Origin of the sequence: Roseibium alexandrii DFL-11, assembly GCF_000158095.2 — a bacterium.
Taxonomy (GTDB): Bacteria; Pseudomonadota; Alphaproteobacteria; order Rhizobiales; family Stappiaceae; genus Roseibium; species Roseibium alexandrii.
This window is the reverse complement of sequence record NZ_CM011002.1, coordinates 1,522,845-1,638,187: the sequence shown is the minus strand read 5'-3', so window position 1 is coordinate 1,638,187 and position 115,343 is coordinate 1,522,845. Positions and strand designations below refer to the sequence as shown.

At 56.7% G+C, this 115,343-nt stretch carries 90 protein-coding genes and 4 tRNA genes (2 of these 94 cut by a window edge); 58 read left to right on the top strand and 36 right to left on the bottom strand.

The window, feature by feature from the left end:
• Positions 1-421, top strand: partial view of a fatty acid desaturase gene (locus SADFL11_RS07560; RefSeq protein WP_008193844.1) — the 3' portion only. It extends 569 nt beyond the left edge of the window; the window shows 421 of its 990 coding nt (coding positions 570-990); the start codon falls outside the window, past its left edge; it ends in the stop codon at positions 419-421.
• A gap of 248 nt (positions 422-669) precedes the next feature.
• Here SADFL11_RS07560 and SADFL11_RS07555 read toward each other — a convergent pair whose 3' ends face one another.
• From SADFL11_RS07555 to SADFL11_RS07545, 3 genes are all read right to left on the bottom strand, one after another.
• Positions 670-2,355 (bottom strand): alkaline phosphatase family protein, encoded by a 1,686-nt coding sequence (locus tag SADFL11_RS07555; RefSeq protein WP_040453323.1) that lies wholly within the window; start codon positions 2,353-2,355, stop codon positions 670-672.
• Positions 2,356-2,363: 8 nt separating this feature from the next.
• Positions 2,364-2,600 (bottom strand): hypothetical protein, encoded by a 237-nt coding sequence (locus SADFL11_RS07550; RefSeq protein WP_008192752.1) that lies wholly within the window; start codon positions 2,598-2,600, stop codon positions 2,364-2,366.
• Positions 2,601-2,663: 63 nt separating this feature from the next.
• Positions 2,664-4,217: an arylsulfatase gene (locus SADFL11_RS07545; RefSeq protein WP_008193139.1), complete on the bottom strand. Its 1,554-nt coding sequence runs from the start codon at positions 4,215-4,217 to the stop codon at positions 2,664-2,666.
• A gap of 392 nt (positions 4,218-4,609) precedes the next feature.
• On the opposite strand from SADFL11_RS07545, the gene SADFL11_RS07540 reads away from it, so the two are divergent.
• Together SADFL11_RS07540 and SADFL11_RS07535 are read left to right on the top strand one after the other, a co-directional pair.
• Entirely contained in the window at positions 4,610-5,986 is a 1,377-nt protein-coding gene (locus SADFL11_RS07540) for a cytochrome ubiquinol oxidase subunit I (protein WP_008197304.1), read from the top strand.
• A 6-nt stretch (positions 5,987-5,992) separates the two neighbouring features.
• The gene (locus SADFL11_RS07535; RefSeq protein ID WP_008195635.1) at positions 5,993-7,003 is read left to right on the top strand and encodes a cytochrome d ubiquinol oxidase subunit II; all 1,011 of its coding nucleotides are present in this window, start codon (positions 5,993-5,995) and stop codon (positions 7,001-7,003) included.
• A 230-nt stretch (positions 7,004-7,233) separates the two neighbouring features.
• On the opposite strand, the gene SADFL11_RS07530 is transcribed toward SADFL11_RS07535, so the two are convergent.
• From SADFL11_RS07530 to SADFL11_RS07510, 5 genes are all read right to left on the bottom strand, one after another.
• On the bottom strand, positions 7,234-8,823 hold the full coding sequence (locus tag SADFL11_RS07530) for a cation:proton antiporter domain-containing protein (protein WP_008196356.1): 1,590 nt from the start codon (positions 8,821-8,823) through the stop codon (positions 7,234-7,236).
• Between the two features lie 229 nt (positions 8,824-9,052).
• Entirely contained in the window at positions 9,053-9,868 is an 816-nt protein-coding gene (locus SADFL11_RS07525; RefSeq protein ID WP_008192249.1) for a substrate-binding periplasmic protein, read from the bottom strand.
• 251 nt (positions 9,869-10,119) lie between these two features.
• Positions 10,120-10,812 (bottom strand): RES family NAD+ phosphorylase, encoded by a 693-nt coding sequence (locus SADFL11_RS07520; protein WP_040451900.1) that lies wholly within the window; start codon positions 10,810-10,812, stop codon positions 10,120-10,122.
• Positions 10,813-10,815: 3 nt separating this feature from the next.
• Entirely contained in the window at positions 10,816-11,229 is a 414-nt protein-coding gene (locus SADFL11_RS07515) for an antitoxin Xre-like helix-turn-helix domain-containing protein (RefSeq protein ID WP_040453324.1), read from the bottom strand.
• Positions 11,230-11,447: 218 nt separating this feature from the next.
• Positions 11,448-15,116 (bottom strand): vitamin B12-dependent ribonucleotide reductase, encoded by a 3,669-nt coding sequence (locus tag SADFL11_RS07510; protein ID WP_008188697.1) that lies wholly within the window; start codon positions 15,114-15,116, stop codon positions 11,448-11,450.
• Between the two features lie 642 nt (positions 15,117-15,758).
• On the opposite strand from SADFL11_RS07510, the gene SADFL11_RS07505 reads away from it, so the two are divergent.
• The 3 genes from SADFL11_RS07505 to SADFL11_RS07495 all read left to right on the top strand — a co-directional run bounded on the left by SADFL11_RS07505 (position 15,759) and on the right by SADFL11_RS07495 (position 18,930).
• A complete protein-coding gene (locus SADFL11_RS07505) occupies positions 15,759-16,448 on the top strand; it encodes a response regulator (protein WP_008192990.1) in 690 nt (229 codons plus the stop codon).
• Positions 16,449-16,668: 220 nt separating this feature from the next.
• Positions 16,669-17,055, top strand: coding sequence for an NADH:ubiquinone oxidoreductase subunit NDUFA12 (locus tag SADFL11_RS07500; RefSeq protein ID WP_008192770.1), 387 nt, complete (start codon positions 16,669-16,671; stop codon positions 17,053-17,055).
• 183 nt (positions 17,056-17,238) lie between these two features.
• Complete coding sequence (locus SADFL11_RS07495) at positions 17,239-18,930, top strand: hypothetical protein (protein ID WP_008195883.1); 1,692 nt, start codon at positions 17,239-17,241, stop codon at positions 18,928-18,930.
• Here the strand turns inward: SADFL11_RS07495 and aat are convergent.
• From aat to SADFL11_RS07470, 5 genes are all read right to left on the bottom strand, one after another.
• On the bottom strand, positions 18,927-19,613 hold the full coding sequence (aat, locus tag SADFL11_RS07490) for a leucyl/phenylalanyl-tRNA--protein transferase (RefSeq protein ID WP_008189264.1): 687 nt from the start codon (positions 19,611-19,613) through the stop codon (positions 18,927-18,929). The two genes, SADFL11_RS07495 and aat, sit on opposite strands and share 4 nt — an antisense overlap.
• Positions 19,614-20,068: 455 nt before the next feature.
• Positions 20,069-21,412: an acetyl-CoA carboxylase biotin carboxylase subunit gene (gene accC, locus SADFL11_RS07485; protein ID WP_008195221.1), complete on the bottom strand. Its 1,344-nt coding sequence runs from the start codon at positions 21,410-21,412 to the stop codon at positions 20,069-20,071.
• A 15-nt stretch (positions 21,413-21,427) separates the two neighbouring features.
• Positions 21,428-21,892 carry an acetyl-CoA carboxylase biotin carboxyl carrier protein gene (accB, locus tag SADFL11_RS07480; RefSeq protein ID WP_008194390.1) on the bottom strand — a complete coding sequence of 155 codons (465 nt, stop codon included), beginning with the start codon at positions 21,890-21,892 and terminating at the stop codon, positions 21,428-21,430.
• A gap of 289 nt (positions 21,893-22,181) precedes the next feature.
• Positions 22,182-22,958: a DsbA family protein gene (locus SADFL11_RS07475; protein WP_228198252.1), complete on the bottom strand. Its 777-nt coding sequence runs from the start codon at positions 22,956-22,958 to the stop codon at positions 22,182-22,184.
• A gap of 53 nt (positions 22,959-23,011) precedes the next feature.
• A complete protein-coding gene (locus SADFL11_RS07470) occupies positions 23,012-24,478 on the bottom strand; it encodes a M48 family metalloprotease (RefSeq protein ID WP_167579036.1) in 1,467 nt (488 codons plus the stop codon).
• Between the two features lie 209 nt (positions 24,479-24,687).
• Between SADFL11_RS07470 and SADFL11_RS07465 the strand changes: the two genes are divergently transcribed.
• Positions 24,688-25,848, top strand: coding sequence for a pyridoxal phosphate-dependent aminotransferase (locus SADFL11_RS07465; RefSeq protein ID WP_040451902.1), 1,161 nt, complete (start codon positions 24,688-24,690; stop codon positions 25,846-25,848).
• A gap of 85 nt (positions 25,849-25,933) precedes the next feature.
• Here SADFL11_RS07465 and SADFL11_RS07460 read toward each other — a convergent pair whose 3' ends face one another.
• A complete protein-coding gene (locus SADFL11_RS07460; RefSeq protein WP_008195240.1) occupies positions 25,934-28,705 on the bottom strand; it encodes an Rne/Rng family ribonuclease in 2,772 nt (923 codons plus the stop codon).
• A gap of 653 nt (positions 28,706-29,358) precedes the next feature.
• Here SADFL11_RS07460 and SADFL11_RS07455 point away from each other — a divergent pair.
• From SADFL11_RS07455 to prfB, 3 genes are all read left to right on the top strand, one after another.
• Complete coding sequence (locus tag SADFL11_RS07455; protein WP_008189200.1) at positions 29,359-30,666, top strand: N-acetylmuramoyl-L-alanine amidase; 1,308 nt, start codon at positions 29,359-29,361, stop codon at positions 30,664-30,666.
• Positions 30,667-30,848: 182 nt separating this feature from the next.
• Positions 30,849-33,302, top strand: coding sequence for a penicillin-binding protein 1A (locus tag SADFL11_RS07450; protein WP_008196001.1), 2,454 nt, complete (start codon positions 30,849-30,851; stop codon positions 33,300-33,302).
• 125 nt (positions 33,303-33,427) lie between these two features.
• A protein-coding gene (gene prfB, locus SADFL11_RS07445; protein WP_134852948.1) for a peptide chain release factor 2 occupies positions 33,428-34,559 on the top strand; the annotation gives its coding sequence in 2 pieces (ribosomal slippage) (positions 33,428-33,496 and positions 33,498-34,559; 1,131 coding nt in all).
• A 55-nt stretch (positions 34,560-34,614) separates the two neighbouring features.
• On the opposite strand, the gene SADFL11_RS07440 is transcribed toward prfB, so the two are convergent.
• The 3 genes from SADFL11_RS07440 to bcp form a co-directional block, all read right to left on the bottom strand.
• Entirely contained in the window at positions 34,615-35,964 is a 1,350-nt protein-coding gene (locus tag SADFL11_RS07440) for a M23 family metallopeptidase (RefSeq protein ID WP_008195937.1), read from the bottom strand.
• An 84-nt stretch (positions 35,965-36,048) separates the two neighbouring features.
• The gene (locus SADFL11_RS07435) at positions 36,049-36,885 is read right to left on the bottom strand and encodes a ferritin-like domain-containing protein (protein WP_040453331.1); all 837 of its coding nucleotides are present in this window, start codon (positions 36,883-36,885) and stop codon (positions 36,049-36,051) included.
• A gap of 43 nt (positions 36,886-36,928) precedes the next feature.
• Entirely contained in the window at positions 36,929-37,396 is a 468-nt protein-coding gene (gene bcp / locus SADFL11_RS07430) for a thioredoxin-dependent thiol peroxidase (protein WP_008195776.1), read from the bottom strand.
• Between the two features lie 223 nt (positions 37,397-37,619).
• Between bcp and SADFL11_RS07425 the strand changes: the two genes are divergently transcribed.
• The gene (locus SADFL11_RS07425) at positions 37,620-40,910 is read left to right on the top strand and encodes an AsmA-like C-terminal domain-containing protein (protein WP_008196572.1); all 3,291 of its coding nucleotides are present in this window, start codon (positions 37,620-37,622) and stop codon (positions 40,908-40,910) included.
• Positions 40,911-40,978: 68 nt separating this feature from the next.
• Here SADFL11_RS07425 and tyrS read toward each other — a convergent pair whose 3' ends face one another.
• Positions 40,979-42,232 (bottom strand): tyrosine--tRNA ligase, encoded by a 1,254-nt coding sequence (tyrS, locus tag SADFL11_RS07420; RefSeq protein WP_008193241.1) that lies wholly within the window; start codon positions 42,230-42,232, stop codon positions 40,979-40,981.
• A 311-nt stretch (positions 42,233-42,543) separates the two neighbouring features.
• Here tyrS and SADFL11_RS07415 point away from each other — a divergent pair, with 311 nt between their 5' ends.
• Positions 42,544-42,813 carry a hypothetical protein gene (locus tag SADFL11_RS07415; RefSeq protein ID WP_008192154.1) on the top strand — a complete coding sequence of 90 codons (270 nt, stop codon included), beginning with the start codon at positions 42,544-42,546 and terminating at the stop codon, positions 42,811-42,813.
• Positions 42,814-42,993: 180 nt separating this feature from the next.
• Here the strand turns inward: SADFL11_RS07415 and SADFL11_RS07410 are convergent, their stop codons facing one another.
• Positions 42,994-43,203 carry a hypothetical protein gene (locus SADFL11_RS07410; protein ID WP_134852947.1) on the bottom strand — a complete coding sequence of 70 codons (210 nt, stop codon included), beginning with the start codon at positions 43,201-43,203 and terminating at the stop codon, positions 42,994-42,996.
• 71 nt (positions 43,204-43,274) lie between these two features.
• On the opposite strand from SADFL11_RS07410, the gene phnC reads away from it, so the two are divergent.
• From phnC to SADFL11_RS07380, 6 genes are all read left to right on the top strand, one after another.
• Entirely contained in the window at positions 43,275-44,099 is an 825-nt protein-coding gene (gene phnC, locus SADFL11_RS07405) for a phosphonate ABC transporter ATP-binding protein (protein ID WP_008195443.1), read from the top strand.
• A 23-nt stretch (positions 44,100-44,122) separates the two neighbouring features.
• Positions 44,123-45,130 carry a phosphonate ABC transporter substrate-binding protein gene (gene phnD / locus SADFL11_RS07400; RefSeq protein WP_040451908.1) on the top strand — a complete coding sequence of 336 codons (1,008 nt, stop codon included), beginning with the start codon at positions 44,123-44,125 and terminating at the stop codon, positions 45,128-45,130.
• A 70-nt stretch (positions 45,131-45,200) separates the two neighbouring features.
• Entirely contained in the window at positions 45,201-46,106 is a 906-nt protein-coding gene (gene phnE / locus SADFL11_RS07395; protein ID WP_008190790.1) for a phosphonate ABC transporter, permease protein PhnE, read from the top strand.
• A 106-nt stretch (positions 46,107-46,212) separates the two neighbouring features.
• Positions 46,213-46,692: a P-loop nucleotide/nucleoside kinase family protein gene (locus SADFL11_RS07390; protein WP_008196015.1), complete on the top strand. Its 480-nt coding sequence runs from the start codon at positions 46,213-46,215 to the stop codon at positions 46,690-46,692.
• A gap of 54 nt (positions 46,693-46,746) precedes the next feature.
• Positions 46,747-47,787: a DmpA family aminopeptidase gene (locus SADFL11_RS07385; protein ID WP_134852945.1), complete on the top strand. Its 1,041-nt coding sequence runs from the start codon at positions 46,747-46,749 to the stop codon at positions 47,785-47,787.
• 95 nt (positions 47,788-47,882) lie between these two features.
• On the top strand, positions 47,883-48,659 hold the full coding sequence (locus SADFL11_RS07380) for a substrate-binding periplasmic protein (RefSeq protein WP_050776102.1): 777 nt from the start codon (positions 47,883-47,885) through the stop codon (positions 48,657-48,659).
• Positions 48,660-48,784: 125 nt separating this feature from the next.
• Here the strand turns inward: SADFL11_RS07380 and glnA are convergent, their stop codons facing one another.
• On the bottom strand, positions 48,785-50,194 hold the full coding sequence (gene glnA / locus SADFL11_RS07375; RefSeq protein ID WP_040453337.1) for a type I glutamate--ammonia ligase: 1,410 nt from the start codon (positions 50,192-50,194) through the stop codon (positions 48,785-48,787).
• 132 nt (positions 50,195-50,326) lie between these two features.
• On the bottom strand, positions 50,327-50,665 hold the full coding sequence (locus SADFL11_RS07370; RefSeq protein WP_008195509.1) for a P-II family nitrogen regulator: 339 nt from the start codon (positions 50,663-50,665) through the stop codon (positions 50,327-50,329).
• Between the two features lie 422 nt (positions 50,666-51,087).
• Here SADFL11_RS07370 and SADFL11_RS07365 point away from each other — a divergent pair, with 422 nt between their 5' ends.
• On the top strand, positions 51,088-52,599 hold the full coding sequence (locus tag SADFL11_RS07365) for a bifunctional ADP-dependent NAD(P)H-hydrate dehydratase/NAD(P)H-hydrate epimerase (protein ID WP_040451910.1): 1,512 nt from the start codon (positions 51,088-51,090) through the stop codon (positions 52,597-52,599).
• A gap of 93 nt (positions 52,600-52,692) precedes the next feature.
• A tRNA-Leu gene (locus SADFL11_RS07360) sits at positions 52,693-52,777 on the top strand.
• A 95-nt stretch (positions 52,778-52,872) separates the two neighbouring features.
• On the opposite strand, the gene SADFL11_RS07355 is transcribed toward SADFL11_RS07360, so the two are convergent.
• The gene (locus SADFL11_RS07355) at positions 52,873-53,736 is read right to left on the bottom strand and encodes a hypothetical protein (RefSeq protein ID WP_134852944.1); all 864 of its coding nucleotides are present in this window, start codon (positions 53,734-53,736) and stop codon (positions 52,873-52,875) included.
• A gap of 303 nt (positions 53,737-54,039) precedes the next feature.
• Between SADFL11_RS07355 and SADFL11_RS07350 the strand changes: the two genes are divergently transcribed.
• Both SADFL11_RS07350 and SADFL11_RS07345 read left to right on the top strand, forming a co-directional pair.
• Positions 54,040-54,837 carry an ABC transporter ATP-binding protein gene (locus tag SADFL11_RS07350; RefSeq protein WP_008188755.1) on the top strand — a complete coding sequence of 266 codons (798 nt, stop codon included), beginning with the start codon at positions 54,040-54,042 and terminating at the stop codon, positions 54,835-54,837.
• Between the two features lie 104 nt (positions 54,838-54,941).
• Positions 54,942-56,381, top strand: coding sequence for a permease (locus tag SADFL11_RS07345; protein ID WP_134852943.1), 1,440 nt, complete (start codon positions 54,942-54,944; stop codon positions 56,379-56,381).
• A 102-nt stretch (positions 56,382-56,483) separates the two neighbouring features.
• On the opposite strand, the gene SADFL11_RS07340 is transcribed toward SADFL11_RS07345, so the two are convergent.
• From SADFL11_RS07340 to SADFL11_RS07315, 6 genes are all read right to left on the bottom strand, one after another.
• A complete protein-coding gene (locus SADFL11_RS07340; protein WP_040451914.1) occupies positions 56,484-56,918 on the bottom strand; it encodes a hypothetical protein in 435 nt (144 codons plus the stop codon).
• A gap of 219 nt (positions 56,919-57,137) precedes the next feature.
• The gene (locus tag SADFL11_RS07335; protein WP_008192025.1) at positions 57,138-57,962 is read right to left on the bottom strand and encodes a phosphodiesterase; all 825 of its coding nucleotides are present in this window, start codon (positions 57,960-57,962) and stop codon (positions 57,138-57,140) included.
• A gap of 74 nt (positions 57,963-58,036) precedes the next feature.
• The gene (locus SADFL11_RS07330) at positions 58,037-59,296 is read right to left on the bottom strand and encodes an extracellular solute-binding protein (RefSeq protein ID WP_008194427.1); all 1,260 of its coding nucleotides are present in this window, start codon (positions 59,294-59,296) and stop codon (positions 58,037-58,039) included.
• A gap of 128 nt (positions 59,297-59,424) precedes the next feature.
• Entirely contained in the window at positions 59,425-60,360 is a 936-nt protein-coding gene (locus SADFL11_RS07325; protein WP_008193638.1) for a carbohydrate ABC transporter permease, read from the bottom strand.
• Positions 60,357-61,277, bottom strand: a complete 921-nt coding sequence (locus SADFL11_RS07320; RefSeq protein WP_008190360.1) for a carbohydrate ABC transporter permease — start codon at positions 61,275-61,277, stop codon at positions 60,357-60,359. Before SADFL11_RS07320 ends, SADFL11_RS07325 begins: the two co-directional genes overlap by 4 nt.
• Positions 61,277-62,431 carry an ABC transporter ATP-binding protein gene (locus tag SADFL11_RS07315; protein WP_008196123.1) on the bottom strand — a complete coding sequence of 385 codons (1,155 nt, stop codon included), beginning with the start codon at positions 62,429-62,431 and terminating at the stop codon, positions 61,277-61,279. The genes SADFL11_RS07320 and SADFL11_RS07315 overlap by 1 nt, the downstream gene beginning before the upstream one ends.
• Before the next feature lie 115 nt (positions 62,432-62,546).
• Here SADFL11_RS07315 and SADFL11_RS07310 point away from each other — a divergent pair, with 115 nt between their 5' ends.
• A complete protein-coding gene (locus SADFL11_RS07310; RefSeq protein ID WP_050776104.1) occupies positions 62,547-63,452 on the top strand; it encodes a LysR family transcriptional regulator in 906 nt (301 codons plus the stop codon).
• 160 nt (positions 63,453-63,612) lie between these two features.
• Here SADFL11_RS07310 and SADFL11_RS07305 read toward each other — a convergent pair whose 3' ends face one another.
• From SADFL11_RS07305 to SADFL11_RS07295, 3 genes are all read right to left on the bottom strand, one after another.
• Positions 63,613-63,810: a hypothetical protein gene (locus SADFL11_RS07305; RefSeq protein ID WP_134852942.1), complete on the bottom strand. Its 198-nt coding sequence runs from the start codon at positions 63,808-63,810 to the stop codon at positions 63,613-63,615.
• A gap of 189 nt (positions 63,811-63,999) precedes the next feature.
• On the bottom strand, positions 64,000-64,557 hold the full coding sequence (locus SADFL11_RS07300) for a hypothetical protein (protein ID WP_040451919.1): 558 nt from the start codon (positions 64,555-64,557) through the stop codon (positions 64,000-64,002).
• 496 nt (positions 64,558-65,053) lie between these two features.
• Positions 65,054-67,483, bottom strand: coding sequence for a putative bifunctional diguanylate cyclase/phosphodiesterase (locus tag SADFL11_RS07295; protein WP_008193159.1), 2,430 nt, complete (start codon positions 67,481-67,483; stop codon positions 65,054-65,056).
• A gap of 279 nt (positions 67,484-67,762) precedes the next feature.
• On the opposite strand from SADFL11_RS07295, the gene SADFL11_RS07290 reads away from it, so the two are divergent.
• The 7 genes from SADFL11_RS07290 (at position 67,763) to SADFL11_RS07260 (ending at position 76,062) form a co-directional block, all read left to right on the top strand.
• Complete coding sequence (locus SADFL11_RS07290) at positions 67,763-68,548, top strand: alpha/beta hydrolase (RefSeq protein WP_008197386.1); 786 nt, start codon at positions 67,763-67,765, stop codon at positions 68,546-68,548.
• Positions 68,549-68,797: 249 nt separating this feature from the next.
• Complete coding sequence (gene tig, locus SADFL11_RS07285) at positions 68,798-70,147, top strand: trigger factor (protein ID WP_040453347.1); 1,350 nt, start codon at positions 68,798-68,800, stop codon at positions 70,145-70,147.
• A 204-nt stretch (positions 70,148-70,351) separates the two neighbouring features.
• The gene (locus SADFL11_RS07280) at positions 70,352-70,993 is read left to right on the top strand and encodes an ATP-dependent Clp protease proteolytic subunit (RefSeq protein ID WP_008195788.1); all 642 of its coding nucleotides are present in this window, start codon (positions 70,352-70,354) and stop codon (positions 70,991-70,993) included.
• A gap of 238 nt (positions 70,994-71,231) precedes the next feature.
• Positions 71,232-72,497 (top strand): ATP-dependent Clp protease ATP-binding subunit ClpX, encoded by a 1,266-nt coding sequence (gene clpX / locus SADFL11_RS07275; protein ID WP_008193658.1) that lies wholly within the window; start codon positions 71,232-71,234, stop codon positions 72,495-72,497.
• A 338-nt stretch (positions 72,498-72,835) separates the two neighbouring features.
• Positions 72,836-75,265, top strand: a complete 2,430-nt coding sequence (gene lon, locus SADFL11_RS07270) for an endopeptidase La (protein ID WP_050776215.1) — start codon at positions 72,836-72,838, stop codon at positions 75,263-75,265.
• A 187-nt stretch (positions 75,266-75,452) separates the two neighbouring features.
• Positions 75,453-75,728, top strand: coding sequence for an HU family DNA-binding protein (locus tag SADFL11_RS07265; protein ID WP_008192569.1), 276 nt, complete (start codon positions 75,453-75,455; stop codon positions 75,726-75,728).
• A gap of 258 nt (positions 75,729-75,986) precedes the next feature.
• Positions 75,987-76,062 (top strand) — tRNA-Val (locus SADFL11_RS07260).
• 129 nt (positions 76,063-76,191) lie between these two features.
• Here the strand turns inward: SADFL11_RS07260 and SADFL11_RS07255 are convergent.
• Positions 76,192-76,521, bottom strand: a complete 330-nt coding sequence (locus SADFL11_RS07255) for a potassium channel family protein (protein ID WP_228198250.1) — start codon at positions 76,519-76,521, stop codon at positions 76,192-76,194.
• A 255-nt stretch (positions 76,522-76,776) separates the two neighbouring features.
• Between SADFL11_RS07255 and SADFL11_RS07250 the strand changes: the two genes are divergently transcribed.
• Positions 76,777-77,310, top strand: a complete 534-nt coding sequence (locus tag SADFL11_RS07250; protein ID WP_134852940.1) for a GNAT family N-acetyltransferase — start codon at positions 76,777-76,779, stop codon at positions 77,308-77,310.
• 78 nt (positions 77,311-77,388) lie between these two features.
• On the opposite strand, the gene SADFL11_RS07245 is transcribed toward SADFL11_RS07250, so the two are convergent.
• Together SADFL11_RS07245 and SADFL11_RS07240 are read right to left on the bottom strand one after the other, a co-directional pair.
• The gene (locus tag SADFL11_RS07245) at positions 77,389-78,006 is read right to left on the bottom strand and encodes a phage tail protein (RefSeq protein WP_008196547.1); all 618 of its coding nucleotides are present in this window, start codon (positions 78,004-78,006) and stop codon (positions 77,389-77,391) included.
• Positions 78,007-78,104: 98 nt separating this feature from the next.
• The gene (locus tag SADFL11_RS07240; RefSeq protein WP_008191936.1) at positions 78,105-78,470 is read right to left on the bottom strand and encodes a DUF6916 family protein; all 366 of its coding nucleotides are present in this window, start codon (positions 78,468-78,470) and stop codon (positions 78,105-78,107) included.
• Between the two features lie 329 nt (positions 78,471-78,799).
• On the opposite strand from SADFL11_RS07240, the gene SADFL11_RS07235 reads away from it, so the two are divergent.
• The 22 genes from SADFL11_RS07235 to SADFL11_RS07130 all read left to right on the top strand — a co-directional run bounded on the left by SADFL11_RS07235 (position 78,800) and on the right by SADFL11_RS07130 (position 104,888).
• A complete protein-coding gene (locus SADFL11_RS07235; RefSeq protein ID WP_167578963.1) occupies positions 78,800-84,994 on the top strand; it encodes a DUF4347 domain-containing protein in 6,195 nt (2,064 codons plus the stop codon).
• 453 nt (positions 84,995-85,447) lie between these two features.
• Positions 85,448-85,524: transfer RNA gene (locus SADFL11_RS07230), tRNA-Asp, on the top strand.
• 42 nt (positions 85,525-85,566) lie between these two features.
• Positions 85,567-85,643 (top strand) — tRNA-Asp (locus tag SADFL11_RS07225).
• Between the two features lie 464 nt (positions 85,644-86,107).
• The gene (locus SADFL11_RS07220) at positions 86,108-86,473 is read left to right on the top strand and encodes an NADH-quinone oxidoreductase subunit A (protein WP_040453353.1); all 366 of its coding nucleotides are present in this window, start codon (positions 86,108-86,110) and stop codon (positions 86,471-86,473) included.
• On the top strand, positions 86,464-87,042 hold the full coding sequence (locus tag SADFL11_RS07215) for a NuoB/complex I 20 kDa subunit family protein (RefSeq protein WP_040451925.1): 579 nt from the start codon (positions 86,464-86,466) through the stop codon (positions 87,040-87,042). The genes SADFL11_RS07220 and SADFL11_RS07215 overlap by 10 nt, the downstream gene beginning before the upstream one ends.
• A gap of 87 nt (positions 87,043-87,129) precedes the next feature.
• Positions 87,130-87,735 (top strand): NADH-quinone oxidoreductase subunit C, encoded by a 606-nt coding sequence (locus SADFL11_RS07210; protein WP_008196555.1) that lies wholly within the window; start codon positions 87,130-87,132, stop codon positions 87,733-87,735.
• An 11-nt stretch (positions 87,736-87,746) separates the two neighbouring features.
• The gene (locus tag SADFL11_RS07205) at positions 87,747-88,931 is read left to right on the top strand and encodes an NADH-quinone oxidoreductase subunit D (protein WP_008189640.1); all 1,185 of its coding nucleotides are present in this window, start codon (positions 87,747-87,749) and stop codon (positions 88,929-88,931) included.
• Positions 88,932-89,012: 81 nt separating this feature from the next.
• Positions 89,013-90,269, top strand: coding sequence for an NADH-quinone oxidoreductase subunit E (locus SADFL11_RS07200; protein ID WP_008189102.1), 1,257 nt, complete (start codon positions 89,013-89,015; stop codon positions 90,267-90,269).
• A gap of 8 nt (positions 90,270-90,277) precedes the next feature.
• Entirely contained in the window at positions 90,278-91,579 is a 1,302-nt protein-coding gene (nuoF, locus tag SADFL11_RS07195) for an NADH-quinone oxidoreductase subunit NuoF (RefSeq protein WP_008191898.1), read from the top strand.
• Positions 91,580-91,605: 26 nt separating this feature from the next.
• Positions 91,606-93,669: an NADH-quinone oxidoreductase subunit NuoG gene (gene nuoG, locus SADFL11_RS07190; RefSeq protein ID WP_008190225.1), complete on the top strand. Its 2,064-nt coding sequence runs from the start codon at positions 91,606-91,608 to the stop codon at positions 93,667-93,669.
• A 16-nt stretch (positions 93,670-93,685) separates the two neighbouring features.
• On the top strand, positions 93,686-94,744 hold the full coding sequence (gene nuoH, locus SADFL11_RS07185) for an NADH-quinone oxidoreductase subunit NuoH (RefSeq protein WP_008196096.1): 1,059 nt from the start codon (positions 93,686-93,688) through the stop codon (positions 94,742-94,744).
• Between the two features lie 11 nt (positions 94,745-94,755).
• A complete protein-coding gene (locus tag SADFL11_RS07180) occupies positions 94,756-94,992 on the top strand; it encodes a hypothetical protein (RefSeq protein WP_040451929.1) in 237 nt (78 codons plus the stop codon).
• Positions 94,993-95,012: 20 nt separating this feature from the next.
• Complete coding sequence (gene nuoI / locus SADFL11_RS07175; RefSeq protein WP_008193406.1) at positions 95,013-95,498, top strand: NADH-quinone oxidoreductase subunit NuoI; 486 nt, start codon at positions 95,013-95,015, stop codon at positions 95,496-95,498.
• A gap of 91 nt (positions 95,499-95,589) precedes the next feature.
• Positions 95,590-96,204 (top strand): NADH-quinone oxidoreductase subunit J, encoded by a 615-nt coding sequence (locus tag SADFL11_RS07170; RefSeq protein WP_008191591.1) that lies wholly within the window; start codon positions 95,590-95,592, stop codon positions 96,202-96,204.
• Between the two features lie 97 nt (positions 96,205-96,301).
• Entirely contained in the window at positions 96,302-96,610 is a 309-nt protein-coding gene (nuoK, locus tag SADFL11_RS07165) for an NADH-quinone oxidoreductase subunit NuoK (RefSeq protein ID WP_008192836.1), read from the top strand.
• A 6-nt stretch (positions 96,611-96,616) separates the two neighbouring features.
• Entirely contained in the window at positions 96,617-98,626 is a 2,010-nt protein-coding gene (gene nuoL / locus SADFL11_RS07160) for an NADH-quinone oxidoreductase subunit L (protein ID WP_008195960.1), read from the top strand.
• Positions 98,626-100,143: an NADH-quinone oxidoreductase subunit M gene (locus SADFL11_RS07155; RefSeq protein WP_008189945.1), complete on the top strand. Its 1,518-nt coding sequence runs from the start codon at positions 98,626-98,628 to the stop codon at positions 100,141-100,143. Before nuoL ends, SADFL11_RS07155 begins: the two co-directional genes overlap by 1 nt.
• 24 nt (positions 100,144-100,167) lie before the next feature.
• Entirely contained in the window at positions 100,168-101,607 is a 1,440-nt protein-coding gene (gene nuoN / locus SADFL11_RS07150; protein WP_040451932.1) for an NADH-quinone oxidoreductase subunit NuoN, read from the top strand.
• A 15-nt stretch (positions 101,608-101,622) separates the two neighbouring features.
• A complete protein-coding gene (locus SADFL11_RS07145) occupies positions 101,623-102,408 on the top strand; it encodes a biotin--[acetyl-CoA-carboxylase] ligase (RefSeq protein ID WP_008195965.1) in 786 nt (261 codons plus the stop codon).
• Positions 102,409-102,453: 45 nt separating this feature from the next.
• Positions 102,454-104,133 (top strand): ribonuclease J, encoded by a 1,680-nt coding sequence (locus SADFL11_RS07140; RefSeq protein ID WP_008189042.1) that lies wholly within the window; start codon positions 102,454-102,456, stop codon positions 104,131-104,133.
• A gap of 55 nt (positions 104,134-104,188) precedes the next feature.
• The gene (gene mce / locus SADFL11_RS07135) at positions 104,189-104,593 is read left to right on the top strand and encodes a methylmalonyl-CoA epimerase (protein ID WP_040451935.1); all 405 of its coding nucleotides are present in this window, start codon (positions 104,189-104,191) and stop codon (positions 104,591-104,593) included.
• A gap of 4 nt (positions 104,594-104,597) precedes the next feature.
• Entirely contained in the window at positions 104,598-104,888 is a 291-nt protein-coding gene (locus tag SADFL11_RS07130) for a DUF1467 family protein (RefSeq protein ID WP_040451936.1), read from the top strand.
• 76 nt (positions 104,889-104,964) lie between these two features.
• Here SADFL11_RS07130 and SADFL11_RS07125 read toward each other — a convergent pair whose 3' ends face one another.
• Positions 104,965-105,996 carry a hypothetical protein gene (locus SADFL11_RS07125; protein WP_134852938.1) on the bottom strand — a complete coding sequence of 344 codons (1,032 nt, stop codon included), beginning with the start codon at positions 105,994-105,996 and terminating at the stop codon, positions 104,965-104,967.
• Between the two features lie 945 nt (positions 105,997-106,941).
• On the opposite strand from SADFL11_RS07125, the gene proS reads away from it, so the two are divergent.
• From proS to dnaE, 4 genes are all read left to right on the top strand, one after another.
• Positions 106,942-108,270, top strand: coding sequence for a proline--tRNA ligase (gene proS, locus SADFL11_RS07120; protein WP_008193807.1), 1,329 nt, complete (start codon positions 106,942-106,944; stop codon positions 108,268-108,270).
• 80 nt (positions 108,271-108,350) lie between these two features.
• Entirely contained in the window at positions 108,351-109,655 is a 1,305-nt protein-coding gene (locus SADFL11_RS07115) for a lipoprotein-releasing ABC transporter permease subunit (RefSeq protein WP_008189718.1), read from the top strand.
• Between the two features lie 10 nt (positions 109,656-109,665).
• Positions 109,666-110,382, top strand: coding sequence for an ABC transporter ATP-binding protein (locus SADFL11_RS07110; protein WP_008189590.1), 717 nt, complete (start codon positions 109,666-109,668; stop codon positions 110,380-110,382).
• Positions 110,383-110,964: 582 nt separating this feature from the next.
• On the top strand, positions 110,965-114,408 hold the full coding sequence (gene dnaE / locus SADFL11_RS07105) for a DNA polymerase III subunit alpha (RefSeq protein ID WP_040451943.1): 3,444 nt from the start codon (positions 110,965-110,967) through the stop codon (positions 114,406-114,408).
• A gap of 15 nt (positions 114,409-114,423) precedes the next feature.
• Here the strand turns inward: dnaE and SADFL11_RS25420 are convergent, their stop codons facing one another.
• Positions 114,424-114,822, bottom strand: a complete 399-nt coding sequence (locus SADFL11_RS25420; protein WP_008190012.1) for a VOC family protein — start codon at positions 114,820-114,822, stop codon at positions 114,424-114,426.
• A gap of 315 nt (positions 114,823-115,137) precedes the next feature.
• Here SADFL11_RS25420 and rpsB point away from each other — a divergent pair, with 315 nt between their 5' ends.
• On the top strand, positions 115,138-115,343 hold the start of the coding sequence (gene rpsB, locus SADFL11_RS07095; protein WP_040451945.1) for a 30S ribosomal protein S2. Its footprint extends 604 nt past the window's final position; only the first 206 of its 810 coding nucleotides appear in the window; it begins with the start codon at positions 115,138-115,140; the stop codon falls past the right edge of the window.

Here is a 115,343-nt window from a genome sequence, read left to right as displayed (position 1 = left end):
CATTGTTGCCGTTTATGGCACTCTCGCGTTCTTTATGGGGTGGGTACATTTCGCGCTCGTTTTTGCACCGATCGTGGTACTGTCGGCCGCAGCCGGCGTCTGGCTCTTCTACATCCAGCATCAGTTTGAAGAGACGCATTGGTCGCGTGATGGCGTTTGGGATCGGAAAACCGCGGCAATCCTCGGCTCGTCTTATTATGAGTTGCCAGCCATACTCAATTGGTTCACAGGCAACATTGGCCTGCATCACATCCACCACCTTTGCAGTCACATTCCGAATTACCGTTTGCAGGAATGCATGGCGGGGAAACCGGAGCTGGCCTCGATTAATAAGCTCACCATTTGGGAAAGCCTGGAAAGCGCGCATCTGGCGCTGTGGGATGAAGACACCAAAAGGCTGGTACCGTTCTCGGCGGCCTAAGGCCCTACCTGGCAGTTGCGCGTTAGAAACGCGCCGTTGACTGACGGCTCGAGTGAAGAATTGGGCTTATGGCCGCAGCACCGTGTATGACATGCAGGAGCATGTTTGAAGGAAACCTCCCGTAACGGACACTTTCTGTCAATCCATAACCATTTTCTTGGCCTATTATAGGCTGCTGCATGCAGATCCTTACGTCTCGGATACGTTGCAGTGATGCTGTCATCGAGCGGGCCGCGCCTGATCAAAAATTACTGAGAATGAACGACCTCATCCAAGATCTTGCCACGACTGCCGCTGGGTGCCTTGATCCGCAAGTAGGCGGCGACGGTCGGTGCGAGGTCGACTGTTTCAACCCGCGCCGGGATGCGGCTTGCCTTCATCCCCGACCGGGAAAAGATGATCGGGACGTGCGTATCATAGGTCCACGGAGATCCATGGTGAGAGGCGACGTGAAGCCCGTCAAAATCACCCACAAACCAGTGCGGTTCAAACACCACATAAACGTCGCCGGACCGTGAGGCATGAAAATTCGCCAGCACTGCATCGCTGACCGTCGTCTTGGCAATTGCAGCACTTGCAAGATCCTCGCTGGATATCGCGTAGGCAATGGCCGGCATCTTTTGCAGTTCTTTGGCGAGAGCTCTGGCAACGTCCGCTTTTTCTAGTCCTTTGTCTGAAATAAGCTGTTCGTTGAGATAGACATAGGGTTGGGAAAAAGAGGAAATAAGCTCCTGAGCGACCCCAAACTCAGCAATCAGAGCTTTCGCGGCGGGTTCCTTGTCTATGTCGTCGAAAGTGAAGTAACCGGCCGGAATACCGAGATATTCCAAATAGCCCGGGACTTCCGCGCCGCCGTGGTCTGCGGATAAAACGACCAATGTGTGTTCCAACCCGATTTTTTGATCCACATGGTCGAGCAGTTGGCCGATGGTTTCATCAAGACGGCGCAGATTGTCCTCGGACTCCAAGCTGGAAGGGCCGAAAATGTGGCCGACATAATCAGTCGATGAAAAACTGACGGAGAGATAATCGGTAACGTCGTCTGTACCGATACCCTCCTTGTCGATCAGTGTTTTTGCAAACGATGCCGTCAACTCATCGCCCGCCGGGCTGAGCGTCAAAAATGTCGTATAGTACTTGCTGTCCCAAGCTCCGAACGGATGGGGAAATGTGCGGCCAAATCCCGGAAAATCGGTTTCCCATTCCGCATCATCGAACGCAGCAAAGCGATAGGTTTGTTCAGGGTCAGTCAACTCCCAGTCTGTGTAGGCGTAGGCCAGAACGTGCCCGGCATCATTCCAAGCATTGACCCAGTCTGGATAGGTGTCCATGTAGTAGCTGGACGTGACAAACCGACCATCGCTCTTTGAGAACCAGTAGGCAGTTCCGGCGTGGCCGGCCATAGAGATGGCACCGCGATCCTTGACGGACACCCCGAATATCTTTGAAACGCCTGCATTTGCGATCGCGATTTCATCAGACAGCGTAGATGACAAGATCGACGCGGGGGAACGTCCATCAGATGTCGCAGCCCGCTGTGTAGGATCGATTTCGGTAGATTGATCTACCCCGGACATCGCGAGCAGGGGATAATCAGGATCCTGAACGTTGTAAAACGGCTTGCCGGTTGCTCGGTCGAACCAGAGGTTGGCAACCATTCCGTGAACGGCGGGATCAGTGCCTGTCGCCAGTGTTGTATGACCGACAATCGTCTCTGTGTTTGCGTGCCGATGATGGGCGTTGGTGTAATAGATGCCGTTTCGAAGAAGGCGTTTGAAACCTGTTTCGCCAAAGTGCGCAATGTTCCGGTCGATCAAGTCACCGCGCAGCTGATCAACTGTGATCTGCAAGACGAGCTTCGGATGCTCCTCGGCTTCGGATTGGGACGATGTGGCAGCACTTGCCGCCAACATGCCAAGAACCAACCAACGCATTTGCATGATCAAAGTGCAGACCTGATTTTCTTGAAGGCTTTGGACAGCTCGTCGCCAAGCAAGGAGGTAGCTTCACTGATGTTCTGAGCGGATTCGCCGAGTTTGGCTTCCGCTTCGAAACTGTCCCATTTCTTCTCCAGCTCGTCCCATTCCTCCTGGAGCTCTTTGCTGCCCAGATGGATTTTCAGTTTAACCTCGTCGCGGGTCTGTTTCAGCTCATTCACGATGTCTTTGATGTCCGGCATTTCTCGGCCTCCAAATACTAAGAACGGGGCATCCTAAGACGCCCCATTCCGTTTAACCAAGGACTATTGCGCCCCGCCAGGCTGACTCAGCTTTTCCATCACTTTATCGAGACTGAAGGACGCAGCTTCTTGGCGCGGCGGATATTCCTGGAAGGTTGCCAGGAACTTGCCAACATATTGCTGCGCCGGAACAAGCAAATAAGCCCGGTCAATCATCCAGTCATAATAGGTGTTGGATGTCCGGTAGGCGCGCTCATAAGGATCGCGGCGCAAGTTGGTGATCAAGGGGACGCGGAGCGGGGTTAAGGGCTCCATCCAGGCGCGGAAGGTTGCCCAGGCTTTCTGTTCCAGGAACGTGATTTTCCAATTGGCGTAACGAAGCGCGGCCAGATCGCCATCGTCAGTGAAGTAGAAAATCTCGTCGCGCGGGCTTTCCTCCACTTCACCCTGTAAGAGCGGCAGGATGTTGTATCCGTCGAGATGTACCCGGTAATCCCGGCCCATTGTGTCCGAGGACACGCCTTCAAGCAGGTCTTCTTTCACGGTCTCGTTGCCCGCCGCAGCCAGGAAGGTCGGCAGCCAGTCCATGTGATGGACAATCTCGTTCGACACCGTGCCCGGCTGTATCTGCCCCGGCCAGCGTACCATCGCCGGTACTCGCCATGCGCCTTCCCACTGAGTGTTTTTCTCGCCCCAGAACGGGGTCATTCCCGCATCAGGCCAGGTGTTCATGTGCGGGCCATTGTCGGTGGAATAAAATACAATGGTGTTGTCTGCGATACCAAGATCATCGAGCTTGTCGAGGAACTGACCTATGTGCATATCGTGCTCGATCATGCCGGCGGTGTATTCATCCGCAACGCCATCGGTCAGACCGTTCGCGGTTTCACGCATCTCATCTTTGACGTGGGTTCGGAAGTGCATTCGAGTGCCGTTCCACCAGACAAACCACGGCGTGCCTTCGGCTGTCTTTTCCTCAATGAAGGCAAGCGCAGCTTCTGACGTTTCATCGTCGACGACCTTTTGGCGTTCGATGTTGAGCGGGCCGGTATCTTCAATGTCCTGAGTTACCGTGCCGCCATCGTAAGAAGCAGAAGAGCGGATCACGCCGCGCGGACCAAAGGCCTCCAGGAACGTGCGGCCATCCGGCAGAACTGCATCGCGCGGGTAGTCCTCGTTTTCGGGCTCCTCTTCGGCGTTCAGGTGATAGAGATTACCGAAAAACTGGTCGAAACCGTGGTTGGTCGGCAGGTGTTCGTCCCTGTCACCCAAGTGATTTTTGCCGAACTGTCCGGTCGCGTAGCCTTCATCTTTCAGAAGCGCTGCAATGGTCGGATCTTCAATCTGCATGCCTTCGTCTGCACCCGGCAGCCCAACTTTGGAGAGCCCGGTGCGGAACACGGATTGCCCCATGATGAAGGACGACCGGCCGGCAGTACACGACTGTTCGGCATAGTAGTCGGTGAACATTACGCCTTCCTTGGCAACTCGGTCGATGTTGGGCGTTTGATAGCCCATAAGGCCGAAGGTGTAGGCGGAGATGTTCGATTGCCCGATATCGTCACCCCAGATGACCAGGATATTGGGCTTTGTGTCCTGTGCTGCTGCCGGGGTCATCCCGGTGACAGCCAGGGGAACGAGAGAAAGAGTCAAAACCTTCAATCGCTTGGAGATATTCAGAGAATGCATGGAACCTCGCAATCCGTGAGGTGATGGGAACGTGCCAATGTGTCACCAAAGCAATTTTCAGCGCACGTGCACAGTTTATGCGCAACTTCCGTTCGTTGGGAAGGGTGAAAATAACGCAACGTTATTTCAAGGGAGGTGGTGCGTGCCGACACCGGTGGCCCCGTACCAAAACATTGCTAGCGTTGAAAAATCGCATGTGACCGGCTGCCGCATGGCGTGTCGCCGCACTTCACCGGATTCACATTGAGTAGGTGAAATCCCTGATCCATATGATGAGTCAGCGATCAACCACAACCAGGCCTTCGGGCCGGGAAAGAGCCATGGAAGAACTTCTTCTCAGCCGTATCCAGTTTGCGGCCAACATCTCGTTCCACATCCTGTTCCCGACGATCACCATCGCGCTGGGGTGGGTTCTGCTGTTCTTCAAACTGAGGTTCAACGCGACCGGGGATGACCGCTGGATGGCGGCATACATGTTCTGGGTAAAGATCTTTGCCCTCTCTTTTGGCCTCGGTGTTGTAAGCGGCATCACGATGAGCTTCCAGTTCGGCACCAACTGGCCGGGCTTCATGGAAACGGTCGGCAACGTCGCCGGTCCGCTGCTCGCATACGAAGTTCTGACAGCCTTCTTCCTTGAGGCGGCCTTCCTTGGGATCATGCTGTTTGGGGCTTCGCGCGTCCCGAATTGGCTGCACACGCTTGCAACCTTTCTTGTCGCGTTCGGAACCACCGTCAGCGCGTTTTGGATCCTTGTCCTGAATTCCTGGATGCATACACCGACCGGTTTTGAGCTGCGCGATGGGATCGTGCATGCCACAGATTGGTGGGCGATCATTTTCAACCCGTCCATGCCCTACCGGTTGGCGCACATGCTGCTCGCAAGCGGCTTGACCGTTGCCTTCCTCATTCTTGGCATCTCGGCGTTCCGCCGTTTGATCGGCGATCAGTCCAAAGGTGTTCGCGTGACCTTCAAAACCGGCGCGTGGATGGCTGCTATCCTTATCCCGGTACAGATCTATGCAGGTGATCTGCATGGCCTCAATACACTGGAGAACCAGCCGCAGAAGGTCGCGGCCATGGAAGGCAACTGGGATACCTCGTCTCACGTTCCGCTTTTGCTCTTCGCCCTCCCGGACGAGGAGAAGCGACAGAACGATTTTGAGATCGGCATTCCGAGCGGCGCGTCGCTCATCCTCAAACACGATCCGGCTGGTGTGGTTCCGGGCCTGAACGATTTTTATGCCGAGGATGGAACCGCGCTTCACCCGCCAGTGGCCCCGGTCTTCTGGTCCTTCCGCGTGATGGTTGGGACAGGTGTACTGATGCTCGTCATGAGCTGGGCGACTGTCATCATGATGCGCCGGAACAGCGGTGTGGACGGCTTGAACCCGTGGTTGCTGCGTGGCCTCGTTGGCATGACCTTTTCCGGCTGGCTGGCAACACTCGCAGGCTGGTACACCACGGAAATCGGCCGTCAGCCCTGGCTGGTTCAAGGTGTCCTGACAACCGAGGCGGCTGTTGCGGATGTCCCGGCGCCCATGGTTGCGACAACCCTTGCCGCTTACCTGATCGTCTATGCGGTTCTGCTGGTGGCCTACATCACAGTCATCTTCCGGCTGGCCCGCAAAGCGAGCAACCCTGAAGATACAAGGCCGCACTCTGGTGCTGCCCAAGTGGCCCTCGTCCCGGCGGAGTAAGACAAAATGACCTTTTTTGGTGATCCAACCGTCTGGTTGCCGCTGGCCTTCGCCGCTCTCATGGGCATCTCGATCCTCGTCTATGTCGTGCTCGACGGCTTTGACCTTGGGGTGGGCATTCTTCTGCCCTTGGGGGATGAGCAAGAAAAAGATCGCATGATCGCGGCGATTGGCCCCTTTTGGGATGCCAATGAAACCTGGCTGGTGCTCGCGGTGGGGCTGTTGCTTGTGGCCTTTCCGGTCGCCCACGGCGTGATCCTGACCGCGCTTTACCTCCCCGTGGCAGTCATGCTGATCGGGCTCATTTTGCGCGGCGTTGCGTTCGAGTTTCGCGCAAAGACCACCGGCAAGCAGAAGCATCGCTGGAACCAGGCGTTCTTCTTTGGCTCTATGTCAGCCTCGCTCGCGCAGGGGTATATGCTCGGCCTCTACATCATGGGCCTGGAACACACTCCAGCAACAGTCGCTTTCGGCGTATTGACCGCGCTCTGTCTGACGGCTGGTTACGGCTTTATCGGTGCGACCTGGCTGATCATCAAATCCGAAGGCACCTTGCAGATGAAGGCGATCCGTTGGGCGCGGACGCGGCTTTGGGGTGTGGTCTTGGGCTTTGGGGCGATCTCGCTGGCAAGCCCGTTGGTGAGCGAACGGATCTTTGAAAAATGGTTCTCATTCCCCTCGATGATCCTGCTGGCGCCCCTGCCGTTGATGTCGGCCCTTTTGGTGTTCATCCTGTACACAGCGCTGCAGCACCTGCCGGCGAAAGACGACAAGTGGGCGTGGGTGCCATTCACGGCAACGGCTAGCCTGTTCCTCCTGGCATTCGCAGGTCTCGCTTATTCCTTCTACCCCTACGTGGTGCCGGAACAGCTGACCCTTTATGAAAGCGCAAGCGCCCCCGAAAGCCTGTTTATCATTCTGGTGGGAGCCTTGTTCGTGCTGCCGGTGATCATCGGCTACACAATCCTCGCCTACACCGTCTTCCGCGGCAAGGCGACGGAATTGCGCTACGATTAATTGTCACTAAGAGGGGCAGGACTAGATCATCGGGTGTTTTGTTTGAAACGCCCAAAGATGCTCGACCACTTAAAAGCGATCAGCCTTGGGCGTGAAATCGATCCTGATTTAACGCCCGCTGATCTGGGACGAGGTCGGCGGATGTTCAACCGGGTTCTGTTGAACATCCAATAGCTGATCGATTTTAAGTGGTCGGGCATCTGTGTGCGTTTTCCTGAACGCACGATGCTCTAGGCCGGTGCTGCCCTTTCTCCATCCGCGGCGTTTTCAGAACCGGTTGTTTCAAGGGCATGAATGGCAAGGCTTTGCCCGGCTTCCTGCATGGTCAGATAGGTTTGGTCCGCCCCGGCTTCGGTGATTTGTGCCACATGATCGGCATGCAGGGCATGGCTGACGATCGTGCCGGAAAAGCCACTGGCCCGCAGCATGCGTGCTGCGATCAGTTTGGCCTCGAGATCGTCCATCGCCAAGACGGCGGCGGTGATCTTGGTGAGGTCGACGCTGTTCCAGAAATTGCTGTCTTCTGCGTCTGCAAAGATTGCATTTCGGCCAGCCTCGGCATGTCCCTCGACCTTGTAGATATCCGCATCCAGACCGATTGGGCGATGTCCTTTTTCAATGAGAGCATTGTATGCGGCGGTCCCGGTGCGCCCCATCCCGAATACCAGGATGTCCGCGTCTCCAAGGTCTTTGGGTTGTTCGTCCGGGTGACGCGTCGACAGTTCAAACCGTTGCAATTGAGGTTCGAACCTTTCGAAGATCTGGTGCGCGAAGCGATTGAGGGGCGCTGCAATCAGGAAGGACACCGACACGGCAATCGCAAGAGGGACGAGATAGTCCTGAGCGGCGGGGATCCCGGCTGCGACGATCAAGCCGAATTCACTATAGGCGGTTAGCGACAAGGCGGTGACGAAGGAGGTTCTTGCCCGGAGTTTGAAAGCGATCAGGACGGCAAAAAACAGGATGCCTTTGACGGGCAACAGTGCTGCCAGAACCAACGCAAAGATGATCGCATTCCAGTCCGGCAGCCCGGACATTCCGATCGACAGGAAGAAGCCGATCAGGAATACTTCCTTGAGCGCCCAAAGTGAGCTGGACAACTCACCCGCCCGGGGATGACCGGAGAGCAGAAGCCCCATAACGAGGGCACCGATCTCGCCTTTCAATCCGATGATCTCGAAACCGACACCGCCGATCACAAGGCTGAGCATCATGCCGGCCAACAACAAGACTTCGTCGTGCCCGGCAAGATCTAGCAACTTGAACAGGACTGGCCTCAGCAACGGCGTCGCGAAAATTAAAAGAGCCCATGGGCCTGGCAGCTTGCCTGCGAAGATAGCCAAAACCACCAGCGCGATAATGTCTTGCACGATCAGGATGCCGATGGCGGTCCGCCCATGGAATGTTCCAAGTTCGCGCTTGGCCTCAAGGATTTTTGCCGACAGCACGGTGGAGGAAAAGGCGAGGGCGATGCCAACAAGCAGCGCACCCATCCATTCGGATGTGAAGAGCAGCCAAATGATCGGTGTGAATACACCAATGGACACGATAAAGTGGATCAGCGCGCCGCCAACCACTTGCGGTTCGGTGATCTGCCGCAACTTCATTTTCAGACCGATGGTGAACAGCAGCATCAGAACGCCGAGTTCTGCGATGTATTCAAGAATTGGACCCGTTTCACCGGGCATGCCAAAGCGCGGTCCGATCAAGTTGATGAAAAAGCCTGCAGCAAGAAAACCGACTAGGGGCGGGAGGCCCACCTGCCTGACAGCAAGGCCGAACACGAACGCTGTTCCGATCGCAAAGACTTCAAAGTGCATGCCGGTCTCACCTGTTGGTTCGTGCCCTAACGGTAGGCGTTAAGTCTCGGGCGATTCCCTGAGCACTTCAATCGTCTTGGGCAGTTTCAATCACAGGGCCCGGGTGCGCGACTTCGAACCGATAACCAGGTCTTTCAATTGGAAAGACATCGGACCCCTGGATTGGCCCACCGTGAGGAGAAGGCAAAGGGCCGAAAGACCCTTAGCATCTTGAGGGATGGCCAACCCGTCAGTTCACTTCGCGCGTGGGTGTCTCACCCTTGGCCTGTTCTTGAAGACCAAGAACGTCTTCGAGTGCTGTCTGAAAGCGGTCAACGACGCCATCGGCCGTCTCCAGATTGAAGGCGAAGTTCAGGCTTACAGTATCGGCAAGAAACACCGGTTCGAACTCGGTGGGGTCTATCCCTGCCTTGGTCGCGAGCCTTGCAAAGTTTTTCCATTGGATCGGGATGAAATCGATCCGGTCGGCGGCCAGCATTTTGACATTGAAAATGCCTTGACTGTTGAACGTCGTGTTTTCTTCCGGAATACCGTGCCGCTTTGCAAAAACCGCACTGGCTCCATCAATTACAACGCCGACCTTGTATTGATGGAGGTCTTCTGACCTTTCGATTTCAAAGTTCCGCTCCTTCTTGCCGATGAAATAGGAGTCGAACTTGAGTATCGGGCCTGCCCATTTGAACAGGCGTTCCCGTTCGGGCGTCCGGCCCGTGGAAAACAGAACCGTGTTCGCATCAACCTGAGCTTCGCGAAATGCGCGTGCCCAAGGAAGGAATACAATGTCCTCTCGTGTTTGGGTTGACCCAACTTTTTCAAGGATCTTCTCCAAGAGATCGGCTGTTTGACCCTTGACCACGTCATCTTCGACATAGTGGTAGGGCTTCCAGTCTTCTGAAAAAAGCTTGAGTTCTGGAAAAGCGGTCGCGGCTTGAACCGGCGACCCATTGGACACTGCTGCAGTGAGAAGCAAACCGGCAGCAACGACCGCTTGCCATCGACGTGACAAGCCACTCACAATTCGCTTCGCTGCTTTTGGATCTGACATCTACTGCTTCATCCAACCATGCTATGGAAGCATTAACCGGTAACACCTATAGAAGTTAAAAGTCTGAGCTTTAAAAAGTAAATAATATCGGCGTCACAAAGTCGTTTAGTTTGAAGAAATCATAGGGGAGGGTTTTGAGAATCTACGTGTATTTTAAAATTACATTACTCTGGGTGTTAGAAGCATCATTTTTAGGCAAATTGACTTGCCAATAACGCGAGCAAATAGTGGCAGGTTTCGTGCGGCAGACTTCACGGGTCTGTCACTTCCAGGACTTCGCCGGTGTTCAGGCGTTTGATGAAATCAACCCGGTTTCCACTCCAGTGATAGCTGAAATGCGAGGATTGGAGAGGGACCGAAACGACATCCGGCCAGAATGCGCCCAGACATTCACCGCCCGGACACCGGACGCTGTTCCAGACAAGGCCATCGCTGCCTGAGGCTCGGATCTCGGCGCCGGCCTTCTGGGAGAGACTGTAATCGGAAACATGAAGGACACCCGGCAGATCATTGACGTCTGTCAGGTCCGCGTCGACAGATCCAACCAGAAGCCGGAACTGAGAGGTCCATCCGGCGTCCTCGCGTGTTGAGGCCATGAATCGTGCGTGATGATAAATCGTCTCCGCGAGAGCCACGTCCTCTGAATTGCCCGCGTAGTAAATCCCGTAGCTGCCATCGGAAAACCGGCCGGGTCTCAGCGGAGAGCAATGGACAAACGGTGCCATGACATAGCTGACCCCGGGGCCTGAAATCCGGCGATGCACCGGAACTTTGCCAAGGTCGCCGATTTCGCCGCGCACGCGCGGATTGGTTTTTGCTTCGACCGAAGCCAGAGCTTCCCAGTCTTTTGGGTCGGCGATGTCTTCAAACAAATCAATGGGAGGGTAGAGGGAGCGGATAATACGAAAGGTTCGCGCCCACGTTACGCGCCGGATATGTGGCATGGCCTACCATACCCCACGCTCGGCGTTCAGCCAGCGGCGCAGGCTTTCAAGGTCGGACATTTCACCGCGCAGCATGACATCGAGGGCAGATTTGCCCTCAAAAGCGTCATTTTCCTTCTTCACCCAGGCGTACCCACGCTTTGGCTCGTTGAAGAGGTGGCGGATGCCTTTGTGTATTCCCATCAGGTGCCCCATGCGCATTTTGCGGTCCCGGTCTACGCGGCCAATGTCCCCCCGCTTCCAGCGGTCCCATGTGCTTTGCGACATGTCGCCCAGCAGCGTGCGGGATTGCGCATCACTCAAGCCCCAGGACTTGAAGAGGTTGATCGTCGCGCGCGCCAACGCGCCGGCTTCATCGTCCGTGATGACCGGGTTCTGTGCATGTGCTGGCGTCGATGTTATCGGTTGCAAGTTCAACTCAAACTCCATCATTTGACGGTATATTATACTATATGTGTCAAATGACAATTGTGGTGATAAATTTCAAGCGAGTCCGTGGGACTGCTTTCCTTATTCACATGGGAGATCGATCCCCATCACGGGTCTGGCGTTTCAACCTCAAAAAACGAAAACCCACCCGATCGTCTCCGAAGGGCGGGTTCTTTGGTTTTTGGGCGCGGCTCCCGGCTAAGGTCTTAGCTGCAGCCGGAAGTACTGCCGCAGGTGTCGCATTTCAGGCAGGTGCCGTTGCGCACCATGGTGAAGTTGCCGCATTCCGCGCAGCTTTCGCCTTCATAGCCTTTCATCCGCGCCTGGGCGATCTGCTGGGCGGCTGTGCCGACCTGCGGGGCAGGGGACACTTCAACGGCAACCGCCGCTTCCGCACCGCGGGCAAAGGCGGTTGCCACAGCCGACGTCTGTGCTGCCGGGGTGCCGGCGAGCTCTGCCGTGATAGCCTGGGTGACCTCACCTGCCGGCTCATCGGAGACCAGGCGGAACCGCTCGGTCTGTCCGCGGACGAGGCCATGGGACACCATACCGTTGTCCTTCTTGTCCTTCATGGTTCCAGCCGAAACCTTGTCACCGCTGAAGACCTCCGGCGGGACATGGGCCAGTTCGTGGCGGCCGAGATAGGACACGGCCAGCTCGCGGAAGATATAGTCAAGGATCGACGTTGCGTTCTTGATCGCATCGTTGCCCTGGACCATGCCGGCCGGCTCGAACTTGGTGAAGGTGAAAGCGTCGACATACTCTTCGAGCGGCACGCCATATTGAAGGCCGAGCGAGACGGAGATAGCGAAGTTGTTGATGAACGCGCGGAGAGCAGAGCCTTCCTTGTTCATGTCGATGAAGATTTCACCGAGACGGCCGTCTTCATATTCGCCGGTCCGCAGGAACACGGTGTGTCCGCCGATCTTGGCCTTCTGGGTGTAGCCCTTGCGGCGGGTCGGCAGTTTTTCCTGCTCGCGCACCACACGTTCCACGATCCGCTCCACAATGCGTTCGGCAACAACCTCGGCCTTTGCTGCCATCGGCAGGGCTGCGATTTCTTCCGCCGCATCTTCGGCTTCATCGTCGTCGTCGCTGAGAAGTTGGGAGTTGAGCGGCTGGCTGAGCTTGGAGCCATCGCGGTAAAGCGCGTTGGCTTTCAGCGCAAGCTTCCAGGAGAGCATGTAAGCTTCCTTGCAGTCCTCAACGGTCGCATCGTTCGGCATGTTGATCGTCTTGGAGATCGCCCCGGAGATGAACGGCTGGGCTGCAGCCATCATGCGGATGTGGCTTTCAACGCTCAAGAACCGCTTGCCGATGCGCCCGCACGGGTTGGCGCAGTCGAACACGGGGTAGTGTTCTTCCTTCAGGAATGGCGCGCCTTCCAAGGTCATGGCGCCGCACACATGGGTGTTGGCGGCTTCGATGTCGGCCTTGGAGAAGCCAAGGAATGACAGCAGTTCGAATTCCGGATCTTCCAGCTGCTCGTCGGTAACGCCGAGCGCCTTCAACTGATCGTCGCCAAGCGTCCAGCGGTTGAAGACGAACTTGATGTCGAAGGCGGACTTCATGCCGTCCTTCAGCTTGGCAAGGCTTTCATCGGTAAAGCCCTTGGTCTTCAGCGAGGCCGGGTTGATGCCCGGTGCCTGATCAATGGAGCCATGGCCCACGGCGTAAGCTTCAATCTCGCCAATTTCGCTTTCCGAATAGCCAAGCTTGCGCAGGGCTTCTGGAACTGCGCGGTTGATGATCTTGAAGTAACCGCCGCCTGCGAGCTTCTTGAACTTCACCAGAGCAAAGTCCGGCTCAATGCCCGTCGTGTCACAGTCCATGACCAGACCGATGGTGCCGGTCGGGGCGATTACAGTTGATTGCGCGTTGCGGAAGCCGTTCTTCTCGCCGAGCTCCAGAGCACGGTCCCAGGCTTTCTTGGCGCGTTCCACCAGGATCGGTTCCGGGCAGGACGCATGGTCCAACGGCACCGGATTGGTTTTGAGGCCTTCATAGCCCTCGGCCTTACCGTGCGCAGCAAGGCGGTGATTGCGAATGACGCGCAGCATATGCTTTGCGTTTTTCTTGTAACCGGGGAACGAGCCCAGCTCACCGGCCATCTCGGCAGAGGTTGCGTAGGACACACCGGTCATGACCGCGGTGAGGGCACCACAAATGGCGCGGCCTTCGTCAGAGTCGTAGGGAATGCCAGCGGTCATCAGCAGCCCGCCGATGTTGGCATAGCCGAGACCCAGGGTGCGGAACTTGTAGGACAGCTCGGCAATTTCCTTGGACGGGAACTGCGCCATCAGGACCGAGATTTCCAGAACAATGGTCCACAGTCGGACGCCATGCTCGTAGTTGTCGATCGCAAACGAGCCGTCTTCATTGCGGAACTGCATCAGGTTCAAGGACGCCAGATTACAGGCCGTATCGTCCAGGAACATGTATTCCGAGCATGGGTTCGACGCGCGGATTTCGCCATCGGCTAGGCAGGTGTGCCAGTCGTTGATGGTGGTGTGGTACTGGAGGCCCGGATCAGCGGACGCCCAGGCTGCGTAACCGATCTGCTCCCAAAGCTCTTTCGCCTTGACCGTCTTCAGGACGGTGTCGGTCTTGCGCGCGGTCAGGTCCCACTCTTTGTCTTCGACCACAGCATTCAGGAAGCCGTCGGTGACGCGCACGGAGTTGTTGGAGTTCTGGCCGGCAACGGTGAGGTAAGCTTCGGAATCCCAATCCGTGTTGTAGGTTGGGAATTCGATCTTGGTAAAGCCCTGCTTGGCGAACTGGATGACGCGCTGGATGTAGTTCTCCGGCACCATCATCTTCTTGGCTGCGCGGATTTCGCGCTTCAGCGCCGGATTTTTCGCCGGATCAAAGCAGTCACCGTTGTCCGCTTCGCAGTTTACGCAAGCGCGCATGATGGCGGTCAGGTGCTTCTGGCAGATCTTGGAGCCGGTGACGAGAGCGGCCACCTTCTGCTCTTCCTTGACCTTCCAGTTGATGTATTCCTCGATGTCCGGATGGTCTGCGTCGACCACGACCATCTTCGCCGCGCGGCGGGTGGTGCCGCCGGACTTGATAGCGCCCGCGGCCCGGTCACCGATTTTCAGGAAACTCATCAGACCGGACGACTTGCCGCCGCCGGAGAGCTTTTCGCCTTCAGCGCGGACGTGGGAGAAGTTGGAGCCGGTGCCGGAGCCATATTTGAAGAGGCGAGCTTCACGCACCCACAGGTCCATGATGCCGCCGTCATTGACGAGGTCATCGCCAACAGACTGGATAAAGCACGCATGCGGCTGCGGGTGCTCATAAGCGGTCTTGGATTTGGTCAGCTTGCCGGTCTGGAAATCGACATAGTAGTGGCCCTGGCTCGGACCATCGATGCCATACGCCCAGTGAAGGCCGGTGTTGAACCATTGCGGGGAGTTCGGAGCGACTTTCTGAGTCGCGAGCATGTAGCGCAGTTCGTCGAAGAAGGCTTGGGCATCGGCTTCGGTGTCGAAGTAGCCACCTTTCCAGCCCCAGTAGGTCCAGGTGCCGGCGAGCCGGTCAAAAACCTGGCGGCCGTCCATTTCAGAGCCGTAGCGTTCGTCTTCCGGAAGTTTCGCAAGGGCTTTCTCGTCCGCTTCCTGCCGCCACAGCCAGGAAGGAACCGTGTTCTCTTCCACCGGCTTCAGCTTGGCCGGAACGCCGGCCTTGCGGAAATATTTTTGAGCGAGGATGTCAGATGCGACCTGAGAGAATTGTGCCGGAACCTGAATGTCCTTCAGCTGGAAGACAATCGATCCATCCGGGTTTCGGATTTCACTGGTTGCTGTCCGAAAGTCTATGCTGGCGTAAGGCGATTGGCCTTCCTTGGTGTAGCGCCGCTCGATCCGCATTTTCTCAAGTCCCCTTCAAAATCCCCGACGGTTCGCCCCGAACCGATTGATCATTTCCATATCCACCCGGCGTGGTGTCGTAATTGGCCTCTGCCGCCGGGTCTCGATCCTGTATGTCACAGACTGGATATCTGTATCTAGCGCCTCTTCGTTAATGATCCACTACATATAGTGTTCATCAACAGGTTTGTCACGACATGTAGCCAGAAGCAGGACGCACGAAACCGCGCTCAGGATCCATAGTTCGAATCCTGTACGGGTACGCTTAAAACTGGTGTTTCTGGATGACCGGAGCGCCCGGGAGAGCCTCCGCCTACGCACATCGCAATGATTAGGAAACTAAAGTAAATGAATCCTTAAGGTCAACCCGCTGACGACAACAGGTAGTGCTCATGTTGTGGGCAAGCGCAAAATCTTGTGTGTCTATGTGGATAGCGGGGACCTTGGCACTCCGGCAGTTCGGTGACTGCCGGGAACTGCCGAAACAGGCTCTAAGCCCGTGATTTCGGGCCGCGCATAGTCTGTGGATGAAGATAGCTCAAATTTTATGAAACTTTTAAGAAAATGGCATCAGTGCACTTCAACGCGGTTTAAGGCCGGTCTGGTTTAGTGATCCTGCACAAGGGATCAAGGACCGCCTTTATGAAACATCATGCTGCCTTTGGCTTGGCGATGGATGACATTGACGTTGTTGTTGTTGAAGACAGCAAGCCGATGCAAACCATCCTGCGGTCGACCCTTCTCAGCTTCAAGGTTGCGCGGGTGCGGACATTTGATTCGGTCGATGATGCTCTGGAAGCAAGCCTTGCCGAACCGCCCAATCTGATCATTACAGATTGGCGCATGGCCCCGACCACCGGGTATCAGCTGTTGCGCCTCATCCGGCACAAGCACATGGAACCGCTGTGCTTCGTGCCGATTCTATTTATTACTGCCCACGGCACGCGGCCGCTCGTCGACAAGGCTCTGCGGGCAGGGGCGCATCATGTGCTTGTAAAACCATTGTCGCCGTCGACACTCCACAAGAGAATCGAATGGGTGCTTCACGACGACCGGCCGATGGTTTTGGAAAGCTCCGGTTTCTACAACATCTATGGCATCCAGAAGCTGATGGACCAGCAGGCGGAAAAGATGAAATCGCTTGCTGCAGCCAGGGTCAACCACAGGACAGCTGTCCAGAAACGCGCCGAGGTTGACGACGTGGTCCAGGAAGCCTTCGACAAGAAACATCAGCAGCCCGAAGAACCAAAAATCATTGGACGCGGGTTTGCGCAGCGCGCAAAGAAACAGTCCGCTGCTTCGCGCCATATCAGGAATGGCCGATCAGCCTAGAGGTTGCCGTTGCCTTGCAGACCGCCAGACTTTTCCAGCTGTAAGAGTTGTAGAGGTTTGTTCGTTTGATGCCCACTGTCACGATTCGTCGAAATTCCGGGGCTTGCGGCAATGCAACACTGGACACAAGCGGCACTTGACGCCATAGTCCGGCAAAATTCCGAAGGCAGTCGTAAGCCTTTGTTGATGCGACTTGAGATCAAGGGACCTTTCAAGGGCCATGAAAAAACTTCTGCTTGAAATCTTCACCTGGTGGAACGGCCATACAATGGGCACGCGGTTCTTCACTTGGCGGAAGGGCGAGTTCGTCGGCGAAGACGAGTTCGGAAACAAGTATTACAAGGAGCGCGACGGCAAGAAGCGCTGGGTTCTCTATAATGGTCTTGCGGAAGCGTCCAGCATTCCGCCAGGCTGGCACGGCTGGATGCATCACCGGGTCGACACGGCGCCGGTCGATGAGAACTACCACGCCAAGAGCTGGCAAAAGCCGCATGAAGCCAATCATACCGGAACACCGGAAGCCTATCGCCCCCACGGTTCGATCCTGACCCCGGAAAAACGCCCCGAAGTTACCGGCGATTATCAGGCCTGGACGCCAGGCCAGTAATCCAGGTACCTATTTGTTTTTTGAGGGCTCGCTGACGCGGGCCCTTTTTCGTTTGGCTGTTTTGCAGCGCGCCGCCATTCGGCAGAAGCTGGTTGGTTCCGGACCCAGTTTGACGATCTGATCTCACAAATTGCTCCCCCATGCGTCTTTCGGACATCTCTTCTGATTTCGAGGGCAATCCGCATGATCATCACCTACTCCCGTTTGACGGATCCGCAGGCAAACCAGCAGGTTGAGCAGGTCAACGCGGACTTTGTCGGAATAAGACAGATGCTACAGACCGGTCTGCAAGACACGGCCGCTTTGTCGGACAACCAAGCCCATGCGCAAAACCTGACAGCCCTGCGCCGGCGGGCCTGTCCGCGCACGATGGTTGCACCTGAGCTGGCTGCTCAGCTGAAAACCATCGCCTTTGGTTTCAAGAAGAACAAGGATCCGGCCGGTGTCTATCCGCTTCGGGCCATGGAGGCGACCGGTGCGAACAACAGCAAGTTCATGATTGGTCTGGAGACGGAAAACAGCGATGTCGTTTTCGGTGCACAATCGCTCGATCTGATGGGGTTCATCGAAATTACGGAGTTTCGGACGTATTACTGCACGACTCGCAAATCAGAGGGCAAAGTTCAGGACCGTTATGGCACACGCTTGGTGGCGTTTTTGGTCATTGGCCGGAACCAGCAAAACGAAGACAGCTACGTTTATCTGGCATCAGGATCAGGTGCGTTTTCATCAACGGCCCTCGCGGTTCCAGCCGTTGGGCAAGATCCAACGCAAATGATTACAGCCGTTGAGAGGGCTATCTCCACGTTCAACGCCCCCAGAAACAATGACTACTACATGTTCTGGGAGATCAATGACGCCGGACTTCAGTTGTCGGCAGCCGATGGAAAAGGCAATCGGGTCGTCAACATTCGATACTCCAGCTTCGTCGGCAAGACCCGAAGCTACCTGGACAATTTCAGTCTGATTTCGGTGGTTGATACCAAAACCATGATTTCCGGGATGTTTGAGAATCTGGAGGGCCTGAGTTTTCAAATTCCGTTCAAGAAAAATCCATCCGGGTTACCAATGACCTGCACATTCGGTCATGGAGAATCCCGGAAAAACGGCACGATCGATATTTTCCAGAAAACCAAGTCCAAACAATACAGCATCCCTCAGGTGGGGATTGGAGATCTGTTCACGATTGGCTCGCCGTTTTCCTACACCAAGCAAACCATGGAGAGCTATCAGAACGAATTGGCTGTGACAACGGAGAAGACCGACAGCGTCCAGTTGACCGTTCCGGCGGAATGTTATGTGGCAAACAGCTTTCCGGCCACGCCGCTTGCCGACACGACCACCGTCATACAGTTCTCGTATTTCACGGGAGATTATGGCCTCAGGCTGACCTCTGAGAAAGCGAACAGCGATCCTGTAAGTGAGATCAACGTGCTCCGTAAAATCAGCTACATCGAACTTGCTGTTGAGGACAACACCGGGAACGCTGTGATTACAGTCGCCGGTCTTGGGAACATAGGCAATGACGGGGTTTATCCGGGTGGTGCGGATTTGGGGCAATTTCAAGAAATTCAACTGCCGTTTAGGATCGCGAAGCAGACCGGTACCTTGTTCGCGTTGAAGCAGGTGGCTGGCGGCAGCAGTTGCCAATACACATTTTCCTACAGCGAACAAAATGAGGCGATTACATACAATCAGGACAACACCAACGAGATGAACTGTACGTGTGATTATGTCAGCAGCAACGACTTCCGAACCTCTTCCAATTTCTCCATCAGCATTCCCATCAGCACGCCGGCTTTTCTATCCAGCATGGAGGGCGAGCAAGCTCAAATCGACAAGGCCCTGACGGAAACGATTATCGGATTTGTCTAGGAGGAGGCGTCGGTTTGGCCGTCCAGGATGCTGAGGATTTCAGCGCCTGTTGCCTTTGTGGAGAGCGCGTAGAAGTCGGTTTCCCGTTGCAGGGCCGAACTCAAAAGGACGTTGTATTCATCCTTCGGAACTTCGAGCGTGCCGAATTTGGCAAGGTGGCCGGTGACGAATTGTGTGTCGAGAAGCGTGTATCCGCCCTTTTTGAGCCGGGCGACCAAGTGTATCAGGCAAACCTTTGATGCATCCGTCTTGAAGGAGAACATGCTTTCTCCGAAGAAAGCACCGTTGAGGCTCACACCGTAAAGCCCGCCCACAAGATCCCCGTCCTGCCAGGCCTCGACTGTGTGGCAATGGCCCATCTCAAACAACTCACCGTAGAGCCGGCGGATCTCCCGGTTGATCCAGGTCTTTTGCCGGCCCGGCATGGGCGCAGAACATCCATCAATGACGCCCTGAAAATCAGTGCTGGTGCGGATTTCAAAGAAGTCGCCGCGGATTGTGCGCTTTAACCGGCGCGGAACATGGACAGTATCGAGCGGCAGGATACCGCGTTGTTCCGGCTCCAGCCAGAACAGGCCCGGATCGTCGGCAGATTCGGCCATCGGAAACAGCCCGCAAGCATAGGCTTTCAGCAGCACCTGGGGCGTGATCTCGAAGATGACGTCGTTCTGGTATCCGGCCATGGATCCTCTTGGTTCCTCGCGCTTGTACCGGCTTGCAGAATTCCGGTCCAAACAGCGTTATGGGAAAACCGCTTCTATAAACAAATTTGGGCATGATCCCCGAACTTTCAAATCTAGTGTTTTCGAGTTCAAGGGTTTTGGAAACACCGAAATTCGAGTCTTCAACCGGCAATTCCGTTTTTAGGTCCACGCACACGGTGTTCTGCATGTCGGCAAGTGGACAAAGGTCAGCATCAAACTTCGGGACTGGAGCTGACACCTGCAAAGAAAAAGGGGCGATGCCGCCCCTCAACTTGATGACAAAGTCCAGTTCCTATTCCAACATCATGTTCGGACTTGTTCCGAACATCCATAAATTATTGAAAAATATGGATCCTCGGCACTAGGCCGAGGATGACTATTGAGAGGATTGAGGTTTGGCATTAATCTCAGGGGCATTGCCGCCCCATTTGGTCTTATTTCTTGTTCGCCAGGTACTGCTCCAGCCAGTGAATGTCGTACTGGCCGTTTGCGATATCCTGATTTTCAACCAGGTTCCGGAACAGCGGGATCGTCGACTTGATCTCATCCACGACAAACTCATCCAGGCACCGGCGCAAACGCATCATGCATTCCACGCGGTTGCGACCATGAACGATCAGTTTGCCGATCAGGCTGTCATAATAAGGCGGGATCTTGTAGCCCTGATAAACACCTGAGTCGACGCGCACACCCAGACCGCCAGGCGGATGGTAGTAGGTGATCGTGCCCGGAGACGGCGCGAAGGTTTGCGGATCTTCCGCGTTGATCCGGCACTCGATCGCGTGACCGTCGAACGTGATGTCGTCCTGGGTCATATCCAGCGAGCCGCCAGCGGCAATCCGGATCTGTTCGTTCACCAGATCGATGCCGGTGATCATCTCGGTCACCGGGTGTTCCACCTGAAGACGGGTGTTCATTTCAATGAAATAGAACTCGCCGTTTTCATAAAGGAACTCGACCGTGCCAACGCCGCGGTATTTCAGCTTGCGCATCGCACTGGCGACGACCTCGCCAATTTCCGCGCGCTGTTCAGGGTTGAGGGACGGGGACGGAGCTTCTTCCAGAACCTTCTGGTGGCGGCGCTGCAAGGAGCAGTCGCGCTCACCCAGATGGACCGCATTGCCTTGACCATCGCCCAGAACCTGGATTTCGATATGCCGCGGCTTGCCGAGGTATTTTTCCATGTAAAGGGCGTCGTCACCGAAGGCAGCCTTTGCCTCAGAGCGGGCCGTTGACAGAGCGGTATCGAGCTCGGCTTCGGTTTGCGCCACCTTCATGCCGCGTCCGCCGCCACCGGCTGCTGCTTTCACGAGAACCGGATACCCGATTTCGCGGGCGATCGCATGCGCATCGTCTTGCGGTGTGACTGCGCCATCTGAGCCGGGGACTACCGGAATGCCGAGATCCTTAGCGGTTTGCTTGGCCTGGATCTTGTCACCCATGATCTTGATGTGATCAGAGGTCGGGCCGATAAAGACGATGTTGTGTGCTTCCAGGATTTCAGCGAACCGGGCGTTTTCGGACAGGAAGCCGTAACCCGGGTGAACCGCGTCCGCGCCTGTGATTTCGCAAGCGGCCAAAAGCTGCGGGATGTTGAGATAACTGTCCCGCGCCGCCGGTGGTCCGATGCACACGCTTTCATCCGCGAGGCGGACATGCATGGCATCGGCATCTGCCGTGGAGTGGACCGCGACTGTAGAAATGCCGAGCTCTTTACAAGCGCGCAGGATGCGCAGGGCAATTTCACCGCGGTTCGCAATGAGGATTTTGGAGAACATGGCCGGACCGGCTCCTTATTCGACGATAATGAGTGGTTCGCCGAATTCCACCGGCTGCGCGTCTTCCACGAGGATCTGCTTGACGGTGCCCGCCTTTGTGGACGGAATGTGGTTCATGGTTTTCATGGCTTCGATGATCAGGATCGTCTGGCCTTCGGCAACCTTATCGCCGACTTGAACGAACGGCGCTGCGCCCGGTTCTGCTGCCGTGTAGGCCGTGCCGACCATAGGGGAAGCCACGGTACCCTGTGCCGGTGCGGCGTCAACCGGCGAGGCTGCCGGAGCCGCCGCAGCGGCTGGTGCTGCAGCCGGGGCAGCAGGCGCTGCAACGCTGACCGGTGCGCTGATGGAGATCTGGCGCGCGACGCGGATCCGCGTGTCGCCTTTTTCCAGTTCAATTTCGGACAGATTGGTTTCATCAAGCAGCACCGCAAGATCGCGGATCAATGCCGTATCGAAACTCTTGTTATCTTTGTTCATGTCTTCTGGCTCTCGTACTCGGGCCGCAACTAGCGCAACGCTGAAGGAAATGTCCCGGCGGAACCGGTCAACAAAGTTATTGCCATGCCACTCTGAGTATAGACCGACACGGCTGACTATTACCTGATCAACAACACGCTCTTTGCTCCGCCGGACTGTATAGCGGATCTAGATACTTTGTCTGATTTCCTTACGAAACCGACACAGCTCCTTATAGGCATTCAAATGAGGCAGGAAAACCCCTGAAAACGGATCTCACATAAAGAAATCCGCTTTCGGAAGGCGTTCATTAACAGGTTGTTTCGCCGCAATTCTTCAGGTCAGAAAGCTTGGAGTTCAGCTGATCGTAGCCGACAGCTCCCATCACCACTTCATCCCCGATGACATAAGACGGTGTCCCCGTGAGTCCAAGACGGTTGGCCAGCGAGTAAACCTCTTCGATTGTCTGGCCGGCCTCGTCAGTTGTCATCGCCGCTTGGAGATCCTCGGTAGAAATCCCCGCGCCGGTTGCGGCCTCCATGGCGCTGGCGAGATTGGCCTGGCCGCGACGGGTCATCAGCGCCTCATGAAATGCATGATACTTCTCCGGTGCAACGGAGTTGACCGCGATCGCGACCTGGGCAGCCTCAACGGACGGCTGCCCGAGCACCGGGAACTCTTTCAGCACCACCCGCAGGTCGGGATTCTCGTCCATCAACCGGACCATGTCGCCGTAGGCCCGTTTGCAGTAACCGCAATTGTAATCGAAAAACTCGACCAGCGTGACAGACCCATCCGGGTTCCCGAGCACCACCTGGCGGGTCGAGTTATAAAGAATGTCCGCGCTGCTGGTGAGCACTTCACGGCGGGCTTCTTCTTCAGCTGCCTGTTCCCGGCGTTCGAGTTCCGTCAGAGCCTCGGTGATGATTTCCGGGTTTTTCAAAATGTACTCACGGACAATCTTTTCAATTTCGCCCCGGTCGATGTCTTGTGCGATCGCAGGCGTGCTCAAGACCGAGATGGTCAATCCGAGTGCAGCTGCAAATCGGGCCATCGGCAAACGCAGCAAATTGGAGAAAGGGGTCATGTCATGCTCCTGAGACTGATGGCATGGGCGCATCAGCCGTGAGGTCAAAATAATCAGCGCCGTTGTCCTGGCACGCTGGGTGGTTTGTAGGCGACAATATCATCTGCTTGCAGCCATGCAGCTGAACCGCGGTTCAAACTTTTTTGAGCGCGGGCTGCGTACCGTTTGGCAGCCTCGAATTCCCCTCGCACCATCAGGCCCTTGGCAGTCGCGAGATCCGCTTCCGCCCGTTCCCCTTGGCGCCCATGCGCAATGGCAAGCTGTGCGTAGGCGGTGCCGGAGTTGGAATCGCGCTGAATCGCGCGCTTCAAGACGCTTTCGGCTTCCGCAAGATTGGCAGGGTTATCGGAGGCGACCAGGGCATAGCCGAGCCAGACCATGAATTGAGTTTCGTTTGGCCGAATCGAGAGCGCTCTACGGAACGGTGCGATCGCGTTTTTCGGATCACCACCTTCAAGGAGGGCCTGACCCTTCAGCTCATGAAAATAGGGGTTTGTCGGATGTTGCCGGATCAGTTTGTCGATCTCGCCGACAGCACCTTTGCCGCGGCTCTGCATTGCTGCAATCGCCCGTGCATATTGCGCCGGCAGGCTTTTGTCCTTGCGTGGATAGGCGCGCAAGGTTGCCGAAGGATGGCTGGTGAACGCAAACAGTTTTGCCTTAGCCATATCGTGCCGGTGCTGCAGAACGTAGTCCTCAGGCTTGTCAAAGTAATTTGACTCCTGGGCTTCCCGCAAAAGCCCATTGAAGCGGTCCTGGGCCATCGGATGGCTGATCGCGTAAGGGTCTGCAAACTGCTTTGAGAATATTTGTTGTTCGGCCATGCGCTGGAAGTTGCGCAGAAGACCCCGTGCGCTTTGACCTGTTTGATCGAGATAGCGCAGCGCCGCGCGGTCCGCAGCTGCCTCTTCGCTGCGCCGGTAGGCGAGGAACGACCGCTGGCCGAGAGATCCGGCGCCGACAATAGCAGCCGCGCCGCCGGTGGCGGCTGATCCCGATCCGCTCGCAGCACCGGCCGCCGCAGCACCAGCGCCCAAGATCATTGCGATAACCGACATGATTTGAGCGTTTGAAGCCGCGGCCCGCATGCGAACGAGGTGGCGGCCTGCAATGTGGCCGGTTTCATGCGCCAGAACGCCAATGACTTCGCCAGGCGTTTCGGCTTCCAAGATCACGCCGATGTTGATGAACATCCGGCGAGAATCGGGAACGAAGGCGTTGAATGTCTTGTCATTGACGAGAATGATCGTGGGTTCGGAACTGCCGATCCCGGCCACGCGGAATATCGGTTTCGCATAATCCCGCAAGAGGCCTTCCACTTCCGCATCGCGAACCAGTGGCAGTTTTCTTTGGGCGTGCGCAGGAGAAAACAGCACCGGCAAGACCAGAGCGGCAGCGCAGGTCAAGGTCACTGCTTTTCGCGCAGTTGCAGCAGGCGTTTTGATCAAGGAAGCGAGACCGCGAACGGGGGCGGCAAGGACTTCGTTAAGGCCTTTTTGGCGAGCGGATGACAAGGGCATTCCAAAGCGTTGAAACATGTTTGTGGCGAAGGTATGGGCCGGACCCCTTTGGGTCAAGAAATGCCGGATGCAAATGCAAAGATTTAACTGCATTTCAGTAACCAATTGGACGAGTTTCGCAGTGTCGGTGCTTACTGTAAATGTCATTCAGAAGTTATGGGCATTGAACCACCACGCCCAACGTGCACTGAATAACTATAGGATCCGGAATGGTACAAGACCGCTTTCGACCGTCAAAACGCAGTGACGTGGCTCCCTTCATCGCAATGGATGTATTAGCCGAAGCCGCCGGACTAGAGGCTGCCGGACGGTCCATCATCCACATGGAGGTGGGGCAGCCATCTGCTCCGGCGCCCAAAACGGCTCTGGCGGCAGCTGAGGCAGCGCTTAAACACGGCAAGCTGGGGTATACGGAAGCTCTCGGGATCAAGCCATTGCGGGAGGCCTTAGCCACGCATTACCGAAAGACCTACGGAGTGGATGTGCCGTCCGGCAGGATCATGGCAACGACCGGATCTTCCGCCGGGTTTAATCTAGCATTCCTCGCAGCGTTTGATCCAGGCGACCGGATTGTCCTGACCGCGCCAGGGTATCCGGCCTATCGGAATATAATCAAAGCTCTTGGACTTGTTCCGGTTGAAGTCGAAGTGGGGGCTGAGACCCGTTGGAGCCTTACGCCAGACCATTTGGATGCTGCGCGAAAAGACGGGCCGGTGCGGGGTGTTCTTGTTGCAAGCCCGGCAAATCCGACCGGTACCATGATGACAGCTGAAGCCTTGTCCGATCTGATCGCATATTGTGATGAGGCCGGGATTTGGTTCATCTCGGACGAGATTTACCATGGTCTGGATTATGCCGGAGAGCAGAAAACAGCTCTCGAAACATCGCAAAATGCCATTATCATCAACAGCTTCTCGAAATACTATTGCATGACCGGCTGGCGGATTGGCTGGATGGTGCTGCCCGAACAACTTGTCAGGCCAACCGAACGCATTGCTCAAAGTCTCTACATCTCACCACCGGAGCTGTCCCAGATCGCAGCTGCATCTGCGCTCGATGCCGTTCAGGAACTGGAGGCGGTAAAGGCAGGCTATGCGGCAAACCGCGAATTGCTTGTGAAGGGGTTGCCGGAGATTGGTTTCGACAAACTGCTTCCGGTGGATGGGGCATTCTACATCTACGCGGATATCAGCCGTTTCAGCAGTGACAGCCTCGATTTTGCAAAGCGGATGCTTCATGAGGCCGGGGTTGCAGCGACACCGGGTGTTGATTTCGATCCGGTACATGGCAAGGAGTTCATGCGCTTTTCCTTCGCCGGCGCACATGACGACATGAAATCCGCATTGCAGCGTTTGAAGGACTGGATCTGAAAACCGGAAGCGAAGCTCGGTTCTGAAACAAAAAGGCGGCCACAACGGCCGCCTTTGATTTTTTTAAAGCGATGCGCGGGGATCTTTAGAAGAACGACCGGCCGCGTTGCCACCAACCGCCGCGTTTCGGCTTGTCGGCTTCTTCTTCGCCGGACGTTTCACTCGTCACAACCGGTTCGGCTGGAGCAGAAGGCTTAACCGGCTCTTCCGCAACAGTTTCAGCTTCCACCGGCGCCTCAGATACCGGCGTTTCGATGACGATTTCTTCCGCTTTATCAATTTGAGCGACTGGTTCCTCAGTGCTCACCGCAGCTTCAGGCTCCGCAGCCTGTGAGGGTTCTACAGCTTCAGACGGCTCCGATGCACTTGCATCGACGCCATTTACCGGCTGCTCTAGGTTGCCGGTGTCGGCAGCCGCGACAGTCTCCGATACCGGTGCATCGGACGCAGCGGTCACTTCGGTCTGTTCAGCGTCCGGGTTTTCGTCAGAGACAGGTGCATCAGAAGAGTCGCCGTCAGAGCCGTTGGCATCGTCTGCCCGGTTTTCCATCTCGTCGTCACGGCGCCCGCGGCGACCACCCCGGCGGCCCCGGCGCCGTTTGCGGCGTGGTTCGTCGTCGTTGTCCTCGTCCGCGCCGCGCGCTTCGGCCTGTTCGTCATCAACGGTTTCGCTATCGGCGTTTGCTTCTAAGGTCTCTTCATTTTGAGCGTCAGAACCACCCCGCCGGCGTTTGCGGCGGCGCTTGCGGCGGCGATCGTTGTTGTCCTCGTCTTGGTCCTGCTGCGCCTGTTCTTCGGCAACCGGCTGCTCGGTATCTTCGTCGATGATATCGATCATGTCCGGCTGGACAGTCGCGGTCGGCACCGGCTGACGGTCACGGTCAATCAGGGCGCCGCGTTCCAGAACATAAAGCTGTCCGTTGACCATATGGTCTGCCTGGACTTCGATCCCGACCAGAAACCGGACCTCTAGATCGAACAGGTTCGAGCGTTTTTGATTGAGAATATAAAGAGCGACTTCTGCCGATGTCCGGATGATCAGATCGTGCGTCGCGCCCTTGAGAAGGTTGTCTTCGATGGACCGCAGTACATGGAGCGCTACAGATTCCACCGACCGGATCATGCCGGTGCCCTGACAATGCGGGCATGGTGTGGTGGAGCTCTCCAGAACACCGGTGCGCAGCCGCTGGCGCGACATTTCCAGAAGACCGAAATGGGATATCCGTCCGACCTGAATGCGTGCGCGGTCGTTTTTCAGGCAATCCTTCAGTTTTCGCTCAACAGACCGGTTGTTTTTCGATTCCTCCATATCGATGAAATCGATCACAACAAGTCCGGCAAGGTCACGCAGGCGCAACTGACGGGTCACTTCCTCGGCCGCTTCCAGGTTGGTCTGAAGGGCAGTGTCCTCGATGTTGTGTTCGCGGGTCGATTTGCCCGAGTTCACGTCAATGGAGACCAGAGCTTCGGTCTGGTTGATCACAATGTATCCGCCGGACTTCAGAGTCACATGCGGCGAGAACATGGCATCAAGTTGCGGTTCCACGCCATAGCGGATGAACAGCGGGGAGGGGTCGCGATACGGCTGGACGTTCTTGGCATGGCTCGGCATGAGCATGCGCATGAAGTCTTTTGCCTCCCGATAACCTTCGTCGCCCGCGACCGATACCTCGTCTATGTCCTTGTTATAGAGGTCCCTGATCGATCGTTTGATCAGGCTGCCTTCCTCATAAACGAGGCTCGGCGCGCTCGATTTTAAGGTCAGCTCGCGCACATTCTCCCAGAGCCGCATGAGATATTCAAAGTCGCGTTTGATCTCTGCCTTTGTCCGGCTGGCACCTGCGGTACGCAGGATAACGCCCATGCCTTCCGGCACATCGAGCTCCGATGCGATTTTCTTGAGGCGCTTGCGGTCTGTTGGCTGTGTGATCTTGCGGGAAATACCACCACCACGAGCAGTGTTCGGCATCAAAACGGAATACCGGCCTGCCAGAGATAGATAGGTGGTCAGTGCCGCGCCCTTATTGCCGCGCTCTTCTTTGACCACCTGTACCAGGATGATCTGGCGGCGCTTGATGACTTCCTGGATTTTGTATTGCTTCCGCATTGGAGCACGGCGCTCCGGCACTTCTTCCAGGGCGTCTTCAGCGCCAACCGATTCAACTTCGTCGTCGCCATTGTCGCCTTCATCGTCGTTTGATGCGGCTTCGACATCAGACTTGCGGCGCCGCCGGCGGCGTGCACGAGCCGGTTTGGCGTCATCTTCGTTTTCATCAGATGGGCTCTCGGCGTCCGCGTCAGCAGCCTGAGCATCGGCTGTGTTCTCAGCAGCTTCTTCGCCATCTGAGTTGGCATCAGCCTCATCTTCGGCGCTGCTGTCGGCAGCTACCGATTCCGTAGTTTCTGAATCACTGCCGGCATTTGCTTCTGGATCAGATCCCTCTTCGTCTTCATCCGGGGTTTCAACCTTTTCGCTGGCAACAGTATCGGCATCCGATTCATTGCGCGCTGCCCGCGACCGGCGCCGGCGTTTCGGCTTTTCTTCCTGTTCCGTCTCGTCAGGTTGGCGCTCGGCAGCTTCGGCTGCGAGCAAAGCCTCCCGGTCGGCGACCGGGATTTGATAATAATCCGGGTGAATCTCGCTGAATGCCAGAAAACCGTGCCGGTTCCCGCCGTATTCTACAAAAGCTGCCTGAAGGGAGGGTTCGACCCGTGTGACCTTCGCCAGATAAATGTTACCACGCAGCTGTTTGCGATTCGCTGCTTCAAAATCGAATTCTTCAACCCGATTGCCGCGGACGACGACGACCCGGGTCTCTTCCGGGTGGCCCGCGTCGATCAGCATCTTGTTTGCCATTATTGAATTTCTCCACGGCGGCGCTCATGTGCGCGCATCTGAAGCGCGCATCGCCCGAAAGGAGGATGGCCGCCGTACTTGTTTTGCTGTTGCGAGCAAGGGCGTCTGCGCCCGGCGCGTTTGGCTGATCAAAACAAGCGGCCGCACCTAAGGCGGGGGCTTGTTCGATGTTGATCAGCATTTGCATCACGCGGGTCCTTCGGGGCAACGCAAGCCCTTGAGTTAAGTCTATCAATCTGTGTTCCGGCTCAGCTGGCCAAGTGGCCATGGATCTGGTCCCGGTCGGGTCAGGCTGGTCTGGTTATCCGCTTCGACCCCGTAAGACTGCACGTTCAAATGTTTGCAGCGCGAGGGGCGATGGACTGTCAGCAACCGCCGATAGTCTGTCCGTTTGAGGTTTCGGATCGCCCGTGATACGGCAGAACGGCCTCTGTTCTATCGTTTTATGGGCCCGCAAACCGATGGCGTTGTGGATATGTCCATCCTTTTGCCACATCGGACAGTATCGGTTTCAAACCTGAATCCGTAAGGTACTTTTACGATCCGCGAACAAGGTTTGCAAGCAAACTGAACAGCCTAAGGCATTTTCCCTATCGAATAGGGGGCGAATGGCATAAAACCTCGAAGGTTCAAGGCGATCTGATTTGATGAGAATGGCTGATAACACAAAATTGCTGCGATCACCGGCGTCAAGCGGTTTGGCCCGTGTGTTGACGATTGCTTCGGCGGTTCAATGGGTTATTGCGCTCGCGGTCATTTCACTTGTGATCATTATGTCAGCATATGGGTCGCAGGTACTGGCATCTGAAAAGCCGGTCATCTCAGCCGCTCGGGTCGCCGGCGATGAAGACCGGACACGAATCGTTTTTGAACTAAATGCCCAGGTTACCCCTGTGATTTCCGCTCTGGGAACGCCCTACCGGCTCATTCTGGATCTGCCGGAAGTGACCTTTGCGTTTGACAAAAGAGCGCAAAATGCGGAGCAGGGGCTCGTTCGTGACTGGCGGTTTGGTCTGTTCGCCGTCGGAAAATCTCGCGTCGTTGTGGACCTGGTTGCACCGGTCCGGGTGGACAAAACACTGTTTCTGCCCTCGATCGACGATCAGCCATCGCGCCTGGTGATTGATCTGGTGCGGGCCAGCGATGAAGAATTTGCGAAGTTTGTCTCCGATACCCGGTCAAAGCGCACTGCCAGCCGGGAAGATGCCGCACCGAAAACCGATCTCATGACAGCGCAACGTGCGAACAGCAAACCGGTGATCGTACTGGATCCTGGGCATGGCGGCATTGACTACGGAGCGATCGGTGTCGGCGGAACTCTGGAAAAGGCGATCGTTCTGGAGTTTTCCAAACTGCTTCGGGACAAGCTTTTAGAAAGCGGTCTCTATCAAATCCATCTGACACGGGATGATGACACATTCATCCCGCTGGGAGAGCGTGTCCAGATCGGCCATGATCTGGCGGCTGATCTCTTTATTTCGATCCATGCTGATTCGGTGGTGCGCGGCAAAAAACTGGCGCGCGGAGCGACTGTTTACACCTTGTCAGACCGGGCATCGGATGACCTTGCCGAGGAGTTGGCCGCCAGCGAAAACATGTCGGACATCATCGCGGGTGTTGAACTTGAAGAAGAGCCGACGGAAGTAACCGACATTCTGCTTGATTTGGCCCGGCGCGAGACCCGGTCTTTCTCCGTTTATTTTGCCAAGACCCTGATTGGCGAGTGGCAGAGTGCGGTACGACTGATCAGAAATCCGCACAGATCCGCCGGTTTCCGAGTTTTGAAAGCGCATGATGTGCCATCGGTTTTGGTCGAACTCGGTTATCTGTCGAACGCGCATGATGAGAAACTCTTGATATCTGAAGAGTGGCGGGAGCGGATGGCGGACGCCATGACAGAGGCCATCCACAGTTTCTTCAGGCCGCGCCTGGCGGGACGGGATGGCGCGGTATCGCAATAACCGGTGCAACCGGCGAAAAAACATTCGGAAACCTTTAGCTGGTATTTGCCTCAGCATCGCCATAAATGTGCACGACTTAGGCTAACACTGCTATTGTCGCAATTGGCACAGATATGTGCCTGCCCTTAAATGCGTGGTAAAAGACGTAAGGGCATGCTGGACGGGGAAAGACGAGCCCGCATATGAAATTCTTGGTGAAGTTCTTTGGTTATCTATTTGGGATCGGCGCGGCCTTTGCCTTGCTGATGGCCGCTGGGGTGTGGATGTATCTACAACACCTCAATGATGGATTGCCGGACTACAGTGCTCTGAAGAACTATGAGCCGCCGGTCATGACCCGTGTTCATGCCGCAGACGGCAGCCTAATGGCAGAATATGCCACCCAGCGCCGGATGTTTCTGCCGATCCAGGCAATGCCCGACCGCTTGAAACAGTCCTTCATTTCGGCCGAGGACAAGAATTTTTACACCCACCTTGGCGTTGACCCTGAGGGTATTGCGCGTGCGGCTGTGCGTTTCATCCAGAATTACGGATCTGGCCGGCGTCCGGAAGGCGCGTCAACGATCACGCAGCAGGTCGCGAAGAACTTCCTTCTGACCAACGAGTTGCGCGTTGAACGGAAAATCAAGGAAGCCATCCTCGCGCTGCGCATCGAGCAGGCCTATACGAAGGACGAAATCCTTGAGCTTTATCTCAACGAGATCTACTTCGGGTTCGGCGCTTACGGTGTTGCAGCGGCCTCGCTGATCTACTTCGACAAGTCCGTTCATGAGTTGTCTTTGGAAGAGGCCGCCTACCTGGCAGCGCTTCCGAAGGGGCCGAGCAATTATCACCCCTACCGGAAAACCGAGGCTGCAGTAGCGCGCCGCAACTATGTGATCGATCGCATGGTTGAAGACGGGCATGTGAGTTTTGAGGACGGCGAAGAGGCCAAGGCAAAGCCGATCACGGTGAAGCTCCGCGGTCACGGCTCTAAGTTGTTTGCCGCAGAGTACTTCACCGAAGAAGTCCGCCGGGAAGTGGCTGACATCTTCGGCACCAAGCGCCTTTATGAAGGCGGGCTTTCCGTGCGGTCCACGCTCGACCCGGAAATGCAACAGATCGCGCGCAAGACCTTGATGGACGGCCTGATCAAGTTCGATCACCAGCGCGGCAGCTGGAACGGACCGATTGACCGAATCTCCACGGGCACCGACTGGGGCGTTGAACTGGCTAAGATCGAAGCATTGAGCGATCTGCAAGAATGGTCTTTGGCTGTTGTCCTGGAAAGCGGAACCAGCGAAGCGCGGGTTGGCATCCAACCGGAGCGGCTTCAAAGCGGGCAGCTCGAGGAAGACCGCAAGGCCGGCCCGCTGTTTCTGGAAACTATGAAATGGGCACGGGTCAGCGGCCGGGCACCGTCCGCCGTCTCGGATGTTTTGGCACCGGGCGATGTGGTCTATGTTCAGGAAAGCGCCGTTGCACCCGGTACATATGAGCTTCGCCAGATCCCGAAAGTGTCCGGCGCCCTCGTCGCGATGGACCCGTACACCGGCCGTGTTCTGGCCCTGGTCGGCGGTTTCAGCTTTGCACAGAGTGAATTTAACCGGGCAACACAGGCCTGGCGTCAGCCGGGCTCCTCCTTCAAGCCGTTCTTGTATGCTGCGGCCCTCGACAATGGATACACTCCGTCATCTGTGGTGATGGATGCACCGCTCGAGATTTCCCAAGGTCCTGGACTTGGGACCTGGCGGCCTCAAAACTACGGCGGCAAGTTCTACGGTCCGTCGACCTTGCGCACCGGGATTGAACGGTCGCGGAACGTGATGACCGTGCGCCTCGCACAGGACATGGGCATGCCGCTGGTGGCGGAATACGCCAAGCGGTTCGGCATCTACGATAACATGCTGCCGGTTCTGTCCATGTCGCTCGGTGCCGGGGAAACCACGGTTCTGCGGATGACGGCAGCTTATGCGACCATTGCCAATGGGGGCCGAAAGCTGCATCCGACCCTGATCGACCGGATCCAGGACCGCTACGGCCGCACAATCTACAAGCACGACAGCCGGATCTGTGACGGCTGTACGCAAAATGCCTGGGACGGTCAGAGCGAACCGACTTTGATCGACAATCGTGAGCAAGTGCTCGACCCGATGACCGCTTACCAGATCACCTCCATGATGGAGGGTGTGGTTCAGCGCGGAACTGCAACCTCGGTCCGCGCCGTTGGTCGGCCTGTTGCTGGCAAGACCGGGACGACGAATGATGAAAAAGATGCGTGGTTCGTTGGTTATACACCGGATCTCGCAGTCGGTGTTTTCGTCGGTTTCGACAATCCCAAGCCGATGGGCCGCGGCGCGACCGGTGGGCAGGTGGCTGCACCGATCTTTACCGAATTCGTCAAGCAAGCTCTCGCCGAAAAGCCGCCGGTGGAGTTCCGTGTCCCGCGCGGACTGCAGCTGATCCCGATCAACAAGAACACCGGATTGCGGACAGCGGGCGGAACGCCGGGCGCGATCCTGGAGGCTTTCAAACCGGGCATGGCCCCGCCGGACAGCTATTCCGTTATCGGGTTCCAGGATACAATGGGTGTTCCAACCTATGTGTCGCCTGAAGCCGGACAGGCGGTTCTGCAAGGCACCGGCGGACTTTACTGACGATCGCAACAAACGCTGTTGGCGGTGGTTTACAGGAAAGTTGCGGAAAGCTAATCTCCCGCTCCAAATTCAGCCCGGATCCTGAATCAAGGCTCCGGGCTTTTCACCAATAAGAGAGGTATCCGATGCGCGCCGAGATGGAAGCCATCGTTGATGAAATCAAGCAGGCCATAAGCCTGCTGAGGAGGCATCTTTGACTGGGATCAGGCCCTGGTAAGACTGGAGGAGCTGAACGCTCTTTCTGAAGATCCCGAACTCTGGAGTGACCCGGCCAAAGCCCAGAAACTGATGCGCGAGCGTCAGCAGCTTGATGACGGCATCAACGGCGTCAAGGGGCTGGAACAGGAACTGGCGGACAACATCGAGCTGATCGAGCTCGGTGAAATGGAAGACGACAAGTCTGTTGTCGAAGACGCGGAAGAGGCGCTGCGCGGGCTGAAGGACAAGGTCAATCAGCTGCAGTTGGATTCGCTTCTGTCCGGCGAGGCCGACGGCAACGACACCTACCTGGAAATCAACTCCGGGGCAGGCGGCACGGAGAGCCAAGACTGGGCCTCCATGCTGCTGCGCATGTACCGCCGTTGGGCGGAAAAGCGCGGCTACAAGGTTGAGCTTCTGGAATACCACGACGGTGAAGAGGCTGGCATCAAATCGGCAACGCTGCTCATCAAGGGCGAGAATGCCTATGGCTGGCTGAAAACGGAGTCCGGTGTCCACCGCCTGGTTCGGATTTCGCCTTACGACAGCAACGCCCGACGTCACACCAGCTTTTCCAGTGCCTGGGTTTATCCGGTTATCGATGACAGCATCGAGATCGATGTGAACGAGAGCGATTGCCGGATAGATACCTACCGCGCTTCCGGCGCTGGCGGCCAGCACGTCAACACGACCGACTCCGCTGTGCGCATCACGCACCAGCCCACCGGTATTGTCGTGCAGTGTCAGTCCGAGCGCTCCCAACACAAGAACCGGGCAACTGCCTGGGGCATGCTGAAAGCGCGCCTGTATGAGGCGGAGCTGAAGAAGCGCGAAGAAGCTGCAAACGCGGAAGCTGCGTCCAAGACCGACATCGGCTGGGGCCACCAGATCCGTTCCTACGTTCTACAGCCCTATCAGCTGGTCAAGGATCTGCGGACCGGCGTTCAAAGCACATCGCCGGACGACGTGCTGGACGGCAGCCTCGATTCCTTTATGGAAGCAGCGCTGGCCCAACGCGTCTTCGGCGGCGACGAAGTCGTTGTTGAGGATATTGAATAAGCTGATCTCTACCGGAGACCAGATTGAAAGCGGCGCTTGGGTGCCGCTTTTTTTGTTATAGCGTCAGCTTCGCCAGTCTCTCGCCAGCGCGCAGAAAGGTTGCCGGGTTGGTCGGCCGGTCGTTCTGGCGCACCTCATAATGAAGGTGCGGACCGGTCGAGCGTCCCGTCGAGCCGATATTGCCGATCACATCTCCGGCAACCACATGACTGCCGTCAGACGTCCGGATCTTGCTCAGGTGAGCGTAGCGTGTGACGAAGCCGTTGGCATGGCGGATCTCGACCATTTTGCCGTAACCGCCTTTCCAGCCAGCGAAGATGACAGTACCGGGTGCCGCAGAATAAACGCGCGCGCCATAGGGGGCTTTGAAATCAAGCCCGGAGTGCATTGCCAGCCGGTTCAAAAAAGGATCCATGCGCGGACCGTACCCGCTGGACAGCGTGCCGTTGCGGACCGGGCGTTTGACGGGCAAGCGGAGGGCTGCGAACTTCACCCGCTTCAGGGTATCGAGCGCGGTGTTAGCCCGATTCAGCCTGTCGGCAAAACTTGTCTGGCTGAGCGGTTCGAAGGGGCCACCAAGACTGGAGGAACTACGTACTGCTTTGTTGAGATTGGGGACGAGCGGCTTTGTGATGCCGAGAATGTCTTCGATCCGGCTTTCTGTTGCGACAGTGATGGCGTCGACGGCAGCGGTGCTTTCCGTGCCCATTTCCGAAATGTCGGCTTTCAGGGCGTCTAGAGCTGCCCGTTTTTCAGTCTTTTTTTTTAAGGTTCCGCCGGTAGGTGCATCAGTGCCCTGAAGAACGGACAGCGGATCAAACGGCTTGCGCGAAGCGTCCCGGAGGCCCAGCGCCTTGACGGGTTCGGAGATTACTTCGTTTTCGCCGCCCATGGCCGTGCGATCCCCTTTGGGAGCGGCTGCAATCCGGCCTTCATCGATGGCTGGCTTTTGGGCTGGAACCGGCTTGCCGGTGTTGAGGTAGATCCCGACGCTCTCAGCGCGTGCCATGAGGTCGGCGACGATCGTGTGGCGTTGATTGAGGTCTTGCTGACGGCGCAGCACATCCATCACTTGGATTTCAACGCTTTCCCGGTCAACCAACTGCCGGCTGTTCAACCGCTCAATTTCGGCGCGGAGGCGGGCTATACGGTCCTGATACTGGAGCGCAACTTCGGTGCGCTCGGCATTGACTTCTGCCACCACGCCGGATCGCATGACCTGATAGCTGATGGCACCTGTTACGATTAGGGACGCCGCGATGCAGGTCAACGCGCCGGCAATCAGATGAACCGGGCGGAGGATGTAAGTGGTCGTTCTCAAATCGCCTTTCAAAGACTCCCGGTGCGGTGCCTCTGTGTGAGGCACTTGGTAGGTCCGCGTCATTTCTGGGCGCTTTTTGGTCATCACTCGATCACTGCTGCATTCTGCATTTCACTTGTAATGATTAGAATTCCTTAAGGTTAACAATTCGTCTTCAAATGCAGGTTTTCAGCCGGTTAATCTGGCAAGAGGCTTGTAAAAACCGGGGGTTAAGCCTGCCTCGGATCGCGCGCGATCATTGAATGGCGGTTTCAAAGCGCCACGAAAATGCTTGCGTACATAGCTGTGAAACGCTGGTTCTGGGCGAATCCCTTGTCGATCACACAAGAATCGGAACCACTTGGCACCGAACGCAACGTGGTTCTTTTCGTCGCGGTAAATCACATCCAGGCATTTGGTTGTGTCTTCATCTCCCAAGCTCCGGGCCTTATCGATCATTGGCGGCGTGATATCGAGCCCGCGGGCCTCCAGGACGAGGGGAATGATTGCAAGCCGCGCCGCCAAATCGTGACCGGTGTCTTGGGCAGCCTGCCACAGACCATCATGGGCGGGCATATCTCCATAGGATGCGCCCAGTTGGCCGAGGCGGTCCTGCAGCATCGAAAAGTGTTTGGCCTCTTCCAGTCCAACCCGCACCCAGTCGTCATAATAGGAACGTGGCAGGCGGACATGGGCGAACCGGCCGATCAGATCCCAGGTCAGGTCAACCGCATTGAGTTCTATGTGGGCGAGGGAGTGGATCAGGGCCAGCCGGCCTGCGGTTCCCGACAGCTTGCGTTTCGGCATGTCGCGCGGGGCAAGCAGTTCCGGCTTGTCCGGACGTCCAGGACGGTCCGGCATATGGCCGTCTTTTGACGGTGAGCCAAGGGCCAGGTCGCGTTTGAACCAGGCCTTTGAAACTGCATAGGCGAGCCGGACCTTTTCAGCTGTATCGGCTGCTTCGACAATGGCGCGGGCGCCGGCAACAAGGTTCGCCGGCACCGGCTGAGTTTGTGTGTTTGTCATCTGAGCGTCCGACTTCATTATCAGCGCGCCGGGGGATGCGAAACTAGAGGGCCTTTACAGCCTCAAGAACGGCTTCAGCATGTCCGGGCACTTTCACTTTGCGCCAGATCTGAGCGATTTTTCCGTCTGCGTCCACCAGAAATGTGGCTCTTTCAACGCCCATGTACTTTTTGCCGTACATGGACTTTTCGACCCACACACCATATGCCTCGGCTGTTGCGTTGTCGGTGTCGGCGCCGAGACGCACCGCAAGATTGTGTTTGGCAATGAAATTGTCGTGTTTGCGGGCGCTGTCCGGTGAAATGCCGAAAATCGTAGCGCCGAGGTCCTTGAAGGCGTCGATGTTGTCGGTAAAGGCAATCGCTTCTTTGGTGCAGCCCGGTGTGTTGTCCTTCGGGTAGAAGTAAACCACGACCGGTTTGCCCTTGAGGTCGCTCAAGGTGAAACGGCTGTCGCCGTCCGCCTCAAGGTCAAAATCGGGTGCAGCGTCGCCTATGGCCAGATCGCTCATGTCGCCATCCTTCTGTCAAGTTTTGTGCGTTAATGCCGAATTCGGCAGCTGGGTGGGAAGCGGCTATCGCTTTTGGTGCTTGTTTCGCATTATCATATGCATTGATACGACTCGTTCAATGCAACGGATGTGCGGGCTTCTTGGAATAGTACGCAGTTGAAGAGATATCCCGCGGGTTGCCCGAGGGACAACGGACTGAATGTAATTGTCGCAACCGGACGGAATGAAAGACGAACTGCCCAAACCGGCCCCATGGAAACGCCGCAGACTTTTGCGTTTGGCCATTGGTGTGGTCTTTATCGGCCTTATCGTGTTCGTGGGCGCGATCTTTGTCTCAGGCCCGGTCACAGTTCCTTACCTTGGAAAACTTCTGGCATCGCAGGGGACGCGCGGGCCAGTCACCCTTTCGATTGAAAGCGCCAGTGTAGACTTTACAGCCGATGACGGGATCCGGATCGTCATTCAAGATGTGCGTGTTGATATCAGCGGCGGCGCACCGGTCACACTGGAGCTTCCAAGGCTCGAAGCGCCGTTGACCCGATCAGCCCTGTGGTCGGGAGACATCCGGTTCGCATCCCTTCATTTGAAAGAGCCGCAAGTCACGATCGCCTTGAAAGGCGGACCGGCAGTCATTCCCGAGATCAGTCAATTGTCCGAAGCCGTCAATCGGATCGGCAATGTGATCGATGATCAGTTTGTCCGCCGGGGTCTGACCTCCGTCACGGTCTCCGACGGGGCTTTCGACATAACAGGACCGGCGCCGCGATCCTTCACGAACATCAATGCGGATGTGTTCCGGTCTCCTGACGGCGAAATCTCTGCGAGCGCCCGCGTTGGCGGGCGGGTGACCTCTTGGCGATTGGATTTTCTGAGAGCGCCGTCCAAGACCGGGCCAGGCACCCGCATGGCGGCCGTCGTCAACGGGATAACACTTGCCGAACTTCTGGGGCCCGATGCTGCAATAGCCTATGGCAAGGGCTTGAGGCTGCCGGCGTCGGCGAAACTCGACAGCGTTCTGGATGAGAATGGGGAACTTATTTCCGCGAACGCCGTTGCGAGGGTTCAAAACGGCTGGTTCCAGATGGGCCGGACGTTGGTTGCCTTCGATGATGTCGCGCTGTCTGCGGTTTACCGCGGCCCGGACAAACCGATTGAGATCCAGACATCCCATTTTATCCGGGGCAATACGCGGATCTTTTTTTCCGGACAGATTGATCAACCTACCGGCGACGCGCCGGTCTGGGATTTCCGGCTTGAAACGGAGCACCCTCAGGTCGGGCCGTTGGATGTGCGTGAGCCGCCGCAAATGCTGGATGGCGCCACTGTCCACGGCAGGTTCAATCTGGCTGAGAAGCAAATTCATATCAGCCGCTTTTCTGTGCGTTCGGGCAAGGCAAGTGCAACCGGTGTTGTAAACATCCAGATCGGTTCAGATGGGCCATACTTGGCGATAGCTGTCGATGGCGAACAGATCCCGATTTCCCTGGCCAAAAAGGTTTGGCCAATCACCTTGGTGCCGCCCGCACGCAAATGGATAATAGAACGGATCAAGGCAGGCTTGATCGAAACCGCGTCCTTTACCGCCGCCATACGTCCACCGGGGTTCAATTACCTTGATCCGGATGCGGGGTGGTCTGGCGACGATATGGAAATGACCATGAGCTTCGTTGACGGCGCTGTTGCACCGGTCGGCGATGTTGCCGTGGTGGATGGCCTGTCCGGAACCATGACCATCGAAAACGAGGTCCTGACCGTCAAGGCCAGCGGTGGTACAGCCGATCTGCCCGGGGAAGATGATGTCGTCGTTCCTGCGACGGTTTTTGAGATCCACAACCTGCCATTGCGTGTCGGAAAGATCGCGAAGGTCGAGACGCGCCTTGAAGGCGAGAACGCGGAAATCGGCGCATTGTTGAATGCAAAACCGTTTGAGGTTCTTGACCGTGCGAACTTGAAAACCGGTGGTGTGACCGGGAGCGGCGTTGTCGATATCACCGCGAGTTTCCCGATGGAACGCGTGATCGACATGGACGATGTCACCTGGAAAGCGGTTGGCCGATCGGAAGACTTTTCCGACGAGAACCCGATCATGGGGCACCAGATCCAAAATGCTGATCTGTCGATCGAGGCAGATCGCAGCCAAATCGTGATCTCCGGCAACGGTGAGTTTGACGGTCTGAACGCGGATATCAACTTGGTCGTGCCGCTATCTGGAGCAGGCGACCCACGGCGCCAGGATGTCGTGGCGTCCGTGACGGCTGATCAGCTGAAGGCCCGTGGAATTGATCTGACAGCTTTCCTGGACGGCCCGATGACGGTCAGCGCGGGCAAGGCGGAGGGCGGTCAGAACATCAGCATCGACCTTCAAGAAACCGAAGTTCGGCTTCAAGCGCTTGGTTGGCGAAAGGCAAAGGGCGTACCGGCGTCCGCCTCCTTCAAGCTAATCGAAACCGACGATAAGAAAGTTGTCCAAGACTTCGAGCTGGTCTCGGAAGGTGCGGATATCTTTGGTCATATCCACTTGTCGGCGACCGGCGAGCTTACTGAAGCAACCTTTCCGCGCTTTCAACTACGGCCAGGGGATGATGCCCAAATCGATATCACCCGGGCGGACAGCGGCCGGTATGACATTATCTTTTCCGGCAAGAATTTCGACGGCCGGGGCCTGGTCCAGAGCCTTAGAAGCCCCGGAGGGAGCCAAGGCGCGGGCGATTTCGCCGACGGCGCCCGGATCGCAGTTGATGTTGCCCGGATGACCGGGTTCAACAAACGCTGGATGGAGAACGTCACGGGCCGGGTGGATACCGGAGCCCGCGGCTTGTTGGCCGCAGACATAAGCGGCCTCGTTGGTGGCAGCTCAGAATTCCGTTTTACGTTGACGAGCAATGGCGGCGCGCAACAGGCCGACGGGCGCTTTGACGATACGGGCGCCATGCTGGCGTTTCTGGATCTCTACAAACGTATGCGCGGCGGACGCGGTACCTTGAGTGTTGCCATGGCCGACGCCGACAGTTGGGTGGGCGATTTCAAGGTGCGTTCGCTGGTCATCACGGAAGATCCGGCCATTCAGCGCATCAGCACAACCAACTTGAACACGCGCGATGAGGCAAGCCGTGTGATCGTGCGCCAGCCCCAGGCCAACACTGCGGAAGTCGCGCGCGGTACGGCTTCATTTGAAACGCTGGACATCAATTTCACCCGGGAAGGTGATCAGATGACGATCAGCCGCGGCGCGTTGCAGGGCAACGCGCTTGGCGGCACGGTGGCTGGCACGGTGGATCTCAAACAGCAAACGCTCAATCTCACCGGAACATTCGTGCCGATCTATGCGCTCAACAATTTCTTTTCAAAGATCCCGCTTCTTGGCTTCGCGCTTGGGGGAAGTACGGGGGAAGGGTTGATCGGTGTGACCTACCGCTTGTCCGGCTCCTTGTCCGACCCGGTGCTGTCGGTCAACCCGATTTCCGCGATCGCGCCCGGTATCTTCCGCAGAATGTTCGAGTTCCAGCCGGAATAGCAAACTGATAATAAAAAAGCCGGGCAGGGACCGCCCGGCTATTTCCAGTGTTGAACTCACTGAGTTGATCAGACCGGCTTCAAGAGAACGTGTTTCTTCTTGCCGAGCGACAGCTTGATGATGCCGTCTTCGGTCACATCCGCCAGGGTGAGCTGACGGTTGGCATCCTGTTCGCCCTTGTCGTTGATCTTGACGGCGCCACCCTTGATGTTGCGGCGGACATCTCCGTTGGATGCACACAGCCCGGCCGTGACAAAGGCATTCAAAACACCCAGCCCGGCCTCAAGATCGGCGCTTGCCACTTCAACAGTCGGCAGACCTTCCGCGGATTGGCCCTCTTCGAATGCCTTGCGCGCAGTTTCTGCGGCAGCCTCCGCCTTTTCCCGGCCGTGGATCATCGCTGTGGCTTCTGTGGCCAGTACCTTTTTGGCCTCGTTGATGCCCGCACCATCGAGCGCTGCCAACCGGCTGATCTCATTAAGTGGCAGAATTGTGAAAAGCTTCAGGAACTTTTCGACATCCGCATCTTCCGTATTGCGCCAATATTGCCAGTAGTCATAGGCCGACAGCTGTTCCTCGTTGAGCCAGACTGCGCCGGCCGCCGTCTTGCCCATCTTGGCGCCGGAAGAGGTGGTCAACAGCGGAGCGGTGAGCGCAAAGGCTTCCTTGGATTCTTTCCGGCGGATGAGATCCACACCGGACAGGATGTTGGACCACTGGTCGGATCCGCCCATTTGCAGGCGGCAGCCGGTCTGCTGGTAGATCTCCAGGAAGTCGTAGCCCTGAAGGAGCATATAGTTGAATTCCAGGAAGGACAGGTGCTGTTCCCGCTCCAGGCGCAGCTTGACGGAATCGCGCTGGATCATCTGGTTGACCGAGAAATGCCGGCCGATGTCACGCAGGAACTCCATGTAGTTCAATTTGAGCAACCAGTCTGCATTGTCCATCATCAGGGCATCCGTCGGACCATCACCGAAGCTAAGGAGCTTTTCAAAGACCTTACGGATGCCGGCCTTGTTTTCTTCGATGGTTTCATCGGACAGAACCTTGCGGCTTTCATCCTTGCCGGTCGGATCGCCGACCCGTGTTGTCCCGGAGCCCATGAGCGCGATCGGCCGGTGGCCGGTCTGCTGGAACCAGTAGAGCATCATGATGGTCACAAGCGACCCGGCATGCAGGCTCGGCGCCGTGCAGTCGAAGCCGATATAGGCGGTCACGGTTTCCTTGGCACAGAGCTCGTCGAGGCCTTGAGGATCCGAGATCTGGTGAACGAACCCGCGCTCGGAGAGAACTTTCAAAAACTCTGACTTGAACTCGCTCATATGTCTGCCCGTTAAATGCAACTGTCGTGTGGCCATTCGCCTGTTGGGCATGGCTCTATACCGGCAAAGCAATGATGTAAATTGCACAGGGTCTAAAAGTTCGGTCTTCAAAGGTTTGGGTTCATCAGTTTCTCAAGGTCCAACATTTCCCATGAGACTTGATCGCAGTTCGGGTCATGGAGAAGGCGCGGTGAGCAAACCTGCGCAAAAAACATCAAGCGTGACCACAATCACAGCAGCAAGGGAGGGCTCATCCTAAGGTGCAGGTGTTGGCGCTGAAGAGCGCATGTTCATCCCGAGGAGGAGTTGAAATGTTAAGGAAAGTCGCAATCGCAGCAGTTGTAACTGCTGCCCTCGCAACGGCCGCGGTTTCAGTTTCGGCGACTGAAGCCCATGCCGGAAACCGGGCGGGCGCTGTTGCAGCCGGAGCCATCATAGGGCTTGCTGCGGGCGCCATCATCGCCAGTCAGGTTCAGCCCAGATATGTCGCGCCCGTCCGCTGCCACAACCAGGCCGTCCGCCGGTGGAACCCTTATGAACACCGCTATGTTGTCGTCGGTTATCGCCGGGTCTGCTACTGATTATGCAGATACAAGAGTTTTAAACGAAGGCCTCCAATTGGGGGCCTTTCGTTTTTTGGGATAAGCTTTTGTTCCCAAACAATGCTCCCTAGGCCGTGTGGACGAATTGGAGATGCATTTCGCCGGGATTTGCATCGTTCAAGATCAAGGAAATCCGGTGAAGGTGATGCTTGTGCGTCATCAAGACGGATTTGCGCTGGAATTGAGCACTGCAAACACGGCCCAAAGGGTGAGCCAAGTGCCGGCGATCTGGTACCGCCGGCTTTTTGACCGTATATCGATATGCTCTACAGGACCGTCGCCGCCATATCTTGGCACTTGGCTCACGAAATACGTCTCCAATTCGTCCACACGGCCTAGTGCGCAAATCTTGAGCGCGGCAGATTTCATCAGAATGACACCAATCCTTCACTCACGCAGCCGGCGCGTTTGTTACGACCCTCTTGGTCAAGGAGGCGTCAATGTCTGCGATTACAGTAAAACGATTGTCCAAAACGTTCCGGGGTGGCATTCGCGCCTTGGATGGTGTCGATCTGACGGTCGCCGATGGTGAGTTCGTTGCACTGATCGGAGCGTCTGGTTCCGGAAAATCCACCTTGATCCGCCTTATTTCCGGTCTGGTGGCTGGAGATAAAAACAGCGGCTGTTGTCAGATCTCGATCAATGGGCACTCAGTTCAAGACAGCGGCGCCATCTCCAAAAACATCTCGGCGACGCGAACCGGCATCGGTGTCGTGTTTCAGCAGTTCAATCTGGTGCCGCGACTGAGTGTCTTGACCAATGTGCTTGCTGGTCTGCTTGGGAAAGTGCCGGTTTGGCGTGGTCTGTTTGGTTTTTTCTCATCAGAAGAAAAGCAGCTTGCAATGCGCGCCCTGCAGCGCGTTGGCATTGAGACAAAGGCGCGTCAGCGGGCGTCTACACTGTCGGGCGGCCAGCAGCAGCGCGCGGCCATCGCCCGGACAATCGTTCAAGGGGCGAAAATCATTTTGGCCGACGAACCGATTGCGTCCCTGGATCCGGCTTCGGCGAAGCGCGTGATGGGGATCCTGTCCAGGATCAACGAAGAAGACGGCACGACCGTGGTCGTTTCCCTGCACCAGGTCGAATATGCCCGCCGGTACTGCAAGCGGACGATAGCCATGCGGGCCGGACAGATCGTTTACGACGGTCCGAGCCATGCTCTTACGACCCAGTTTTTGCGCGAAATCTACGGTGAGGCCAGCGAAGAACTTGTGCTGCCGGATGCCGAAGACTTCGGGACCGCGCCAATCCCGGCGACGGCCTGAATCTCTCCAGGGGAGAAATCGTGATGAAATTGATTACTCGCATTGCTGCGTCTGCAGCGATAATGTTTGGTTTGAGCGGCCCGGCGCTTGCCGAACGTGAAAACCCGGAAGAACTTTACTTCGGCATTCTTTCCACTGAATCCAGCTCTGCGCAGCGTGAGAAGTGGGGCCCGTTTCTTGAAGCCATGGAAGCCTCCCTCGGTATGCCGGTGAAGCCTTTCTTTGCTGCTGACTATGCCGGTGTGATCGAAGGCATGCGTTTCGACAAGGTCGACGTTGTCTGGTACGGCAACAAGTCTGCTATGGTTGCAGTTGACCGCGCTGGGGCCGAGATTTTTGCTCAAACGACCGAAGCGACCGGGGATCGTGGTTACTGGTCGGTGATGGTGACACACAAGGACTCCGGCCTCACCTATGAAGATGTCATGGCGTGCAACAAGGATCTGAATTTTGGCATCGGCGATCCGAATTCCACGTCCGGTTTCCTTGTCCCGTCCACCTTCGTTTTTGCCAAAGAAGGCGTGAATCCGAAGGACTGTTTTAAGACCCTTCGCAACGCCAACCACGAGACCAACCTGATTTCGGTTGCAACCAAACAGGTTGATGCAGCTGTTGCATCCTCCACCGGCATGTATTCCCGCTTGAAGAACGCCAAGCCGGAACTGTTTGCCGAACTGAAGGAAATCTGGCGTTCTCCGCTGATCGCGTCTGATCCGATGGCATGGCGTCCGGAGCTCGATGAAAGCATCAAGTCGAAGATCGTGTTTTTCTTCATGACCTATGGCCGTCAGGGCACCGACGAGGAAGTGGCCAAGGCGCGTGAGAACCTGGCCATGATCGACATGGGGCCGTTCATTCCGTCGTCCAACGCCCAGCTGTGGCCGTTCTACGAAATGGATCAGATCCGTCAGCGCATGTCCATCGAAGGTGACGACACCTATTCCGACGACGAACGGACCGCGAAAATCTTGGAAATCAACACCAAGATCGAAGAAATCCGCGCAGCCGCTGCTGCCCGCCCGCGCAAGTAATCAGCGCAACGCATCGGCATGAGGGGATGTCCCTCATGCCCTTGTTTGATCTCCGCACAGGACACCTTCCATGACCAGTATTGTAAACGTGCTCAACACGGGCGAGCCCGTTCTTGAGGTTCCGGGTCGAACCACTCAGGAGAAAGTCTTTGACGTTCTGATCTGGGGCGGTTTGATCGTCATGCTGGTCTGGAGTTTTCATCCGGCGGATATGCACCGCATGGGCCAGGTATTCACCGGCGGTGGCAACATGGCCATGCTGCTGGAGGACTTTCTCAAGCCGAACTTCCGGTATTGGCACAGTTATTTCGACTTGATGCTCGAAACCGTCCAAATGGCGGTCTGGGGGTCCTTTCTGTCGGTGATCCTTGCGGTTCCGTTCGGGTTGCTGTCCTCGTCCAACATTGCGCCATACTGGATCGTATTCCCTGTGCGCAGGCTTATGGACGCCTTCCGTGCGATCAATGAGCTGGTATTTGCTCTGATCTTTGTGGCGGCTGTTGGTCTTGGGCCGCTGGCAGGTGTTTTGGCGCTGATGATCCACACGACGGGCACGCTCGCAAAACTCTTTTCAGAAGCCGTGGAGGCGATCGATCCGCGTCCGGTTGAGGGCATCAAAGCGACAGGCGCTCCGGCTATTCAGGAGATCGTTTATGGTGTCGTGCCGCAGGTTCTGCCGCTCTGGATTTCCTATTCTCTCTACCGGTTTGAAGCCAATGTGCGCTCTGCAACCGTGCTGGGTATTGTCGGCGCGGGCGGCATTGGCATGTCGCTCTCCGAAGCGCTGCGCGGCTTTGATTATTCGGCTGGCGCCGCGATCCTATTGATAATCCTCGTAACGGTCTCCTTGCTTGATATCTTCGGGTCGCTGTTGCGCAAGGTCGTGATCGATGGCACCGACCACGGCCGGTTCGCTGCCTACTTCCTGTTTTTGACGCTTCTCGTGATTGGTCTGGAGACGTTGCTGGCGCGCTGACAAAGCGCTTCAAGCATAAGCTATCGTTGCGAATCTGCCGGTCAGGTGCCACTTTCGTGGCCTCAAATGATAATTACCCGACCGGCGGGTTCTAATAGGCTTCTCCATGACACCAGGACATCTCCATATTCTGTGCGGCAAGATCGCCTCTGGAAAGTCGACGCTTGCCGGAAACCTCTTTAGGCAACCGGCAACTGTTTTGATTAGCGAAGACACTTGGCTGGCCGAATTGTTCGGGCCTGAAATGTCGACAATCAGAGATTATGTGCGGGTCTCGGCGCGGCTGCGCGCGGTTATGGAGCCGCATGTGATTGGGCTTTTGGAAGGTGGCGTGTCCGTGGTTCTCGACTTTCCGGCCAACACGCCGGCGACGCGCGTCTGGATGCGGCGTGTGTCTGAAAACAGCGGAAGCGATCACACGCTCCATTACCTCAATGTTTCTAACGAGATCTGCAAGGAACGGCTGCGGGCGCGCAATGCCAGCGGTGGCCATCCGTTTTCTGTGAGTGATGAGCAATTTGAAGCGGTTACCAAATACTTTGTCCCGCCAGGGCCGGATGAAGGCTTTAACGTTTTGGAACGTTAAGTCTCCGGATATTAGCCTATTTATTTATTTCCCGTTGAATGGAGCGAACCCGTTATGAGGCCGACAAACGTATCGCCAGTTCGTGCCCACGGACTGATCTGTGGGGCCATGCAACCCGGACCCCGAAACCTGATCACGGATGTCGCGGGTATCACGGTCGGGCACAAGACAGTCATCGATGGTGACTTGCGAACGGGATTCACGGCCATCGTCCCGCATCAGGGCAATTTGTTTTTGGATAAGCTTGTGGCATCCAGCGCCGTCATCAACGGCTTTGGCAAAAGCGCTGGCCTGATCCAGGTGGAGGAATTGGGAACCCTGGAAACCCCGATCCTGCTCACCAACACCTTTGGCGTGGCAGAAGGCATTCACGCATTGATCCGGCGGGAGTTGCGGCAAAACCCTCAGATTGACCGCGCGAAAGGGACAGTCAATCCGGTCGTCATGGAATGCAACGACGGATATCTCAGTGATATCAACGCGATTGCGCTGACCGAAGAGGACGCTAATGCGGCGCTTGTGGCAGCCTCAGAAGACTTTGAGCAAGGCAGTGTCGGAGCTGGGACCGGTATCAGTTGTTTCGGATTCAAAGGGGGGATCGGGTCCGCATCCCGGCAGATTGAACTGGAGGAGAGGACCTTCACACTGGGTGCGTTGGTTCAGGCAAACTTTGGCAGGGCCGGGGACCTCGTGCTGCCGGATGGGCGCAGGCCATCTCCTGAGGGCATGGCAGCTCAGGAAGAGCGCGGGTCTGTCATCATTGTTCTTGCAACTGATGTGCCGCTTGAAAGCCGGCAGCTGAAACGGATTGCCCGCCGTGCAGGCGCCGGTCTTGCCCGGCTCGGCTCATTCTACGGTAACGGCAGTGGCGACATCGGTTTTGCGTTCTCAACGGCCCACAAGATACCGCATAATTCAGAACGCGATCTGATCGCGCGCGATTATATGCATGAAGGGAATATCGATCTTCTGTTTCAGGCCGCAGCGGAAACCACACAGGAGGCTGTGCTTAATGCAATGATCGCGTCTCCCGCCATGTATGGGAAGGGGACGAGCTTCCGGCCATCCTTGAAGGACTGGCTGGATCAAAACTGACGTTTGCGCAGGCCGTCAGGTATACCACTCAAGCAATTTGTAAGACTTCGCTGCGTAAATATCATCGGAAATAACAGGATCCGGTAAATCTGATTATGAACGGTCGATTTAAATCGGTGCGGAATGCGATCAGCTCGGTCGGCTTCATCTGCGGTCTTTTGACCGTGGCGGAGCAGGCGCAGGCGGCTGAAATTCATCTTGTGACGGAGAACTATCCGCCCTTCAATTTCATGAAAGACGGAGAGATCGTTGGGCTGGGCGCGGATCAGGTGCGCGAAATCATGGTCCGGGAGAACATTGAATTCACCATGGAGATTCTCCCGTGGTCGCGGGCCTTTTGGTTGGCTGAGAACAGAAAAAACCATTGTGTCTTCACCACCGCCTATACACCGGCAAGAGCCGAGACCTTTGCCTGGATATCACCGCTCGGTGGTGCTGAGCTGTTCCTGATCAAGAAGGCCGGATCACAGATCCCGTCGGACCTGGGTGAAATTGTTGGAAAATTTTCCGTCGGCACTCAGCGGAGCGACTACGCCGAGTATGTCTTGAAGACCCAGGGTTTCAGCAGTCTCGATTATTTTGATGATGTGGAAACGGTGATCCGTCAGCTGGTTCAAGATCGGTTACACCTTGCCGCGATCTCCAGCATGACGTTCCACACGCTTGTGCAGCAAGGTGTTGAGATTGAGATGGTCCATGGATTTGGCGACATCATTGGAAATGCGCTCGCCTGCAACCCGGAGACCGATGAAGCATTGCTCAAGCGTATGCAAAACGGTCTCGACAGTATTATCCGAGATGGCTATCAGGCCGACATGCTAAAGAAATACACCGGAGCTGCTTCTGTTAGCGCGCTTACAGGCGAGAACTGACCCACGGCCGGCGCAGTAAACTGCCAGCGAGGGTTCGGCCCTGCCTCTTTCAAGGTTTCATCGGATCAAAAAGAAAAGCCCCGGTCGAGTGACCGGGGCTTTCCGTGTTTGACGCCTAAACTGTCTTAGACAGAGTAGTAGAGATCGAACTCGACCGGATGCGGGGTCATCTCGTAACGCTCGACTTCTTCCATCTTCAGTTCGATGTAAGCATCGATCTGGTCGTCGTCAAAGACGCCGCCTGCTTTGAGGAACTCACGATCAGCGTCAACAGCTTCGAGAGCTTCACGCAGCGAGCCGCAAACCGTCGGGATCTCGGCCAGTTCTTCAGCCGGCAGATCGTAGAGGTTCTTGTCCATCGCATCGCCCGGATGGATCTTGTTTTTGATGCCGTCAAGGCCAGCCATCAGCAGGGCAGAGAAGCAGAGGTACGGGTTCGCGGTCGGATCCGGGAAGCGGACTTCAACGCGTTTCGCTTTCGGAGAAGACGTGAACGGGATGCGGCAAGACGCAGACCGGTTACGCGAGGAGTAGGCGAGAAGAACCGGTGCTTCGTAACCCGGGACCAGACGCTTGTAGGAGTTGGTGGACGGGTTGGTGAAAGCGTTAAGGGCTTTGGCATGCTTCAGAATGCCGCCGATGAAGTACAGGCAGGTCTCGGAAAGATCCGCGTACTGGTTACCGGCAAAGGTCGGCTCGCCGTTGTTCCAGATGGACAGGTGGCAATGCATGCCGGTGCCGTTGTCGCCGAAAACAGGCTTCGGCATGAAGGTTGCGGACTTGCCATAGGCATGAGCAACCTGGTGAACAACATACTTGTAGACCTGCATGTTGTCGGCGCAGGAGGTCAGGTTGTCGAACTTCATGCCGAGTTCGTGCTGGGCAGCAGCCACTTCGTGGTGGTGCTTTTCAGTCGGAACGCCCATTTCGCTCATGACGGACAGCATTTCGGAGCGGATGTCCTGCGCGCTGTCGACTGGCGGGACCGGGAAGTATCCGCCTTTTGTGCGTGGGCGGTGGCCCATGTTGCCGGTCTCATACTCGGAGCCCATGTTGGACGGCAGTTCGGAGCTGTCCAGGATGAAGCCGGTGTTGTACGGGTCGGCGTTGAAGCGGACGTCGTCAAACATGAAGAATTCGGCTTCCGGGCCAATGTAGATGGTGTCGCCGAAGCCGCCGGACTTGACGTAGGCTTCTGCCTTCTTCGCGGTCATGCGCGGATCACGGTTGTACGCTTCGCCGGTGATCGGGTCTACGATGTCGCAGAAGATCGCCATGGTGGATTGGGCGAAGAACGGGTCGATGTGAGCCGATTCCGGATCCAGGATGAGCATCATGTCGGATTCGTTGATGGCCTTCCAGCCCGCGATGGAGGAGCCGTCAAAGGCAACGCCTTCAGCGAACATGTCTTCATCAACCAGTGCAACGTCCATGGTGACGTGCTGCATCTTGCCGCGCGGGTCGGTGAAGCGCAGATCGACGAACTTGATGTCTTTTTCCTGAATTTGTTTCAGAATATCAGCAGCGGTGGTCATTATGTCCATCCCTTTGATTTTTCGTGTGAACGTTTGGGTTTTGGTCCCGGTCCGGCAGAGTGTTTAAGGTGTTTGCCTCGGCGCGGATAGTCCGGAATTGGGTGTGCGGCGAAATGCCGGAACAGGTGGGTGTCAGATGGCGTCGGTGCCGGACTCGCCGGTTCGGATGCGGACTGCCTCTTCGATGTTGGAGACGAAAATCTTGCCATCGCCAATACGGCCGGTCTGGGCAGCATTGCGGATTGCCTCGACGGCCTTGTCCACCATGTCGGATCCAAGAACGATCTCGACTTTGACCTTCGGCAGGAAGTCGACAACGTATTCAGCGCCACGATAAAGCTCGGTGTGACCTTTCTGACGGCCAAATCCCTTGGCCTCGGTCACTGTGATGCCCTGCAGGCCGACTTCTTGAAGAGCTTCTTTGACCTCATCGAGTTTGAAAGGTTTGATGATCGCTTCGATCTTTTTCATCACCGTATGTCTCTCTCCACATGTAATGGCAGGGGCTGCCCGTACGCTCTTCTTTCGGACCGTCGCCAGACTAAAACGCAATGGTTCGGGTCAGCTGAGAGCTGTTGCCAAGAAAAAGCACGAAGCGTGCCAATTGTCGTTCTTTTCGTCAGATTTTCCATCTCGGCAGGATTCCGCCGCTATTTTTAGCAAGTTACCGCAAAAGTCGTGGTGTCAGAGTGAGGTTGCTTGTTTGGAATGCATAAAAAGTAGACATTGTGATTATAAAATATGCAGAAGAGTGGAATTGCGGTGCCTGATCTTGCCGGTGGCCACCTCAATGGTAGGTCTCTGACTGATCTTGTTGCGGGATGAACTGCCGTTAGAGATGCGTATGATGACGCCGAGCAGTTTCCATTCTCTTGTGCACACAAAGGACTATCATGACGGCAGCGCTACTCACGCCACAAGAAATGGGTCAGGCAGACCGCTTGACGATCGAGGGCGGCCTTCCGGGCTTGGATCTGATGGAGCGCGCTGGATCCGCAGTAGCCGGTATCGCCGCAAAACATGCACCGGCGGGTGGGTGCATTCATATTCTTTGCGGGCCAGGCAACAATGGCGGCGACGGATTTGTTGCCGCACGGCTCTTGGCAGAAAAGGGGTATGATGTCCGGGTCGATCTCCTGACATCGCCATCCGGCTTGAAGGGGGACGCTGCTGCAGCTTTTGCGGCAATGACCCTGCCATTCGAGATCCTCACATCCGGAGATCAGCTGATAGGGAACATGGCAGACCGGTTTGCCGGGGCCGATGTCATAGTCGATGCCTTGTTCGGGGCGGGATTGGATCGTCCGCTGTCCGGTCCAGCCGCCGAGCTGGTGGAAGCTGTGAATGGATCAAATGCTGCAATCCTAGCAGTGGACCTGCCATCCGGCATCAACGGCGCGACCGGAGAGATCATGGGGAGTGCGATCAAGGCGCATGCGACCGTTACATTCTTTCTGAAAAAACCAGGGCATCTTCTGTTCCCCGGCCGCAGATTAGGCGGCTCGGTCACGGTCGCTCAGATCGGAATTGAAACAGGCGTGCTCGACACAATCGGGCCCGCGACCTTTGAAAACAAACCGGACCTCTGGCTGGCTAGCTGGCCGCGCCCGGCGGTCAATGGCCACAAATACTCAAAAGGCCACGCGGTCGTTTTCAGTGGACCCATGGCCAAAACCGGTGCAGCGCGGCTTTCAGCCATGGCAGCGCTTCGGACCGGGGCAGGGCTCGTCACACTGGCTTCGCCGCCAGACGCCATGATGGTGAACGCATCGCACTTGACGGCGGTTATGCTGAAAAAGGTCTCCGGTCCTGAAGCGATCCCGGAGCTGCTGTCCGATCCGCGTCTGAATGCCGTTTTGATCGGACCGGGATACGGGATCGGAGAGGCTACAAAGACCGCTGTCGAGGCCATTGTCGCGAAAGGGCGGTCCCTGGTGCTTGACGCTGATGCCTTGACCAGTTTCTTAGAAAATCCACAGAAGCTCTTTGATTTGATCACAGAAAATGGATCACCGGTCATCCTGACGCCGCATGACGGCGAGTTTATGCGCCTCTTCCCGGAATTGGCTGATCAGAACAAGCTTGCACGGGCGCGGGAGGCCGCACGCCGCTCCGGTGCAACGGTTGTATTAAAAGGCCCCGACACAGTCATTGCAGCACCGGACGGCCGGGCCGCCATCAACTGCAATGCGCCGCCGTTCCTGGCTACCGCCGGATCCGGTGATGTGCTGGCAGGCATCGCGGCTGGTCTGCTGGCGCAAGGAGTTCCAGCATTTGAAGCAGCCTGTCAGGCGGTCTGGTTGCACGGGGAGGCCGGTCTGGCCGCCGGCCCTGGCCTTATTGCCGAAGATCTGCCGGCAGCGTTGAGGGAGCCGCTCCGCCACTTGTGGACAAGTCTTGCGTGATAATTGGCTCACGCGCTATTTTTCCTTTGACGGAAAAAGTCGGAGTGTTATAGAGGCCCCGCTTCAAACGCGGAGCGTCCAGGCTCCTGCGATGCGGATGTGGTGAAATTGGCAGACACGCCAGATTTAGGTTCTGGTGCCGCAAGGCGTGGGGGTTCAAGTCCCTCCATCCGCACCAATACTCAAACAGCAAGTGATTGAGTTCAAAACTCACCTTCTTAGGCAAGCTGCGATAAGGGGGCAAGGCTATTGCCGGCCAACGGCGGCTTTATTTCATGTCCAAGGAGTCATGTATCCGCGCGCCGACACGGTTCCCGACATCGAGTAAGAGCTGCGATCCCGCGTCTCCTCAGCTGTGCTGCCGGAGGCAAACCTGTATGTCTTTCTGGAAGTGTCTGCGGTAATGGTTGCTCCGACTTCCAGATTGGCATGATGCTCACCGAGGTCTTCACCCATCAACCCGTGCTGGTATCGATCGGCAAGTGTATCGGGCAGGTCAACCAGCCAGAAATTCGTATCCGATTGGAACGACAGCAGGATTGTGTAGGGATCAATCCCGTGTTCCTTGATCATAATTTCAAGCAAAATGGTGGGGTCGGCGGTTGAGAGACCCAAGGCTGCGCGGACGTGGTCCGGCGCAAGTGTGTATCGGTAGGCTGGCGGCGCCCGTCGCGGTAGACGGAAAAACAGAGGTGGTTTTTCCAGCAAGCTCGGACACAACGCGCCAACCCTCTCAGTGAAGAGTTGACCAATACCGAATTCATCGCCGTGAAAGGCCATCATTTGCTCGGCGGTTTTGTAGGCAACGTGCTCATGCCCCGCAAAACCGGCTGACGTTTCATCTCCGATCCAAACATCGTTCTGGTAATCGACATCCAGAAGCGTATACACGCATCCAGTAATCCCGATGCTAAAATTCCAGGCGTGCTCGATGTACCGGCCAGCATCGCCGGGGTCAGATACCAAAATCTTCAGGCCGATGACACCAAATGGAGCCTGGCGCGAGATCATTTTCTCGACCGCGCCATCCCTGATTTCAAGGGATGTGGAGGTGTTTCGAAGGTCGATCAGATGGGACTGGAACTCCGTCGCAATTGCATCAATCAGACGCGCAATCCGGCCCTTGCTTGGTGACACGTTCTTCTCCAGTCTTTGGTTTCGGCCTTTGCTCCGCGTTTCCAATATAGGCCATGTCGTTCTGGCTCGGAACTCCCCAGTAGCTTAAGAACGGCGACTTTGAAAAAGAGGCCCAAAGAATCAGGTGTTGTTTGATACACTTGTAGAGCGCGCGCGCTACGGTTTTTTAGGCGTAAGTTTTCGGTTGCTGCTGTGAACCGGCACATCTGTGAAGGCTGTAGAGTCTGGCAAAAGGGGCAGATTTTACTCTCGAGAAAGGTCCAGTCATTAATCTGGAAAAAACCGCCGATTGACGAGAGACAGATGCCATCTACCAGTGCTGCCGCCCTTGAGGTTCTCAATCTTCACAAGCGCTTCAACGAACCTGCCGTTGATGATCTCTCGCTGACGGTGCGAAGTGGTGAATTCTTTGCCCTGCTGGGCCCGAATGGCGCGGGCAAGACAACGACGCTGCGGATGGTTGCGGGGTTGCTCCAGGCTGATGCGGGTGCTGTCAAGATCTGCGGGATCGACGCATTTGCAGATCCGATTGCCGCCAAAAAAGTGCTGGCCTGGGTTCCAGACGACCCGATGGTTTATGACAAGCTGACACCGCTTGAATACCTGGAATTTGTTGCAGGTCTCTGGGACATGCCGCCGGATTTTGCGCGGTTCAGGGCGGACAGCCTGCTCGACTCTCTCGGACTTGGGGCCCATGCAAATGAGCGCTGTGGCGGGTTCTCCAAAGGAATGCGTCAGAAGGTGGCACTTGCCGGAGCTTTGATCCATGAGCCGCGTTTGATCATCCTCGATGAGCCACTCACCGGACTGGATGCAAGTTCTGCACGGCAGGTTAAAAGGGTTCTGTCCGGACTTGTTGCGCATGGCGTGTCGATCATCATGACGACACACATTCTAGAGGTCGCGGAACGCATGGCGGACCGGATCGGAATAATCGCACGCGGACGTCTCGTTGCTGAAGGAACGTTGGAAGAGTTGCGGGAACGCGCGAGCGCCGATGGCAACACTCTGGAGGACATTTTCCTCGAAATTGTTGGTGGTGAAGCCGGCAGCGAACCACCCGCGCAGGAGGCAACAGGCTTCCACGAGAAGGTTGCATGAGACAATTCACGGCAAATTCCGCCTTGATGAGGTTTTCGCATCATGAATTAAGGCTGGCTTGGCGTGACTGGTCATGGATGTTTTCTGGAAGGCGCAGCAAAAGCGTGTGGCGCGCCCTAATCGGCATCAGCATTTTTTACGCGGTTATGCATCTGATCGCTTACGCCGTTCTGGCCTCTCATCTGACCGCCATATTTGTGCTCAATCAGACCACGCTTGCGGTGCTTTCGGTCACGGTCCTGCTCAGCTTCACCATGATGCTGTCCCAGGCGATGGAGTCGGTGACAAGGGCGTTTTATGCGCGTGACGATCTCGATTTGATCCTTTCTTCACCCGCGCCCTCCCATGATTTGTTTCTTGTGCGCATCACGATCATGGCTTTGACAAGCTGGGCGATGTCGGCGCTGGTCGTTTCGCCTTTTATCAACGTTGCAACGGCCCTGGATGGGGTTCGCTGGCTTTCTGGATACGTGGTTCTTCTGGCGGTATCTCTAACGGCAACCGGAGGCGGGCTTCTCATCTCGCTTGCACTCTTCCGCACGGTCGGACCGCAGCGCACGCGGCTCTATGCTCAAGTTCTGGCTGCGGTCGTGGGCGCTGCCTTCTTAATTGGAATGCAGGTGGTTGCGATCCTGTCCTTCGGGTCAATGTCCCGGTTCGCGCTATTTGATTCAGAATTTCTCGCACACCATGCGCCAGCCGCGGGGTCCGTGTGGTGGTTTCCTGCCCATGCAGTCGCCGGGCAAGCCAATGCCGTGGTGTTTTTTCTCGTTGCCTCTGTTGTGTTCTTCTCGGCGGCGGCTTTGCTTGGTGCCAGGCAGTTCCGCCGCATTGTCGTGTTGGCACTTGGTGTCACAGAAAAGACCGCGCGTGGCGGCACATCAAACCGGGCTTTTCGCGGCTATTCGCCCCTCGGCGCACTCATACATAAAGAACTAAAGCTTATCGTCCGCGATCCCTGGCTTGTGTCCCAGACGTTGATGCAGGTTCTCTATCTCATTCCGCCTGCCGTGATGCTCTGGGTCAGCTTTGGCCAAGCCGCCGAGGCGTCCGTGATCATCGCCCCTGTTGTCGTCATGGCTGTAGGTCAGCTTGCCGGTGGTCTTGCCTGGCTGACGATCTCCGGTGAGGATGCGCCCGATCTCATTGCAACGGCACCCATTTCAGCATTTACACGGCTTTGGGCGAAAGTTGCGTCCGTTCTCATGCTTGTCACGGCGATAATATTGCCGGTCAGCTTGGCCGTGGCGTTCATATCGCTCTGGGGGGCAGCCGTTACCGCTGCCGGAGCATTTATTGCAGCAGCCAGTGCAATCGTGGTTCAACTTTGGTTTCGTGCCCAAGCCAAACGCACGACCTTCCGGCGCCGGCAGGTTGCCTCAAAAGCTTCAACGTTCGCAGAGGCGGCAGCATCTATTTCCTGCGCCGCCGGCACGGCTCTCATCGCGGCCGGGAGCCCGCTGGCCCTTCTCCCGATTATTCTGCTTGCTAGCGTGCTCGGGATCTCCTGGAGTATCCGTCCAAAACAAATCGCTGAGGTTTAGCGTCCGTGACGCACGGCCTAGCGAAAGCCAACTGAGTACATTGAGAATCTGGCGCCTCTGCGGGACACACAGATAACCTTTTATCTACTCAAAAAGCCGCTGTCAGACGCCCAGGCCCGATGCGCAGGCTCGGAACTCACGGACTTCGGGGGCTGCGCCATCGAGCGGTATCTGGACGGCCTGATCGCCCATCAGGGCCGTGACGGTGATGTTGAATTCCAATCCATCCAACACGTTGCCAAACCCTCGATCGGTGACGGTGAGCGTTCCTCCATCAGGCGTAATGACGTGCCGGTCGGTGGCAATGGTGTTTGATAATGGTCCATCAAAGCGCATGGAAAAGAACGGGCCTGGTGTCCAGGGGCGGTTCGGTGTGATGGCGATGAAGTACTCAGGTACTGCTGGGTCGAAGACTACCCGAACGGACGCAGTCTCATCCTTGTGAAGCAATTCGCAAACACGGCTGGCGCGGAACTCCCAAGCTAATGCCGGGGAGGTGAACAGCACGAGAGGTAGAACAGACAGAGCCCGCAACATTCATTTCCCCTTGATGTTTTAAACAGCTCTGGCTGTCGAAGATCTGAAGGGCATCTTGCTATGGAGACTGCCGGGACCGCAAATGCTTTCCTGCCGCACGTTTTGGGACGTTGGTGACACCACCATTTGCCGGCTGGCAGTCCGGGACCGAAAAACAAGCAGCCGCTTTACTTCAGCAAGACAAACGGCCGCTGTTTCTATTTCTCTTGGTAGGGCGCACTAACGCACCATGGTGAGGCGGTCCCAGTCCGCGTAATCGGGAGACCCTTCACGGCGAACGGTGCCCTCATATCCATATTCAATCATGTGGATCATGGTCGAAGTTTCCTCGGCGAGAACGACCGCATAACTCTCCGGCAGGTCCGATCCAGCGAGATTGCCCTTGTTGGCGAAATCCGGCCATCCCGCATGATTGGTGCCGCGCGGTGCACTAAAGGGAATATCGTGCAGGGAACCAGCCAGAGGCAGATGGCAATGCCCATGGAAGATATGCCGGATCTTGGCTGCATGCCGGGCTACGACTTGGCCAAATCCGTCTGCGTCCTGCAGCATGATCTTGTCCATGGGCGCAATGCCAATTGGCACCGGGTTGTGGTGCATGAACAAAAAAACCGGGGCCGTGGCCTTGGAAAGCTCCCGATCGAGCCAGTCTTGCCGTTTGGAGCAATAAAACCCGGCATGGGTGTCCGGTCCCCAGGTGTCCAACAGAATTGCCGTTCCTTCACTCAATGGAACAATCGCTTGAACAAATCCGTTCTCGTCCGCGCCTTCCGGAAACACAGACAAAAAAACATCCCGCTCGTCGTGATTGCCAATGCATAAATGAATGGGGAGCGGGCATTCGGCGATTTCTGCTTTCAGGCGTAGATAATCGTCCTTGTCGCCCCAATCAGAGAGATCGCCGGTAATAAAAATGGCTTCGGCGTCAGGATGATGGGTAACGGCATGACCAAGGGCTTTTCGGAAATTCTCATTCGGATCCCGTCCGGCAATCGTGTCGCCCGGTTTGGTCAAATGAATGTCCGTCAGTTGGAGAAGTTTCATGTCTTCCTCCTTCGATTATTTTTGTGATGAAAAACGCCGCCCGGTAAACCGGGCGGCGCAGGAAGGAAGGTTGATCAGTTGGACGGCAGAAGATCTGAAACTTCTTCGTCCAGCTGCTCTTGCAGCTCGGCCATGTCGTCGAATTCGCCGGTCACAATGCCTTCGATCCCGTCGTAGATGACTTGAGTGATCGCCAAGCCATTGTCACCCGGGTAAGCCTGCCAGTCGCGCAGCAGTGGCAGCTGGCGGACAGCGGTCTCTTTGTTCGGGTTCTGCTGATAGAAATCCGCCAGGATGACTTCGTTGGCAGCCTTGTTCGGCGGCATGTAGCCTGTGGTCCGGGCAACGTCGGCGGCGCCTTCACCGGAGGTGATGAATTTGAGCCATTCCCAGGCAGCATTCAGGACCTTCGGATCTTCAGAAGAAGACACAAGCATGGCCGCGTTGCCGCCAGCTGGCAGGCCTTTCGGGCCAGATGCCTCGATGCCCGGGTATTCGTTGGTCTTCAGCTCAAAATCGCCTTTGGCACGCTCCACAGCACCGAGCGCAGATGTCGACCAGAACATCATGCCGATTTCGCCGGCAGAAAAGGAGGCAAGGGCTGCTTTCCACTCAATGTTCTGCATGTCGCAGCCGCGGAAGATGCCTTTCATGGTTTCCAGAGACTTCAGACCTTCGTCGGAAGAAACCTGGAACGCATTGCCTTCCATGGTCGCCTTGTCCTGGGACCACATCAGAGCTTGCAGGAACCAGTTCCCGGTGATGTTCCAGCCCCAGAACATCGGGTTTCTAACGCCGGCCTCATGGAGTTTGCCGCAGACTTCAACGACTTCGTCCCAAGACTTCGGCAGGTCGGCAACAGTTGTGATTCCGGCTTTCGCCATCACGTCCATGTTGTAGTAGCCGACTGGCAGGGAGACAGAAAACGGCAGGCCATAGATGTCGTCGTTGAACGAGCCGAGCTTCAGCATGGCATCGTGGTAGCCGTCTTTCTCGAACGTTTCTTCCTTCAGGATGAAAGGCTCGAGCGACTTGGCAATTCCCTTTTCAACCAGGATTGCCTGACGGTTCAGACCCTGCATGGTGACGTCCGGGAGCGTGCCGGCAACAGCTTCACGCAGGATTGTGTTCGTGCCGTCCTCGTAAGATTCGTATGTTGCCCGGATCTTAACTTCGATGTTCGGAAACTGCTCGTTGAATTTCGGCAGGATTTTCTCGTATGTCACATCAAAAAGATGGGAATACGGGTAAGCGAATTCGATCGTTACTTTTTCGTCTGCATGTGCAGCGGGGGCTGCCAGCAGTAGTGCTATTGCGGTGAGGGTCTTTTTCATAGAAATCTCCGTCTGTTGCCGTGGGAGTGGCTGGTCGCCAAACTCGTCCGCTCCCGGTTGATCCCCTCGCGGGATTTCGGTGATGGGGCCGCCCTTGGGTGGCCCCGCATGTTTTTGAGCTCTTTGGTCTATTTCATCCCGCTGAGTGTGATGCCTTCGATGAAACGTCTTTGAGCAATCAAGAAGGCAACGATCAGTGGTGCCACGATGATCGTTGCGGTCGCCATCATCGGGCCGAAATTGTCGCCATCCGCATCGCCCTTGAATTCGCGCAGGCCAAGCGGTGGGGTGAACAGTGATCTGTCGCCGGTGATCACGATCCGCGGCCAGAAATAATCATTCCAATGCGCAACGACCGAGAAGATCGCAAAGGCCAAGAGGGCAGGGATCGCGGTCGGCAACATGACGTTCCAGATGATCGAGAACTCGTTCATGCCGTCCATCCGCGCCGCGTCGATGAGGTCATCGGGGACGGTCATGAAAAACTGGCGCATCAGGAAAATGCCGAATACCGAAATCGTCCAGGGAATGATCAGTGCGGCATAGGTGTTGGTAAGCCCGACCTTGGCCAGCATGATGTAGAGCGGCAACGCGATGGCATGGACTGGGATGAGGAGGCTGAACAGAACCAGTCCGAAGACAGCGTCGCGCCCCCAGAATCGGAGTTTTGCCAGCGCATAGGCGCAGGGCAGTGCGACAAGAACCTGAATAATGAAGATGGACGCCGTTACGATCACGCCGTTGAGGAGGTACCGGATGAGCGGCGCTTTCTCAAAAGCAGTGGTGTAGTTGTAGATGACCGGTGTCACCATGCAGTCGGCCACATCCTTGCCGAGCTTGATGCAATAGTCGTCGCGGAATGCTTCTTGCGCGCCGAAGAACCCACCGATGTTCTGCATGATCTCAGCCGGGCTTTTGAAGCTGTAACTGACCATCACGTAGAACGGCAGCAGCACGATCAGGCTGCCGAAGATCAAGACCACATGTTTCAAGGTTTCAGCCGCTGAAAACCGGAAGGCTGGCAGTCCAACCGCGGTGGAAGAGGAAAGAGTTGTGTCGCTCATGTGTAGTGAACCCTTCTTTCCACCAGCCAGCGCTGGACGAGCGTGAGAAACATTACGAAAGCCAGGAAGACGACGGTAATGGCCGCGCCAATTCCCATGAGATTTTGCTGGATCGCTTTTTCGTAGATGGCAAACATCATGACGTAGACCGATTTTGACGGTCCGCCGCCTTGCGGATAAAACGCCTCGACCGTGTCGAAGACCTGGAACGAGCGGATAAACGAAATGGTGACGACAAAGACCGTGGTCGGGCCGAGCATCGGCCATGTGACAAGCCGGAACCGGTCCCAGGCCGACTTTGCGCCATCCATTTCGGCCGCTTGGTAAAGCTCACGCGGCACAGATGTCAGACCCGCGAGGTAGAGCACCATGTTGAAGCCGAAGCCCTGCCAGACCCCGATGAAGGCGACTGTCCAGATGGCATAGTCGCGGTCTGTCAGCCAGAGCGGGAAGCCCCGCTCACACCCGTGCGCGTACCAGCCCCAGACCTCCAGAACAGTGCCGCAACCGCGCTCCAGCGTGGAATTGACGATTCCGATGGTCGGGTGAAAGGCGAACTCCCAAACGATGGCCATTGCAATCAACGCAGCCATCACGGGCAAGAAGTAGATTGTCTTGTAAAGGTCACCGAAGCGCTTGGTCGAATTGATAAGCAGCGCAGCGCCGAGGCCCAGTCCAACGGAGAGTGGGACAACCACAAAGACATAGCGGAAAGTCGCGCCAAACATCTTTTCATAGGTGGAACGGGTGAAGATCTTCTCGTAATTCTCGAGGCCAACGAATTCAGCGCCGGAATTGCCCAGGCTGTAATTCGTGAAGCTCATGATGGATGCGATGCCAATCGGCAGCAGCAAAATGACAAACATCAGGAACAGGGCAGGCCCGACGAACCAATAATGCGCATTGGAGCGGGGCATCACGCCACCTCCGCAACGGCGGTGCCGGCGTTGTTATCAAGGCCGATCCGTTTACCGCCCGCTTCAAAAATCATGGCGGCACCGTGATGCCGTTTGAAGGCAACGTCCTGGCCAATAGACACGGCAACGCCATCTATGGGCGCCGCGCGGATGACGAGTCGATGCGCACCGTCTTTCATGCTTATGTGCAGGTAGATATCAGCGCCGAGGTTTTCCTTGTGAACCACCCGGCCTTTCAAAGCCTCCGGATCCGTGTCGTTACACAGTGTCAAATGTTCCGGGCGCAGTCCGATTGTAATTGTGTCTGAAGAGGTGGCTGCGACCCGCGTCAAGACAACGTCGCCGCAGCGGGCATGGCCATTGCTGTCCAGATGTCCAGGCAAGAGGTTGATCTTCGGCGCTCCAACAAACTCAGCAACCCGGATGTCCTGCGGATTGTTGTAAATCTCGTCCGGCGTGCCGAGCTGAAGGATGTTGCCGTCCATCATCACAGCCATCCGGTCAGACATCGTCAATGCTTCGGCCTGGTCGTGCGTGACGTAAACGAAGGTCGTTGCAAGGGATCGATGAAGTTCGGCGAGTTCTGAGCGCATGTGAATGCGCAGCGCCGCGTCCAGATTGGACAGAGGTTCGTCCATTAGGAAGCCGGCCGGTTTGCGAACCATCGCCCGGCCCAGGGCGGCACGTTGTCTTTGACCGCCTGAGAGTTGGCCGGGTTTGCGATCGAGAAGATGATCGATCTGCAAGATTTTCGCCGTCTCGGCCACCTGCGCCCAAAGAGCCTTGTACTTGGACTTTGCGAGCAGCGGGCCGGCGAAAGGAAGCCGTTCGGCAAACGACAAGTCCCGGAGCCGCAACGGCGTCATCATGTTCTGGCCGACAGTCAAATGCGGATAGAGCGCATAGGACTGAAAGACCATCGCGAGGTTCCTGTCAGCGGGGCGCACCTGATTGACTTTCCGGCCGTCGATCAAAACGTCACCAGAACCTGGCGCCTCCAGTCCGGCCAAAATCCGGAGCAAGGTCGACTTCCCGCATCCAGATGGCCCGACAAGCGTCAGGAACTCTCCCGGCGCGATGTCGAGATTGATCCCTTCAAGAACTGGCGTTTCGCCGAAACTTTTTTCGATCGCCTTGATGGAAATGGCCGCCATATGATCGCCCCTCTTGTTGCGATCACCGTAGCGAGCGTGATTGAACCATCTGTGACGTAATATTAGCGTCGCTAATGGCCGCTAGTGTTTTTCATGCAGACAACATGGAACTGTCATGAACGCTTCGCCCAGTCCCTACCAAATCAAGGCTTTTACCTATGTGGCGCGGGAGCGCAGTTTCTCCCGCGCTGCGCAGACACTGAATGTGACGCAGTCGTCTGTAACCCAGCATGTGGCCAAACTGGAAAACCTGATGGGGACCCAGCTCTTCATTCGCCGGCGGGAAGGATTGGAGCTGACGCGAGCAGGCATAGAGCTGTTTTCAATTACTGACCGATTGGCGACGCTGGACCAGTTGGTCACGGAAAAAGTGAACGACTACAACGCTCTAACGGACGGCAGTATTCGACTGATTGCCAACGCACCCCGGCCTGCGATGCCCATCATTGCGCGGTATGGAGAGCTCTATCCCAAGGTTCAGATCGATTTCACGCTCTATGACTGGACCACGGCCATGACGCTCTTGAACGAACGTCAGGTGGATATGGCGATTGTCACCGAACCTCAGGAAAATCCGGCGCTCGTGACACATGAGCTCCGGCGATCCAAATACATGGTACATATGCGGGCTGACCACCGGCTGGCGAAAGAGCCAGTCCTTTCGCTTGTCGACCTTCAAACGGAAACACTTGTCTTGCCCGAGGACGGGTCTCTGACCCAGCGGGTTGTAAATCGAAAGATCAAGAAACACGATCTCACCTTCCAGCGCATTCTAAAAACCACGACTTTTCCCATGGTCAAGGAAGCTTTGTTGCATGGTCTTGGTGTCGGATTACTTCTGGAAAACAGCCTCTATCCATCAGACAATTTGGTAGCCATTCCGGTGCATGAAATGCCGGAAGAGTACCGGGACTGTGTCGTTATTCCACGGGACAAAAAAGACCTGCGGCTCATCCAAAGCTTTTTGGGTGTCTGTATAGACGGATCGGTCTCCGCGCCTCAGACATCAGCCCGAAATTAAACAGAGTGAACCGTGGACACACTTACGCTTATATAGAGTTCAAAGCGAGAATTGACGACCGCCTGACACCTTTTTAAGGCGAACGCTGTATGGCTGCCGCTAATTCGCGAAAACCATCTATTTGTGGTTACGCTGCTGAACTACCCGTTGCATGGGCTGTTTAGCGTCCAGCACGCTCGCCGGATGCGTCCGCTTCGTTATAAAGGCTCGCATAGATCGCAAGTGCCATTGTGGGATTGCAGACGGTTTTCGGAAGTTGACGTGGCGACGGCTTTTGCTCCGTTTCCAGTTCATTCGCAGTCATTGCCAAGCAAAGCGTTGGGTTTAATGCTTCACCTGTGCTGTCTTCTACGGCCATGAGATCATCTCCAGTGTTCATAGGATTGCATGATTGATGGTTACGCAAGAACAATGCCAGAATTACAGACGGCTCAGGTGTGTATACGAGGCTCGGCAAGGTCAATCTGACTATGAATTGTGCAGTGTGGCGCATTCCTGGGCGGGGTCGGGCTGGAAACGACCGGCAGGCCTGACTGTCGACCGGCGCCTATGGCAATTCAAACCGGGGATCATCCCTTGGCAGGGTTGGCGGTCTGCGGAGGCCTGTCTTGCGAAAAGTTTCAAGGCAAATGAGTGTCGAAGTCCTATCGGGTTTTGGAACCTGTGGTGACCGGTCCGCACCAGACCAGGCCTTTAGAGCCGACTTTTGGGCGGAGGCAAGCATTATAGTTTGTTTTTGCCGGAACTGATCGTACATCCACGCGTCAAGTACGATATGCGGCCGTCCAGTCTGATCAATGATCGAGCCGCACCAATGGCTGATGAGGTTTTCAAGATCTTCGATCGATGTGCCAAATCGCGTCGAGTGGGTCGGGTAGCTGCTGATATCGATGAGCCAGGCAAGCGGATGCTGCCCATAAACGATCAAGTCCTCAAACCGGCTTTCAGACAGAATAAACAGGCGGCCGTCGGCCAAATCGACAGCGACGTCCCGGAACTGGGCCATGTCCAGATATCGCTGAACGCGGCCTAAAAAACTGGCTGCTTCCACGACTGGTCCGTCGAACGCTTGGGGTTGATCTATGAAAACGTCACGTGACACCATTCGTCTCCTTGGTATACGCGACAAGTCTACTCAGAAAAGTGCCAAGAAAGACGAACAGTTAGGGTGGAAAATTCAACAATTGCAGTAAGAGATTGTTCAGAGAGATTTCTAGTTGGTAAGCGTTCGGACGGACGAACCTCCGGCAATTGAAACGGATCTAAATGAAGCGCACCAAGATCCGAAACCGTGTTTTCGGTTGACCGTTTTTGTGACCGCATATGTGCGAAAGTCGAATGGTTCCAGCAAGCCTGATCCAAGAATATGCCGTTACGTGAAGCGGGGGAGCATCGGCTGCTCCAAAGGAACTTTATGCAGAAATCAGAGCGCGTTAGGCAGGCTGTTATATTGTTTGTGATTGGTCTTGCATGCGTGAGCGCGGTCTTGGTGCTCAGCGCTAGATATGTCTTTGCTTCTTAGACAGATTTCCAGTCGCTGACCCACACCTCAAAAGCATAGCTATCATGTTTCGCCTGTAGGTTCGGCAGTCGGGCTGGGCTTAAGATGCGGCGGCTGATCTGTTTCCGGGGTTGATCTCATCGCCATCCAAATATGTTTTCAGGTCCTTCAAGGGCATCGGTTTCGAAAAATGATAGCCCTGAACCGTGTCGCAGCCGAGAGCCGCAAGGCGGTGAGCGTGCTGCGCCGTTTCCACGCCTTCAGCAATCACTTGCAAACCGAGGCTTTGGCCCATTGTGATCGTTGCCGCGACAAGGCCTTCGGCAGCCGGGTCCTCGCCGAGCGGGAGAATGATGCTCCGGTCGATTTTCAGTGCGTGCGGGCGAACCTGCATGACGCTCTTGATGGATGCATGCCCGGACCCGAAGTCATCAATGTCCAGCTCGAACCCAAGTTCACGCAGCGTGTCCAGGGCAAAGGGAATGGTGTCGTCACCATCTTCCAGGGAGACCGACTCAAGGATTTCGAAGGCTACCGGTGCTTGCCATCGCTTGAAAAGATGTTGTGCAAATTCCGGAAAATCCGGATCGATCAGGGTCGATGATGTCACGTTGAAGGCAAGACGGGGCAGCGTGCCTGTCTTGGCGAATACGGGGGCGAGGTCTTCGGCCGCGCGTGTCATGATTGCAAGATCAAGGTCCCCGTCGAGGCCCAGTTGATGGGCAATGGGGAAGAACAAGGCCGGTGGGAGCAGGCCAAACTCTGGGTGCTGCCAACGGGCCAGCACCTCAATTCCGGTGACTGCGTGGGTGTGGGCATCATGCTGAGTTTGATAAAACGGCACGAGTTCCCGGCCTGCAAAGGCTTCCACCAAATCATCTGCCAGCCGCCGGTCGCGTGAAATGCGTTGTTCAAGTGGTCCGGTGAATACCCGCAAGCTTGCGCGGCCGGCAGCCTTGGCTTCGTAGAGAGCGGCATCTGCATTCCGCAGGATCTCGGACGGGTCATCACGCGATATTTCCGCAACGGCGAGCCCAAGGCTTGCGCTGAATACGCATTGTTTGTTGCGATAGAGAATGGGCTCCAGGGTGCGTTCCAATAGACGCTGGCCAATGTCTTCGGCGCGTTCCAGTTCGGTGCCTGGAGCACACAGGACAACAAATTCGTCGCCGCCGACCCGGGCCACCAGATCGTCTTCCCGTGTTGCCGTCAGGAGCTTGCGGGCGACGGTCTTGAGGACGTGGTCGCCGGCATCATGTCCCAAGACATCGTTCACCTGTTTAAACCGGTCGAGGTCGATCCTGATCACGGCCCGTTCACCGCGCCCACCCGCTGCTTTCAGTGCCTGGTCGAGCTTGCGCCGGTTGGAAAGACCCGTCAGCGCGTCCTCCAGGGAGCGGCGCCGGTAGTGTGCCTTCGCAGTTTCCAGGTTTTCGGTCAGGTTTTGCAGTTTACGGTTAGACTGCACGAAGTCACTGACATCCGACCGGATGACGACCTTGTCCCCATGCGCGCTCTCCGTCAGTTTGACTTGGATGTACCGCTCGCCTTGAACGACAAGGCTGACCTGTGAACCGTCTTGTTCCAGCTTGTTGCGGAAATCGAGAATGAATTTGTTACGGTCTTCTTCTGAGATGTCGGGATAGTGTCCGTGTTCCATCGCATCCTGCAGGATTTCCGCGCCAGTCATCCCGAGTTTGACCCGCTCAGGGACTGGGTGAGCGAGCTGGCGATACATTTCGTTGCAGGTGACAAGCCGCCGTTTTGAGTCAAAAACCGCGAACCCATCAGGGATTGCTTCGACGGCCGTGGCAAAGCGCTCGTTAACTTCATTGACGTGCTTTGCAGATGCCGTGAGTGTGGACCAGACCTCGCGCATTGTCCGTGTCAGGAACATCATGATCATGAGCAGCGCAAAGCTTACGATCAGCGTGCCCCCGATAACCAGATTGACGATCCGGTCCTCAATCGTCTGAACCTGGGCATGAAAACTGGCGCTGTCGGCCATCATTTTTTCAAGCGTTGCCTTTATCTCCAAGCCTTGGGCAAAGCGGCTGTTTTGCCCGGTTTGGCGCGCGAGCGGAGCGGCACTCAGGAGTTCCAGCTGTGAGATCAGATCGTCTGTTCTGGCAACTTCGGCTCGGCACATCGCAAAGGCTGGTCCTGCACCAAGACGCTTGACCACCTCGTACTCCGGAGAGGTCAGATTCTCCGTACACCAAAGCGCTTCCAAACGCGCTTTCGAGAGCAAATCAACCAGTTGGCCGATATTAGAATCTCTCAGGATTGGCGATTGAACCACCAGGTCATGTGCTTGTTTGATTTGCAGGAAATGCTGGAAGTTGCGGGCACGATATTCGCCAGCCAGATAGAGGTAGTTATATCCCAGAAAGGAGACTGCCATGGACATCATGAGCAGTCCGATTGCAATTGCGGGCGCGGCCCGTTTGGTCTCACTCGGAGGGCCTGAAAAGGCCGGGCCTTTCAGAATATCTCCGGTCGGATCGTCGGTATTAAAACTATCCCGCATTCGTAGTCTGGCACGCCCCCGCTTGAGATGGTGGACGTTTACTCGCCCTTCCGCAAAGTCAGAGATATCGCGTAAGATATAAAAAAGCGTTTCCGTCCAGTGATGTGCGGGAGAATGTCAAAATACACGGTGCCGAAACCGCAAGTATTTTTGGACAAAATCACTGACGACTGATGCAGCACTGGGTATGATCTGTTTCAGACCGTTCGGTTGCACGAACAAAGCCCTGGGCAAGCAATGCAATCACCGGTAGTTAACAAGAATTCTTAGTGGGGCACCATGTATGACATCCCTGTGGTACTTTTGCATGGCACGAACGCCGGGCCCTGGACCATGGAGCTCTTCAAAAAGTTCTTTGAACAGGCGGGCTTTGCATGTCATGCGCCGACATATCGGTTCCATGAACTTGCGGACGGCGAGGAACGCCGGAAAGCACTGATTGGAATCAGTATACAAGACTACGTCTCGGATACTGTTGAATTCATCCGAACTCTCGACAAGCCGCCCATCGTCATCGGACACTCCCTTGGCGGACTGATAGCGCAAATCCTGTCCGGGCGCGGTCTGATCGAGGCAGGCGTGCTGATCAACAGCAGCATCATGGCAGGCGCAACGCCGACCACGGACATGGAACGTGCCCTCGGCAAGATGTTCATGTCGGCAGGTGCATTTTGGCAGGAGGCGCCCGGTCAGGGGTTTGAATTGCTTGCGGCCTATGGGCTGAACACCATGCCGGAAATTCAGCAGCACGAAATCTGTGACCGTTTGAGCACTGAATCTGGAGAGGTTTTGTTTGAGCTGTTTTTCTGGATGTATGACCAGAAACAGGCAACGCAGGTGGCGTTTGATGGGCGAAATGCGCCAATGCTCTTCCTGACAGGGGGAGAAGACAAGGTCGTCCCGCCATCAACGGCCCGTCAGATGGCTGCGCGGTATGGCGATTTGGCCGCTGTTCAAGAGTATCCTGGCAAATGCCACTACATGCAGCTCGAAGACGGATGGCAGGAGCTCGCTTCAAACAGTCTGGAGTGGATCCGGGAAACAGTTATCCGCAAGAATATCTAAATCCGGACCCGGTTCGATTTTTGGAGCGAACCTTGCGCTTTAGACCCAATTTCCCGGCTCCACCCTTGACACTTTCACCCCCAACCTTTATCGCGCTCCCATCGTGCGTCTTGGGTTTCGCCCAAGGCGAGCGCTGCTATTTGCAATGCTCCTGCAAAAAGGGGAGTGGGCGGCGCGGCACACGGAAATTTTGAAAATCAACACCTCCGGGGCGGATTGCCGCTCAGGACCGAGGACGAAGCAAAACCCATGCAGGTAACCGAAACCCTCGCTGAGGGCCTCAAGCGCGAGCTGAAGATTGACATTCCGGCCGGCGATTTGGCTGTGAAGCTCGATGACTATCTGAACGACATGAAGTCCAAGGCCAACATCAAGGGCTTCCGTCCGGGCAAGGTTCCGGTCGCGCACCTGAAGAAGATGTATGGCCGTCAAGCCATGGCCGAGATCCTGTCGAACACCATCCAGGAAACCACGCAAAAAGCTGTTGAAGAGCGTTCCGAGCGCCCGGCGCTGACACCGGAAATCGATCTTCCGGAAGAAGACGCGGAAAAGATCTTGGCTGGCGACGCCGATCTGTCCTTCAAGATGACCTATGATGTGCTGCCGAATTTTGAAATTGTCGATTTCGGCGGTTTCGAGATCGAACGTCCGGTTGTCGAAATCGCGGAAGAAGAAGTCGACACTCAGGTCTCTGACATTGCCAAGAACAACACCCCGTTCGAAGCCAAGGATGGCGCTGCTGAAGACGGCGACCGCGTGACCATGTCCTACCTCGGCAAGATCGACGGCGAGCCGTTTGAAGGCGGTGCGGACGAGAACGGCCAGCTGGTTCTGGGTTCCGGTCAGTTCATCCCCGGCTTTGAAGAGCAGCTGATCGGCACGAAAGCCGGCGACGAAAAGGTTGTCGAGGTTACCTTCCCGGAAGAGTACCCGGCAGCACACCTGGCCGGTAAAGCTGCGACGTTTGATGTCGTTGTCAAAGAGATTGGCGCACCGGGTGAAGCTGCGATCGATGATGAGTTCGCAAAAGGCCTTGGTCTTGAGTCGCTCGACAAGCTGAAAGAAATCGTCCGGGGCCAGATCGAAGGCCAGTTCGGTCAGATGACCCGTCAGCGCGTCAAGCGTCAGCTTCTCGACAAGCTGGACGAGCATTATTCCTTCGAGTTGCCTGAAAAACTGCTGGAATCTGAATTCCAGATCGTTTGGCAGCAGGTAGAAGAAGACATGAAGCGCAACGAAAAGACCTTCGAAGACGAAGAGACCACGGAAGAAGAGGCAAAGGCGGAATACCGCAAGATCGCCGAACGCCGTGTTCGTTTGGGTCTCGTGCTGTCCGAAATTGGTGAAAAGAACAACATTCAGGTCACCGACGAGGAAATGCAGCGTGCGCTTTACGACCGGGTTCGCCAGTTCCCGGGCCAAGAGCAGCAGGTGTTTGAGTTCTACAAGAACAACCAGCAGGCCCTGGCGTCTCTGCGCGCTCCGATCTACGAGGAAAAAGTCGTCGACTTCATGCTCGAGCTTGCCAAAGTGACCGACAAGACGGTGACCAAGGAAGAGCTGGAGAATCTTGTCGCCGAGGACGAAGACGCCGCTTGACGGCGGGTTTTTCCCGTATAATCAACAGATGTGGCGGCAACTTTAACTTTGCTTTCATGCCGCATCTGCGATGACTTTGCGTTGAGGGCGGCATCCCTATATATGGGGGTGTCGCTTTTTTCGAGTCAGGCCTCGGGACGATGCGCTTGCAAGGCCTGTTTCTAGCCCAAATCCTGGGTAACATCTCAAGCATATGGATGAGGTATGAAGGATCCTGTCGATATCTACATGAACACTCTCGTGCCGATGGTTGTCGAGCAGACAAACCGGGGCGAGCGGGCCTTCGATATCTACTCGCGCTTGCTGAAGGAGCGCATCATCTTCCTGACCGGTCCGGTCGAGGATCACATGGCAACCTTGGTCAGTGCTCAGCTGCTCTATCTTGAAGCTGACAATCCGTCCAAGGAAATCGCGATCTACATCAACTCGCCTGGTGGTCTCGTAACCTCGGGCTTGGCGATTTATGACACCATGCAGTTCATTCGCCCGTCTGTGTCGACGCTCTGCATTGGTCAGGCGGCCTCCATGGGGTCTCTGCTTCTGGCAGCAGGCGAGAAAGACATGCGTTTCATTCTGCCGAATGCGCGGGTGATGGTTCACCAGCCGTCCGGTGGTTTCCGTGGTCAGGCAGCCGATATCATGCTGCATGCCCAGGAAATACTGGCAATGAAGCGCCGGCTCAATGAAATTTATGTCAAGCACACTGGTCGCAGCCTCGATCAAGTCGAAGAAGCGCTGGAGCGGGACAACTTCATGACCGCTGAAAAGGCGAAGGAATTCGGCATCGTCGACAGTGTCATCACCGACCGGACCAGCCTCGGTGGTGAAAACGAGTCGAAAGGCTAAGGATTTCTGCGGAAAGTCACGGGTTGAATATCCGTGGCTTTACCGGGAAAATACCAGGGTATTCCAAGGTTTCCACCTTCGCCTTAAACCTATATTGATTTTTACCGGCGAAGCATGGTGACATCCTGTAGGAAAGTGCGGCACCTTAGGCGCCTGAAACTTTCAACCCGGGAGCCTCAATTTGGCCTCACCCGGAGAGATAAGGGGTTAAGCACCCCAAAAACGCGAGGTTGACTACATGACCAAGGCCAGCGGCAGCGATTCAAAGAATACGCTCTACTGCTCCTTCTGCGGCAAAAGCCAGCACGAAGTCCGCAAGCTGATCGCCGGCCCGACTGTTTTCATTTGCGATGAATGTGTCGAGCTGTGCATGGATATCATCCGCGAGGAAAACAAATCCTCGCTGGTTAAGTCCCGGGACGGGATCCCGACTCCTCAGGAAATTCGTGATGTTCTCGATGATTATGTCATCGGGCAGGGCAGTGCGAAAAAAGTCCTGTCGGTCGCCGTTCACAACCACTACAAGCGTCTGAACCACGCCTCCAAGAACAACGATGTTGAGCTTGCAAAGTCCAACATCCTTCTGGTCGGACCGACCGGTTGTGGCAAGACACTGCTCGCGCAGACGCTTGCCCGAATCCTGGATGTGCCGTTTACAATGGCGGACGCAACGACCCTGACCGAAGCCGGTTACGTCGGTGAAGACGTCGAGAACATCATCCTCAAGCTGTTGCAGTCCGCGGACTACAACGTGGAACGCGCACAGCGCGGCATCGTCTATATCGATGAGATCGACAAGATCAGCCGGAAGGCCGACAACCCGTCGATTACCCGCGATGTATCGGGTGAGGGCGTGCAGCAGGCCCTTTTGAAGATCATGGAAGGCACCGTGGCTTCCGTTCCGCCGCAGGGCGGACGCAAGCATCCACAGCAGGAATTCCTGCAGGTGGACACGACCAACATGCTGTTCATCTGTGGTGGTGCATTTGCCGGTTTGGACAAGATCATCTCAGATCGTGGCACCCAGACATCCATCGGTTTCCAGGCGCAGGTTCATGCTCCGGAAGACCGCCGGATCGGGGAGCTGTTCTCCGAGCTTGAGCCGGAAGATCTGTTGAAATTCGGCCTCATTCCGGAATTCGTTGGCCGTCTTCCGGTTATCGCCACTTTGGAAGATCTCGACGAAGATGCCTTGATTACCATCCTGACCGAGCCGAAAAACGCGCTCGTCAAGCAGTATCAGCGTCTGTTCGAGATGGAGCAGGTTGAACTGTCGTTCCATGAAGAGGCATTGCGCGCGATTGCCAACAGGGCGATTGAGCGGAAAACCGGTGCGCGTGGCCTTCGGTCCATTTTGGAATCCATCCTGCTTGACACGATGTACGAACTGCCGGGCCTTAAAGGCGTCAAGGAAGTCGTCATCTCTCCGGAAGTGGTCAAGGGCGAAGCGCGTCCCCTCTACATCTACGAGGACCGCGAAGAGACGTCAGCGACAAGTGCGTAAGCTAGCGGCAAACGCATAAAGTTATCGTCAGACAAATGCCGCTCTGTAACGAGCGGCATTTTGCTTTTTGCACACCTGTTTTTGTTCATGGTGCGTTATCCACCGCGCTGGTGAGTCGTCAACAGACAAGTCCCTTTGTTAATGTTTGATCGCCTTGACACCAGCCGGGCAGGTAGCCACCTAATAGGACGTAAGGACGGCTTGTGCGGATCGTCAACGCGCCCATCCGGGGTGTTGTGATCCGGCCCTCGGCAGACAACCGCCGAAAGCCGTTTTCCAGTGTCTCTGGCTGCCTTTATTTGTGAGTGGGGCCGGAACACGCCGAGAAAGGAAAAAGAATGAGCGACGCAGAAATCCGCGCCACTGATCCGGACAGCACGTCTGTGTATCCTGTATTGCCCCTGCGCGATATTGTCGTCTTCCCGCACATGATTGTTCCGCTGTTTGTGGGTCGTGAAAAGTCGATCAAGGCGCTTGAAGAGGTGATGACCACCGATAAGCACATTCTTCTCGCGACCCAGATGAATGCCGCCGACGACGATCCGAACCCGGACCAGATCTACAACGTTGGTACGCTGGCAACCGTATTGCAGCTGCTGAAACTGCCGGACAACACTGTGAAGGTGCTAGTCGAGGGCGGTGCACGCGCGCAAATCGGCGACTATTCCGACCGGACCGACTATTTTGAAGCAACCGCGACCGTTCTGCCTGAAAAAGACGGTGAGAACATCGAGGTCGAGGCTCTGGCCCGCTCCGTGGTTGCCGAGTTTGAAAACTATGTGAAGCTGAACAAGAAAGTGTCGCCGGAAGTGCTCGGTGCGGTCAATCAGATCGACGATTATTCCAAACTAGCCGACACAATTGCTTCTCACCTGGCGATCAAAATCCCGGAAAAGCAGGAAATCCTTGGCGTTGTCTCCATCGCTGAGCGCCTTGAGCGTGTTCTCGGCATGATGGAAAGCGAGATTTCCGTTCTGCAGGTGGAAAAACGCATCCGCTCCCGCGTCAAGCGCCAGATGGAGAAGACCCAGCGCGAGTACTATCTGAATGAGCAAATGAAGGCCATTCAGAAGGAGCTCGGCGACAGCGAGGACGGCAAGGACGAAGTTGCCGAACTCGAAGAGAAAATCAAAAAGACCAAGCTGACCAAGGAAGCGCGCGAACGCGCTGCTGCCGAGATCAAGAAGCTGAAACAGATGAGCCCGATGTCCGCGGAAGCGACCGTTGTGCGCAATTATCTGGACTGGCTGATCGGCATTCCGTGGTCGAAAAAGTCCAAGGTCAAGCACGATCTGAGCTTTGCTGAGAAAGTTCTCGATACCGATCACTATGGCCTTGAAAAGGTCAAGGAGCGGATCGTGGAGTATCTTGCCGTCCAGAGCCGGGCGAACAAGCTGCGTGGCCCGATCCTTTGCCTTGTCGGCCCTCCAGGCGTTGGTAAAACCTCGCTCGGTAAGTCGATCGCCAAGGCGACCGGCCGTGAATTCGTCCGCATGTCGCTCGGCGGTGTGCGCGATGAAGCGGAAATCCGCGGCCACCGGCGGACCTATATCGGTTCCATGCCGGGCAAGGTCATTCAGTCGATGAAGAAGGCTAAGAAATCCAATCCGCTCTTCCTGCTCGACGAGATCGACAAGATGGGCATGGATTTCCGTGGTGACCCGTCATCTGCGCTGCTTGAGGTGCTGGATCCGGAACAGAACTCGTCCTTCATGGACCACTATCTGGAGGTTGAATACGACCTGTCAGACGTGATGTTCGTGACCACGGCGAACACCTTGAACATTCCGGGCCCGTTGATGGACCGTATGGAGATCATTCGGATCGCTGGCTACACGGAAGAGGAGAAGGTGGAAATCTGCCGTCGTCACCTCATTCTGAAAGCCGAGAAGGATCACGGTCTGAAAGACGGTGAGTTCTCCATCGAAGATGATGCATTGCAGTTTGTGGTGCGCCGCTACACCCGTGAAGCCGGTGTGCGGAACCTTGAACGCGAAATGGCGACCCTGGCCCGGAAGGCGGTCAAGGACATCCTGATGAGCGACAAGGAAAGCATCACGGTGACCGAGGAGATTGTCGAGGAGTATCTCGGTGTTCCGCGGTACCGCTATGGGGAAGCTGAGCTGGAAGACCAGGTCGGTGTGGTCACCGGTCTTGCCTGGACGGAAGTCGGCGGCGAGCTCCTGACCATTGAAGGTCTCATGATGCCTGGTAAGGGCAAAATGACCGTCACCGGCAACCTGAAAGACGTAATGAAGGAGTCCATCTCGGCTGCGGCATCTTATGTCCGTTCCCGCTCGATCGACTTCGGCATCGAACCGCCGCTCTTTGAGAAGAAGGACATTCACGTCCACGTTCCCGAAGGCGCAACCCCCAAGGACGGTCCATCTGCCGGCATCGCCATGGCAACGGCCGTGATCTCCACCATGACCGGTATTCCGGTGCGCCGGGATGTCGCCATGACGGGTGAAATCACCCTGCGTGGCCGCGTCTTGCCAATTGGTGGCTTGAAGGAAAAACTCCTTGCGGCCCTGCGCGGCGGCATCAAGCTCGTGATGATCCCGGAAGACAATGCCAAGGATCTGGCGGACATTCCGGACAGCGTGAAAAACTCGCTCGAGATCATTCCGGTTTCCGGCATGGACGAAGTGCTCAAGCATGCTCTGACACGACAGCCGGAGGCTATCGAGTGGGACGAAAGCGCCGCGGAAAATGCAACCAAGGCGAGCACTTCTGACGATGATGCAACAGGCGTCGTCGCCCACTAATCCGCCCTTGACATTTGCGAAACAGTCAAGCCCCGGCAAAACCGGGGCTTTTCTTTTGAATAATTGGTCAAAACGGCTGTTTTCTGCGAAAAAACCACTTGCGTTTCGGCTCAAATCTCGCGAGTTTCGCGCAACGGCGCTGACAGGAATCGTCGGCATACGTCCGTTTCTTAGAAAGGTATCTGCTATGAATAAGAACGATCTGATCGCAGCTGTCGCAGAAAAGACCGGCCTGACAAAGGCACAGGCAGGCGAAGCAGTTGACGCAAGCTTTGAAGCTGTCACTGAGACGCTGAAAGGCGGCGGCGAAGTCCGTATCATCGGTTTTGGTAACTTCACCGTTTCCGAACGGGCAGCGACCGAAGGCCGGAACCCGCGGACTGGCGAAACGATCCAGATCCCGGCTTCTAAGACGCCGAAATTCAAGGCTGGTAAAGGCCTGAAGGACGCTGTGAACTCTTAAATTGCGAGTTTACATCGGTCCATGGACTGAAAAGGCCCCGTTCTCGAGTTGTCGAGGACGGGGTTTTTTGTGTGCGCACTTAGAGCGGCCATAGAGCAGGCTAGGGCGCTTATGCCGCCTGATTTCAGCCGCAAAAGGTAAGATAATGGGAGTGCCGTAAATTGGTCATCCACAGGCAGATAGGCCGATGCCATTTTTTTGGAAAATAGGTCTTGCCAAGGAGAGAGGGAGCCCATAAAAGGCATTTCACCTCGTTGAGGGCGATTAGCTCAGTTGGTAGAGCGCTTCGTTTACACCGAAGATGTCGGGAGTTCGAGTCTCTCATCGCCCACCATTCCCCCTTCTATATCCCGGCAAAGTTCAAACAGGCATCACACGATGTCCCGAACGAGAAATAGCCGCCGTTATAACGCGCTGTGATGGCCTGTGAGGCTTCTCCGCGTTCTCGGTAGCGACACCGCAATCAGGCCTTATCCGCGTTGCCATCGGTCTTCGGATCTCCAGCCAAGTCGACTTCCTGTTCGATCTGCAAAAGCGCGCGGGCGAATTGCGCAAACAACGCCACAAAAACTCCGACACCAACAAACAGGTAGAGCACCGTGAACAGCCTGCCGGCAACGCTCTGCGGTGCAAGGTCGCTGACACCGACAGTCGCCAGCGTCATGGCGCTGAAGTAGAGCGCATCCACCCAGCTCCAGCCTTCGACTGTCCTGTAAAAAACTGTGCCGGAGAACAGGATCAGCCCGGCGAGGAGAAACCCGGAGCGGAAATGCGGCCGGTTCCACGATCGCAAAATGGCTTTCAGCAAACGCACCAGTGTGAGAACGGTCTACAGCATTGCATTGTCCTCCAGTCATCGGGGGGGCTGGCAAAAAGCGTATATATGAACCGAGCGCAAATTTCAGTTATGGGATGCATCGCTGAGGAACAGCCAGCGCAAAAATTTCGTGCTATCCTGCAAAAGTGATGAAAACGGTTTTGATGCGCGTGATTATCAACTATAAGTTTAACAGCCATAGTCGTTTCAAGGGTTCCGAGAGGAGGCTTAGTGCTACAAGGATTGAGAACACTGCCGAAGGGGCTGTCTCTGCGGCCTGCGCGAACTTCTGATGCTGCTTTTGTCCGAAAGCTTGTCGACGACCGCTACACTGATCTGAAGAGCCATCCAAACGTGTCGCGTGATCAATACGAAAACCTGATGGAAATGCAGGTGATCGCGCAAAGTACCGGGTATGGCGCGGCGTATCCGAACGCCGTCTATCTGGTGATTGAAAAGAACGGTCAGCGGATCGGCAGTCTGACACTCGACTGGGAAGGTGGGAGCGCCCATGTGGTCTCCCTCGCTTTCATTAAAAAAGCCCAGGGAAAAGGATATGGACAGGTTATTATCCACGCGCTTCAGCAAGCGTGTATTCAATCCAGCTGCCCGCTCACCGTCACATGCTGGACCCAGAACATTGGGTTGTTGAACTATTTGCTGACGACCGGGTTTATACCCGAGCAGGCAGAGCCCGATGCCGTTCAGGTTCTGATGCGGTGGCTTCCCGCAGCGCCGCAAACGGACGCCGCACCGCTGTCTTGAGTCCTGGTTTACACCAGGACAAAAGGGGCCGGTGAGTGTTTGCCTGCCCCGAACTCGCATGCTTACCCGCTCATCCGGTCAGGAGCGGGATGGGTACAGGCCGAAAAGACAAATGCACCAATTCAGCGCCTGAACGGGCTGCATGATGGAAAAGCTCTGGCTGCCGCCGGTCCGGCCAATCGTGACGCTTCCGCCAACGAGGGCCGAGTTGGTGCTCACGCCCCCAAGCGGAACGGTCGTCCCCTCGGAGCCGCTCGGAACATAAGCCGGCTGCGCCGCGCCGAATGGAGGGCCGGCGCCGATATAGTCACCGCTGGACGGGACAGAAAGTGTTCCCTGGGTGGTCGATACTTCGACATCAGTTGAACTGGCAACGCTCGTGCCAGCCAATGACGCGGCGTGATCGTGCGAGGGCATCTCAAGAATGCTGAGCGTATGGGTTTCCTGGCTGATTTTTTGCCCGGCGATCCAATTGAACTGCGAGCCGGGAAAGCGCCCTTGGCTGATCGCGGCGCGACCGCGCAGATCCGGCAAGCCGAATGTGGTCCGCCCGTCACCGCCGTAAATCGTTCCGATGAGCGAAAACAGGGCATTGTTCTGTGAGATTGCAACAAGCCCGCCGGCGCAAAAGCCGAAATTGCGCGGTGCGAACGTGAAGCCCAAACAGGCCAGCATTCCGATATATTGATCTTCCATTCGAAATCTCCCGGATGACTCTGGTGAAGCGTGTTGGGTGTTGGGTTTACGCTGGGCACTTTGGCAAGCCGCCATCGATGGGCCCGGCGCGCAGGGTCCTATGTGAAACAAACCTCTAGAAACACGCCTTCGGATGCCGGAGTGGGTGGCACGACCCGTGTTACGTGCAGCCGGTTAAGGCGCCCGAAGCCCTCTTTGTGGATCGCCTCGGACCCATCTCCGGCGATCTCTCTAAAGTCCCCGGACACCTTGAAGAGCAATACGAACGGTGTGCGTTTGATACCCAGCCCCGCATGATACTCGGGTTTTTCCTCAGCGCTCACAAGCTCGATCGGATGAGTCGTGTGCTGCGAAACTATCTGAAACTCCGTGGTAATATGATCTTGAAAATCGGCGGCAGAAACAGCTCCGAGATCAAGACCCTCCTGCGCCTGACCCGAGGGACCGGTGTCTGAACCCGTCATATCGATGCTCCTAATGATTTAGTTGCAAGTGCGGTTTATTCCTATAATAGAAAAATACAATTGTGAATTGTAAAAGTGATTTATGTGTATAAATACACTTACACAAAGCACGAATGGGACACCTTCACGCTAGTGCGAAGACGACCGGTTTGACCTGCATCCAAGCCGATGCCGGAGACGGGGTTGCCGCAGACCGGGTTCAGGCGTTATGCCGGTGTCCCGGCAGATCAAACTGGGCCGGGACCGGCCGCGGTGATTGCGAGCATCCGCGACGGCCGCCTGGGGGGCAAACCGGAGACTGGACGACTGGTCCAAGACAGAGGTCTGTGATGCCGCAAATGGAATATAAGCCGGTCATTATTGTTGACGGCGGAATTGCCGAGTTTGACCAGCTGGTTCGGGGAGCCCCGGCTGGCGCTGACGTTTTCATACTCAACTCAAGCTTGCCCGGACTTCAGCAGGTCGCCGCGTTTTTGAACGGCCGCGCTCAGGTGCCGGCCCTCCATATCCTCTCTCACGGTGAGCCCGGCACGCTTTTTCTCGGCCAGTGCGCCGTCCGGCTTCAAGACCTTGAAACGCACGCGGCAGACTTGGACACCATCCGGGATGCATTGGCGCCCGGCGCCGATATCTTGCTGTACGGCTGCGAAGTGGCCGCAAGCGCCGAAGGCGCTGCATTTGTCCGGCGTTTTGCGGAACTGACAGGGGCAAGCGTCGCAGCGTCGCAAACCCGGACTGGTGCGGACCACTTGGGCGGGGATTGGCTTCTCGAGGTCCATATAGGCGCGGTCACGACCGAGCTTGGCATAACCGCGCATGCCCGTGCCCAATTTTCCGGGGTCTTGGCCACTTTTGACTTCGAAACGGGCAGCGGAGCAGCTGATAACGGAACCAACGTTACGCAAACGGTGAGCGGCGTTCAGCTAACGGTCTCGACGGCGAACACTACTGATGTTCAATTGTTGAGCGGTCCTGGGGGAACTGCGAGCGGTCAGACATTTGTAAGTGGCAATGCCAGCGCAGGGGCAATTACTTTTACATTCTCGCAGGCAATTGACCTCACAACGCTCGCGTTCGGAGATCAGAATGCCGGTGGGTCCTTCAATTGGGTCTTCACGCCAACCGGGGGGGCCAATTCGGTTGTCAACGTTGCGAATGATACCGTCACATCTGCAACCGACACAACAGACGCGACGTTGAACTGGAGCGGCATCTGGAGCGGCATAACGAGCTTCACAGTGAGTCGCAGCGACTCAAGCCTTCAAACAACATCTATATTTGACAACATCAATTTCACTGTGGCCAACGCTGCGCCTCTCCTCGGCGGCACGCCAGCCGATGATACGGCGACGGAAGATGTCGCCACGGCGATTGATCTGTCAGCTTACAATGTGTCCGATGCAGATGGCGATACGATCACGCTGACGCTGGCGGTTGACCGGGGCTCGATTGCCTCGACAGATGGCAACGGGACCACAGCCAGCGTCACGGTTGCCAATTCAGGCACCGGATCCATGACCCTTCAGGGCACGGCTGCCAATCTCAACACGTATCTCAACGACACGTCCAAGATTACCTACACAACCGCATCCAACGATACGACGACGGCTGTGCTCACGGTCACCCCCAATGACGGCACGGTCAACGGCACGGCGGATACGGTCAATATCACGATTTCGGCGGTGAACGACGCGCCGGTGCTGGACGCCGCACAATCGCCTGTTCTGGCGGCAATTGACGAGGATGCGGGCGATGATGACGGGTCGGGCGCAGACGGCGATGACGATGCCACGAACAACGCCAACAACGGAGGCACCACGGTTGCCTCTATGGTCGTCGATGGGTCGATCACGGATGTGGACGGCGGCGCAGTGGAGGCCATTGCCGTCACCGCTGTCGACAACACCAATGGCGTCTGGCAGTACTCGACCGACAACGGCACGTCCTGGAATGCTTTTTCCGGGACGACCGGCGCCTCTGTCGACATCACATCGACGGCGCGGCTGCTTGATGGCAGCTTGAGCGGGGCCAGCACACAACTCGTCCGGTTCGTTCCGGATGCCGGTTACAATGGCACCGCCGCCATTACGTTCCATGCCTGGGACAAATCCTCCGGGGTTGCGGGCAGTACCGCCGATGCATCCACGACCGGCAACGCAACGCCCTTTTCCACCGCCTCGGATACCGCTTCGATCACGGTCAACGCGGTCAATGACGCGCCCGTCTTCACGGGTCTCGACGGCACGCCAGCATTCACCGAGGGCGGCTCGTCTGTTGTTCTGGATGCCGATGTCACGGTTGGGGACGCGGAACTGGACGCGCTGAATGGCGGGAATGGCAACTATTCCGGCGCATCGCTGACCATTGCCCGAAATGGCGGGGCCAATGGATCGGACAGTTTCGGCTTCGACACCGGCGGCGCGTCTTTCGCGGTCAGCGGCGGAAATCTGCAAAGCGGTGGACAAACCTTCGCGACCTTCATGAATGCCGGCGGCACGCTGACCATCACTTTCACGTCCAGCGGGACAGTGGCAACATCAGCCCTGGTCGATGAGGTGCTCCAGCGGGTCGCCTACGAGAATACCAGCAACGATCTGACCGGGAATCCGCAGCTCGATTGGACGTTTTCTGACGGCGCAGCCAACGGTACGGGCTCGGTCACGGTCACGCTCACCGATGTCAACGACGCCCCGACCCTCGCTGCGACGGGGGGCAACCCGACTTTTACAGAGGGCGGTGGGGCCCAGGATATCTACAACACCGTCAGCGCCGACACGGTCGAGACGGGGCAAACCTTTGCCGCGCTGACACTGACTGTCACCAATGTGTCTGACGGTGCATCGGAGATCCTGTCTTTCGACGGCTCGGATGTCGCCCTGACTAACGGCAACTCGGTCACCACCGCCACCAACAGTTTGGCTGTCAACGTCGCTGTGACCGGCACGACGGCAACGGTCTCCTTTACGGGTGCAACGCTTTCCAACGCGCAACTGCAGACGCTGGTGGACGGCCTGACCTACCGCAACACATCCGAGAACCCGACGACGGCAGGCAATCGGGTGGTGACCATCACCGGGATAACCGACAGCGGCGGAACCGCGGGCGGCGGTGTTGAAAGCGCCACACCAAACCTGACCTCGACCGTTTCGCTTACCCCCGTCAACGATCCGCCCGTGATCGCCAATCTGGACGGCGACAACACCGCCCTTCAACCGGGGGCGGCCGACAACATCGACAATGGGGGGAACGCGACGGTCGCGAACATCGATTCGGCCGATTACAACGGCGGGTTCCTGACGATCACCGACAACGGGTCGAACAACACAGCGAATGGCAACTTCTCTGTCGATGGCACCACGGTGACATCAGGCGGCGACGGCTCAGTGTCAGCCGGCGAAACGATTGCGGTCGGCGGCGTCGCCATTGGAACGGTCGATATCACCGATGATGGTCAAGGCGGCAACAATCTCACGATCAATCTTGGCGCCAACGCAACGAATGCCCGCCTCGAGACCCTGATTCAGAACATCTCCTGGGGCGCTGCGGCCGGGTCCGGTGCGCAAACCTTCACCCTGACGCTGAATGATGCCGATGGCACCGCCAACGGCGGCGATGCTGACACCACCGCCAACTTCACCATGACGCTGGGCAATGCACCCACGCTCGATCTGGACGGCGACGACAGCGCGGGCACCGGATCGGGCGGGTTTGCGGCCGCCTTCACGGAAAGCACTCCGGTTGCCATCGGCGACAGTGATGTTGCGGTGAGCGATGCCGATGGCGGGGCGACGATTGCGGCCATCACCATCAGCCTGACCAACGATCAGGACGGGGCAGCCGAAGGGCTCACCGTCAGTGCGGCGGCCCAAAATGCCCTTACCGGGATTACCGGCGCGACCGACATCACCCGGCAGGACACGGTCACGATCACCGGCGCCACGGCGAGCCTCGCGGAAGTCCAGACGTTTTTGCAGAACGTCTTTTACGACAACACATCCGATGCACCGGACCTGACAGACCGCATCATTACTGTCACGCTCACCGACAATGACGGCCTGACCTCGTCCAGTGTCACCAGCACGGTATCGGTGGCAAACGTCAATGACGCGCCCGCCTTTGCTGGCGTGGACAACGCGGCCGCTTTCACCGAGGATGGTGCGGCCGTGGTGCTGGATGGCAATGCCACTGTTGCCGATGCCGAACTCGATGCTCTGAACAGCGGCAATGGCAACTACAATGGTGCAACGCTGACGCTGGCGCGCAACGGCGGCGCAAATGCAGAAGACACCTTCGCCAACAACGGACTGCTGGGAGCGCTGACCGAAGGCGGCAATCTAACTTACAACGGCACGACTGTCGGCACGGTGACGACCAATTCGAGTGGCACTCTGGTGCTCACGTTCAACGCAAGTGCGACATCGGCGCTGGTCGACAGTGTGTTGCAGAACATCACGTATTCGAACAGCAACGACACCCCGCCAGCCAATGTCCAGATCAATTACGCGTTCAATGACGCCAACGGAGGGACGCAAGGATCGGGCGGGGCGGGGTCTGATACGGACGATTCGATCACTGTGACGATCACCGCAGCGAACGATGCACCCGTGTTTGGAAACCTGGACGGAGATGCGCCGTCCGGCGCGCCGAACGCGGTGTTTGCGTTTGATGTGGGCGGCAATGCCACGGTCACGGATCCGGACAGCACTGATCTGGACGGCGGTACGCTGACCATCACCCGCACCGGGGCGCTGGAGGGCAATTTTGCGCTCAATGACGCGCAAGCCACATCTGATGGTGACGGCACAATTGCGGCTGGCCAGACCATCGCGGTCGGTGCAACCAACATCGGCAGCGTGACCACCGATGGTCAGGGCGCGAACAATCTCGTGCTTACCCTGAACGCCAATGCGACGCCGACGAATGTGCAGGCCCTTGTACAGGCGCTTAACTATTCGAGTGTGGAAACGGGATCGCACGGCTTTACCGTGACCTTGTCCGACGGCGATGGCGGAACTTCGTCGGCTGCCACCGTCACGGTGAGCGTCGCCACCCCTTCCACCGGCGGGGGAGGAGGCGGGTCGACCGGCACGGTTACGGTGGTGACCGAAGACAATGACGACGGCAGCGGACTTCCGACTACAACAACAACTATGACGACTGGATCCGAGGGATCGGGCTCGGCCGCCATCTTGGAAAACACGAACAACAACGGAAACGTTGTCACCGCAACCTTGCCGGCCAATACGAGCATCTCCTCAACAGGTCCGAAAACGGCTCAAACGCCAACGCAGGCCGTCAACACATTGGTGGCTGCCATTGATGCACGCAACGCGTCATCGGAAGCAGAGCTCATCGGCGGGGCTCAGGCATATTTGAACACTCTGGCGGAAACGACGACCTTGGACGTGCGGACAATCGTCCCGACCACAACCCAATCCGGTTTGTCGGAACCGATTGTGATTACAGGCACATCGCCCGAAGACGGGTCAACGCAGTCCGAAGCCTTCGTCATCGATGTCCGGTCCTTGCCATCAGGCACGGTGATTCAACTTGAGAACATCGAGTTCGCGACGATTATTGGTGAAGCCACAATCAATGGTGGATCCGGCCAGAATTATGTCATGGGCGATGACAGCGCTCAGATCATTGTCCTGGGCGAGGGGGACGATCAGCTTTTTGGCGGGGCGGGCGATGACACGGTCGGCAGCACCACCGGCAATGATCAGATTTTTGGTGAGGCCGGGGATGATCTTCTGTTCGGCGGCGCTGGCAACGACCTTTTGAACGGCGGTGCCAATCGGGATGCCGCGCTCTATGGCGTGACCAGCGACGGTGTCACACTTTCTGGAACCCGTGGCACGGTGACGGCTGTCGATGCCGGCGGGACCGACACGCTGACCGGTGTTGAGCTGGTTGTCTTTACTGGAGAGAACACGACAGGCAAGGACCGCGTGACCGTGTTGCTACAGGATAATGCGCCGGTTGCCGGGCAATACGGCTTCAATGAAGCGGCTTATCTGGGCGCGCATCAGGACGTCGCAGCGGCGGTCGCAGCCGGTATTTTCGCCAGCGGTGCGGAGCACTATGCTCTATTTGGCCAAGGTGAAGGACGCGTTGTCGATCTTTTGTTCGATGCACAGTTCTATCTGGCCGACAATCCCGATGTCGCCGCTGCGGTAACAGAAGGTATTTTTGCATCCGCCTCCGAGCATTACCAGCTCCACGGCTATGCAGAAAACAGGTCGCTCAATCCTCTATTTGATGGTGAATACTATCTCACGCAAAACGAAGATGTCGCCAACGCCGTTGGGTCCGGTGGCCTGGACAGTGCCTACCATCACTTTGTGCTGTACGGCGATCAGGAGGGGCGCGCCGCGTCGCGCTTCTTTGATACCGCCGCATATCGTGAAGAGCAGGGTCTCGGAAGCGATGAGAGCGCCCTGGAGCATTTCCTGCTCGTCGGTTTGCCTCAAGGCGTTTCGGCGCCAACCACCGCAGACTTCACGTCAGAAGGGCTCGCATAGAAACCTAACTGCCTGGCCGGGCAAGCACTGTCAGGCCGTCACCGCCAGCGCGACTGAACCAGTTCGAATTGGGCATTATGTAATTTGCTTGGGCAGGTCTTGGGTCACGCAGGCATCCAGGACGCGTATGGGTCGTCAACGGCAATCGTCCCGCATCCAAAGATTAAGATGCCGAATATGCCCTGTGTTGTTTTGCAAATGGTGTCATGTCACCGGCGTAAAGCATTGAATCGCTGGGTAAAAAAATACGTCGCGGTCAAACTGAAATGCTTAGAACTCCGGTTGGGTAACAACAGTTGTCCACAACCTGAACGCTTTTGGTGCGTTGGCAGAATGGCTCAAACAGAGGGCTTTTAAAAAAACGACACAATTGTCCGGTCAGAGCGCTTGACTTCATGTCTCAGCCGCCGTACATCAGCGCCACTTCGCGACGACATAACGTCGCCGCGCGAAGCGGGTGTAGCTCAGTTGGTTAGAGTGCCGGCCTGTCACGCCGGAGGTCGCGGGTTCGAGCCCCGTCACTCGCGCCACTTTCCCAAACCGGGTTTGTGGCGCATATATACCGTGATTGTGCGGGTGTAGCTCAGTTGGTTAGAGTGCCGGCCTGTCACGCCGGAGGTCGCGGGTTCGAGCCCCGTCACTCGCGCCACTCACGGTTCCCGAATTTTCTCCAAGAGTACAGCAATTTAGAACTGGTCGGCCAGCGACGGCAGCGCTTGGGGTGTCCGGGTGCGATTGAGTATCATGCCAAAAGAGCCGGGCTTCCGCCGGAGCGATGCCAAATGCAGGCGATTCTAAGGGTTGGCCTGCTTGGTCATGGCGTGCGGCCAATTTGCCGCGTCGGTTGTGCAGAGAAAATCCTGCCTTTCAAACCCGCCGAATTACGCGCTTTGTAGCGTTCTGTTATGGATTTGGTTTAAATGTGGCAATAGCTTGACCGGGTTAGGGTCTTGCGTTGCAGCAATACGTGGGCTAGGTGTGCGCTCGCATGTTGGATTAGTGAAAAAGCCGACGGGCCGCGCATGACCTGATGGTACTATCCGGTGCAGGACAGGGCAGGGCTGCGGTACGGATCGCCTCCCGGTCCGCCTCCAAATGCAAGGACGCGAAAACATGGAAGAACTTCTGCGGGAATATATTCCGATCGTCGTGTTTATCGGCATTGCGCTGGTCATTGGCCTTGCGCTGCTGATCTCGCCCTTCCTGATCGCCTACAAGAACCCAGATCCTGAAAAGCTCTCCGCCTACGAGTGCGGATTCAACGCTTTTGACGATGCCCGGATGAAATTCGATATCCGCTTCTATCTTGTTGCGATCCTCTTCATCATCTTCGATCTGGAAGTCGCGTTCCTGTTCCCGTGGGCCGTGTCGTTTGGAGAACTCGGCTGGTATGGGTATGGCTCGATGATGGTGTTTTTGGGCGTCCTGACGGTCGGATTTATCTACGAATGGAAAAAAGGAGCGCTGGAATGGGATTGACCACTGCCAAGCCGCTCATTGCGGAGCAGCCGAAAGGCATCATCGACCCGAATACCGGAAAGCCGGTTGGCGCGGACGATCCGTTTTTCCTGGAAGTTAATGACGAGCTCGCCGATAAGGGCTTTCTCGTCACCTCTACGGACAACCTGATTCAGTGGGCCCGCACAGGCTCCTTGATGTGGATGACGTTTGGTCTGGCCTGCTGCGCCGTTGAGATGATGCAAATGTCCATGCCGCGCTATGACGCTGAGCGCTTTGGCTTTGCCCCGCGCGCATCCCCGCGTCAGTCGGATGTGATGATTGTTGCAGGTACGCTGACCAATAAGATGGCGCCTGCGCTGCGTAAGGTCTACGACCAGATGCCCGAGCCACGGTATGTCATCTCCATGGGGTCCTGCGCCAATGGTGGCGGTTACTATCACTATTCTTATTCGGTGGTCCGCGGATGCGACCGCGTGGTCCCGGTCGACATTTATGTTCCAGGATGTCCTCCGACGGCCGAAGCACTGCTCTACGGTGTCTTGATGCTGCAGAAAAAGATTCGCCGCACGGGCACGATTGAACGCTGATTGCATTCGCTGCTTTCAATGGCGGCGGATTTGAGGGAAGTGGGCCGAAACGGCCCGAATGAGAGCTCCGAAAGAGTGAGGTCGAACATGGACGAAACGTTGAAGGAACTCGCCGAGCACATCGAGCTCGGTTTGTCAGAGTCCCTCGTGTCCTGGAAGGTCGAATATGGCGAGCTCACACTGGTCGTGAATGCGTCCGATATTCTTGATGTGGTGCGGTATCTTCGCGACAATGCCTCCTGCAAGTTCGTCAACCTGACGGACATTTGCGGCGTTGACTATCCGGCGCGCGAGAAACGTTTTGACGTCGTGTACCACTTCCTGTCCCCGTTCCAGAACCAACGCATTCGTGTAAAACTCGAGACAGATGATGTGACGCCAGTCGCGTCACTGACGTCCCTGTTTCCGGGCGCGGAATGGTTTGAACGGGAAGCCTACGACATGTACGGCATCTTGTTCTCCGGCCATCCGGATCTGCGCCGGATACTGACCGACTACGGCTTCGACGGTCATCCGCTACGCAAGGATTTCCCCGTCACCGGGTTTGTCGAAGTCCGTTATGACGACGAAAAGAAGCGCGTTGTTTATGAGCCGGTTCGCCTGAACCAGGAAATGCGCACCTTCGATTTCCTCTCGCCATGGGAAGGCACGGATTACGTGCTGCCGGGCGATGAAAAAGCAACGACGAATTAAGGCGGATCCCGATGGCTGAGGCTCAGGTTCGTAACTTCAACATCAACTTCGGTCCGCAGCACCCGGCGGCGCACGGCGTTTTGCGTCTGGTGCTGGAGCTGGACGGCGAGGTGGTCACGCGCGTCGATCCGCATATTGGCCTTTTGCACCGCGGCACGGAAAAGCTGATCGAGCAGAAGACCTATCTTCAGGCTATTCCGTACTTCGATCGCCTCGATTACGTTGCGCCGATGAACCAGGAGCATGCGTTTGCTCTTGCCGTTGAGCGCATGCTCGGCATTGAAGTGCCGAAGCGTGGGCAGCTGGTGCGCGTGCTTTATTCGGAAATTGGCCGGATTCTGTCGCACCTCTTGAATGTCACCACGCAAGCGATGGACGTTGGGGCTCTGACACCGCCGTTGTGGGGCTTTGAGCCGCGTGAAGAGCTGATGGTCTTTTATGAGCGTGCCTGCGGTGCGCGTATGCACGCTGCTTATGTGCGTCCGGGCGGTGTTCACCAGGACCTGCCACGCGATCTTCTGGATGACATCTGGGACTTCTGTGATCCGTTCCTGCAGACGCTGGACGATATCGAAGGCCTTTTAACCGACAACCGTATCTTCAAGCAGCGGAACGTCGACATCGGCGTTGTCGATCTGGACGACGCCTGGGCTTGGGGGTTCTCCGGTGTCATGGTCCGGGGCTCCGGGGCACCTTGGGATTTGCGCAAGTCTCAGCCTTACGAGTGTTATTCCGAACTCGACTTCGACATTCCGATCGGCAAGAACGGCGATTGTTATGACCGTTACCTGATCCGCATGGATGAGATGCGCCAGTCGATCCGGATCATGAAGCAGTGTCTGGAAAAGCTCACGGTGGAGACCGGTCCCGTATCGTCTGCTGACGGAAAGATCGTTCCGCCCAAGCGGGGTGAGATGAAGCGCTCGATGGAGTCGTTGATCCACCACTTCAAGCTCTACACCGAAGGCTACCACGTTCCGCCGGGCGAGGTTTATGCGGCCGTGGAAGCGCCGAAAGGCGAATTCGGTGTGTACCTCGTGGCTGACGGCACCAACAAGCCGTACCGCTGCAAGATCAAGGCTCCGGGTTATGCCCACCTTTCGGCGATGGATTTCGTCTGCCGTGGCCACCAGCTCGCCGACGTTTCAGCGGTGCTTGGATCCATGGACATCGTTTTCGGTGAGGTTGACCGCTGATGCAGAGCATCCTTCACACAATTTCGACCCAGGCAGCCGCTGAAGCGGCGCCGGGCAGCTGATAACAACGGGAATTACCTCATGGCAGTTCGCAGGCTTGCGGCGGAACAACCTGACAGCTTTGAGTTCACCGAGGAAAACCTCGGCTGGGCAAAGAAGCTGATCGACCGCTATCCCGCCGGCCGACAAGCATCAGCGGTCATCCCGCTTCTGTGGCGTGCGCAGGAACAGAACGACGGCTGGGTCAGTGAGCCGGCGATCCGCTATATTGCGGATCTTCTGGACATGCCGAATATCCGTGTCCTGGAAGTGGCTACATTCTACACCATGTTCCAGCTGCAGCCCGTCGGTAAGAAAGCGCACATTCAGGTGTGCGGCACGACCCCGTGTCAGCTGCGCGGCTCGGAGGATCTGATCAAGATCTGTAAATCCCGCATCGCGAAGCATATGCACGAGATCTCCGAGGACGGCATGTTCTCCTGGGAAGAGGTGGAGTGCCTGGGTGCCTGCGTAAACGCGCCAATGGTGCAGATTTTCAAGGATACCTATGAAGATCTGACCGAAGAGAGCTTCAACAAGCTTCTGGACGATATTGATGCCGGGAACGACGTAACGCCAGGCCCGCAAAATGGCCGCCGCTTCTCCATGGCGGAGGGCGGACAAACCAGCCTGACCGAGATTGAGGACGACACAAAGGGCACGCTGCCTGTCCCGCATGTGGTCGATGGGTCTGAAAAGGCGTCTCATCATTTTGCAGGCGGTGCCATCAACACCGGCGGAAATGACTACGACGGTGTGCCGACACCCGCCGAAGACGCTGTTGCCAAGGTAAAGGCAGCTTTCGCGGCAAAAGCCGAAGCAACAGCCCATGCTCCGGCTGAGAAGAAAGCTGAAGCGCCGAAGAAGGATGCACCGAAAAAAGCGGCAGCCAAAACAGCTGACAAGGTCGAAAAAGCAGCTGGAAAGGCAAGCGAGCCGGCACCTGTATCCAAGGCCAAGCCGGAAGCGAAGGTCGAAGCTGCTGAAGCGGTTTCCGAAAAAGCACCGGAAACCCTGAAGCAAGCCCGCGACGGCAAACCCGATGACTTGAAGAAGCTCAAGGGTGTTGGGCCGAAGCTGGAAGCGACGTTGCATGAGCTTGGTTTCTTCCACTTCGATCAGGTCGCCAGCTGGGGGGCAGAAGAGATCGCCTGGGTCGACAGCCGGCTGAAGTTCAAGGGCCGTATCGAGCGCGATGGCTGGATTGAGCAGGCCAAACTGCTCGCCTCTGGCGAGGCAACCGAATTTTCCAAGCGTGTGGAAGCTGGCGAAGTCGCTTCCTCCAAGAGCGAAGAATAGGGGAAGAGATGCTTCAGGATAAGGATCGTATCTTCACCAACATCTACGGCCTTCACGACTGGGGTCTGGAAGGCGCGAAGAAACGCGGCCAGTGGGACAACACCAAGGGTCTTTTGGACAAGGGTCGCGACTGGATAATCCAGGAAATGAAGGACAGCGGTTTGCGTGGCCGCGGCGGTGCGGGTTTCCCGACCGGCCTGAAATGGTCCTTCATGCCGAAGGAATCCGACGGCCGTCCGGCGTACCTCGTCGTCAATGCCGATGAATCCGAACCGGGCACCTGTAAGGACCGTGAAATCCTGCGCCACGATCCGCACACGCTGGTCGAGGGCTGCTTGGTCGCCGGTTTCGCCATGGGTGCGATCGCTGCTTACATTTATGTTCGAGGCGAGTTCATCCGTGAGCGCGAGCGCCTGCAGGCAGCGATCGACCAAGCATATGATGCCGGTCTGATCGGAAAGAACAACAAGAACGGCTACGATTTCGACATCTACGTTCACCATGGCGCAGGCGCTTACATTTGCGGTGAGGAAACCGCGCTTTTGGAAAGCCTTGAAGGGAAGAAAGGCCAACCGCGCCTGAAGCCGCCGTTCCCGGCAAACGTTGGTCTGTACGGTTGCCCGACGACTGTGAACAACGTGGAATCGATTGCAGTTGCGCCGACAATTCTGCGCCGCGGTGGCGGCTGGTTCGCGAGCCTTGGCCGTCCGAACAACACCGGTACAAAGCTCTTCTGCGTCTCTGGTCACGTCAATCAGCCGGCAACATTCGAGGAAGAGCTGGGTGTTCCGTTCTCCGAGATGATCGACAAGCATTGCGGCGGCATTCGCGGTGGTTGGGACAACCTTTTGGCGGTTATTCCGGGCGGATCTTCGGTGCCCTGCTGTACAGCGGACGAAATCAAGGACGCACCGATGGATTTCGACACCTTGCGCGGTATGGGCTCCGGCCTTGGCACCGCTGCGGTGATCGTCATGGACAAGTCGACCGATGTCATCAAGGCGATTGCCCGTCTCAGCTACTTCTACAAACACGAGAGCTGCGGCCAGTGCACGCCGTGCCGAGAAGGCACAGGCTGGATGTGGCGTGTTATGGAACGCATGGTGAAGGGCGAAAGCTCCTATGAAGAGATCGACATGCTCTTCAAGGTCACCAAGCAGGTCGAAGGCCATACAATTTGTGCTCTTGGAGATGCGGCTGCATGGCCAATCCAGGGCTTGATCAAGAATTTCCGGCCGGTCATCGAGCAACGCATCGATGACTATGTCGCCAAGTCGAGAACGTCTTCGACCATGGTGGCGGCTGAGTAAGCGGAACGGAATTTGGAGAGCAGCGGATGACGAAGCTCATCATCGACGGCAATGAGGTAGACGTCCCGGCGGACTACACCCTGCTTCAGGCTTGTGAAGAGGCAGGTGCCGAGGTTCCGCGGTTTTGTTACCACGATCGCCTGTCGATTGCCGGCAACTGCCGCATGTGCCTGGTGGAAGTAAAGGGCGGACCGCCCAAGCCGACCGCGTCTTGCGCGATGGGCGTCAAGGATTTGCGTCCGGGCCCGAACGGCGAACCGCCGGTGGTTGATACCAAATCCGAAATGGTCAAGAAGGCCCGGGAAGGGGTGATGGAGTTCCTGCTCATTAACCACCCGTTGGATTGCCCGATCTGCGACCAGGGCGGCGAGTGCGACCTTCAAGATCAGGCGATGGCCTATGGTGTCGACACCACGCGGTTTGACGAGAACAAGCGTGCGGTTGAAAACAAGGAAATCGGCCCGCTCATCAAGACGATTATGACCCGCTGCATCCACTGCACGCGCTGTGTCCGTTTCACCACGGAAGTTGCCGGCGTGTCGGATATGGGCCTGATTGGCCGCGGGGAAGATGCGGAAATCACGACATATCTGGAAGCCGCGCTCTCTTCGGAGATGCAGGGCAATGTGGCCGATCTCTGCCCGGTGGGTGCACTGACGCACAAGCCTTACGAGTTCCACGCCCGTCCTTGGGAGCTGACCAAGACCGAAAGCATCGACGTCATGGATGCGCTTGGTTCCGCCATTCGCGTTGACACACGCGGCAAGGAAGTCATGCGCGTGATGCCGCGGCTCAATGAAGAGATCAACGAAGAGTGGATCTCCGACAAGTCCCGTTACATCTGGGACGGGTTGAAGACACAGCGTCTTGACCGGCCTTACGCGAAGATCGACGGCAAACTACAGCCGGTTTCCTGGTCTCAGGCGTTCCAGATTATCGCAGACAAGATCAAAGCGACATCCACGGAAAAAGTTGGTGCGCTCGCCGGGCAGTTGGCCGGTGTGGAAGACATGTTTGCGCTGAAAAGCCTGATGGAAAAGATCGGCTCTGCGAATATCGACAGCCGGTTCCCGGGCTCACCGCTGCATCCGGCAAATGGCCGGGCGAGCTATCTCTTCAACTCCACCATTCAGGGGATTGAAGAGGCAGACGCCATCTTGCTGATCGGCACCAACCCGCGCGTTGAGGCACCGGTTCTGAACGCCCGGATCCGCAAGCGTTGGGCACAGGGCGATCTGACCGTTGGTGTAATCGGCGAAAATGCTGATCTGACCTACCCGGTCACCTATCTGGGCGCTGGTCCGGACAGCATCAAGGAATTCGTCAAACACGCACCGGCCAAGGCCAAAAAGCCGATGTTCATCATTGGGCAGGGCGCTTTGAACCGGGCCGATGGCGCAGCCGTTCTGGCAAACCTTGCAGCCGCCGCAAAATCCCTTGGTGTGATCAAGGACGATTGGAACGGTTTTAATATCCTCCACACCCAAGCTTCCCAGGTCGGGGCTCTCGACATCGGCTTTGTCCCGGGCAAAGGCGGCAAGGACACGGGCGGCATGCTGGAAAGCGGCGCGCTGGATGTTCTCTTCCTGCTCGGTGTTGACGAAATTGAAGTTTCGGAAGGCCCGTTTGTTGTTTATCAGGGCACACATGGCGACCGCGGCGCACACCGTGCCGACGTGATCTTGCCGGGCGCAGCTTACACAGAAAAATCCGCCATCTACGTGAACACGGAAGGCCGGGTTCAAATGGCGGACCGCGCTGGCTTCCCTCCAGGTGATGCGCGCGAGGACTGGGCAATCCTGCGGGCTTTGTCAGCCGTTCTCGGTCAGGCCTTGGAATTTGATTCACTGCCGCAGCTGCGCTCCAAGCTCTTTGAAGCCGTTCCGCATATGGCAGCGATCGATTCCATCGAGGCCGGCGATGCTGCAGGTATTGAGAAGCTGGCCAATGGCAAAGCAAAAATGGACAGCGCCGGGTTTGCAAACGTGATCCGGGACTTTTATTTGACCAACCCGATCGCACGCGCCTCCAAGGTGATGGCCGAGTGTTCGGCGCTCGCGAAAACGCGTGCCGCAGAAGCTGCGGAATAAGGGGTAGGGGACCGAAATGGCTGAGTTCATGACCACCTACGGCTGGCCGTTCCTCTGGATGGTATTCCAGAGCGTTCTGTTGCTTGTCGTGCTTTTGGTGATCGTCGCCTACGTGCTTTATGCAGACCGCAAGATCTGGGCGGCTGTTCAGATCCGCCGCGGCCCGAACGTCGTCGGGCCCTGGGGACTTCTGCAGAGTTTTGCCGATCTTCTGAAGTTCGTCTTGAAAGAGCCTGTCATCCCGTCGGGGGCCAACAAGATTCTGTTCCTGCTGGCACCACTGGTGTCTGTGCTGCTCGCTCTGGCGGCCTGGTCAGTCATCCCGGTGGACTATGGCTGGGTGATCGCGAACATCAACGTCGGTGTCCTGTTCGTCTTTGCCGTATCTTCCCTGGAAGTTTATGGCGTGATCATCGGCGGATGGGCGTCCAACTCCAAGTATCCGTTCCTGTCAGCCCTCCGGTCCGCAGCGCAGATGGTGTCTTACGAAGTCTCCATTGGCTTTGTGATCGTAACTGTGCTCCTGTGTGCAGGCACCTTGAACCTGACCGGCATCGTCTTGGCGCAGGAAACTGGCCTTGCAGACATGCTGGGCGTGCCGTGGCTGAATATCCTGAACTGGTACTGGTTGCCGCTCTTCCCGATGTTCGTGGTGTTCTTCGTGTCGGCATTGGCTGAGACCAACCGCCCGCCATTCGATTTGGCCGAAGCAGAATCAGAACTGGTCGCCGGCTTCATGGTGGAATATGGCTCCACACCGTACATGATGTTCATGCTCGGCGAATACGTCGCCATCTGCCTGATGTGCGCGCTGATGACCATTTTCTTCATGGGTGGATGGCTGCCGCCGTTCGACTTTGCACCGTTCACTTGGGTGCCGGGCGTCATCTGGTTCATCCTGAAGTGTCTGCTCTGCTTCTTCATGTTCGCCATGGTCAAGGCGATGGTCCCGCGCTACCGCTATGACCAGCTGATGCGTCTTGGCTGGAAAGTGTTCCTGCCGCTGTCACTCGCCATGGTGTTTGTGGTCGCAACTGTTCTGATGATCACAGGCTGGGCTCCAGGCGCGGCGTAAGGGGACGGTCTATGGAAGTGTCGCTCCCCGGAGTGATCGGAGCTGCCGTTGGGCTTTATGTCGGCTGGCTCGATTGGAAGATCCTGAAGGGCATCCTTCAGGCGGCGGAGACGAAAAACAAACAAGCTGGCGGCGACGGGGGTGTCGTTGCCAGATACCGGGCACCGATTGGTGTACTGATTTTTGGAATTCCGGTGATCGGCTTCCCGATCATCGGCTATTGGGCCGCCAGCCTGCTGGCTGGCTGAGGTAAAGAGAGGCTAACGCGATGGTTGGACAAACCGTAAAATCGCTGTTTCTGCAAGAGTTCGTATCGGCATTCTTCCTTGCGATGCGCTACTTCTTCAAACCGAAGCCAACGGTCAATTATCCGTTCGAAAAGGGCCCGGTAAGCCCGCGGTTCCGGGGTGAGCATGCTTTGCGCCGTTATCCGAACGGCGAAGAGCGCTGTATCGCCTGCAAACTTTGCGAGGCGATCTGTCCGGCTCAGGCGATCACCATTGAAGCTGGCCCGCGCCGGAACGATGGTACCCGCCGCACGACCCGTTACGACATCGACATGGTGAAATGCATCTATTGCGGCTTCTGCCAGGAAGCGTGCCCTGTGGATGCAATTGTTGAGGGTCCAAACTTCGAATTCGCCACAGAGACCCGCGAAGAGCTTTACTATGACAAGGAAAAGCTGCTCGCGAATGGGGATCGGTGGGAGCGTGAAATCGCTCGAAACATTGAAATGGATGCTCCTTACCGTTAGGAGCTAACCGCACACTCCAAGTTCAGCCTGGCAATCCGGCCGGGCCCCGCATTTTCTGGCCGAACGGCCACACGACAGGCAGGTCTTTGAAATGATCCTGAAAGCCCTCTTTTTCTACCTGTTTGCAGGCGTTACAGTCGCGTCCGCATTCATGGTGATCGCGGCCCGGAACCCGGTGACCTCGGTCTTGTTTCTGATCCTGGCCTTCGTGAATTCCGCGGGACTGTTCATTCTGCTTGGTGCTGAGTATCTGGCGCTGTTGCTGGTGGTTGTCTATGTCGGAGCGGTCGCGGTTCTGTTCCTCTTCGTCGTCATGATGCTGGATGTTGACTTCGTGGAGCTGCGGCAAGGCTTCTTGCAGTATCTGCCAGTGGGTGGCCTCGTTGGCCTGATTCTTCTGGTCGAGCTGCTCATGGGCTTCGGTGCCTGGGTGATTCTGCCGGAGTTGACTGCGAACACTGTGGAGCCGACGCCGCCGCTGACCGAGATGACCAACATCGAGGCGCTCGGTTCGGTGCTCTACACCAAGTACATCTATTTCTTCCAGGTCGCCGGTTTGATCCTGCTGGTGGCCATGATCGGCGCGATCGTTCTGACACTGCGCCACAAGCCGAATGTCAAACGTCAGGACATTCCGACCCAGGTTGGCCGCACACGCGAAGCCGCTGTCGAGGTCCGGAAGGTCGAAACGGGCAAGGGTATCTGACGCGAAACGTTCGCGTCGTTCGATAAGTCCTGCAACCGGCACGCTCCTCCGTGCGGTTCAGGGTTGGGGTAAATGAGGGGAGCACGGCGAGGCGCCCATGGAAATCGGTCTGTCGCACTATCTGTCGGTCGCGGCGATCCTGTTCGTGATCGGGATCTTCGGGATCTTTCTGAACAGGAAAAATGTGATTGTCATCTTGATGTCGGTTGAGCTGTTGCTGCTTGCCGTGAACATCAACTTCGTCGCCTTTTCGTCGTTCCTCGGCGATCTGATCGGGCAGGTCTTCACCATGCTCATTTTGACCGTCGCAGCCGCAGAAGCTGCGATTGGACTAGCAATCCTGGTGGTCTTCCACCGGAACCGCGGCTCCATCGCCGTGGAAGACGTCAACGTGATGAAAGGGTAGGGGCTGATGTACGCTACAATCCTGTTCCTACCGCTGATTGGATTTCTGATTGCCGGTCTCTTCGGACGCTCAATTGGTGCCAAAGCATCCGAGTACATTACAAGTGGTCTGTTGATCCTTGCAGCGCTTCTGTCTTGGATAGCATTTATCGGGTTCTGGCTCGGAGGTTCCGAAGCCCAGGTTGTTCACCTTTTCCGCTGGATAAGCGCCGGCGATCTTAACGTTGCCTGGTCAATCCGCGTCGACACGCTGACAGCGGTCATGCTGGTCGTTGTCAACACGGTGTCCGCATTGGTGCATGTCTATTCGATTGGCTACATGCACCACGATCCGCACCGCCCGCGCTTCTTTGCTTATCTGTCGCTCTTCACGTTCGCCATGCTGACGCTGGTGACGGCCGATAACCTGCTGCAGATGTTCTTCGGCTGGGAAGGCGTGGGTCTTGCGTCCTATCTGCTGATCGGCTTCTGGTACAAGAAACCGTCCGCCAATGCGGCGGCGATGAAGGCGTTTGTCGTCAACCGTGTCGGTGACTTCGGGTTCGCGCTCGGCATCTTCGGTGTCTTCTACCTGTTCGGCAGCATCGACTTCACAACGATCTTCAACGACGCCCCGTCCTTCATTGAAGAGCAGGGCGAAGTCATGAACTTCATGGGCTATCACCTCGATGCCCAGGCTGCGATGACCGTCATTTGTCTGCTCCTGTTCATGGGGGCGATGGGCAAGTCGGCACAGTTCCTTCTGCACACATGGCTGCCGGATGCGATGGAAGGCCCGACTCCGGTGTCTGCGCTCATCCACGCTGCGACCATGGTCACCGCGGGTGTCTTCATGGTGGCGCGCCTGTCGCCGCTGTTCGAACTGTCCGACGTCGCGCTGGCCGTGATCGTGTTCTTCGGTGCAACGACTGCGTTCTTTGCCGCAACCGTTGGTCTTGTTCAAAACGACATCAAGCGTGTGATTGCCTACTCCACCTGTTCGCAGCTGGGGTATATGTTCGTGGCGCTCGGGATTGGAGCTTACTCCATCGCGGTGTTCCACCTGTTCACGCACGCGTTCTTCAAGGCGCTGTTGTTCCTGTGTGCAGGTTCGGTGATCCATGCCGTGTCCGACGAACAGGACATGCGCAAGATGGGCGGTTTGCGGAAGCATATTCCGATCACCTATTGGACCATGATGATTGGTACTCTGGCTTTGACCGGTGTCGGCATCCCGCTGACCCATATCGGTTTTGCTGGCTTTGTTTCCAAGGACGGCATCATCGAAGCCGCGTTTGCGGCGTCGGGTGGAGACCATCCGAACCCGATGGCGCTTTATGGCTTCTGGTTGACTGTGATTGCAGCGGCGCTGACGTCGTTTTATTCGTGGCGCCTGACCTTTATGACCTTCCACGGTAAACCACGTGCTTCTGTTGATGTTATGAAACACGTTCATGAATCGCCAATGGTCATGACCGTGCCGTTGTTCATCTTGTCCATCGGCGCAGTGCTTGCCGGGATGGTCTTCTACGGCCCGTTCTTCTACGACGAGGCGGCCTATGAAGCCTTCTGGGCCGGTTCTTTGCCGGCGTTTGCCGACAGCCACGTCCTGCATGACATGCATTACGTTCCGACCTGGGTGCGCTTGTCGCCATTCGTCATGATGGCAGCCGGTCTGCTTGTTGCCTACCAGTTCTACATCCGTTCGCCGGAAATGCCGAAACAGTTGGCCGAACGCCATTCTGCGCTGTACCAGTTCCTGTTGAACAAGTGGTATTTCGACGAGCTCTACAATTTCATCTTTGTCCGTCCCGCAATGTGGCTTGGCCGCGTTCTTTGGAAGAAGGGCGATGGCACCGTGATTGACGGCTATGGGCCGAACGGGATCGCCGCGCGGGTGCAGGGTGTCACGACCTGGGTCGTGAAACTGCAGACCGGATATCTCTACCACTATGCATTTGCGATGCTGATCGGTGTGGCGGCTTTGATCACCTGGTCGATGTTCACCGGTGCGGGCACCGGCGGGGGTGCACACTAATGATTGACTGGCCAATTCTGTCACTCACGACATTCCTGCCGTTGTTGGGTGTTGTCTTCGTCCTGATGGTGTCGGGCAATGACGACCAGGCAAAGGGTCAGATGCGTATGGTGGCGCTTGTCACCACTGGCATGACCTTTGGTTTGTCGCTGGTCATCTGGGCTTTCTTCGATTACTCGAACCCAGGGTTCCAGTTTGTCGAAGAGCGCGACTGGCTCGGCTCCAACATCTCCTACAAAATGGGCGTCGACGGCATTTCCTTGCTGTTCGTTGTGCTCACCGCATTCCTGATGCCGTTTTGTATCTTGGCCTCCTGGAAGAGCGTCCAGAACCGCGTGCGCGAATACATGGTCGCGTTCCTGATCCTGGAAACTTTGATGATCGGCGTGTTCTGCGCACTCGACATCGTAGTCTTCTACGTGTTCTTCGAAGCTGGCCTCATCCCGATGTTCCTGATCATCGGTGTCTGGGGTGGCGCACGGCGGGTCTACGCGTCTTACAAGTTCTTCCTCTACACGCTTCTCGGATCGGTCTTGATGCTGGTCGCGATCATGGCGATGTACTGGACAGCCGGCACGACCGATATCCAGGAGCTGCTGGTTTATCAGTTCCCGCCGGAGATGCAGACCTGGCTCTGGATCGCGTTTTTCGCCAGTTTCGCGGTGAAAATGCCGATGTGGCCGGTGCACACCTGGTTGCCGGACGCCCACGTCGAGGCGCCGACAGCCGGATCCGTGATCCTGGCGGGTGTTCTTCTGAAACTCGGCGGTTATGGTTTCCTGCGGTTCTCCCTGCCGATGTTCCCGCTTGCGTCCGATATGTTTGCACCGCTGGTGTACACACTTTCGGTGGTTGCGATCATCTACACATCGCTTGTGGCGCTGGCTCAGGAAGACATAAAGAAGCTCATCGCCTACTCATCGGTTGCCCACATGGGTTACGTGACCTTGGGGATCTTCACCATGACGCCGCAGGGTGTGCAGGGCGGCATCTTCCAGATGCTCTCCCACGGCATCGTGTCCGGCGCGCTCTTCCTGTGCGTTGGCGTCATCTATGACCGGATGCACACCCGGGAGATTTCGGCCTATGGCGGCCTCGTCAACCGGATGCCGAAATATGCGGTCGCGTTCCTCATCTTCACGATGGCGAATGTTGGCTTGCCCGGAACTTCTGGCTTCGTCGGTGAAATCCTCGTTCTGATTGGAGCGTTCCAGGTCAACACATGGGTTGCCGTGTTCGCGACATTGGGCGTGATCCTGTCGGCGTGTTATGCGCTTTATCTCTACCGCCGGGTCGTTTTCGGTTCGCTGGACAAGGAAAGCCTCAAGTCGATCCTCGATCTGGATCTGCGCGAAAAGGTCATCCTGGTCCCGATGATCATCTTGACGATCTTCTTCGGTTTCTATCCGATGGCGATCCTGGATGTGACCCAGGGATCCGTTGACAACCTCATCAATCAATATACCGCGGCCCTTGAAGCTGCTGGGGTCACCCAGCATGCGGCCACGGCGCACTAAGAGTTTCGAGGGCGAGACAGAGCTATGTCAGACGTGACCCAACTGCCAGATCTCATGCCGGCCTTGCCGGAAATCATTCTGGCGATCGGAGCGATGGTGCTGTTGATGGTCGGTGCCTTCGGCGGCCGGAACATCAGCTACGCGGTCTTTGGCGGCGCCATGGGGCTTCTCGGCGGCACGTTCCTTGTGCTGCTTTTGGTTCCGAGCTTCGGTGAAACCTTCGGTGGGTCGTTCATCCTCGATGATTACGCCTACTTCTTGAAACTGGTGGTCCTTGTCGGATCGTTCTTTGCGATCGCCATGTCCTGGGCCTATGCCAAAAGCCAGTCGTTTGACCATTTCGAGTATCCGATCCTGATCATTCTTGCGACGCTCGGCATGATGCTGATGCTGTCGGCAAACGACATGATCGCGCTCTACATGGGCCTCGAGCTCCAGAGCTTGTCGCTCTATGTAGTGGCGGCCATCAACCGCGACAGTGTCCGGTCAACGGAAGCGGGCTTGAAGTATTTCGTGCTCGGCGCGCTTTCCTCCGGCATGCTGCTCTATGGCATGTCGCTGGTTTACGGCTTCACCGGTCAGATTTCCTTCGCCGCGATTGCCGAACTGCTGTCGCAAGAAGGCGCGTCCATCGGACTGATCATCGGCTTGACCTTCATTCTTGCGGGTCTCGCCTTCAAGATTTCAGCTGTGCCGTTCCACATGTGGACACCAGACGTTTATGAAGGCGCGCCGACACCTGTGACCGCGTTCTTCGCAGCGGCTCCGAAAGTTGCTGCCATGGGGATGCTGGTGCGGATCGTCATTGATGCGTTCCATCCGGTCACCAGCGATTGGCAACAGATCATCGTCTTTGTTTCGATTGCGTCCATGGCGCTCGGTGCGTTCGCCGCAATTGGCCAAACCAACCTGAAGCGCCTTATGGCGTATTCGTCCATCGGCCATATGGGCTATGCGCTGGTCGGCCTTGCAGCCGGTACGCAGACCGGTGTGGAAGGCGTGATCTTCTACATGGTTGCCTATCTCGGCATGACCCTTGGTGTCTTTGCCTGCATCCTGTCCATGCGCCGGCAGGACGGCATGGTTGAAGAGATATCTGATCTCTCGGGCCTGTCGCAGACCAACCTGCCAATGGCGGTGATCCTCGGATTGCTGATGTTCTCGCTTGCAGGCATTCCGCCGCTGATCGGTTTCTTCGGGAAGTGGTTCGTGTTTGCAGCCGCTGTCGAGGCAGGCCTCTATCCGCTGGCTGTGATTGGTGTGCTTGCGTCCGTGGTGGGTTGTTACTACTACCTGCGCATCGTCAAGGTGATGTTCTTTGATGAGCCGGCAGAAGCCTTCCAGCCGATGCCGACCGAACTGAAGGTTGTCCTTGGTCTGTCCGGAGTGTTCGTAGTCTTTTTCTGGGTCATGCCTGGCCCGGTCGTAACGGCTGCAACCGCTGCCGCCCAGTCGTTGTTTTGATAAGCGGTTTGGCGATTGAACAGTCCCGCACCACATCTTGAGACAAAAGGTCCGGCGCCCGGAGCGCCGGATTTTCTCTATGAGGCCTATGAGACGGTCGGCTCGACCAACGCTCTGTGTCTGGAGCGGGCCGTTTCGGGGCATCCTGGAAATCTCTGGATCCGGGCTGGCGTTCAGACGGCAGGCCGGGGCCGGCGGGGGCGGGCCTGGACCTCTCCGCAGGGCAATCTCTTTGCAAGTGTCCTGATGATCGACCCGGCTCCCTTGGCCCGGATCGGCGAATTGCCGCTTTTGTCGGCTGTTGCGCTCGCCGAAGCCGTTGACAAGGCAGCCGGTACGCTCCAATTGGTGTCGTTGAAGTGGCCAAACGATCTTTTGGTCGACGGAGCAAAACTATCCGGCATCTTGCTGGAAGCCGAGACACTCAAGGACGGCAGGCTGGCTGCGGTCATGGGGTTTGGCGTCAATTGTGTCTCTCATCCCGATCCGGCGATGTATCAGGCTACCGATTTGCGCGGTCTTGGCTTTCAAGTGTCGGCGGACAGCCTGTTCGCGGCGCTGGCGGAAACACTGGCAAAGTATTTGGCAATCTGGCACCAACCGGACGGCTTTGATCGTATCCGGCGCCAATGGTTGAAGCGGGCGGCGCATCTGGGACAAAAGATCACTGTCCGGGCCGCTCAGGAAGAAATAACCGGCATTTTTGACGATCTGGATGCGTCCGGCCATTTGGTCCTAAGACTGGATAACGGCCAGAAACGCACGGTCTATGCCGGTGATGTATTTTTATCCGGCGAATGACGGTCGGACAGTTCCCTCTATAGATGTGAGGGGTAGGAGAATTTGATGGCTTCGGCCAAGGATAAAGAAAACGACATTGTGTTCCTGCCGCTTGGCGGTGTTGGCGAAATCGGCATGAACCTCGGCCTTTACGGCTTCGGGCCGGAAGGCAACCGGAAATGGCTGATCGTTGATTGCGGCGTCAGCTTTGCAGGTCCGGAACTTCCTGGCATCGATCTGGTGATGCCGGACATCAAGTTTCTGGAAGACGAGGTCAACAACATTGCCGGCATGGTTATCACCCATGCCCATGAAGACCACTATGGCGCCATCCTGCACCTGTGGCCCTTCCTGAAAGTGCCGGTCTACGCAACGGCCTTTACTGCCGGTTTACTGGCAGCCAAGACCGAGAGTGAGCCGGGCGCTGAAGAGGTTCCCGTGACAGTGGTCCGCCAAGGCGAGCGCCACACGATTGGTCCGTTCGACGTGGAATTCGTTGCCATGGCCCACTCGATCCCGGAGCCGTGTGCCTTGGCCATCCGAACCCCTGCAGGTTTGGTGCTGCATACGGGCGATTGGAAAATTGATTTGTCGCCTGGCATTGGCCAACCGATCGACCTCGACCGGCTGGCAGAGCTGGGCCGGGAAGGGGTTATGGCGCTGGTCTGTGACAGCACCAATGCCGTTCGTGATGGCGTCAGCCCTAGCGAAGCCGATGTTGCAGCGGAACTGACCAAAGTGATTGGCCGTGCCAAGCACCGCGTTGCCGTCACAACCTTTGCTTCCAACGTTGCCCGTATCCGGGCCATCGCACGAGCTGCTGCTGCGAATGAGCGCGATGTGGTGGTGGTTGGCCGGTCAATGCACCGGGCCATTGAGGTGGCCAACGAGCTGGAATACATGGATGACCTCCCGGCCTTCCATGACGAAGAAGCCTACGGGTACCTGCCGCGTGACAAGGTCGTGTTGTTGTGCACTGGATCACAGGGCGAAAACCGCGCAGCGCTTGCACGGATTGCCGCCGGTGATCATCGGAACATTGCGCTTGCACAAGGCGATATGGTGATCTTTTCGTCCCGCACCATTCCGGGCAATGAAAAGGAAGTTGGTGCTGTCCTCAACAACCTGGCGGACAAGGACGTTGAAATCGTCACCGACAAGGATGCCCTGGTCCACGTTTCCGGCCACCCGCGCCGTGGCGAGCTGGAGCAGCTCTACAAACTGGTACAGCCAAAAGTCGTGCTTCCCGTTCACGGGGAACCATTGCATCTTGCAGCTCATGCTGCGTTTGCGAAGGAACAAGGTGTTCCGGAAGTCATTCGCGGCAAGAATGGGGACGTTATCCGCCTTGTGGCCGGCCGGGCCGCAATCATTGATGAGGCACCGTTCGGTATTCTGGTGAAGGATGGCCGGATCCTCGACGATCCTGAAGTCACCGGGGTCAAGGAACGGCGGAAGCTGTCGTTTGCCGGTGCTGCGATCATCACGCTGGTGGTCAACCGGTCCGGAGAGTTGCTCGACGAGCCGAACGCCGTGCTCCTTGGACTGCCGGATACCGACGACGACGGTGAGCCTATGGAAGACATCGTTCGGAAGGCCGTAATTGGCGCAGTGACGAGTATTCCGAAAGCCCGGCGAAAGGACAAGGACCTGATCGCCGAAGCAGCGCGCCGCGCGGCCCGGTCGGAGATCCTTGATGTCTGGGGCAAAAAGACGCTCTGCAAGGTTGTGGTGACCCAGCTATAAGATACACCGCAAGCCGTGCTCAAAGCGCGGATTGCCTGTTTGTGGAGGATATGGAATGATCGGTCGGCTCAACCACGTGGCCATTGCAGTGTCGGATATCGAGGCGGCGACTGCCGTTTACCGGGATACGCTTGGTGCGGATGTCTCTGCCAAGGAAGCGCAGCCGGACCACGGTGTTTCGACCGTGTTCATCAACCTGCCGAACACAAAGATCGAGTTGCTTGAACCGCTTGGGGACGATTCTCCGATCGCGAAATTCCTGGAAAAGAACCCGTCCGGTGGCATCCACCACGTCTGCTATGAAGTCGATGACATCATCGCGGCGCGGGACAAACTGGTGGCGGATGGTGCGCGTGTCCTTGGTAGCGGCGAACCGAAAATCGGGGCTCACGGAAAACCGGTGCTGTTCCTTCACCCGAAGGATTTTCTCGGCACCTTGACGGAACTGGAAGAGGCGTAATCACATGTCGTTGGCGTTCAGCCTGGCAATCTTTTTCATGATGTGGTGGATCATACTGTTCGCGATGCTTCCGTTCGGCATGCGCCGGACACAGGAAGAGGCGGGACAGGTGATCCCGGGCTCTGAGGCCAGTGCCCCTGAACGCCCACGGATGTTGCGTGTGCTGGTGATGACAACGGTTGTCACCTGTGTGCTCTTCGCCGGGTACATGTGGCTGCGCTCGAGCGGTTTCGGCTTGGATGATATTCCGTTCTTTATGCCTCCGAGCGAGAGTTACTCCACGCCGGGCGGATAAAGCCCAATCTCAATCCAAGGAAAAAGGGGAGTAGCTGTTGCTGCTCCCCTTTGTTTTGTCGTCAATTTTTTGGCTTTTAAAGCACGCATTCGATCCCGACCAGGCGGGCGCCGGTGCCGTGGTTTTTAATGTCCACGCCGCCGCTTTGAACGGCGAGTTCCTTTCGCTTTGCTTCCAGGCGCGTTGCTTCGGCCTTCATGCCCTGCAGACCGACCATGATTTCATCCCATTCAGCCGAACAATCCGTCATTCCGAATTTGGCTGTGAGTTTTTTCATCACGATGCCCTTTAGGTCGATCTGGGTGCCCTTCCAATTGAAGGACACCCAGTCGGACATGATGTTGAACTTGTCGAACTGCATGCGGATGCCATAAACGGATTCCATGATCCCACCGTAAAAAGTGGTCATTGAAAACCCGTAGATACTGTTGAAGTCCCAACCAAACTTATGGCTCTCGTAGGAGTCCTTGTACTTTACCGTGTGCCATTTGTGGTAGGTATGGTCGGACTTGCCCTGGATGTTCTTCGATTCTGCCTGTGACTTGATTTCAAGGCGCCCGGTGCCGTCGCCCGCGTTGATCTTGATCTGCTGGTTCCGGCCGCTTGTCACGGTTATGCCGCCATTTTCGGTCGACATATCAATACTGTCCTCGACTGCGGCCGTGTAGTCGCCATCGACGTCCAATGTGTAGTCGCCGTTCGCCTGCTGATGATAATCGGCAGTCTCAAGATACATCTTTTCAGCAGCTTTGATTAGCACACGGCCATCGCAGGCGAGAAGAATGCCTTGTGAACCGCCAGCAGCATTTGAGTAGACAGACGTATCGTCGCCTTCATCGGAAATATGTTGAGCCGGGAAGAGCTCAACATGATGGTCATTCTCAAACGCGGTCCGCTCAACCTCGGAGTATTCGCCCAACCGTAAGAAAGCGCCGATGTCGTCTTTCGTGTTGTCGGTAGAGTCAGATGGAACCAGATAATAAACATTCCGGTTCAGATGGTCAGGGAGGCAAGGTTCTGATGGACTTTGCGGAACTTCGTGAGGTTGGGTGTGCCTTTGTGTCGTTGCCATGGGGTTCCCCGGGTGCGCCCAATCGTGCAAAGCCATTTTGTTCTCCAGTGTTGTTCTTCGTTATTAATGTCCCGGCACGCGGGTAGCTTTGAGCGCCGTCACACTTCCTGCGTAGCCCGGCACGTGGCTGCGTCACTGTGCTCTGTGTCACAAAAACGTAACGTTAGAAATGACTATGTTGGAAGAAGGGTTAAGGAGAGGACTATGCGGAAAGTTCATTTTGTATGTTTGTCGGTAAGGTCCTAGTCTGAAAGCCGGATTTTCGTTTTCAGAAAATAGTAGCGCACAAGGACGATGTCTAAACTGCTGTTATGCTTTTTTGAAATGGCGAAGTTCGATTCGTCATAATTCGCAATGTGACTGAGTTTGCCAGTTATGCCCCGCCTGCATGGCAGAGCTGCATATGGCTGTTATCGCAGGGAAACCACCTTTTTGTGCGGGGGCAAAGACGTATCGAACGTCAAAGCAACTCGAAGGTCAGAGTGTCTGAACCATCAGCAGCAAAGAAAAAAGGCAGAGCTTGAAGCTCTGCCTTGATTAAGTTCCGCGTCTAAATTGACTCCGTTCCCTCGCGTGCCGGTTTTCCGGTTTGACGGGGCGGCTGCTGCCATAAGGCGCGCCTGGTGTCCTTCCTCCCAAGACTCAGACCGCGATGTTCGTAAGCTCCTGACATTTCTGCCGAGGGCCTTCTTATTATGGGATCGGAACCTAACTGATTGTTTCCCCCTTGTCACCTATTTGTCTTGGAGAGCCTACATTTTTTGCTTGCCTAATTCCGGTGCGTCAAAAAACACACGCGGAACCCGAAAAACGGGGCCGCAAACTGAGCTGGCTAAGTCCCGCATTTCAGTTGGCGAACCGCTGTCTACCTGCAAATCCTGCAAAACTCGGCCATAAAATGCGATTGCCCTTGTGTTTAGGGTCAGCTTGCGGTTTGACTGCGCACAAATCCGGCAAAGCTACAGTTTTGAGAGTGCATAAATGCGTCTGTCCCGTTACTTCCTGCCCATCCTGAAAGAAACTCCGAAGGAAGCGGAAATTGTTTCCCACCGGCTCATGCTGCGCGCGGGTATGATCCGCCAGCAGTCCGCCGGGATCTATTCCTGGCTCCCGCTGGGATTGAAGGTCCTTCGCAAGATTGAGCGGATTGTGGAAGAAGAGCAGGCGCGGGCGGGGGCGGTCCAGCTGTTGATGCCGACCATCCAGCCTGCCGACCTGTGGCGCGAAAGTGGGCGCTATGACGCTTATGGCAAGGAGATGCTCCGGATTACTGACCGCCATGAGCGCGAAATGCTCTTTGGTCCGACCAACGAGGAGATGATCACCGACATCTTCCGCAGCTATGTGCGCTCCTACAAGGATCTGCCGTTGAACCTTTACCACATTCAGTGGAAATTCCGGGACGAAGTCCGTCCGCGGTTCGGCATCATGCGCGGGCGCGAGTTCCTGATGAAAGACGCGTATTCCTTCGATCTCGATCAGGAAACGGCACGTCATGCCTATAACCGCATGTTCGTTGCTTACCTGCGCACTTTTGACCGGATGGGGTTGAAGGCGATCCCGATGAAGGCCGACACAGGCCCGATTGGCGGCGATCTCAGCCATGAATTCATTATCCTTGCGGAAACCGGCGAGAGCGAAGTTTTCCTCGACAAGTCGCTTCTTGAAATGCCGATCCCGGCCAAGGACACCGATTTCTGGTCGGACCTGTCTCCGATCGTCGAAAGCTGGACGACGCCCTACGCTGCAACCGACGAAATGCATGATGAAGCGGCCTTCGGCGCATTGGAAGAGGACACGCGCGTATCGGCCCGCGGTATTGAAGTCGGGCACATCTTCTATTTCGGCACCAAATACTCAGATGCGATGGGCGCCAAGGTTGCCACCGCTGAAGGAACGGAAGTTCCGGTCCACATGGGCTCTTATGGTGTTGGTGTGTCCCGTCTTCTTGGTGCCTTGATTGAAGCCAATCATGATGAGGATGGAATCATCTGGCCGAAATCGGTCGCACCGTTCCATGTTGGTATCATCAACATGCGTCCGGGTGATGATTTGACCGATCCGGTCTGTGAGGACCTTTACGCCAAGCTCGAAGCTGCCGGCATTGAGGTCCTTTATGACGACACGGACAGCCGGGCAGGGGCGAAATTTGCCACGATGGATCTGATCGGTCTGCCGTTCCAGGTGGTGGCCGGTCCGCGCGGGCTGAAAGATGGAGTGCTGGAAGTCAAGGACCGGGCAACTGGGGAAAAGGAAATGCTGACCCCTGAGGCGACCTTGAACAAGCTCACCGCGGCATTGACGGACTGATCCAGTCCGGTGATCCTCTGGGGCGGGGATTCGGCTGCATGACACTGCGGCCACCGGGGCATTGCTGAATTGGATGGAAGATGACAGCAGTAGAGACTGCGCGCGAGGGCGCGGACCGGGAGACGGCAGAGCCGACACGCCCCTTTGCGCCCTTTGAATGGATGATCGCCGGCCGCTATTTACGCTCGCGCCGTCGGGAAACCTTCATATCAGTGATCGCCGGTTTTTCCTTTGCAGGCATCATGCTTGGCGTTGCAACACTCATCATTGTCATGGCTGTGATGAACGGGTTCCGCTCTGAGCTCTTGGGCAAGATCCTCGGGATCAACGGTCACATGCTGATCCAGCCGATTGACCAGCCGCTCACCGATTATGATCCGGTCGCCAAGCGCCTTGAGGGTGTGCCGGAGGTTATCAGCGCCATTCCATTCGTGGAAGGCCAGGCCCTCGTCTCCGGTCCTGCAGGAAACCTCGGAGCATTGGTGCGCGGCCTGAAAGAGAGTGACTTGCGCCGGATCCCGTTGGTTGCCAACAACCTGCGCGCCGGGACGCTTGATGGTTTTGATGCTGGCCAAGGCGTTGCCATCGGCTCGCGCATGGCCCAGCAGCTCGGCATCACGCTTGGCGACAACGTCACCATCATTTCACCGCGTGGCAGCGTGACCCCGATGGGCGTGACCCCGCGGGTCAAGGCCTATCCGGTGACGGCGATCTTCGAGATCGGCATGAGCGAATATGACGCGACGTTCCTGTTCATGCCGCTTCCCGAATCCCAAGCCTATTTCAACATGGACGGCATCACGACCGGCATTGAGCTTTATGTGGTCGATCCGGACAATGTTGGGACCATGCTGGCCGCCGTCGAAGAAGCCGCTGGCCGTCCGGCCTTCGTGACAGACTGGCGGCAGCGGAATGTGACGTTCTTTTCAGCGCTTGAGGTTGAGCGGAACGTGATGTTCATCATCCTGACACTCATCGTCCTGGTTGCTGCGCTCAACATCATTTCCGGGCTGATCATGCTGGTGAAGGACAAGGGGCATGACATTGCGATCCTGCGGACCATGGGCGCAACACGCGGCTCGATTATGCGGATCTTTTTGATCACCGGCGCCAGTATTGGTTGTGTCGGCACGCTGGCCGGGTTTTTCCTTGGGCTCATCGTGTGTCTCAACATAGAAAGCATCCGGCAATTCGTTTCCTGGCTGACGTCGACGCAGCTGTTTGATCCAACGCTTTATTTCCTGTCGAAACTGCCGGCGGAAATCGACAGCGGCGAGACTGTAACGGTTCTCTTAATGGCGCTTGCCCTGTCTCTTCTTGCGACGCTTTACCCGGCGTGGCGGGCTGCCCGGCTCGATCCGGTCGAAGCCCTGCGGTACGAATAGGAGAGGGCAGATGAACCAGGCTGTAGATCCGCGCCGGGCTCCCGGCCTCCAACCGGCTGCCATCGAACTGTCCGGCATTTCCCGGGCGTATGATGAAGGCGACCACAAGCTTCATGTGTTAAATGGTGCGAACCTGCGCATTGAAGCCGGTGAAATGGTGGCGCTCGTTGCCCCATCCGGAACCGGTAAATCGACGCTTTTGCATATTGCGGGGCTCTTGGAGCAACCCGATGGCGGCGATGTCCATCTTGGCGGTGTCAACTGCACGGATTTGTCGGATGATGAGCGGACTGCGATCCGGCGCAACGACATCGGCTTTGTCTACCAGTTTCACCATCTTCTGCCGGAGTTCACCGCGCAGGAGAACATCATGATGCCCCAGATGATCCGGGGGCTACCGAAAAAAGTGGCGGCCGACCGCGCCGATGAGCTGCTTGCCTATATGCGTCTTGCCGATCGCGGGAGCCACCGTCCGTCTGAGCTTTCCGGCGGTGAACAGCAGCGGGTTGCGGTGGCCCGCGCGGTTGCCAATGCGCCGCGTATTCTTCTTCTGGACGAACCGACGGGCAATCTTGATCCAAACACGGCGAACTATGTCTTCGATGCGCTGTCCGCGCTGGTCCGGGCCTCGGGGGTTGCGACGCTCTTTGCCACCCACAATCTTGAACTTGCCGGACGCATGGACCGCGCCATCACGCTGGCCGACGGTCTGGTAAAACCCCGCTAATCCTATGAGCCTCCGCGTTCCGGTTTTTGACGATGTCGCTTTTTGGGGCGGGTTGGAACAAAGCAAAAACACAAAGATTTCTGCGGGTTTTATACAAATCAAATCAAGGAGAACAAAAAAGGCTTGCAAAGAGAACATAAATGGAACATTCTCCAATTATCGAACAAGATGTTGGAGGGTGGTATGTTTTATTTCGCTCGTGACTGCGCAGCTTTTGCATCCCTTGTTTCCTTTTGCGCGACCCTGGCTGTGTGGGGTGACGTCATTCTCTCCGCTGGCTGATCTGCGGCGTATCCCCGAATTGCGGTCCGGCACGTGGCAGCCGGGTGGCATGCCCTCAGATCGATGCCTGATTTGAGGTGCGGTGGGCTAGAGGTGGCAACTGCCAAGACGCATGAAAAACATGGTCTGGCAGAGAACTTCTCAGCCTTCAAAGAACAGCGGTGACAACTGCGCTGGTGGCTGGACGAAACGCGCTCAAGGCGTTTCACTTTGAAGCGACGATTCGCGCAAGCCATTGAGTATGCCGCCATGACGAACATAAACAGCACTTTGGGCTCCGTGTCTGGAGCATCCGCTCCAATGGGGAGTGGGCCGGGTTTCATACACTTGCGCGTCCATTCCGCGCTCTCGCTCCTGGAAGGGGCGTTGCCCATCAAGAGGCTCTTGGATCTGGCCAAGGCGGACGACCAGCCGGCGCTTGCGATCGCCGACACCAACAATCTCTTTGGCGCGCAGGAATTTTCGAGCAAAGCCTGGGGCGCGGGCATTCAGCCGATTACGGCGTGCCAATTGTCTGTGTTCTTTGATGACGGCCTGGACAGTGGGCGGCGCGGCGAGCCGGCACTTGCAGACCTCGTCCTGATTGCGATGACCGAAACCGGTTACGGCAACTTGATGGAACTGACGTCAAGGGCTTTTCTCGACACGGAAACCGGCCTGAGGCCACATGTCTCGATCAGCTATCTTCTTCAAAAAGCGCAAGATGTCATCGTACTGACCGGCGGAAGTCTGGGCGCCATTGGCGCGCCGTTGCTTGCTGGACGCAAGGACTTGGCGAAGAGCCGGCTGAAAACACTGGACGATGGATTTGCCGGGCGGTGTTATGTCGAGATTCAGCGCCACGGTATGGAGAGCGAGCGCAAGACCGAAGAGGCATTCCTCGATCTGGCCTATGAGATGGGCTTGCCGCTTGTTGCGACCAACGAGGCTTTCTTTCCAGCGCGCGAAGACTACGAGGCGCACGATGCGCTGATCTGTATCTCGGAAGGCCGGGTCCTGATCGAAAGTGACCGGCGCCGTTTAACGCCGGAGCACTATTTCAAGACGCGTGCTGAAATGTGCGTGCTTTTTGCAGATTTGCCCGAAGCATTGGCCTCCACGATTGAGATCGCGCAGCGCTGTTCGTTCCGGCCGATGACGCGGGCACCGATACTACCAAGGTTCGCTGGTGCGGATGCGGACCCGGAAGAAGCCGAACGCGCTGAAACTGAAGAACTGAAACGCCAGGCCCGCGAAGGCCTGCAGGCCCGCCTCGATGCGCATGGCCTGGCGCCCGGCCTTGAGGAGAAAGACTACTGGGACCGCCTTGATTATGAGACCGGCATCATCGAACGGATGAAGTTTCCGGGTTACTTCCTGATTGTTGCCGACTTTATCAAGTGGGCCAAGAACCACGACATCCCGGTTGGACCGGGCCGTGGGTCGGGTGCGGGCTCCCTGGTCGCCTGGTCATTGACCATCACCGATCTTGACCCGATGCGGTTCTCGCTTCTCTTTGAACGTTTCTTGAACCCGGAACGTGTCTCGATGCCGGATTTCGACATCGACTTCTGCCAGTCCCGGCGCGAAGAAGTCATTCGCTACGTTCAGGAGAAGTATGGCCGTCAGCAGGTGGCCCAGATTATCACCTTCGGGTCCTTGCAGGCGCGTGCGGTGTTGCGTGACGTCGGCCGTGTCTTGCAGATGCCGTACGGCCAGGTCGACCGGTTGTGTAAGCTCGTGCCCGCCAACCCGGCCAATCCGGTCACTCTTGGCCAGGCGATCGAGGACGAGCCGCGCCTGCGTGAAGCAGCCCGCGAAGAAGAGATTGTCGAGCGGCTTCTCGGCATGGCCCAGAAGCTGGAAGGCCTTTACCGGCATGCGTCTACTCACGCAGCCGGTGTGGTGATTGGTGACCGTCCTCTGGAACAACTCGTCCCGCTCTACCGCGATCCTCGCTCCGACATGCCGGTTGCCCAGTTCAACATGAAGATGGTTGAAGATGCCGGCCTTGTAAAATTCGACTTTCTCGGCCTGAAAACCCTGACAGTCATCGACACGGCGGTGAAACTGATTGAGCGGCGGGGCATCAATGTGGATGTCGCCAGCCTGCCGATTGACGACAGGAAGTCCTATGAACTTTTGACCCGCGGTGAGACGTTCGGCGTGTTCCAGCTGGAAAGTCAGGGCATGCGCCGCGCTGTTGCCGGCATGAAGCCGGACCGGTTCGAGGACATCATTGCCCTGGTGGCGCTGTACCGGCCGGGCCCGATGGAAAACATTCCGGTCTATAATGCGGTCAAGCATGGCGAGCAGGAGCCGGACTGCCTGCATCCGCTGCTCGAACCGATCCTGATGGAGACGAATGGCATCATCGTCTACCAGGAGCAGGTGATGCAGATCGCGCAGGTGCTGTCAGGTTATTCGCTTGGGGAAGCGGACCTTCTGCGCCGCGCCATGGGCAAAAAGATTGCCGCGGAGATGGAGGTGCAGCGCGCCCGCTTTGTTGACGGCGCCGTCGAGCGGGGCATCAACAAGACCCAGGCCGGAACGATCTTCGACCTGGTGGCAAAGTTCGCGAACTACGGCTTCAACAAATCGCACGCGGCCGCCTACGCGCTGGTCTCCTATCACACAGCCTGGCTGAAGGCGAACCACTCGGTCGAGTTCATGGCTGCATCCATGACACTCGATATGGGCAATACCGAAAAGCTCGGGGATTTCCGCCAGGAAGCCCGGCGGATGGGTATAGAAGTGGTGCCGCCATCCATCAACCGCTCGCAGGTCTATTTCGACGTATCGGACGGCAAGATCCTCTACGCAATGGGGGCCGTGAAAGGTGTTGGCGAACAGGCCGTGGAACATATTGTCGAGGTGCGCGGCCAGACGCCGTTCCAAAGCCTTGGCGATTTTGCGCGGCGAATCTCGCCGAAAGCGTTGAACAAACGCACGCTCGAAAACCTGGTCGCTGCCGGCGCCTTTGATGAACTGGAGCCGAACCGGGCCAGGGTTTTCGAAGGTCTTGACCGGATCATCGGGCTCGCGCAGCGCACGGAAGAAAACAAGACACTTGGCCAGGACGAGCTTTTTGGCGGATCGGACAGCGAAGAACCCTTGCAGCTCGATGAGGTTCATGGCTGGACTTCTGAAGAAAAACTTCAACGAGAGCACTCTGCGATCGGATTTTATCTGTCAGCGCACCCAATCGATGAATATGCTTCCGTCCTGGAAAAGATGCGTGCCCAGCCGTGGGCGCAGTTTGCCGACGCGGTGAAAAAAGGTGCGTCGGCCGGCCGTCTTGCCGGGACCGTGATTTCCATGCAGGAGCGCAAGACAAAGTCCGGAACCCGGATGGGCATTGCGCGGCTCTCCGATGCGACGGGCCAGTATGAAGCGTTGCTCTTCCGCGAGAAGCTGGAGCAATTTCGCGATGTGCTTCAAACCGGGCGTTCGGTGGTCGTGCTCGTCGGAGCCGATATGCGCGACGATGAACCTTCGCTGATAATTGAGCAGGTCGACCCGATCGATAAGGTTGCTGCGCGCCTTCAAAAGAGCATGCGGGTGTTTGTGCGCGACGACCGGCCGATTGCAAGTCTCGCCAAGCAGCTGACAGTGCGCGGCGAGGGCGATGTTACGGTGATCGTTCTTCTGGAGAACGGAGCGCGGGAGGTCGAGGTGAAACTGCCCGGCCGGTTCCGCCTGTCTCCTGAAATCGCCGGGGCGCTCAAGGCAGTTCCGGGGGTCACTGACGTTCAGATGGCTTAACGTTGCGCCTGGAAATCAGCTGGCAGGCCAGATGATTTCCAGGCGGATGCCGCCCGGTTCTGAAAACATTGTGTGCATCCGCGGACCGGTGCCCATGGGTTCCGGGTTAAATTCCATCTGAACGCCGGGCCAATTGCGGACTTTTGCCGCCAATTCGTCGAGCGCATCCCGGCTTGGAACTTCCAGGGCGAGGTGATGCAGACCTATGTTTGTTTTGCGGTCAAATCCAGTCATGGCCCGTGCCCGGTCCGCTTGCCACAGAGTCAAGCGGCAGGTGCCGTCAGAAACGGTGGTGCGCGGATAACTGTCCTCGCGGGCCAAGAGTGCCCAGCCGAGGCAATCTGTGAAAAAGGCCGTAGTCTGGTCCAGATCGCGGACGGTGAGGCCGAGGTGATTGATGCCGATTGTGACCAAAAAGGTCTCCTTGAAAAAAAGAGGCAGTCCGGCGCAAGTGATACCGTATAAGTTATAATGACGTGGATGCAGGCTGGCAGTACCGTGAAGGACGACGATAATGCCGCAGGATAACGGCTGATAGAAGTACTTTCTGCGTATAAAACCGCCTCCCGGCTCTTGAAATAAAATTTCTCTCCCACTATAACGCGCCCATCCCACACGCAAGGGGCGGAAACCGAGCTTATCGGGGTCCATCCGGTGGCCGACAGGAGATCTTCCTCCGGCCCACACCCTCTTGCGGAGGTAAAACCGGAAAACTCAGGAGTTATAGGCATGGCATTGCCTGATTTCACAATGCGTCAGCTGCTGGAAGCTGGCGTTCACTTTGGTCACCAGAAACACCGTTGGAACCCGCGCATGGGTCAGTACATCTTTGGTGTGCGCAACGATGTTCACATCATGGACCTTTCCCAGACCGTTCCGCTTCTCCACCAGGCACTGAAAGCTGTCTCCGACACTGTCGCCGGTGGTGGCCGCGT

Bases quoted from the DNA above. Each gene is read 5' to 3' on its own strand.
- SADFL11_RS07555 (WP_040453323.1), bottom strand. From the start codon at position 2,355: ATGCGTTGGTTGGTTCTTGGCATGTTGGCGGCAAGTGCTGCCACATCG.
- SADFL11_RS07550 (WP_008192752.1), bottom strand. From the start codon at position 2,600: ATGCCGGACATCAAAGACATCGTGAATGAGCTGAAACAGACCCGCGAC.
- SADFL11_RS07545 (WP_008193139.1), bottom strand. From the start codon at position 4,217: ATGACCCCGGCAGCAGCACAGGACACAAAGCCCAATATCCTGGTCATC.
- SADFL11_RS07540 (WP_008197304.1), top strand. From the start codon at position 4,610: ATGGAAGAACTTCTTCTCAGCCGTATCCAGTTTGCGGCCAACATCTCG.
- SADFL11_RS07535 (WP_008195635.1), top strand. From the start codon at position 5,993: ATGACCTTTTTTGGTGATCCAACCGTCTGGTTGCCGCTGGCCTTCGCC.
- SADFL11_RS07530 (WP_008196356.1), bottom strand. From the start codon at position 8,823: ATGCACTTTGAAGTCTTTGCGATCGGAACAGCGTTCGTGTTCGGCCTT.
- SADFL11_RS07525 (WP_008192249.1), bottom strand. From the start codon at position 9,868: ATGTCAGATCCAAAAGCAGCGAAGCGAATTGTGAGTGGCTTGTCACGT.
- SADFL11_RS07520 (WP_040451900.1), bottom strand. From the start codon at position 10,812: ATGCCACATATCCGGCGCGTAACGTGGGCGCGAACCTTTCGTATTATC.
- SADFL11_RS07510 (WP_008188697.1), bottom strand. From the start codon at position 15,116: ATGCGGATCGAGCGGCGCTACACCAAGGAAGGCCAATCGCCTTACGCC.
- SADFL11_RS07505 (WP_008192990.1), top strand. From the start codon at position 15,759: ATGAAACATCATGCTGCCTTTGGCTTGGCGATGGATGACATTGACGTT.
- SADFL11_RS07500 (WP_008192770.1), top strand. From the start codon at position 16,669: ATGAAAAAACTTCTGCTTGAAATCTTCACCTGGTGGAACGGCCATACA.
- SADFL11_RS07495 (WP_008195883.1), top strand. From the start codon at position 17,239: ATGATCATCACCTACTCCCGTTTGACGGATCCGCAGGCAAACCAGCAG.
- aat (WP_008189264.1), bottom strand. From the start codon at position 19,613: ATGGCCGGATACCAGAACGACGTCATCTTCGAGATCACGCCCCAGGTG.
- accC (WP_008195221.1), bottom strand. From the start codon at position 21,412: ATGTTCTCCAAAATCCTCATTGCGAACCGCGGTGAAATTGCCCTGCGC.
- accB (WP_008194390.1), bottom strand. From the start codon at position 21,892: ATGAACAAAGATAACAAGAGTTTCGATACGGCATTGATCCGCGATCTT.
- SADFL11_RS07475 (WP_228198252.1), bottom strand. From the start codon at position 22,958: ATGACCCCTTTCTCCAATTTGCTGCGTTTGCCGATGGCCCGATTTGCA.
- SADFL11_RS07470 (WP_167579036.1), bottom strand. From the start codon at position 24,478: ATGCCCTTGTCATCCGCTCGCCAAAAAGGCCTTAACGAAGTCCTTGCC.
- SADFL11_RS07465 (WP_040451902.1), top strand. From the start codon at position 24,688: ATGGTACAAGACCGCTTTCGACCGTCAAAACGCAGTGACGTGGCTCCC.
- SADFL11_RS07460 (WP_008195240.1), bottom strand. From the start codon at position 28,705: ATGGCAAACAAGATGCTGATCGACGCGGGCCACCCGGAAGAGACCCGG.
- SADFL11_RS07455 (WP_008189200.1), top strand. From the start codon at position 29,359: ATGGCTGATAACACAAAATTGCTGCGATCACCGGCGTCAAGCGGTTTG.
- SADFL11_RS07450 (WP_008196001.1), top strand. From the start codon at position 30,849: ATGAAATTCTTGGTGAAGTTCTTTGGTTATCTATTTGGGATCGGCGCG.
- SADFL11_RS07440 (WP_008195937.1), bottom strand. From the start codon at position 35,964: ATGACCAAAAAGCGCCCAGAAATGACGCGGACCTACCAAGTGCCTCAC.
- SADFL11_RS07435 (WP_040453331.1), bottom strand. From the start codon at position 36,885: ATGACAAACACACAAACTCAGCCGGTGCCGGCGAACCTTGTTGCCGGC.
- bcp (WP_008195776.1), bottom strand. From the start codon at position 37,396: ATGAGCGATCTGGCCATAGGCGACGCTGCACCCGATTTTGACCTTGAG.
- SADFL11_RS07425 (WP_008196572.1), top strand. From the start codon at position 37,620: ATGAAAGACGAACTGCCCAAACCGGCCCCATGGAAACGCCGCAGACTT.
- tyrS (WP_008193241.1), bottom strand. From the start codon at position 42,232: ATGAGCGAGTTCAAGTCAGAGTTTTTGAAAGTTCTCTCCGAGCGCGGG.
- SADFL11_RS07415 (WP_008192154.1), top strand. From the start codon at position 42,544: ATGTTAAGGAAAGTCGCAATCGCAGCAGTTGTAACTGCTGCCCTCGCA.
- SADFL11_RS07410 (WP_134852947.1), bottom strand. From the start codon at position 43,203: ATGAAATCTGCCGCGCTCAAGATTTGCGCACTAGGCCGTGTGGACGAA.
- phnC (WP_008195443.1), top strand. From the start codon at position 43,275: ATGTCTGCGATTACAGTAAAACGATTGTCCAAAACGTTCCGGGGTGGC.
- phnD (WP_040451908.1), top strand. From the start codon at position 44,123: ATGAAATTGATTACTCGCATTGCTGCGTCTGCAGCGATAATGTTTGGT.
- phnE (WP_008190790.1), top strand. From the start codon at position 45,201: ATGACCAGTATTGTAAACGTGCTCAACACGGGCGAGCCCGTTCTTGAG.
- SADFL11_RS07390 (WP_008196015.1), top strand. From the start codon at position 46,213: ATGACACCAGGACATCTCCATATTCTGTGCGGCAAGATCGCCTCTGGA.
- SADFL11_RS07385 (WP_134852945.1), top strand. From the start codon at position 46,747: ATGAGGCCGACAAACGTATCGCCAGTTCGTGCCCACGGACTGATCTGT.
- SADFL11_RS07380 (WP_050776102.1), top strand. From the start codon at position 47,883: ATGAACGGTCGATTTAAATCGGTGCGGAATGCGATCAGCTCGGTCGGC.
- glnA (WP_040453337.1), bottom strand. From the start codon at position 50,194: ATGACCACCGCTGCTGATATTCTGAAACAAATTCAGGAAAAAGACATC.
- SADFL11_RS07370 (WP_008195509.1), bottom strand. From the start codon at position 50,665: ATGAAAAAGATCGAAGCGATCATCAAACCTTTCAAACTCGATGAGGTC.
- SADFL11_RS07365 (WP_040451910.1), top strand. From the start codon at position 51,088: ATGACGGCAGCGCTACTCACGCCACAAGAAATGGGTCAGGCAGACCGC.
- SADFL11_RS07350 (WP_008188755.1), top strand. From the start codon at position 54,040: ATGCCATCTACCAGTGCTGCCGCCCTTGAGGTTCTCAATCTTCACAAG.
- SADFL11_RS07340 (WP_040451914.1), bottom strand. From the start codon at position 56,918: ATGTTGCGGGCTCTGTCTGTTCTACCTCTCGTGCTGTTCACCTCCCCG.
- SADFL11_RS07335 (WP_008192025.1), bottom strand. From the start codon at position 57,962: ATGAAACTTCTCCAACTGACGGACATTCATTTGACCAAACCGGGCGAC.
- SADFL11_RS07330 (WP_008194427.1), bottom strand. From the start codon at position 59,296: ATGAAAAAGACCCTCACCGCAATAGCACTACTGCTGGCAGCCCCCGCT.
- SADFL11_RS07325 (WP_008193638.1), bottom strand. From the start codon at position 60,360: ATGAGCGACACAACTCTTTCCTCTTCCACCGCGGTTGGACTGCCAGCC.
- SADFL11_RS07320 (WP_008190360.1), bottom strand. From the start codon at position 61,277: ATGCCCCGCTCCAATGCGCATTATTGGTTCGTCGGGCCTGCCCTGTTC.
- SADFL11_RS07315 (WP_008196123.1), bottom strand. From the start codon at position 62,431: ATGGCGGCCATTTCCATCAAGGCGATCGAAAAAAGTTTCGGCGAAACG.
- SADFL11_RS07310 (WP_050776104.1), top strand. From the start codon at position 62,547: ATGAACGCTTCGCCCAGTCCCTACCAAATCAAGGCTTTTACCTATGTG.
- SADFL11_RS07305 (WP_134852942.1), bottom strand. From the start codon at position 63,810: ATGGCCGTAGAAGACAGCACAGGTGAAGCATTAAACCCAACGCTTTGC.
- SADFL11_RS07300 (WP_040451919.1), bottom strand. From the start codon at position 64,557: ATGGTGTCACGTGACGTTTTCATAGATCAACCCCAAGCGTTCGACGGA.
- SADFL11_RS07295 (WP_008193159.1), bottom strand. From the start codon at position 67,483: ATGCGGGATAGTTTTAATACCGACGATCCGACCGGAGATATTCTGAAA.
- SADFL11_RS07290 (WP_008197386.1), top strand. From the start codon at position 67,763: ATGTATGACATCCCTGTGGTACTTTTGCATGGCACGAACGCCGGGCCC.
- tig (WP_040453347.1), top strand. From the start codon at position 68,798: ATGCAGGTAACCGAAACCCTCGCTGAGGGCCTCAAGCGCGAGCTGAAG.
- SADFL11_RS07280 (WP_008195788.1), top strand. From the start codon at position 70,352: ATGAAGGATCCTGTCGATATCTACATGAACACTCTCGTGCCGATGGTT.
- clpX (WP_008193658.1), top strand. From the start codon at position 71,232: ATGACCAAGGCCAGCGGCAGCGATTCAAAGAATACGCTCTACTGCTCC.
- lon (WP_050776215.1), top strand. From the start codon at position 72,836: ATGAGCGACGCAGAAATCCGCGCCACTGATCCGGACAGCACGTCTGTG.
- SADFL11_RS07265 (WP_008192569.1), top strand. From the start codon at position 75,453: ATGAATAAGAACGATCTGATCGCAGCTGTCGCAGAAAAGACCGGCCTG.
- SADFL11_RS07245 (WP_008196547.1), bottom strand. From the start codon at position 78,006: ATGGAAGATCAATATATCGGAATGCTGGCCTGTTTGGGCTTCACGTTC.
- SADFL11_RS07240 (WP_008191936.1), bottom strand. From the start codon at position 78,470: ATGACGGGTTCAGACACCGGTCCCTCGGGTCAGGCGCAGGAGGGTCTT.
- SADFL11_RS07235 (WP_167578963.1), top strand. From the start codon at position 78,800: ATGCCGCAAATGGAATATAAGCCGGTCATTATTGTTGACGGCGGAATT.
- SADFL11_RS07220 (WP_040453353.1), top strand. From the start codon at position 86,108: ATGGAAGAACTTCTGCGGGAATATATTCCGATCGTCGTGTTTATCGGC.
- SADFL11_RS07215 (WP_040451925.1), top strand. From the start codon at position 86,464: ATGGGATTGACCACTGCCAAGCCGCTCATTGCGGAGCAGCCGAAAGGC.
- SADFL11_RS07210 (WP_008196555.1), top strand. From the start codon at position 87,130: ATGGACGAAACGTTGAAGGAACTCGCCGAGCACATCGAGCTCGGTTTG.
- SADFL11_RS07205 (WP_008189640.1), top strand. From the start codon at position 87,747: ATGGCTGAGGCTCAGGTTCGTAACTTCAACATCAACTTCGGTCCGCAG.
- SADFL11_RS07200 (WP_008189102.1), top strand. From the start codon at position 89,013: ATGGCAGTTCGCAGGCTTGCGGCGGAACAACCTGACAGCTTTGAGTTC.
- nuoF (WP_008191898.1), top strand. From the start codon at position 90,278: ATGCTTCAGGATAAGGATCGTATCTTCACCAACATCTACGGCCTTCAC.
- nuoG (WP_008190225.1), top strand. From the start codon at position 91,606: ATGACGAAGCTCATCATCGACGGCAATGAGGTAGACGTCCCGGCGGAC.
- nuoH (WP_008196096.1), top strand. From the start codon at position 93,686: ATGGCTGAGTTCATGACCACCTACGGCTGGCCGTTCCTCTGGATGGTA.
- SADFL11_RS07180 (WP_040451929.1), top strand. From the start codon at position 94,756: ATGGAAGTGTCGCTCCCCGGAGTGATCGGAGCTGCCGTTGGGCTTTAT.
- nuoI (WP_008193406.1), top strand. From the start codon at position 95,013: ATGGTTGGACAAACCGTAAAATCGCTGTTTCTGCAAGAGTTCGTATCG.
- SADFL11_RS07170 (WP_008191591.1), top strand. From the start codon at position 95,590: ATGATCCTGAAAGCCCTCTTTTTCTACCTGTTTGCAGGCGTTACAGTC.
- nuoK (WP_008192836.1), top strand. From the start codon at position 96,302: ATGGAAATCGGTCTGTCGCACTATCTGTCGGTCGCGGCGATCCTGTTC.
- nuoL (WP_008195960.1), top strand. From the start codon at position 96,617: ATGTACGCTACAATCCTGTTCCTACCGCTGATTGGATTTCTGATTGCC.
- SADFL11_RS07155 (WP_008189945.1), top strand. From the start codon at position 98,626: ATGATTGACTGGCCAATTCTGTCACTCACGACATTCCTGCCGTTGTTG.
- nuoN (WP_040451932.1), top strand. From the start codon at position 100,168: ATGTCAGACGTGACCCAACTGCCAGATCTCATGCCGGCCTTGCCGGAA.
- SADFL11_RS07140 (WP_008189042.1), top strand. From the start codon at position 102,454: ATGGCTTCGGCCAAGGATAAAGAAAACGACATTGTGTTCCTGCCGCTT.
- mce (WP_040451935.1), top strand. From the start codon at position 104,189: ATGATCGGTCGGCTCAACCACGTGGCCATTGCAGTGTCGGATATCGAG.
- SADFL11_RS07130 (WP_040451936.1), top strand. From the start codon at position 104,598: ATGTCGTTGGCGTTCAGCCTGGCAATCTTTTTCATGATGTGGTGGATC.
- SADFL11_RS07125 (WP_134852938.1), bottom strand. From the start codon at position 105,996: ATGGCTTTGCACGATTGGGCGCACCCGGGGAACCCCATGGCAACGACA.
- proS (WP_008193807.1), top strand. From the start codon at position 106,942: ATGCGTCTGTCCCGTTACTTCCTGCCCATCCTGAAAGAAACTCCGAAG.
- SADFL11_RS07115 (WP_008189718.1), top strand. From the start codon at position 108,351: ATGACAGCAGTAGAGACTGCGCGCGAGGGCGCGGACCGGGAGACGGCA.
- SADFL11_RS07110 (WP_008189590.1), top strand. From the start codon at position 109,666: ATGAACCAGGCTGTAGATCCGCGCCGGGCTCCCGGCCTCCAACCGGCT.
- dnaE (WP_040451943.1), top strand. From the start codon at position 110,965: ATGGGGAGTGGGCCGGGTTTCATACACTTGCGCGTCCATTCCGCGCTC.